Below are 115,343 nucleotides of genomic sequence, written 5' to 3'. Positions count from 1 at the left end.
TGGTGTTAGGCGTATCTATGTATTTGCCTAGGTATAACTTCCAGTCCTCTGAAGTTATGCGGGCCTCTCAATTTTTGCCGGCAGAGGTTTTCGTCCGACTTGTTGCGCGCTGCGCACGGCCTTGGCGGGCGGTGGTCTTCAATGTCTCGAACAGCGCGGCGATCAGCCGCTCCTTGGGGCCGCTAATGCGTTCCGCCAAGCCTACGTCGCGCATCATGGGCGGTTTGCCCAATGGCACGATGCGAAGGCCGTAGAATCGTGCGATGGTAGGGTCGGACTGCGGGACGATAGAGACGCCCAGGCCATGGCGCACCATGACTTCGATCGCTTCGCGCGATTCGACGACCATACTAGGACGCAGGGCGATGCGGCGCCGGGTAAGGTGCTCCTCGATTTCATGGCTCACCCAGAACTGCTTGCCATACCGGATATACGGAAACTCGCGCAACAGGGTTTCGTCGGTCTTCCCGCGCGCATGGGGCGGCGCAATCACCAGGATTGGCTCGCGCGCGAACTTGGTCCACTTCACATTTGAGACGTAGCCGCGGGGCTGGCCGATGACGGCGGCGTCTATCTCCCCGTGGGAGAGCTGCTCGAGCAGTGTGCCGGGACGCGCGTACTGCATTTGAATCTGCAGCCGAGGGTGTGTGCGCATCAGCGTTTGCAGCGCGGGTGGAATAACGTTCGTCAGCACCGTGACCGACGCGCCCAGTGTGAGGACGCCCGAGATATCCGGCTGGTCCAGTACCGCCTCGTGCAATCTGTCGTACTGCTGGATGATCTCTCGCGCCCGCAGCGCAAGCGAGCGGCCGGCCTCGTTCAGGCGTGCGGGCTTACGACGGCGATCCAGCAGCTCGCAACGGTAGTCGGCTTCAAGATCGGTGATATGCGCGCTGACGGCCGGCACGCTGAGAAACAGCACTTCGGCGGCGGCCGTGATGCTTCCATGATCCGCCACGGCCACCAGTGTTTTGAGTCTGCGCAAGGACATAACTTCAGGAAAGCCGAACTCAGGTTTTCAAAAAAACAGAATTAGCCTAAGAAGTTCGATGCTAGATTGTGGCGGCCGGTTAGACGTGGCTTAGCCGGAAATCGCGCTCGAAGCATATCACAACGACTCAGGAGACAATGCCATGTACAGACGCCAGCTACTGCGTGCGGCCGCGTGTACCGCGCTCGCAGCTTTCACTCTAGCCAGCCAGGCAGCTTGGCCGGACAACCCGATCAAGATCATCGTTCCCTTCGGTGCGGGTGGAAACACTGACATCCTGGCGCGCATGGTAGCGCAGCAGTTGGGCGAAGAGATTAACCAACCTGTCATCGTGGAGAACAAGCCCGGCGCTGGCAGCATGCTGGGCTCGCTGGCGGCGGCCCGATCGCCGGCCGACGGCTATACCTTATTACTTGGCGGCGTGGCGACGGTCCTGAATGAAGTCACCTATAAGAAGCCGCTGGTCGATATGCGCAAGGAGCTGGTGCCAGTCTCCTTGCTGGCCACGGTGCCCAATTATCTAGCCGTCAACCCCAAGCTGCCGGTCTCCAACACCATAGAACTGATCGAGCTGTTGCGGTCCAGTCCGGGCAAGTACAGTTGCGCCAATTCCGGAGTGGGGACCAGCACGTATTTGTCGTGCATCCTGTTTCGCGACATGGCCAAGGTCGACATGGTGCTGGTGCCCTACAAAAGCGGGGTACAGGCGCTGAGCGACGTGATCGGCGGCAGCGCCACGATGGTGATGGTCAATGAATCGCTGCCTTATATCCGCCAGGGCCAACTGAAGGGGCTCGCTGTGACATCGGCCGAGCGCTCGCCATTGACTCCGAACCTGCCGCCGATCGCCGACACGGTCCCGGGCTATGACGTGACGTCGTGGTACGCGATTTTCGCCCCTGCCGGCACGCCCGACGCGATCGTCCAGAAAGTCGACCGGATGGTTCGCAAGGTCATGACGTCCAAGGTTTCCAAGGACAAGTTGGACAGCCTGGGAGCCGTTGCCGCCACCATGGACCAGAAGCAATTCGCGGTGTTCGTGGACAAAGAACTCGACCGGTGGGGCAAGATCATCCGGCCGTTGAACCTGCAACTGGACTAACCGCCACGAATTGGGAGGCCCGGCGCATATTGACGCTGGGCAGCCCGCCGCGGCGCATGACGACGATCTGCAGCGATTGCCCGCGCAGATCGTCGCGGCATATGCGTCAGCGATATTTGTCTTCGTCGGCCAGCATGCGCCGCACGGCAGGACGAGTCAGCATGCGTTCGTAGTGGGCCTCCATTGCCGGCGGCAGGCCGATCTCGCGCCTGCCTGCCCACCACTCGATCAGGAAGTAGCCGGCATCCAGGATGCTGAACTGCTGTCCCAACGCGAAGGGTCTATCCCCCAATGCAGCCTCCATGATGCCCAGTCCGTCCTCGACGAACTTGCGGCCATCACTGCTCACCCGGTGCGGGTCGCCATCCGGCGAAAACGCGGCCGGATTGGCCAGGCGGCTGAAGCCGCGCATGTGCACCGTAGCGGCGATGTAGTCGAGCATTTCCATGGCTCGAACTCTGGGCATGAATGCATCGGGCAACAGCCTGGCCTGTGGGAAGCGGTGGGCCAGGTAATGGCAGATCACCGGCATCTCGGTAATGACACCGTCCTCTGTTTGCAATGCGGGCACCTTGCCCTTCGGGTTGATCGCCAGGTATTCGGGCTTCTTCTGGTCGCCCGCGGAAAAACGCAGCAGATGGCGCTCGAACGGCTCGCCGATTTCTTCGAGTAGCAGATGGACAGCCATGGAACATGTGCCGACAGCGTAGTAGAGCTTCATGCGGTACTCTCCAGAGAACGGTTCGGGTCAGGAAATTGCCGCCCCGATGGGGATGGGCAGGTTTGCAGCGAGATCGATGGCGCGCACCAGGTCATCGATCAGATCTTGCGGGTCTTCCAGGCCGATATGCAGGCGAAGCACGCCAGCCGCGCCGCTCCAACTGGATTGGGACGCGAGCTTGTCACCGTGCGTAGGCAGCGCAAGGCTTTCGTAGCCGCCCCAGGAAGCGCCGATGGAAAACAGTGATAGATGATCGGCCACAGCGGTAATGCGAGCCCACTCAAAGTCGTCGAACTCGACACTGATCAAGCCGTTGGTTCCGCGAAAATCCCGTTTCCACAATTCGTGCCCGGGATGATCTGGTAGGGCGGGGCAGTACACCCGCCGTACCCTCGGCAGCCGCCGCAGGTGTTCGGCGACCTTTAGCGCGTTGTCGCCGTGTCGTTCCATGCGGACACCCAGGGTGCGCAGTCCCCGCAGGGCGAGGTAGGCATCGTCGGCGCCGACGCAGAAGCCCATGGCGTCGTAGGCAGCGTCGAACGTCTTTGCCAGGGCGGGATCTCCGAGAACCACGGCGCCTTGCATCAGGTCCGAATGGCCGGAAATGTATTTCGTATTGGCGAGTATCGAAACGGTCGCGCCAGAGGCGAGCGGGTTGAACAGATAGCCCGAAGCCCAGGTATTGTCGACAACTAGTGCGATGCCGCGCCGTGCAGCCTCGGCACCCAGTACCTGCAGATCGGCCATTTCGTAAAGACTCGAACCGGGGCTCTCGCTATAGATCAGGGTGGTGTTCGGCCGCAGATGGTCCTGCACCCGGTCCTTCGAGGCGCTGAAGAAACTGACCTCGACGCCCATCTTGCGTAACAGCGCCGCATCGATACGCTTGATGGGCTGATAGACGTTATCACTGGCAAGGACATGGGCGCCGCTGTGCGTCAGGGCAAGGAAAGATAGGGAAATCGCACCCAGTCCAGACGGGCAGAGAAGGGCGCGATGCCCCCCCTCCAGCGTGCATAGCGCCTCTTCCAGGGCCCGATGCGTCTCCGTGCCATGGCGGCCGTAGGCAGATATGGTTTCACCCCCATCACGCCTGTGGTGGATTGCATCCATCTCCTCGCAGTCGCGAAAGCGCACGGTGCTGGTCCTGACGACCGGAATATTCACCGGCGCAGTGCCATTGCTGCAATCCGGCTGACCCGCATGGACAAGCCGGGTCGCCGGGCGTAGCTCGTCGAGGGCGCTCATGCGGCTTGGGCCCGCGACTTTCGGTTCTCGCAGAACCGGACGATCCGGCGGGCGCCCTCCATGCATTCGCCCTCATCAGCCACGAGGGCAAGGCGAACGTAGCCGATGCCGGGATCCACGCCTTCGCATTCATGCGTCAAATAGGTGCCCGGCAGTACCTGCACGTGTTCCTCCGCCATGAGCGCGCGTGCGAAAGCTTCGTCGCTCATGCCGGTATGGCGCACATCGACCCAGAGGAAGAACCCGGCCCGCGGCTCCTGGACGGGGAGAACCGATTGCAGCAGCGGGATGACCTTCTCGAACTTGCGTCGATAACGCTCGCGATTGGCCTGGACATGCGCTTCGTCGTCCCAGGCCGCGATGCTTGCGGCTTCGACCGCCTGGTTCATACCTCCGCCGTTGTAGGAGCGGAACTGTTCGGTTTGCTGCAGCAGTGCCGCATCGCCGGCAATGAAACCGGACCGGAGTCCCGTCGCGTTCGAGCGCTTCGACAGGCTGAAAAACGCCACCAACCGTTCGTAGCCGGCTCGCCCCAGTTGCGCGGCCGCTTGCAAGGCGCCCAGCGGGGCGACACCGTTGACATAAATCTCGCTATAGCATTCGTCGGCGGCGATGATGAAACCGTGCTCGTCGGACAGCCGAAAGAGCGTCCGCCAGTCGTCCAGCGCCAATGTGTCTCCGCGCGGATTATCCGGTGTGCAGACGAATATCATTTGGGTGCGGCGCCAGATTTCCGCGGGAATGGCGGCATAGCGCTCCCCGACAGGGCCGTCGCCATGCGTCGCGAAGTACCGGGGCGTCAGGCCCGACAACTTCGTGACGCCGTCGTAGACGGCGTAGCCGGGATTGGGACAGATGACCAGGCTATCTGCGCGTGTCTTGTCCAGGACTGCTTCGGCGAAGGAAAACAGACCTTCCCGCGCGCCATTGACGGGAAGGACCTCGCTGCGCGGGTCCACGCGAGCAGGAGCGAAGCGGCGCTCCACCCAATTGGCAATGCTGCGGTGCATGGCATCGGACCCGCGCGAAGGCGGGTAGGCATTGACTTTCCCCGCGGCTCCGGCCAACGCATCCACGAGCACCTGCGGCAATGCGTGCTTGGGCTCTCCGATGGAAAACCGGATCAGCGGCTTGTCCGCCGGTGGGTTGATATCCGACAGGAGGCGCGCCATGCGCACCATGGGGTAGGGCCCCAACCGGTCGATGTAGGGATTTCTGGCGCTCGTCACCGCGTATCCTTCAGACGGATGCCAGATCGCCGCAGACGATCGCGGGCGTCATGTAGTTCTTGTTGTAGCTCGTGACGGTGCCTGATTCCAGGTCGAATCCCTGCCGTCCGTCGAGTTTGTCCAATGGCCGGCCGTACAGGTGAAGATGGCGTATGACCTCGCTGCCTTCGCCATGGATACTGTGAATGTCGGCGGGCATGAAGCCGACCGTCGTTCCGGGTTGCACGACGACGGTACGCACATGCTCCAATTTCGCCCGCCCAGGTACCGAGCCGTCATCGACCCGGCGATAGACCTTGTTTGTCTCGGCGCCCTGCAGGGCCGCGATGGCGGCCCAGGTGGTATGGTCGTGCGGCTTGCTGCTTTTGCCTGGCAGCAGCACATTCAAGTAGAGCGCGATGCCGTCATCCGGCTCCCTGTGCAGCTGATACAGGGCGATGCCGCCGGTATCGCCGGAGGGTGGAAAACTCTCCGGACCGAACAGCCCCGGGATACTCGCCAGGGCGCCCAAGGCGGATTCGATTCTCTTCAATGCTACGGGTGTCACCTCGCGACCGTCCAATGCGATGTGGACCTGGTCCATCAAGGACTGGACCGCGGCGCGCCGTTGCATACCCTTGCTCTGTTCCACCATGTCAGTCTCCTTTCGCACCCGTGAGCCGGGAGTCGGCTTGGTTCTGGGCAGAGCGTAGCACGCAGCAATTTAGGTCAATTATGTTTTTCCCTTGCCTTAACTTCAGTTTTCGTGAATTTTAGGGGCGCCGGCAGGTGCTTCGGGTTGCGGGCCGTTTTATCAGGGCGCGACGTCGGCGCGCTCAGGCCTGACCGACTTCATCCCGCATGGCCTGTATGCGATCAGGAGGAACGGCGCGCCACTGTCGACAAGATGTGCGCGCTGGCGTCCTGAGCGCGTCGACCGTGCTCGTGTTGCACTGGTAAGCGCTACATCGATGGCGCCGGAACCTGACATAAATGTAATCGAGCGTGATAGGCGATATGGCAACATCTCGTCGTCACAACGCTCGCGGCTGGCAAGCACGCCTGGGCAGGGCGCGTTCGCCCACCCGCAGGACGTGGTTGTACAGCGCGTACTTATTACCGGAACGCAATGCAACCTCCGAATTCCAGACGTAGGTTCGTCAAGGCCCTCGGCGCCAGTGGGCTGATGGGGGGGCTGGGCTTATGGCGCACCTCGTGGGCCACTAATGAATCGGATCAGTCCGGCGTATTGACGGGCAAGCAGTTCGACCTGTCCATAGAGGAGGCGCCGGTGAATTTCACCGGTGACCGCCGTACCGCCTTGACGATCAATGGCGGCATTCCTGGGCCGATTCTTCGCTGGCGCGAAGGCGACACCGTCACCCTACGGGTGCGCAACCGCCTCAAGGAAACAACGTCGATCCATTGGCACGGCATTATCCTGCCCGCAAACATGGACGGTGTACCGGGCCTGAGCTTTCACGGCATCGCGCCCGACGGCATGTACGTCTACGAGTTCAAGGTTAAGCAGAATGGCACCTACTGGTATCACAGTCATTCGGCGTTCCAGGAGCAGTCCGGTGTGTATGGGCCCTTAGTGATCGAGGCGAAGGACCAGGAGCCCTTCGCCTATGACCGCGATTACGTGATCATGCTGTCGGACTGGACCGACGAGGCTCCGGCCAATATTGCCAGGAAGTTGAAGAAGCAAGCTGACTACTACAACTTCCATAAGCGCACGCTCGTGGACTTCGTCCGGGATGTGAAGTCGAAGGGGTGGGGCGCAACGGTTGATGACCGGATGATGTGGGCGGAAATGCGCATGAATCCCACGGACCTGGCAGATGTCAGCGGCTATACCTACACATATCTGATGAACGGGAGCGCGCCCGAGCCAGGATGGACAGGCATCTTCCGGCGCGGCGAGCGGGTGCGCCTGCGCTTTATCAATGGCTCGGCGATGAGCTATTTCGATGTGCGGATCCCCGGTCTGAAAATGACCGTGGTGGCTGCCGACGGCCAGTATGTCAAGCCCGTCAGTGTGGACGAGTTTCGCATCGCCGTGGCGGAAACCTATGACGTGCTGGTCGAGCCCGCCGGCGATGACGCGTACACGATCTTCGCCCAATCCATGGACCGGACCGGCTACGCCCGGGGTACCCTGACGAGCTCCGAGGGGCGCACCGCCCCGGTCCCTCCGATGGATCCGCGCCCCTTGGTCACCATGGACGATATGGGAATGGGCGGGATGGACCACGGCAGCATGGGCGCTATGGGTTCCAGCTCGATGGCGATCGAGCACGGCGAGCACGGCTCAATGCACGGTACACCAGACCAGATACAGACCATGGACGCCGGCAGCATGGCAGGCATGGATCACAGCAAGATGCGGGGTATGCAAGGCCAGATGCACGGCATGGATGGGATGCAGAGCCATCCGGCGTCCGAGGACGGTAACCCCTTGGTGGATATGCAGGTGATGAATCCAGTCCCGAAACTGGACGATCCGGGTATCGGCCTGCGGGAAAACGGAAGGCGAGTCCTGACCTACGCGGATCTGCGAAGCACGTTTGAAGATCCAGATGGACGGGAACCGAGCCGGACCATCGAACTGCACCTGACTGGTCACATGGAGAAATTCGTCTGGTCCTTCGACGGCATCAAGTTTTCGGATGCCAAGCCCGTGCCGCTCAAATACGGAGAACGCGTCCGGATCGTTTTGATAAATGACACGATGATGAGCCACCCAATTCACTTGCATGGCATGTGGAGCGACCTGGAGGACGAGGAGGGCAACTTCATGGTGCGCAAGCACACCATCGACATGCCGCCGGGCTCCAAACGCAGTTACCGGGTTACGGCGGATGCTCTGGGGCGTTGGGCGTATCACTGCCACCTCCTGTACCACATGGAGATGGGCATGTTCCGCGAAGTCCGCGTACAGGAATGAAAGGACCCATGATGGCGACCTTTCATCGCACAGCGGCGGTCCTGACGGCCATGGCCACTACCGTTTTTGCCCTCACCTTGCCGCCGGCCGCAGCGGCACAGACGGGTGTACCCACACAAAGCCGCACACCGATCCCGGTATTGACCGATGCGGACCGTAGGGCAGCTGCCTTCGATTCGGAAGGCCACATGGTCCACGATACGGCGATCAACTACCAATTCCTGTTCGATGAGCTGGAATGGCAGGACGCCAAGGACGGGAGCGCCCTGAACTGGGACTTCACCGGCTGGATCGGCGGCGACATCGACCGACTATGGCTACGGTCCGAAGGCGAACGCACCAATGGCGCATTGGAACATGCGGAAGTGCAGGCCCTGTGGGGTCATTCGATCACACCCTGGTGGGATCTGGTCGGCGGCATCCGGCAGGATTCCAAGCCCGGGCCGTCGCAGACCTGGGCCGCTTTCGGGCTGCAAGGGCTGGCGTTATACAACTTCGAATCGGAGATCACCGGCTTTGTCGGCGACAGCGGCCAAACCGCGTTGCGCCTGAAAGGCGAGTACGACATTCTGATCACCAATCGGTTGATCTTGCAGCCCATGGCGGAGGTCAATTTCTATGGCAAGAACGATGCCGCGCGCGGCGTCGGTTCGGGTCTGGCCAATTCCGAGGTGGGGCTGCGGTTGCGCTATGAGATCCGGCGCGAGTTCGCCCCCTATATCGGAGTGACGTGGAATCGCTCGTACGGGAACACCGCAGACTTTGCGCGAGCCGATGGGGGTAGCCGCAGCGAGACACGGTTCCTGGTCGGCGTACGCATGTGGTTTTGAACAATCTTCCTTGGTCTGGCGAGTTCTTACCGTTGTAGGCCTGTCGCATCGATCTGACTTCGTTTCTATCCACTTCATCCGTAATTATTATGGCAATCATTCGATCGACCTTCAGCGCGGCAGCGCTCATCGCAGGTGTTTTCACTGGAACTCTCGCTCAGGCGCACCCCAAATTGGTATCGTCCGCGCCACAAGCGCAGGCCGAAGGACCCGCCCCCAAGCAGATCGAACTGCGCTTTTCTGAATCGTTGGTGCCTCAGTTCTCCGGCGCCAAGCTGCTCATGACGGCAATGCCGGGCATGGGCGCGCATGCGCCGATGGCCATCGGGTCGCGCGTCTCCGGCAGCGATGACCCCAAGACCATGGTGATCACCCCGACTCAACCTTTGACGGCTGGAACGTACCGCGTGGAATGGCGCGCGGTTTCCTCGGACACCCACCCCGTGACAGGGAACTTCTCCTTCCAGGTGAAGTAGGTCGATGGACGGCGGTCTCAACGCGACAATCCGCTTCGCGTTGTACTTGGATCTCACACTGCTCGCGGGCTTGCCGCTGATCGCGATACTTGCATTTCGCAGGCAGGCCGACCAGGTCGCCACGGCGATCGGATTGCGCGGCCTGCTGATCGCATTGGCGGGCATTGGACTAGTGCTTTCGTTGTGCCATATGGTGATGCTTGCCATGGTCATGAGCGACGTATCCGAGCTCGGCGATCTGGAGAGGCATGTGGTGCTTATGATGCTGACCGAGACCGACGCCGGCGTCGCGTGGGCGGTGCGCATCGCGGCCATGGCACTGGTTGCGCTATCGGCGTTGCTCTCCACACGACAGAACACCGTATCGCTTGGATGGGCAGGAGCCTTGGGGATCGTGTCCCTGGCCACCGTGGCCTGGAGCGGGCACGGGGCGATGGACGAAGGCGCACGCCGGTACGTGCATTTCACGGCCGACATTCTTCACCTGATTGCCGCCGCCGGATGGATCGGCGCGCTGGTGACATTCGCGCTGCTGTTGCGCCCACGACAACTGGCGGGGCTCGGCCAGTTGCGCTTGCTACGCCAGGGGCTGTCGGGTTTTGCGTGGATCGGCACCATCATTGTGCTCGCCCTCGTGGTGACCGGCGTGGTGAATTACTGCCTGATCGCCGGGCTGCAAGTGTCCGGGCTGATCTCCACCCAATACGGACAGCTGCTGCTCACGAAGCTGGGCCTTTTTGCTTTGATGCTGGCACTCGCGGCCACGAATCGGTATCACCTCACGCCCAAGTTGGAGCGCAGCCTAGGGACCGGACTTACCGCCCAGGCGGTGGCGGGACTGCGCAGGAGTCTCGCTTGGGAAACGGGCGCCGCCATCCTCATCTTGGCCGCCGTCGCGTGGCTGGGTACGCTGGACCCGTCCCAACCGGCAGTGATGGCGCCGCCCTAGGCGGCGCGCGTGGTAGGGCGGGGTGGTATGGCGGGTGGTGCTGCGGGCGAGCCGACGCCAACGCCGCCGCCGAGCTTGGACCGGCCGTAGGGCTATGCCGCCATGGCACGGCAGGCCTGGGCGCACCGCTCGCAGGCGCGGGCGCACGCCTGACAGTGCTCCATCGCGTGCTTGCCGCACTCTTGCGCGCAAGCCGCGCAAACGTCGGCGCACAACGCGCAGACGTTTGCCGCGATGTCGCTACCTCTCCCCATCACGCCCGCCCCGCAGCGGCAGACCTCAGCGCAGTCCAGGTCCAAGCGTATGCAGCCCACCATCTCCTGGACGTTCGGTTCCTCTAAGCACGCCGCCGCGCAGGTATCGCACGCGGTGGCGCAGGCATAACATTCTCGGATGCACTGCTCGAATTGGTTCGTGACCATGGTGGCTCTCCTGTCGATACCAGCGCGGGCGTCATGCCAACGCCAAGATGCCGCAGGAGGGCAGCAGGCGCCGTACCGCTATGGGGCATATGAAAGGCCCTGTTTCATTACGGGAATGTCAGGTTCGCAATTGCGGCGCGGATTGCGCACGCGTGGGCTCGCTGGGCGGGGGCGCCGCCTGGGCAGGACGGGCGCGGGAGAGCGTAAAGCCGACGATCGTACGGCCCGCTTCGGACAGCGCAAAGACGCGTCCACCGTGCATTTGCGCTATGGCACGAACGATGGCCAGGCCCAGACCGTGTCCTTCGGCGCGGCGACTGCGTGCGTCGTCTACCCGATAAAAGCGGTCGAAAATCCGGGGCAGCGCCTGCGGCGGTATGGCGTCACCGGCGTTGACGACGCGGATCTCGACTTCGGTCAGTGACTCGATGCAGGCAATCTCCAACGTCGCCCCGGCCGGCGAGGCTTTGATGGCGTTCGCAATCAGATTCGAGAGGGCGCGGCGCAGTAGGCGAGGATTTGCCCGGACGCGCGCGTCGCCCGCCTGGCGCAGCGTCAGCCGTGCTTCTTGCAGTGCCGCGTCATAGTATTCGGCCACATGGTGGATTTCGCCCTGTATGTGGATTTCCTGGAGATCGCGGGCAAGCTCGCCGCCATCGGCGCGCGCCAGGAACAACATGTCGTTGATCAACGCCTTCAGGCCGACCAGCTCCTCCAGATTGGATTCCAAGACCTCGCGCAGTTCGCCATTGGAGCGATCCGTAGCCAGAATGATTTCGGTACCGTTGATGAGGGTGGCCAAAGGGGTCCGAAGCTCGTGCGCCACATCGGCGTTGAAGCCTTCGAGCTGCCGATAGGCTGCTTGCAGGCGATCCAGGGTGCTGTTAAAGGCGACGGACAGCTCGCGCAACTCGCGGTCGATGCCCTGCACAGGCAGCCGCAGATCTAGATGATCGGGTTGGATGCGCGCGGCCTGGTGAGACAGCCGGTGCACGGGGGCCAGGCTGCGGCGCACTGCCCAGGCGGCCAGCAGGGCAGAGGCGCCGACCCAGAAGGCACAGATGGCCAATAGCACCGTGGCAAAACCATAGAGAAATTCCGCGCTCGGCTGAGTATCGATGGCGACTGTTAGTAGCGCGCCCGGCGCGGCCTGTGAGTGCACCGGCACCTGAAGGGCCCGCATCCGCGTTCCGCTCGCAGTCTCCACCAGGACCTCGCGACCCTGTCCCATTCGCAACGCCAGCGGGGGCGCGTCGCCATAGAGGACTCGGCCCTGCGTATCGACGAGCCAGGCCTTCAGATTGTTGTGGCCGACGAGAATGTTATCCAAGGTGCCCTTGAGCGCAGCGAGCTCCTCGGGCGTACTTTGCATGCCGATCAGGTGGTCGATCAGCTCCAGCTTGCCGGCGACTTCGGCCATTTCGCGGCGCTGCACTTCGTACTTCAATGCGAGGAAAAGCGTGTACCCCGCGACGCTGGACACGACTAGCGCGATCGCCGCCAAGAGCAGCGTGAGGCGCACGCGGATAGAGGTGATGGCCGCGGTCTTCATGCATCGTCACGCTTCAAAACATAGCCTTGGCCGCGCACCGTATGCAGCAGCTTCACCTCAAACGGATCGTCCAGCTTGGCGCGCAGCCGCCGGACGGCGACTTCGATGACGTTCGTGTCACTGTCAAAGTGCATGTCCCACACCTGTTCGGCAAGGGTCGCCCGCGAGACTACTTCGCCTTGGCGGCGCAACAGTAGGGAAAGCAGCACGTATTCCTTGGCGGTGAGATCCAGACGGGTGCCGCCGCGATGGGCCTTACGGCGCACCACGTCAAGCTCGAGGTCGGCCAGCTTCAGCAGCGTCGCTTCATGGCTGCGCCCGCGCCGCAGCAAGGCGTGCACGCGGGCCAGCAGCTCTGAGAAGGCGAAGGGCTTGACCAGGTAGTCATCCGCGCCGCCGTCCAATCCTCTGACGCGGTCCTCGACCTTGTCGCGGGCCGTGAGCATCAGCACCGGCGTATTGCCCGCCTGGCGCACCTCGGCCAGAATGCCGAAGCCGTCTAGGCCCGGCAGCATCACGTCCAGGATGATCAGGTCGTGGCCGCCGCCCAGCGCCGCGCGCCGCCCCGACAGGCCGTCGCGTGCGACGGTCACCGCATAGTTCTGCTCGGACAAGCCTTTCTGAAGGTGGTCGGCAAGCTTGTGTTCGTCTTCAATGATGAGTAGCCGCATGATGCGTCGGGCCGGAACAGGGATAATGGTGATTATCCAGCACTCCGACCCATCGCTTTTGCCAAGGGATGGGTGCGGCTTGGCACCACGTACGGGCCCCGATGGCGTCAGGAGTGCCTCGTAAGAGAAGAAGGGAACCTCTCAGCATGCAACCGATATCGGAAACTCATCGTCAAATGCGCCGCGCCTTGCTGGTAGCGCTCGCCGGCGCGCCTGTCTGGGCGGTGGCGGGCAGCGGCGCGCAAATTTCGGTCTGGAAGACACCGACGTGCGGATGCTGCAAGGACTGGGTCAAGCATCTGAAAGACAGCGGATTCGAGGTCGCCGTGCACGATGTGCCGGACACGTCGGCCGTGCGGCAACGCAATGGCATTCCGAACGACTACGCATCGTGCCACTCCGCGCGCATTGACGGCTACGCGCTGGAGGGCCATGTGCCCGCGACCGAGATCCGCCGCTTGCTCCGGGAGCGTCCCGAGGCGGTCGGTTTGGCGGTACCGGGTATGCCGCTGGGCGCGCCCGGCATGGACGGCCCCGACTACGGCGGCCGTCGTTTGCCCTACAACGTCTATCTGATCGAGCGGGCAGGGCGTGCGCGGGTTTACCAGGCCTACGTATAGCGCGTCCAGCTCGCGCCCTCGCGGCACGCATTCCAGTGCGCCCCGTGACCTTGTGGACATCGACTATACGTGTCCGATGCACCCGCAGGTCCGCCAAAAAGACCGGGCAACTGTCCGATCTGCGGCATGGCCCTGGAGCCGGTGATCCCCGCGGAGGAGGCTGACAGCGAAACCTCCGAGCTGCGCGACTTCAACCGCCGGTTCTGGATCGCCTTACTGCCGACCGTCCCAGTCTTTGCGCTGGAGACGGGCGGGCTCTGGGCCGATCTTCATCCTAGGACGGCCAACGGGTTGCACCATGCTCTCTGTATTGCACTTTACATAATATGCATTATGCGGTTGTTGGAGCGTTCTGCCCGAAATGGTCCTGTACATCGCAGCGGTCCGGCGGCCGCCTGATCCCCCAACTGGCCGAGCCTTCGAGCAAAGCTGCGATGGCAACCCGCCGCACCGTGACGGCGACATGAGACTCCGGTTTGGCTCAGGCTTTCGCATTCGGGTCCGCCTGGGTCGAGGGCCGGGTCTTCAACACGCCCCGGATGTTCATCACTGCCAGACCAAGCTGCAGCGCGATCAGCGCATAGGCCTCGTCGTGCCACCCCCACGCTATCCACAGCAGGTTGCTCAGCAGGAAAACCCAAAACCCGGTTTTACGGCGATGCTTCTGCGTGGATGCGACCAGCCAAGCCGCGGCAAGCGATGCCACCATGGCGGGCCATTGCAGCAATTCAATGATTTCCAACCCCATGCTCATAGTCCTCGATCGTCCGGGCATGGATGCCCTTTGCTGAGGCGCTAGGCAAGCGGCGCGCCGGGACGCCTTCCGGCCAACTTCGCCAGGCCGCTGCGGGCGAGGAATCGGCGCCGGTGGCGATTGCCAGCATGATCGCCTGCTCATCGATACCTCCGCGTCGATATGACTGGCGGTATGGCGCGATGCATACACGTCGATCATGAATTCCCGTCTCGCCGCATTGGACGGGTCGCCATGGACGGCCTACAATCGTCGCCATGACTTCACGGCACGCCACGCACGATTTCACGACCGGTACCGGCCCGCGCCAGCGGCCGGGCCTGGCGTGCGCCTGCCCGCCTGGCGTCCACATGACCGGACCGGCCGCGGCTTTTGCCGCACATGCTTGAGCCCGGCGACCCGCAGCACTTTTTCCAGCGCATTCCTCCAGGTCGTCGGGCCCAGCCCGCGCAAAGCCGTGCCGCACCTCCGTGCGGCGCAAGACCTTAGAGGAACATCCCATGCACGCACTGACCCATGAACGGGTGCTGACCGAACTCGACCATGCTCGTCTCGTCGGCCTGTTGGCGCGGCTGACGGCCAGCCGCCATCTGGAAGCAACGCATAGCGCCCATGACTTTTTCGACATGGCGCCTACCCTGCCCGGCCACGCGGTTCCGCCTGATCTCATCACGATGCGTACCCGCATCCGGCTGCGCGACGACAGGGATCAGGAGCACGAGGTGACCCTGGTCTACCCGGCGGAGGCCGATGCGGCGCATGGCTGCATTTCCGTGCTGTCGCCGCTGGGCCTGAGCCTGATCGGCTGCCGCGAGGGCCAGACGGTCCAATGGCAAGGGCCCGACCGGGTGGTGCACCACGGGACCATCGCAAAGGTCGTGTACCAGCCCGAAGCGGCCGGCGACTACGGCGCCTGAGCGGGACAGCGGCAGCCATGAAGGTTTCCGCCGCTGGCTGGTCGTGCCTGGCGACGCCGCTTGCAACACGATGGGCTGTCAACGCCCTACCCGTCGCACGCGCTGGCGAGTTTGCGGTCAAGGCCCTGCCTATCGGGCGCGTCGGGAGGGTGCGCGTCAACGCCCTTCCTATCGCACACGCCCCGGGGTTTCGCGGGATTTCGCCAGCGTTTTCTGCGCGTGCGTGGTCAACACGTCGAGCGCGCGGTCCAGGACCGCCCGCTCCTCCTCGCTGAGAACGGACAGCAGTTCCTCGTTGCGCCGGACGGCGCGCGGAAAGACTTTGCGATAGAGCGCCTTGCCCTGCGAAGTCAGGCTCAGTTGCACGCCGCGGCCGTCGCTCTCGTCGGATTCGCGCTGGAGCAAGCCGCGTTCGATCATGTCCGACACGGTCCGGCTGGCCTGGCTCTTGTCCAGGTTGACCTCGCGTGCCAGGCCTTGCAGAGACATCGGCGCATGGGTCCCGAGCATGCCGACGATGCGCCATTCGCGCGGATCGAGGCCGAAATCGCGTTGGTTGGACTCGGCGGCGAGCCGGCTCCAGGTGCTGGCCAGCATGTTCAAGCGAAAGGAGATGAGCTCCTTGAAGTTTCGCGCACGGGTTTTCCCCGCGTCGGACGACTGGGCTTCAGGCGGCATTTTCGTTCGGGTGACAGGGTCGTTGCTCATGATGTGGCGAGTCTAATGGATCGGCGGCGCCGGACGACTCCGGTCATGCGGGTCGAGCGGGCGCGGTGTATGGAGCGGTACGCAAGGGATTGAGGCCGCTGCGGGCTACGCGTCCCTGCAGCGTTCTGCCCAGCGCCTGTTCGCAGGCTTCAACGGTGGACAGCAACCTGTCCAGGTCGATACCGGTCTTCACGCCCATGTTCTCGAAGAGGTCCACCAGGTCCTCCGTGCATACATTCCCCGTGTGCCCGCCACCGTACCGAACCTTGGCGGGGTGGCCGCCGACGCCGCCGATGGCGCAATCGAAATGCCTCACCCCCGCCTCCAGTGCCGCGACGTAGTTCGCCAGCCCCGTACCGCGGGTGTCGTGAAAGTGGGCGATGGGGACGACGTCCGGGTACTCCGCCATCAGGCGGCGAAACAGCGTGCGTGTCGTGACCGGGGTCGCGGTGCCGGTGGTGTCTCCGAGCGTCACATGGCGTACGCCAGCGTCACGCATCCGGCCCACGTCGTCCATCACGATGGACGGGTCGACCTTCCCTTCGAAGGAACACCCGAACGCCATGGAGATCGTCCCGATCAGGCGAAAGCGGCCGCCCGCGGCGCCGGCCATCTGCCGGATATTGGCCCACTGGTCCGCCCGGCTGCGCGCCAGGTTCTTCATCGAATGCGATTCCGTGGCCGAGACCAGCAGACTGATCTCGTTGGCGCCGAAGCCTGCCTGGGCGTCGGCGACGGCGCGTTCGACCGCGCGCACGTTCGCGCAAGTCGCCTTGTAGAAGACGCCGGGACGGCGCGGCAACCCGCGCAGCATGTCGGTCGCGTCGGCGAATTGCGGCACGACCTTGGGGTTGCTGTATGAGGTCGCCTCCACCCGGGCAAAGCCGATATCCGCGAAGCGTTGCACCAGCGCCGTTTTGGTAGCGGTGGGCAGGAAATCCGGTTCATGCTGCAGGCCGTCGCGGGCGAAGCATTCGCACAGCACGACGGTCCGGCCGTCCTGTTCCAGCGAGGAAACCATGTTCGCGCTATTTCCGTCGTTCATGAGGCCACCGTGTCGCGTTCGATCTTCCACAGCTTGATCGCGTAGTCGCGCAACTTGTTCTTTTGCACCTTGCTGCTGCCGGTCATGCCAATGTTCTCGAAGGTGTCCACCAGCGCGATATAGCGAGGCACCTTGAAGTTGGCGCAACGCGCCTTGCACCAGGCCAGCAGTTCCTCGCAACTGCTCTGCTGTCCCGGCTTCAACAGGATGAAGGCGCCCGCCACCTCGCCCAGCCGGGCATCCGGGACACCAATCACCTGCGCCATCTGCACCGCGGGATGGCCGTGCAGGACCTCCTCCACTTCCGCCGGGGCGACGTTCTCTCCGCCGACACGGAAGATGTCCTTGAGCCTTCCCACCATGCGCATGCGCCCGTCCGCGCGCTGCTCTCCCATGTCGCCGGTACGCAGCCAGCCGTCCGGGGTAAAGGCGCGCCCGGTCGCTTCGGGCAGCTTGTAATAGCCGCGCATGACGTTCCAGCCGCGGACCTGGATCTCGCCCTGGGCCGTCCCGGGCGGGGTGACGGCGCCGGTATCCGGGTCCGCCAGGCGTACCTCGACGCCCGGATGCGGCAGCATGAAGCCGTCGCGGCGCAGTTCGAAGGCGTCCTCGCGGTCGCTCACCAGTACGTTGGGCGATGCCTCGGATTGGCCGTAGGCGTTGCAGACATATGGGACCTGCATGACATCCCGGATTTTCTGCATGACTTCCGGCCCCGCCGCCGCCCAGCCGCCCTTCAGGCAGATACGCCCGGGGTCGAAGTCGGCGTGCCCCATCATCATCAGGAAGATCGTGTCATTGCCGGAAGTAAGCGTGCAGCGCTCGGTTTCCAGGACTTCCAGCGTCTGCTTGACGTCGAATTTCGGCAGGCTCAACAGGCAGCAGCCCGTGACCAGGGTCACCAGCACGGACAAGGTACTGCCCGCGACGTGGTAGAACGGCCGGATGCTGAAGTAGCGGTCCTCGGCGGTCACGCCCAGGCGGCGCGCCACGCAAGCGGCATTGCCCAGCATGTTGTGGTGGGTAAGCATCACACCCTTGGGAAAGGACGTCGTGCCGGACGTGTACTGCATCAGCAGGACGTCCTCCGGTGAGACGGAGTCGGCCAGCCTGTCCAGTTCCTGGTCGGAAACCTCCTTGCCGGCGTCCAGGAAGGCTGCCAGCGTCTGCAATCCTCCGGGCGCACCGCCCTCTCCCACCATGACGGCGCGGCGCAACTGCGGCAGCGCGTCGCCGGGCAAGCCTCGGTCGATGGCCGGTTCGACCTCGCGCAGCAGCCCGGTGAAGTCTATGCCCAGGAAATTGTCGGCATACAGCAGCAGCTTGACATCGGCCTGCTTCAGGCAGAACTGCAGCTCTTCGATTCTGAAGCGTGTGTTCACCGGAACGGTGACCGCGCCGATGGAGGCGCAGGCGAAAAACGCCGCGATCCACAGCCCCGAATTGCCCAGCATCAGGCCTACGTGATCGCCCTTGCCGATGCCCGCCTTGTGCATGGCGGCCGCCAGGCGCCGGCTCTCCTTGCGCATGGCACTCCAGCTCAAGCGTTCCCCGGGCCCGACATAGGCTTCCTGCTGCGGCCGTGCGAGTCCGGTGGCCTTCAGGACCTGCGCGACGGTCGCCGGGATGGGAACCCCATGATCGTCAAGAAGCCGCATCGCCCTTCTCCTTTTTGCCGAAGGTTGAAATCGCCTTCTGCCAATCGCTGTGCCGAAGGTTGCGCTGGATGGCCACCAGTTCGATCGCCATGGCGCCTTCGCGCGTGGTATCCAGCCCCTCGTCGATGCTTTGCTTGGTCAACCGGACCGTCAGCGGATTGGCTGCCGCGATGCGTTCAACCATTTCAGCAATGGCGGCGTCGAATTCCTGCGGCTCGTACACATGGTTGACCAGCCCCAACTGCAGGGCTTCGCGTGCGTCCATGGTTCTACCGGTAAAAAGCAGTTCCTTGGCCATGCGGCGCCCGACGATACGCGGCAACCTCTGGGTCGCGCCGACCGTCCCCCACCCCACCTCCGGGTACTTGAAGGCTGCCTGCGACGTCGCCAGGACGAAATCGCAGGCGGCGGCGATCTCACAACCGGATCCGAACGCCGCACCGTGCACGGCGGCGATCAGGGGCTTGGACAATGCCTCGAGGGCGGCATACGCCGTAAAGCCGTCCACCCTGCGCGCGACCATCTCGGCCGCACTCATGCCCTGCCTTTCCTTCAGGTCCGCGCCGGCGCAAAACGCCACGCCGCGGGCCCGGAGCACGACGACGCGCACGGCTTCGTTCTGCTCCAGCGCCTCGCACGCGGCCGTGATCTCATGACACATGCGCAGGTTCAGCGCGTTGCGGCTATCCGGACGGTTCAGCCAGAGGGTGGAGATCCCTCCTTCAAGTTCGAGTTGCAGTGTTTCGAATACGGGTAGCGTGCTCATTCCCTTCCCTCACTCTTGTAGTTTCATGCCGGTCGCCTTCACAAGCTCGGCGAGCCGCATGCCATCGGCGCGAATGTAATCGGTGGCCTGTTGCTTCTGTTGGGGCATCACGATGGCGTTCTGCGCCGCCAGGATCTTCTTGAATTCCGGTCGCTCCTGTACCGCCTTCAGGGCCTGCGCCAGCTTGTCGACGATGGCGGCGGGCGTTCCGGCAGGGACGGCCAGGCTGTACCAGCTACCTGAGACCATGTCGGGAAGACCGGACTCCGCAAAGGTGGGCACGTTCGGCAGGTCGGGCGAACGTTCCGTGTTGGCATAAGCCAGCGCGCGCAGCTTGCCGGACTTTATAAACGGCAATACGGCGGAAATATTGAGCAGTCCGACCGCAACCGTGCCGGCCACCAGGTCATTCACCGCCGGCGCTGCGCCCTTGTAAGGCACATGGACGAGATCCACATTGGCGTAGTGCTTGAACATCTCCGCCGCGATGTGCGGCGAGCTGCCCATGCCCGCGGACGCGTAATTGAATTTTCCCGGCTGCGACTTGGCCAGGGCGATGAATTCTTTCAGGTTCTGCGCGGGAACCGACGGATAGACGGTGAGGATATTGGGCACATTCGCCACCATGCCCACGAACTCGAAATCCTCGATGCCCTTGTAGGGCACCTTGGTCGCCATCGGCGTCACCGTGTGAGCGGCCGCTGTACCCAACAGCATGGTGTAGCCGTCGGGCGCGGCTTTGGCCACATAGGCAGTGCCTATGCTTGCCCCGCCGCCAGGTTTGTTTTCGACGATCACGGATTGCCCCAGGATCTCTCCCAGTTCCTTGGCGAGCGCACGTCCCAGAAGATCAGCCGGCCCTCCAACCGCATAGGGATTGATCAGTACCAAGGGGTGCGAAGGATAGCTGTCGGCCGCCATGGCCTTGGGCAGCGCCATGCACAGCGCAAAAGCCGGCAGGATCTGGCGAAACAATCTTCGGACCTTGCGGCGAAGCGTCGGGCGAAGCATGTTCATGTGTTGTCTCCTCTCTGGTTATTGGCGCGCGACCCGCGCGATCGTGTGCGTGCCCCGGCGTTCCTGACGCGCGCGTGGCTAGACGGCGCCGGCGCCACGCAGGCGCGCGATCTCGGCATCGGCCAAGCCCAGCTTTTCGCGTAACACTTCATCCGTATGCTCGCCCAGCAGCGGCGGACGGCCCACCTGCGGGTCATCCATGCCATCGAACCGCAATGGCACGCGCAGACCGGGGAAGCGGCCGACCAGCGGATGCTCGAAGTCCACCACCATGCCGCGCGCCGCCACGTGCTCATTGGCAAGCACTTCGTCGACCTGCAGGATGGGGCCTGCGGGGACGCCGGCTGCATCGCAGCGGCGGCACAGCTCATCCCGGTCCAGTCGGCGTATCGCCTGCTGCAAGCCCGCCATGATCTCCTCGCGCCGCGCCAGGCGATCGGCGTTGCGAGCCAGGGCCGGATCGGCGCCCCACGCTTCCAGGCCGAGCAGATTGCACAAGGGGGGCCAGTGCTGGTCGCTACCGGTTATCTGGACCCACTTGCCGTCCGCGCACAGGAAGGCGGCCGACGGGATGCGGCCGGGATGTTCCGTACCCAGGCGCTCGGGGACTTCTCCAAGGGTGAACCAGCGGGCCGCGGCCAGCGACAACAGCCCCACTTGTCCGTCGAACATCGAAAAGTCCACGTGGCAACCGTGGCCGGTTTTCTCACGCCCCGCCAGGGCCGACAGGATGGCGATGCATACCCACAGGCCGGAGCTAAGGTCCGCCACCGGAAGACCGGGCTTCACCGGGCCGCCGCCGCGCTCGCCTGTCAGGCTCATGATGCCGCACATGGCCTGGAATACCGTGTCGTACCCTTTGCGCTTCGCGTAGGGGCCGGTCATGCCGAAGCCGGTGCAACTTACGTGGACGATACGGCTGTTGAGCGCTGACATCGCGGCATAGTCCAGCCCGTACTTCTTCATCGTCCCGACCGGAAAGTTCTCCAGCAGCACATCCGTCTTCGCAGCCAGGCGGCGAACGACATCCTGGCCCTCGGGAGAACGCAGATTGACCGTAATGGATCGCTTGCTGCGATTGAAGGCCATGTAGTAGGCCGATACGTTGCCCGCATCCCCCTGCACCACGGGCTCGAACTCCCGCGTTTCGTCGCCTGCGCCCGGCTGCTCGACCTTGATGACTTCGGCCCCCAGCTCGGCAAGGATCATGGACGCGAACGGGCAGGCCAGCACGCGCGACAGGTCCAGAATGGTGATGCCCTCCAGCGGTCTCATGCCTTGTCCTTGCGAAAGCCCCGCATCATGACGTTCGCGTCGCGGCCGACTTCGAGCGCCTGGGCCAGCCCCAGGTCCGCCGCGCGGTGAAACGCGCGCTTGGTCGTGGCCATGGCGATGGCGCTCCACCCCGCGACCTTGTGCGCCAGATCGAGCGCCGTATCGAGCACGCGCTCGTCCGGCACGACGCGATTGCACAGGCCCCAGGCCTTGGCGGCGTGGCCGTCCAGGGGTTCAGCCAGGGACACCAGTTCGAACGCCTGCTTGCGGCCCACCTGCCGGACCAGGTTCGCCATGACCACTGCCGCGACGATCCCGTGCTTGAGCTCGGGGTACCCGAAGCGCACGGTCTCCGACATGACGCACAAGTCGCAGGCGATGGCCAGGCCGGCACCGCCGCCCAGCGCGTTTCCCCGCACGGCGGAGACCACCGGTTTGTTCATCTGCGAGAACACCAGGTGCAGGCTGGTGGTCAGGTCCGCGCGGGCGCTCACCGCTTGTGGATCCTGCGGCGTCAGCGCGGAGAATTCAGTCGTGTCGGCGCCCGCGCAAAACGACTTGCCGGCGCCCGTCAAGACTACGGCGTTGATGCCGGCGGTCCGATCCGCCTCGCGCAGGCTGTCGAGCAGTTCCTGCGTCAGGCGCGTGTTCAGCGCATTGTGCTTCTCGGGCCGGTTCAGCGTCAGGATGCGGACAGCGCCGCGGTCTTCGATCAGCAGGTGTTCCATGTCGGTTCGCAAAGTCGTCTAAAGAATAGTGAGCGTTCAACGGGCCATCGTCCGCAGCCGGCCGGTGGCTTCATCCAGCTCGCGTACCAGGCGGTCCATTACGGCGGCGGCGGGTTCGATCTGTGAGATCAGGCCAGCGGACTGGCCCAGTTCTACCCTGCCCCACTCGACATCGCCGTCCAGCGCCGCCTGCCTGAGCGTGCTTTTCTTGAACAGGGCCAGGTATTCCTCTTGCGCCAATTGGGCGCGCTCCGCGTCGAAGATCGCGCGAGCAAAGGCGTTGCGCAGGCCGCGTATCGGCAGGTCCCGGCGCCCTACCAGGGCGGTGTCGTGGACATCCGCCGCCAGGACAGCGGCCTTGTAGTTGGCATGCACGGTGGCTTCTTCCGTGAGCAGGAAGCGGGTCCCCAGTTGCACCGCGTCGGCGCCGAGCGCCAGCAGCGCAGCGATGCCCCAGCCGTCGGCCACGCCCCCGCTGGCGATGACCGGAATGGACACTTCCTGCAGGACACGCCGCACCGTCACCAGGGTCGTCACCTCGCTGGCCGGCGGATGGCCCCCGGCCTCGGTGCCCACAACCACCAGCGCATCGACACCGGCATCGGCGGCCTTTCTGGCGTGTTCCAGCGTGGCGACGACCTGTATCCAGGTGGCGCCGATATCGCGGAAGCGCGGCAGGTGCGCTTTCGGGCTTCCCTGCGAGGCGATGACTACGGGCACCCGATGGCCATGCATGGCATCCAGGATCTCGGCGGCGCCAGGGCGGTATAGCGGAATGTTGACGGCGTAGGGCCTGTGGGTGGCATCGGACAGTTCGTCCAGCACGCGCACGAAATCGTCCGGCCGCAACGGGCCCGCGGCAAGTACCCCGAGCCCGCCGGCGTTCGAGACGGCCGCCGGCAGTGCCGCGCTGGACGAGGCCCAGCTCATTCCCGCCTGCACGATGGGATGGTCGATGCCGAGCATCGAGGTGATTCGTGTACGCATGGCGCTGGATGTCAGTCAAAGTAGTTGATAAACTAAACTAATTAGTGGACAAAATCAACTACCTATAAAGACCATGGAGGCGACGAACATGGAAACACCCGCTGCGTCCGCCGATACGGCAATGCCCCTGGCCGGCATACGGGTCGTGGACCTGACCTCGGCCGTGGTCGGCCCCTATTGCACCCAGGTGCTGGCCGACTACGGCGCCGACGTCATCAAGCTGGAGGAGAAGTCGGGCGATGTCATCCGCTGGATTTCCGGTCGATCCAGGACCCCGGGCATGTCGGGGAAGTTCATGCATATGAACCGGAACAAGCGCAGCATTTCACTGGATCTGAAGCAGCCCGCCGGCCGCGAGGCGCTGCTGAAGCTGGTGGATACGGCGGATGTGTTCCTGCACAACATGCGCAACGCGGCGGTGGGCCGCCTGGGCCTGGACGCGGGCACGCTCATGGCGCGCCGCCCCGGCTTGCTGTACTGCGGGATTGTCGGCTTCGGCAGCGACGGCCGATATGCCGGTCGGCCCGCCTATGACTCCATTCTGCAAGGGGGGACCGGGCTGGCGAGCCTGCTGTCCGGCGCTGACGGACAGCCACGCTACGTACCTTATGTGGTGATCGACCGTACCGCCGGGCTGATGGTCACGCATGCGCTTCTTGCCGCGCTATTCGCGCGCGAGCGCGATGGCAGGGGCCGCGTGATCGAGGTCCCCATGTTCGAGAGCTATGCCGGGCTGTTGCTTGGCGAACACCTGTACGGCCACAGCTTCGAGCCGCCGACCGATCGCCTGGGAGATCGCCGCCTGCTGGACGCCAACGCCCGGCCTGTGCGCACACGCGACGGCTATGCCTGCATCACGACCAACACCGATGCGCAGGTACGCAAGTTGTTCACGGCGCTCGGGCGCCCCGATCTGGCGGCCGATGTGCGCTTTGCCACGTCGCTATCGCGGATAGAGCATATCGCCGAATTCTTCGCCGTGCGCGCCGAGCTGCTGGCGCAACGCGATACCGATGAAGTCGTCGAACTGCTGTTGAAGCACGACATTCCGTGCATGCCGTGCCACACGCTGGAGTCGCTTTTGGCCGATCCGCACTTGGGCGACGTGGGCCTGGTGCAACCGGCGCAACATCCGACACAGGGCGAGATACGGCAGATACGCCCGGCCATCCGCATGACAGGCTTCGAGCCTTCCGTGCGCCTGCCGGCGCCCCACATCGGTGAACACACCGTCGCGGTTCTCGCCGAACTTGGCTACACGGCGGAGCGGATCGCGGAACTGTACGGCAGCGCCGCCGCCTACACCGCTCCAGACGCGCCCTCGTACCAATAACATCATACGGAGACGAATCCCGTGATAGATCTTCAGCGCCGCAGGCTTGTCGCCATCGCCGCCCTGGCGGCTGTTCCCACGCTGGTCTCCGGCCAGGCCGCATTTCCCCATCATCCCCCGCGGCTGATCGTCGGCTTTGCGCCTGGCGGGGGCAGCGATTTCATCGCCCGCGCCTTGGCCACCGAGATCGCGGGCCCTTTGGGCCAGCCCCTGATCGTGGAGAACCGTCCGGGCGCAGGCGGCGCCATTGCGGCACGAGCCGCCGCCTCCAGCGTGCCGGACGGCTACACCCTGTTTCTTGGCAGCGCGGCAACGTTCGTCATCAACCCGCTCCTGAAGAGCGACCTGCCCTACGACGCCGAGAAAGACTTTGTTCGAGTGGGAGCGGTGGCGCGTTTCGAATACGTGCTGATGGCACGTCCCGGCTTCCCTTACAAGACGGTGGCCGCGCTGATCGCGCATGCGAAACAGAGGCCTGAAGCGCTGACCATCGGTTCGGCCGGCAACGGGTCGAATACCCATCTGGCCGCCGCGGCCTTCCAGCAGGCCGCGGGCATACGCTTGCGGCACATTCCCTACAAGGGCACCACACCCGCCCTGAACGACCTGGCCGGCGGCAATATCGATCTATTGTTCGACTCCGTGCCTACGGTGCTGAATCTGGTCAAGGCCGGCAAGGTGACCGGACTGGCGACCACCGGCAATGTGCGGGAAGCCCTGCTGCCCGATCTGCCCACCATCATGGAGGCCGGCGTGCCCGGCTTCACCGCGAGCAATTGGTTCGCCGTCTTCGCTCCGGCCCGCACGCCGACGGACGTCGTCACGCGCATCAATGCCGCCATGCGTAAAGCGCTGACGGGCGAGGCACTGAGCGCGCAGTTGACCTCGACCGGCAACGTGCCGCTGCCAGGAAGCCCCCGGGACTTGCAGGAACTGGTGAAAAGCGAACGCGCTTCCTATACAGGCCTTATCAAGTCGTCAGGCATCAGGATCGACTGACAGCGCCGGGCCTGTCCGGTTACACGTAAATGCGCCGGTACTGCATACGTATACAGGGCTCCCCGCCTGCCTGCTTTGCAACCCGCCATCAGGCCCCCTTACCGACGGGAAAACCCTCATAGCCGTCTAGCCACGCCTCGATAAGAATACGGATTCATAGCGCCGGACTGCTTTGTTTCAGGGGCGTGGCCCACGGTCATCCCCTGCAAACCCCGAATTTTCGCGTGTATCCGGCGCATCGTCGCAAGGCAGGAATCCATTGATGATGAATGAAACTGAATTCGAATTCACCGAGCCTGCCATCGACGTGCTGCTCAAGCAGCCCCTGCACGCGCGGCTGCCGCTGGTCGACCATGCGAAGGGCGTCTACATCTACGACGCCATGGGCCGCGACTACCTGGATGGCTCTGGCGGCGCGATGACTGTTTCAATAGGACATGGCGTGCGGGAAGTGCTGGATGCCATGCATGGCCAGGCCGAGAAGGTCTGCTTTACGTATCGGACGCATTTCACCAACGCCCCGGCCGAAACCCTGGCGCAGACGCTGGTCGACCTGGCGCCCGAAGGCATCGAGCATGTGTTCTTCGTCAACAGCGGGTCGGAAGCCACTGAATTGGCTTTGCGTACCGCGCAGCAGTACTGGCGGGATCGGGGACGTCCCGGGAAAACCCATGTGCTGGGGCGGGCGATCAGTTATCACGGCATGACGCTGGGCGCGCTGTCCATGTCGGGCCATAGCGCCCGGCGCGCCGATTATGGCAATCTGCTGCACACGTTCGCGGTGGCCCCGCCGCCCTACCCCTATCGTTTTCCCCTGTCCGGTGCGGACGCGGAAGGCCACGGTGCCATGGTGTGGGACCGGATCATCCGCGAGTACGGGCCCGGGAAGGTGGCCGCCGTCATCGTCGAACCGGTCGTCGGCGCCGCGGGTGGCGCGCTGACGCCGGATATCGGCTACCTGCGCACGCTGCGTGAGATCTGCGACCGGCACGAGGTGCTGCTGATCTCCGACGAGGTCATCACCGGCATGGGCCGCACCGGTACCTGGTTCGGATGCGACCATGACGGCATCGCGCCGGACTTGATCGCCACGGGCAAGGGCATGACCTCCGGCTATACGCCGATGGGCGCCGTGCTCTTTCACCGGCGCATCGTCGAGACTTTCGCCGCCACGGGCAAGACCGTGCCCTTCGGCCATACCTTCAGTGCCAATCCCCTGTCCGCCGCGACATGCCTGGCTGTCGTGGACTACATGCGCAAGCATCGCGTGCTGGACAACGTGGCGGCCCGCGCCAGGCAACTGGAAGCCGGGTTGCGCCGCCTGGCGGCGCGTTTTTCCTGGATGGCCGACGTGCGCGGCCGGGGCCTGCTGTGGGGGTTCGAGTTCGTCACCGATCCTGTGGCCAGAACGCCGCCGGACCCCGCGCTCAATGCCAACACGCTATTTACCGCGCACTGCTTCAAGGCCGGCCTGATTGTCTATACCGCCGGCATCGCACCGTTTAACAACGCCACGCTGATCGCCCCGCCGCTGGTCATTACCGAAGCCGAGATGGAGGACCTGTTGCGGCGCTTGGAACGCGGGCTGACGACTTTCGGCGCCGAGATGGGCTACGCAGACCACCAAGCCGTGCGCTGAGCACGCACTTTCAAGGGGAAACACCATGATCTCTGACAGAAAGCTGGACCGCCGCACCATCCTAAAAGCCGGCGTCGCGGCGCTGGGCTCATCGCTGACCGGCATTTCCTGGGCGCAAGACTCCGACGCGTCGCTGACCATGGGCGTCTTGTCGCAGCAGACCGGCACCTTTGCCTATGCGGGCGACCTCGTCCTGAAGGGCGCGAAGCTGGCGATAGAAGAACGCAATGGCGCGGTACACGGCAAGAAGATCAACCTGGTGGTGCGGGATGACGAAGGCAAGCCCGCCGTGGGCGTACGCCGGCTGACCGAAGCGATCGCCTCCGACAAGCTGCGCTACTTCGTCGGCAATTTTTCCAGCGCCGTCGGCCTGGCGGAGCTGGAAGTCGCCGCCCAGGAGAAAGTCCTTCAGTACGCGGCCGGTGGCTCGGAAGACTTCACCGGGTCGCGCTGCAGTGCCTACACATTCCAATGGTCGGCCCATGCCTATACCGCGCTGCGCGCGACGCTGGAGTATGTCAGCAAGACCCTGCCCGACAAGAAAAAAATCTACACGATTACGGCCGACTACGCCTTCGGCCAATCGTTGCTGCATTACACCCGGGTCGCGGCCAAGGAACTGGGCCTGGAACTGGTGGGCAACGACAACCATCCGTCGGGCGAGCGCCAGTTCACCCAGTATTTCACCAAGGCCTTGTCTACCCGGCCCGACATCATCTGCCTGCTCACGGCAGGCGCCGACGCCGTGACGGCGATCCGGCAATTCAACAGCTTCGGCGTCAAGTCGGTGCAGATCGTCGGTCCGTGGACGCTGGAAGTGGAACAGATGCGGGAACTGTCACCCGCGATGCGCAGCGGCATGATACTCGGCCTGAACTATTACCAGGACATCGACACGCCCGTGAACAAGGCCTTCGTCAAGCGCTATCTCGAGGCCTACAAGAACGTCCCCTCCTATGCCGCGGCCTATGGCTACGACTCCATGCGGACCCTGTTCCTGGCCATGGACAAGGCCAAAAGCGTCGAGGTGAGCGCCGTCATCAAGGCCTTGGAAGGCATGCAGTACGACAGCATTTTCGGACCCACGCATATCGACGCCCGCACGCACCAGACCGTGCGGCCGTACTACGTGGTGGAGTGCAAGGCGCCCGCGGCCATGAAAAACGAATTCGACCTGGCCACCATCGTGGCGCAGGGCGACAAGCCGCAGCCGGCCGAACTCAACCAATGCAAACGCCAGGTGTAACGCCGCACGTTCCGCATCGCTCCAAGGTCTGCGCGCTGACCGGCACATAGGCCGCCGGGCGGCGCTTTCCATTCAAGGCCACCCATGACTTCCTTGCTCGCCGCACAGCTCCTGAACGGGCTCGCGATCGGGATGATCTACGCCCTTACCGCGTTCGGATTGTCCATCATCAAGGGGCTGCTCAATGTCCCGAACTTCGCGCACGGCGCTTTCTATGCGCTGGGCGCCTACGCCTGCTACGCCGCCCTACAGGCAAACATTCCTTTTGCGCTGGCGTTGGCCATCGCTTTTCTCGTACCGGCGCTGGTGGGCGCGCTTGTCGAGAAACTTGGCGTGTCCCGGCTGATGAGCGGTCCCTATCTTTACCAGCTGCTGTTCCTGTTCGGCACCGCGCTGATTCTGGAACAACTGATCATCATCATCTGGGGCACCATGGGCCTGAGCGCCGCCGCGCCCGAATGGCTTGAAGGCGCTTTCGACCTGGGCTTTACGTTCCTGCCCAGATACCTGGTGTTCAACGGCGCGATGGCGGCGCTTACCATCGCGGTCGTCTGGCTGATGATCGAGCGCACCCGGCTGGGCTCGCAGATCCGAGCCGGCATCGACAAGCGCGAGATGGCGCAGTGCCTGGGCATAGACGTATCGCGCCTGATCACCGCCGGCTTCGCCCTCGGCGCCGGCCTGGCCGGCCTGTCGGGCGGATTGGTTTTGCCGCTGCTGGGCGCCAATGCCACCATGGGCTCCGAAATGCTTTCGATCGCGTTCGTGGTGCTTGTCATCGGAGGACTGGGTTCGCTCTACGGCGCGCTGGCTGCCGGCGTACTGGTCGGGGTCATCCAGAGCGTGTCCTCGGTGTTCGTACCGTCCGCGAGCACCGTCCTGATCTACGTGGCCATGGTGGCCACCCTGATGGTCCGGCCGCAGGGCCTGTTTGGGGAACGCTGATGAAACGCACTGCCTCGACGTACCTGGTGTCGGGCGTGGCCATCGCGGTGGCGGTCGCGGCGCCCTTTTGCATGCCGCTCAATATCGCCACCGAGATCCTGATTTACGGCATCTTCGCGCTCGCCACTTACCTGCTCGTCAGCGTGGCCGGGCTGTATTCCTTCGGACAGGCGGCGTTCTTTGGTGTGGGTGGCTATGTGGCCGGCTACGTGTTCATCAACACGGATCTGCCGTTGCTGGCCGGGATCCTCCTGGCCGCCCTCGGCAGCGCCGCGGTGGCGCTGGTGGTGGGCATGATAAGCATCAAGCGCACCGGCATCTATTTCATGATGCTGACCTTTGCGTTCAACCAGATGATCTATTACCTGGCCTATAGCCTGCACAGCGTCACCGGCGGCGAAGACGGCCTTGGCGGAATACGGCGGCCCGACCTGGACATTCCCGGGCTGGGCACGCTGGACCTGTCCAGCCATCTGAATTTCTATATCTTCGCCGCGGTGCTGTTCGTCGCCATATTCGCCGCGCTGTACCAGACGATGAACAGTCCCCTGGGGCTGGTGCTCAACGCCGCCAAGCAGAATGCCCGGCGCACGGCCTCGCTGGGATACTCGGTGTACCGCGCGCAATTGCTGGCCTTCGTGGTGGCGGGCGCGGCGTCCGGCGTGGCGGGTGCCTTGTTCGCCCTGCTTTACCGCATCATGCCTATCGACGCCATCTCCTGGACGAACTCCGGCACCGCGGTTTTCATGGTGATCATCGGTGGCATGTCCTCCATCTTCGGTCCGATCATCGGCGCGGCGCTCTTCATCTGGCTCCAGGGCTTCTTCAGCCTGGTGTGGGCGCGCTGGCCCCTCCTGTTCGGCGTGTTCATCATCCTGGTGGTCCTGTTCCTGAAGGGCGGCGCCATCGAGCTGTTCGAGCGCGTCCGCCGCCTGGGTGGCGCGCGCGTCCAGCAAAGGAGCGCCCCATGAGCGACGCCGTGAACGGGCGGCAGACCGCCCACCCCGCCAAGGCCGCGCCGGCCTATGCCTACGAGGCCCGCAATGTCACCAAGAAGTTCGGGGCCAATGTCGTCATCGAGAACCTTTCGATCGGTTTCGAAGCAGGCATGCTGCACAGCATCCTTGGTCCCAACGGCGCAGGCAAGACCACCTTGTTCAATCTGCTCACGCGCGACCTGCCGGTCAGCGCGGGCGAGATCCTGCTCAAGGGCGATCCGGTGACGCGGCTGAAACCGCACCAGATCGCTCGCCGGGGCGTCGGACGCTCCTACCAGATCTCCAGCGTGTATCTGGAGCTGAGTTTCCTGGAGAACGTATGGCTGGCCGCCTATCGCGCGGCCCATGGCGGGCGTGTCGGCTGGTGGCGCAGGGTCGACCGCTACACGGCGTTGCGCGAGCAGGCCAGCCAGTTGCTGCACGAACTGGGCCTGGGCCAGTACGAACACACGCAGGCCGCGGCCGTCTCCTACGGCGACCAGCGCTTGCTGGAGATCGCCGTGACCCTGGCGACGCGCCCGGAGATCCTGCTGCTGGACGAACCCACCGCGGGCCTGTCGCAACGCGAGACGGAGCGGGTCAAGCGCTTCATCGCCGACATCAAGCCCCGCTACACCATTGTCATGATCGAGCACAAGATGAATGTCGTCATGGAGATTTCCGACCGCATCCACGTGATGAACCGGGGCGCCCTGATCGCCGCCGGCACGGCCGCCGAGATCGGCGCGAACCAGGCGGTGCACGCCGCCTACTTCGGACTGTGAACATGTTGCTCAACGTCGATTCCATCAATACCTATTACGGCCCCAGCCAGGCGATCCACGACGTCTCTTTCGGCGTCGGCAACCGGGAAGTAGTCGCGCTCCTGGGCCGCAATGGCGCCGGCAAGAGTACGACGCTGCGTTCCATCATGGGGTTGAACAGCCCGGCAAGCGGCACCATCGTCTTCGACGGCAAGGACATCTCCCGATCGAGTCCGCAGGCGATCTCGCGGCTGGGTATCACGCTGGTGCCGGAGACGCGCGATCCTTTCGTACTTTTGACGGTGAAGGAGAACATCATGCTGGGCTACCGTCCCAGCTCGCCCTATACCCTGGACCGCCTGATGGACCTGTTCCCCATGCTGAAGGAGCTGCTCAGGAAAAAGGGCGGCGAACTGTCGGGGGGACAGCAGCAGATGATGGTGATGGCGCGCGGCCTGGCCATGGGGCCTCGCCTGCTGCTGCTGGACGAGCCTTCGCAGGGCCTCGCGCCCATCATGGTCAAGGCGGTCGCCAGTGTGCTCAAGGCGTTGAAGGGAGACGACCTGACGATCCTGTTGGTCGAGCAGAACCTGAACATGGCCCTGGACATCGCGGACCGCGTGGTCGTGCTGGAGAACGGCGCCGTGGCGGATACCTTCGGGTGCGCCGAAGCACGCGGGAATCCCGCCCGTCTTGAACAATACCTCGCGGTGCACTGACATCGCCGACGCCAACGCCCGGACCGAGCCCTGACCATGACCGCCTCCCCGCCCTCTCCTCCCATCGTCGGCTACGTCACGCCACTGAGCGCCCGCCCCGGCGAGCGGCTGTCCTTCCGCATCAGTTCGACAGGCGACAGGCCTTTCACCGCGCGGGTGCTGCGCATCCACTGCGCCGATCCCAATCCGGAGGGGCCGGGCATGAAACTCGAACCCGTGGAGGTGGCGCTGGAGGCGCGTTATGCCGGCCGCGAACAGCCCGTTTACCCGGGATCCTGCGCGCTGGCGACGCTGCCGGACGGACAGGCGGGCTACCTGGCGCTGAGTCTGCGGGTCAAGCCAACGCTGGTACGCGACAACTGCCGGCAAGTCATTGCCAGCCTGCAGGACGACGAAGGCGCGCAAGGCGTCGCATTGGTCGTGGAGAACGAAGAGCTGTGCGTCCTGCTCCTGGGCGGCAAGGGTGCGCCGACGCGGACGCTATCCACCGGCCTGCGCCTGGCCCAGCATCGATGGCAGGCGCTGCATGCCGGCGTGGACCTCCATAACGGCTGCGTCGATGTGTCGGTGGGTCCCGTGCAAACCGGCACGCCCGGCGCCGGGCCAGCCCTTGCCGCCCGGGCCGCAAGGGTACACGCCGGCTGCGCCCTGCCCTGGCCCACCCGGTTGTGCATGGGTGCAATGTGGGCGGGGCATCCGGCGTCGGGGTTCAACGGACTGGTCGAGGCGCCCGCGTTGTACGCCGATACGGCAGCGCCGCGGGACGGCGACTCCAGGCGGCAGGCCACGGAGCGCCTGCTCGCCGCCTGGGACCTCTCCGCGGCGATGCAGGCGCAGCGCATTCCCGGCACCCGGCCCGCCATGCCCTGCCTGGACCTGGTCAACATGCCGGGACGAGCTGCGCGCGGTTCCAACTGGACGGGCCTGAACCAGGATTGGAAGCAGGCGCCTGGCGAATACGCCGCGCTTTATTTCCATGCCGATGCCCTGGCCGACTGCGGTTGGCAGGAGGCATTGAGCCTGCAGATTCCCGCCGGCCTGAAATCCGGCGTCTATGGCCTGGAAGTGGACAACGGGGATGGGAAGGACACTATCCCTTTCTATGTGACGCCGTCCGCCGGCGGCCCAAGGGCGCGCGTCCTGTTCCTGGCGCCGACGCTCACCTACCAGGCCTACGCGAACCACGCGCGTGGCAATTACGCGGGCGAACTGGAAGCACGCATCCGCGCATGGGGCGCCTACCCCCACAACCCCGACGTGGTGACGCGGTTCGGCGCATCGACCTACAACCGCCACAAGGATGCGGCCGGCATCAGCCTATCGTCGCGCCTGCGGCCGATGCTCACCATGCGCCCCGGCTACCTCACCTTTCCCGATCCCAAGGGCTCGGGACTGCGCCACTTTCCGGCCGATTCGCACCTGACCGATTGGCTGCGCGAGAAAGGCCACGACTACGACGTCATTACCGACGAGGACCTGGACGACCAGGGGGTCGATGCGCTCAAGCCGTATGACGTGGTATTGACCGGCTCCCATCCCGAATACCACACGCGCCGCATGATCGAAGCGCTCATCGCCTACCGCGAATCCGGAGGCTACCTGATGTACCTGGGCGCCAATGGCTTCTACTGGAAGATTGCCCGCCCGGCATCCGCCCCCCACATGCTGGAGATCCGCCGTGCCGAGGGCGGGATACGGGCGTGGGCCAGCGACCCGGGCGAGTACTATCACCAGCTCGACGGCGGCTACGGCGGCATGTGGCGGCGGAATGGCATTGCGCCGCAGGTCACCGGCGGCGTGGGGTTTGCCGTTCAGGGCGCCTTCGAAGGCGTGGGCTATCATCGCACGCCGGAATCCCATGACCCGGACGTAGCGTGGCTGTTCAAAGGAATCGAGGGAGAGAGCTTCGGCGACTATGGATTGTCCGGCGGCGGCGCGGCCGGCTTCGAGCTCGACCAGGTCGTGCCCGAGCTGGGTTCGCCCGGCTATCTGAAGGTGGTCGCCATCTCGGATGGCCACGGCCCGACATTCAGGACCGTGCCCGAGGAAATCCTGACATGGACCATCGCCGCGTCGCTGCCCCGCAAGTACGAAGGCGTGCGGGCCCACATGGCCGTTGGCCTGGACGAGCCGGGCGGCGGCCTTTTCGCCGTGGGATCCATCACCTTCCTGGGCAGCCTGGCGCATAACCACTACGATAACGATGTGTCCCGTATTGTCGAAAATTGCCTTACTCATTTCCTGGCGGCGGCCGCGCTACGGCGCGGGCGCTGACCCTATGCAAACACAACGGTGAAAAAGAAAGCTCCCACACAGAAAGACGTCGCGCGGTTCGCCGGCGTCTCGCAAGCGGCGGTTTCGCGCTTCGTTTCCGGCAAGGGCGCCGTCTCCGACGAAGTACGAGAAAAGATCCTGAAGGTCATCGATCTGGTCGACTACCGTCCCGATCCCGTGGCGCGCGGCTTGAGCAGCGGCAAGTTCAACATCATCGCCATCGTCATGGCGAACATTACCAATCCTTGGTATCCGGTCGTGCTGGAACTCATCACGCGCGAATTGCACCGCGTGGGCCTGCAGGCCTTGCTGTTCAACGCCACCCCGCCGCAAACGGTGGATGACCTCATGCCCCTGGTCCTGCAATATCGGGTACGCGGCGTCATCATCACGACGGCTTCCTTGCACTCGTCCGGCGCCGATTTGTGCGTGAAGCAAGGCGTGCCGGTCGTCATGTTCAACCGCTACTCGCAAGTCGGCAACGGCCATTCGGTATCCACGGACAACAGGGGCGGCGGGCGGCTCGCCGCCGACGTGCTGTTCCGCTCGGGCAGCAGGCAGCTTGGCTTCCTGGGTGGCATGCCGACGGTATCGACCAATCGCGACCGTCTGGCCGGTTTCATGGAGCGAGTCGCAGAGCTGGGCTTGCCATCGGCCCCCTCGCTGGAGAAGGAATTCACCTACGCCTGGGGGTATGAAGCCACGCAGACGATCATGGCGCGCCATCCCGGGCTGGACGGCTTGTTCTGCGCGGACGATGAGATCGCCTCGGGCGCCATCGATGCGCTGCGCCATGCATTGGGAAAGCGGGTGCCGGAAGACGTGCGCGTATTCGGCTTCGACGACCACCCCGTCGCCTCCAACGCTGCCTATGACATGACCACCATACGCCAGCCCGTGGAGGACATGATCGCGGAGGCGTTTGCCCTGCTGCTGGGCGACAGCACCAGGTACGAACACCGGCTGCTGCCAGGGCAACTGATCTACCGGAAGTCGACGCCACCCGCCTAGGCGGCAGGCGCCATCCGGTGCGGTGCCCTAGCGCGCGGGGCCGAGCGCCAGCACATTCAGCACGGAATCCAGGCCGAGATGGTCGATCACCATATCCAGCATGGGCCGCAGGATGGGCTTGGGGCGGAAACCCACGGACAAGCCGGCCAAGGCCATCATGTTGCGGTCGTTGGAACCGTCGCCCACCACGATCGCGTCCGAAGTCGGAATGCCGATCTCCGCGCATAGCCGCGTCAAGTGCTGCGCCTTGACATGCGCATTGATAAGCGTCCCCTCCAGTTCCCCGGTAAGGCATCCACCGCTGACGGCCAGGTGATTGGAATAGTGCGCGTCCACGCCCAGCTCTTCCCGTACGCGGCCGGTGAAGTAATCGAATCCGCCCGATACGATCGCCGTCTTGAGACCTGCCTGGCGCGCGGCCGCGACCAGGGTACGGGCGCCGGGAGAAAAGCGTACCCGCTCTTCATACAGGCGGGGGAAGTCGCGCACCGGCAAGCCCGCCAGCAGGCGGGTTCGCATGCGCAGGCTGGTGTCGTAGTCCACCTTGCCGGACTGCATGGCTTGCTCCGTCAGCGCGGCAACCTCCTGCTTTTTCCCGACCAGATCGGCCAGTTCGTCGATGCACTCGATATTGATGAGGGTCGAGTCCATATCGAAGACGATCAGCTTGAAGTCCGACAATGGCCGCACCTGCCGCAAGACCGCGCTGTCCAATCCCGCTTCCTGGCAGAGGGCGTGCAGCACATCACGGGGTTTGTCCGACCCCGGAGGCAGGGTGAAGGCCGCGATACCGGCGTCGCCGCACGAGACATGCGTGGCCTGCAGGCTTTGGGCGAGGCGCTCGACCACCGGAGCGGCAAGCGAAGTGGCACTTTGGACGACGACTTGCATGATGAAGGCGGTCGGGGACGAAGTACAAAACTATACGGGGATTCGCTGCGCGCCGATATGGCCGGGACGTAGCTGCGGCCGGGACGCCCTGCCGTCGCAGTGACCGCGCGGGGCTTAACTATTCGCGAATGGTGCCGTAATAGCAGGAACAGCGGAATGGCTCGTCCTTCCCCGCGCCTGTTTCAATCCGGTACCCGAGACCATGCACAGCCTGCCTCCCTTGAGCGCCGCCTCGGCCGAGCGTTTGTCCCTCCCCGCGCCGGCCATTGCCAATCCCGAGCCCGCCGGCACGCCCTCGGGCGGTGGCATTGCCGCGACGCCGTCCACGAACGTGACGCTCACGGACGCGGAATCCGCCAGGCTGAGCCAGACTTATACGGCGGACGGCACACTGGCGCCCTCGACGCCCGTCTGGGAGCACGACGGCACCGATACCCTCAGCGGGCCGATGTCGGTCAACTTTCATTCGAGCACGCTGGCCGGCCGTTTCAACGGCCTGGGGGCGGCGTTGCTCGATCGATTCGCCGTGGACGGCGGCGACTATTCGCAATCCCTTATGCTGCGCCCGCCGGGCTCGGGCAGCGGATCGGACGGCGCTTCAGTCTCGCAGTCCGACCGCATCCGGCAGACGCTGCTGCACACCGTGGCGGACAACCAGATCACGTTGGACATCCAGACTGTTGGCGGCGCGACGGTGCGTGTGTCCCTGAGCAGCCAGGGGGGCGCCCTGGGCGTCCAGATCACGACAAGCAACGGTACGCTTTCCGGCGCCGAGCGCGATGCGGTGGCCGGCCTGGCCGACGCCTTCCAGGACGCCATCGACGGCCTGGCCAGCGTGCCGCCGCGGCTGGCGCTGGAAGGCCTGACGCAGTTCGATTCGACCGTACTGTCTTCCGTGAATCTTCAATCCAGCTTCAAGCTGTCGGATGGAAGCGTCCAGACCCTGGACTTCCAGGCGGACGCCGCGCACCGCAGCGTGGCCTACACCGGCGCCGCCGGCACGGTGAACGTCGAGGTCGACCTATCCAACCCCGCGCTGATCGGCAGCGCGGACCAGCAATCGCGCGCGCTGGCGGCGTATATGCGGCAGTTTGACCAGGCCCAGAGCCGTGGCCAGGGCGACGCGGAATTGATGACGATGTTCAAGGACGCCTTCGGCGCCCTGAACAGCCACTATGGTGCGAATGCCGCGCCCCCCGCCGCCGGTTCGTATAACCCCGTCGCGCTGACCGACACGGACCACGCCATGCTCAGCGGCCTTGCCGACTTCAGCGCCTCGGTCCGGGCGAGCGACCGGCCCTCGCCCAATCCGATGCGGGACGATGAGAAGGACACGTTTTCGTACCAGGTATCGCAGCAGACGAACACCCAGGGGCGCACCGCGGCCGATCGCGCCATCGAGCAGTCCCAGCAATCGCACCTGACCGCCAGCTACCACACTGCCCTGTATCCGGATACTCCGCTGAACCTGACCGGGGACAAGTACTCCCAGAACTATTACTACACCCAGATCGACGACACCGCGAGCAGCGTGGCCAACATTGCCTACAAGGATGGCGCGCTCGTGAAGGCGTCTGTCACGCAATCGATCGCGCAGTCCACGAACGTCAAGAAGTACGTGGTGGGAGAACTGCAGCAAGACCTGAACACGCCTTCGTCGGTATCTCGCACATGGGAACTGGCGGACCTGTTGCACGCCGCCCGCCCGAAGGAGGACGGCTCCGCCACGGACGCGGACTGGGCCAACTGGCGCAATACGCTGTCGACCATCAACGACCTCGTCGTGCTGAACGCCGATCCGACGCAGTTGCGCAATACGCGGATCACGGGTGCGAAGGCGCAGGATTCCGCGTGACCGTCGCGCGGCAGGCGCTGAAGTAGCGACCATCGTCGCATCGCGACCGAGCCGGTCGCTTAGGGGTAAACCGCCCCACCCTCGGCCTTGTACGGGGCCACGGTCCCTTCGCCGCGCGCCGCAGCGTGCCAGCGCGGCCGCCTTCCCAGGGGCGCGTGTTGCGACCGCCAAGGTGGCCGAGGGATGCGTCACCCTATTACCCGGCACTTACGCAACCTGTAGACTTCACGCATCCATCCACCGGTCGCCCGTCTGCATCCGGCGCGGACGGGATATACCCCCGGGCCGGCGTGACGCCGCACGGCGGTTCGCGCGTTTCCAGCCATAAATGCACACCGACCTCAAATCGCTCCGTTACTTCGCCACGCTCGCCGACACCCTCAGCTTCACCGTGGCCGCGAACAAGCTGGGCATGACGCAGCCTGCCTTGAGCATCGCCATGCAGCGCCTGGAGGAACGCGTCGGGGTGGAACTGCTCCGCCGCACCAGCCGCCACGTCATCCTTACTCCAGCCGGAGAGGCTTATGCGAGGGGCGCCAGGGAGATCCTGGCCTTGGTGGACCAGGTCGAGAGAACGACCGCAGAGGTCGCGTCGGGCCAGGAGGGATTGTGCAGGATCGGGTTCGTGCAATCTGCCTCGTTCGACGTCGTGCCCCCTATTCTGAGGTCGGTCCAGGACCTTGCCCCACGCGTCAGGCTGCAACTGTCCGAGGTCACCTCCATCGACCAGCTCCGGCAATTGATCGACGGGCAACTGGATATCGGCCTGGTTCGACAGGCGGTTCACAGCTTCGCGGATCTGTCATTGACGCTGGTGCACGAGCAGCGCATGGTAGCGGCGCTGCCGGCTACGCATAAACTGGCGGCGAACAGCAGCTTGCAGCTGTCCGCGCTGCGCAGCGAGGTTTTCCTTATGGTCCCGGACCAGCGGTCTCCAGCGCTCAACGCCCGGGTCCGCGCGGCATGCGAAGCCGCGGGGTACCGGCCGCGCGCCTCACTGGAGGCGGTGGAGATGGCGACGATACTGTCATTCGTCGGCGAAGGGCTGGGCGTCGCATTGCTTCCCGCGAATTGCCGTCGGTTCGCGGATCGCACCGTCTCGCTGATCGACCTGGAAGACGCCAACGACCATTTGAATTTGCCGCTGTATCTGGCGCACCGCAAGGTAGAACGCGATTTGACGGTACGGCGCATCATCGATATCGCGCTCCGCAGCCTTTCCAAGCTGTACCCCCGTCAGTCCGCTTCCCTTCCCTAGCCTGGCGCGTCAGACCGCCCAGACGGCGGCGTCCGGCGATAAAGTCGCGCCGTCGATCGGCAAGGCTGGGGTGATGTCCGATTCCAGCAACAGCGGACCGTCAAGATGAACGAAGTCGGCGCATTGGGCAAGCACGATGCCCGGCGCCATGGACAGCGACGATCCCACCATGCAGCCCACCATTATCCCCAGGCCCGCCTCGCGCGCGCCGCGCGCGACCCGCAGCGCCTCCGTGAGCCCGCCGGACTTGTCGAGCTTGATATTGGCGATCGAGTACTTTCCAAGAATGGCGGGTATGGAGTTCGCATCCCGGCAGGATTCGTCCGCAGCCAAGGGGACGGGACTTTTGAAGGTACTCAGGAAGTCGTCCGCGCCGGCAGGCAGTGGCTGCTCCAGTAGTTCCAGGCCGAGTGACGCAAACAGGGGCAGGTAACGCTCCAGGTGCTCCGGCGCCCAGGATTCGTTCGCGTCGGCGATCAAGCGCGCCGACGGCGCGCTTGATCGCACCGCCAACACTCTTTCGTCATCGCCCTCGCCGCCCAGTTTGAGCTTCAGCATCGGCATATGGCGATGCGCGTAGGCGTGAACCGCCATCGTCGCAGGGCTGTCCAGGCTGATGGTGAACGCTGTCTGCACCGGGGCGAGCGGCCCCGGCAACCCCGCATAGGCGCTGACCGATACCCCGCTCATCCGGCTCCGTAGGTCCCATAAGGCGCAGTCCACCGCATTGCGGGCGGCTCCGGCCGGCAGCACCGACTGCAACCGGTCGACATCCATTCCATCGCGGATCATTGGCGCGATGGCTTCGATCTGCGCGATGACGCTCGCCACGCTTTCGCCGTAATGCCCGTAGGGGATGCATTCTCCGCGGCCGGTGTAGCCGTCCTCGGTGATGCGGAGGATGACCGCATCGGCCTGGGTCTTGGAACCTCGGCTGATACGGAACACGCCGCGTATCGGGTAGGTGCAATGCTGGACGTGCAGAGATCGAAGCGGCATGGTCTGGAGTGGCGGGGCGCGGCGCAAGCCGGTACGGCCGCAGTATGGTTTACGGGCGCGTCCATTGGAGCACGAAGGTCCATAAATGAAGTAAATGCAGCCATATGCATTGCGCATGGATTCCCTCTCTACACTTTCCGTCACGTCAATCAACGGGAAGGAGACGCGGCAATGACGCAACGCAGTATCGAGACGGTCGGTCTCGGCTTCCACTGGGAAGATCTCCCGGTCGGCAGGGAATTCCAGACGGTGGGCCGCACCGTATTCGAAGCGGATATCGCCAACTTCATCGGCTGCACCGGCCAGCAGGAAGTGCTCTTCAACAACCTTGAATTCCTGGCCAGGGAATCGGCGATCCAGGGTCGGGTCGCGCCCGGCGCCCTGGTCTTCAGCTTCGCCGAGGGGCTGCTGGTGCAATCGACCATGCAGGGAACCGGCTTCGCTTTCCTGCACATGGAGCTCGATATCAAGGGCCCGGTGCTCACTGGCGACACCATCCATGTGGAGTGCCAGGTGCTGGAGTGCCGGCCGAGCAAGAGCCGACCGGGATTCGGCCTTGTCCGCACCCGCAACAACATCGTGAACCAGCGGGGGGAAATCGTCCAGGTGTACACGCCGCTGCGCCTTGTCAAGGGACGAGGGAGCGCAGCATGATGCCGCAGCAAGCCGATGACCCCTTCGAGTCCGGAAAGCCGCCGACCGGTCCCCTGGCGGGGATCCGCGTCGTCGACCTGACGATCAATGTACTGGGACCGGTCTGCACCCAGATCCTGGGCGACATGGGTGCAGACGTCATCAAGGTGGAAACCCCGGAGGGCGACCAGAACCGGCACAATGGCCCCGCGCGCAATGCCGGCATGTCCGCGTTCTACTTGATCATGAATCGCAACAAGCGCAGCGTGGCGCTCAACTTGAAGACGCCCGCCGGATTGGAAGCGCTCATGCGCTTGATCGACACGGCGGATGTTTTCATACACAGCATGCGGCCCAGCGCCGCCGAACGGCTGGGCGTCAGCTACGAAAAGGTCGCTGCCCGCAAACCGTCCATCGTCTATGCGTCTGCCCCCGGCTTTCGAGGCGATGGCCCCAGGCGGGACGCCCCCGCGTTCGACGACATCATCCAGGGCGCGTGCGGCCTGGCAGACCTGAACCGCGACAAGGACGGCCAGCCCCGCTACTTTCCCACCGTGATCGCGGACAAGTTCTGCGGCTATGTCCTGGCGTCATCCGTCGGCATGGCCTTGTTCCACCGCGAGCGTAACGGCGTCGGGCAGAAAGTCGAAGTACCGATGTACGAGACCATGTTGCAGTTCTGCCTGTTCGAGCATCTGTGGGAAGGCGCATTCGGCCAGACGGACGCGAAAGTCGGCTATAGCCGGATGCTGTCGCCTCATCGCCGTCCGTACCGTACCAGCGACGGATACATCTGCGTGCTGGCGATCAACGATATCCAGTGGCAGCGCCTGCTGGGCGCCGTCGGGCTTGCGCACCTTGCCGACGATCCGCGCTTCGCGGACATGGCGTCACGCATGAAGCATATCGATCAGCTTTATGCGGCCCTGGCGGATCAGCTGCTTACGAGGACTACGGACGACTGGATTGCGATCTTCCAGGAGAGAGATGTGACCAGCGGGCCGGTCAGGAGCCTTACGGAGCTGATGAGCGACGACTATCTGGCAGCAACCGGTTTCTTCAAGCGGTACGTTCATCCCAGCGAGGGTGAACTGGTCATGACGTCCAATCCGATCGGATTTTCGGCGTCGCCGCCCAACTACCGCTTCCCGCCTCCGAGATCCGGCGAGCATACGTTCGATGTACTGCGCAGTGTCGGATACAGCGAAGAAGAAGCCGCACGGATGGCTACGCCTTGATCCACATGCAATGGCCGCCGGCCTTATGCCGGGGGCGCTCTAAAACTATTACCAGGAGACTTCGACAGTGAGGAATGCATACTCAATATTGGCACTCGTGGCGGCAGCAGTCGCGTGGACGCCGACCTATGGTGCGGACCCATCCTATCCGGACCGCCCGATCAAATTCGTGGTTCCATTCACGGCCGGCAGCAGCACCGACCTTATCGCCCGCGCGGTCGGAAGCAGCATTACGCAGGAGACCGGTCAGGCAGTCGTGGTCGAAAACCGACCTGGCGCCAACGGTTTCATCGGCGCCACCGCAGTGGCGCGCGCCCCGGCCGATGGATACACGGTATTCATCACGACGAACACCACGCATGCCGCCAATCAATCCTTGTTCAAGCAACTGCCCTACGACCCGGTCAAGGACTTCACCCCGCTGAGCGGCCTGGCGAAAGGAAGCCTCGTCATGGTGGTGAATCCCAACCTCGCTACCAAGGATGTCGCCGGCGTCATCGCGGCCGCCAAGACGGATCCCGGCAAGCTTTCCTATGCCTACGGGACCTCGTCCAGCCAGATCGCGTCTGAAATGCTGAAGAGCATGACCGGAATCCAGATAACGCCCATTCCCTACAAGAGCAATCCACCGGCGCTGCAGGACTTGATGGGAGGGGAAGTGCAAACCATGATGGCCGATATACCGACCGCCCTGCCGCTTATCAAGGCGGACAAGCTGCGTGCGTTGGCGGTTTCGAGCAAGACGCGCTCCAGCTTGCTGCCGGACGTGCCCACGCTGGATGAAGCAGGAGTAAAGGGCTATGAGCTGACTTATTGGTTCGCTGCCTACGCGCCCGCCAACCTGGCGCCCGCCATCCAGAACCGGCTGAATGCGTTGATCGTCAGCGCCTTGCGCAAGGAATCGGTACTGAAGACCCTGGAATCGGCCGGCCTCGATCCGTTCCCGACCACCCCGGCGGACCTGGCGCATTTCCAGGCATCCGAAACAGAGAAATGGGCGGCCATCATCAAGGCCGCAGGGATAGAACGCCAGTAAGCCGTGCCGCCGCGAGCATGGAACGCGTGGCGACCGTACTGCTCTGCCGCATGTGGGACCTGTGCGGAGCGGGTTCCCGCACCGCGTTCAATGTTCATCGCCACACATACATACCGATTCGATATGAACGTACTCAAAACTCTTCCGATCGAGACGCCTGGCGCGGGCCTTTCGTGCCTGGAGGGCGTCCGGGTGATCGATTTCACCACGTCCGTGGCAGGCCCCTACGGCACGCTGCTGCTTGCGGATCTGGGGGCGGAAGTCATCAAGGTGGAGCGGCGCCAGGGCGGCGACGACACGCGCAGCTGGGGGCCTCCATTTCTTGCGGGCGAGTCCTTATGGTTCATCAGCATGAACCGCAACAAGCAAAGCATCGCGATGGACCTCACGCAGCCCGAAGGCCGGAGCCTGGCCCACGAATTGATCGGGCACGCCGATGTCGTGGTGCTCAATACGGGCAGGCGCATCCAGGAGAAGCTTGGCCTGGACTACGCCACCCTGAAAGCCTTTAACCCGGGCTTGATACATGTGTCCGTGACCGGGTTCGGCCTGGAGGGCCCGCGAGCCGACCTACCGTGCTACGACCTGATCGCGGAAGGCTACTCCGGCGTCATGCACCTGACCGGCGAAGCGGACCGACCCCCGCAGAAAGTCGGTACGCCGGCCGCCGACTTGCTGTCCGGCCAGGATGTGGCCATGGCCACGCTTGCCGCGTTGCTGGAACGCACGCGCACAGGGTTGGGCAAGCAGATCGACGTGTCCATGGTCGCCACCATGGCGCGCTTCATGGCGCCCCGCATCGTGTCCTACCTGGGCTCGGACGAGGCACCCATCCGCTCGGGCGGAACCGATTCGGTGATCGCCATCTATCAAGTGTTCGACACCGCCGACTTCCCTATCACCCTCGGCCTGGGCAACGATGCGATCTGGCAGCGGTTCTGGACGGCGGTAGGCCATCCCGGGTACGGAGAACAGCCCGGCCTGGAAACCAATGCGAAGCGGCGGGAGGCCCGGCACGCCATCGTCCAGACCATCGCGGGGATTCTGGCCGCGCAACCACGCCAGCATTGGCTGGCGCTCTTCGGCAAGCACAGGATTCCCGCCGGCCCCATCAACAGCATCGACCAACTGTCCCAGGACGAGGCGCTGCGAGACAGCGGCATGTTTTTCGCCGCCGAGGGTCCGGCCGGCCTGGTGCCTCAGGTCGGCCTGGGCATCCAGTTCGATGGCGCCAGCGCCGTGCTGCGTACACCGCCGCCGACGCTCGGCCAGGACACGGAGCGAATCCTCAAGGACGTGCTGGCCAAGTCGCCCGGGGACATCGCGGATCTGATCAGCGCTGAAGCCCTGTAGACAAGAGACACCATGCCATACAAGGAAATTCCGGCGGGGCGCCGCCAACGCCACCCACGGCAGATGCAGGTCCACATCAACCAGCCCGGCCAGACGGGAGCCCACGCATGTCCGTCAAACTGACCTTCGATGGGCCATGCGCGCTCGTCACACTGGACCGGCCGGATGCGCATAACGCCCTGCAGTTCTCCATGCTGGAAGCCCTGTCCCGTGCGCTGGACAAGGTAGCGGCCTCCGGCGCCCGTGCGGTCATCGTGACCGGCGCGGGTCCCAAGTCGTTCTGTGCCGGCGCCGACATCAAGGAGTTGATGGATCGCGGCCTGATGGAACAGCGCGACGGCGCGAAGCTGGGACAGCACACCTTCGACAAACTGGCGAAGCTGCCAATTCCGTCCGTGGCGGTGATCCATGGATATGCGTTCGGGGGAGGACTTGAACTGGCCATGGCCTGCACTTTCCGTATCGCCACAGCGCAAGCTCGCATGGGTCTGCCCGAGATCAAACTTGGCCTTATACCGGGCTATGGCGGCACGCAGCGCCTGCCCCGCCTGGTTGGAGAAGCGCGAGCGCTTGAAATGGTGATGTCCGGACGTACGCTCGACGCGGTGGAAGCGGAGCGCTGGGGCCTGGTCAACCGCATCGTGGCCGACGGCGAGCCGGTTGAACTGGGCCGGGCTTTCATGTCCGAGTTCGTAGGATATAGCCTGCGCGCCTTGGGCTTCGCGCGCGAAGCGGTGGTGCGCGGCATGGAGACGGCCGGCCAGGCCGGCTTGGATATCGAGGCCGATCTCTCGACTCTGGCATACCAGACGCACGATGCGGCAGAGGGCATGCTGGCCTTCATCGGGAAACGCACGCCGGCGTTCACGGATACGTAGGCCCATGGGATCGGTCAGTGCAGCGTCGCTCGATCACCCGGAATTTCTTGAAGGAAGAAAGGACGTCATGACAACCATTCGAACCGTAGGTGTCGCGGGCGCAGGCACCATGGGCGCGGGAATCGCCATCGTCGCGGCGCGCGCCGGATTCCGGACCATCGTCTTCGATGCGCGGCCGGACGCGCTGGAGCGCGCGCGCGAACAGACCGAGGCCTTCCTGAGAAAGTCCGAGCAGCGCGGCAAGTTGCCTCCCGGGAGCGCCGCCGCGGCGTTGGACCGGTGGGAAAGCAGTACCGATATCAGCGATCTCTCCAGCTGCGACCTTGTCATCGAGGCGATCTTCGAGGACCTGTCCGCCAAGCACCAGTTGTTTGGCAGGCTCAACGAAATCTGCCCGGACACGACGCTTTTTGCCTCGAATACCTCGACGATCTCGATCACTGAAATCGCAGGGGGATCGGGAAGGCCCGATCGTTTCGTAGGCATGCATTTCTGCCTGCCGGCCCAACTGATGAAGCTCGTGGAGATGTCCCCGGGGCTGGCCACCTCCGATGAAACCTTTCGGATCGCCTGGGACTTCGCGGAAGCGCTGGGGCAGAAGCCGGTCGCCACTCAGGACACACCGGGCTTCGTCCTGAACTATTTCCTGATCCCTTTCAACAACGATGCCATACGGCTGGTGGAACAGGGAGTGGCGGAGCCCGCCGACATCGATACCGCCATCAAGACTGCGCTGGGTTATCCGATGGGGCCGCTCGAATTGCTGGACCTGGTCGGCCTGGATACGCAAAAGCTGCTGTGCGAAGCCATGCATGGCCTTACGCATGAACCTCGGGCCGCCTGCCCGCCTCTGGTGCGGCGGATGATCGCCGCAAGGCGCCTGGGCAAGAAGACCGGACAAGGATTCCATGCCTACGGCGACACCAAAATGTACGGAGCTTGATATGCGCTATCAAATCGTCAGGGCCGGCGCAAGCCGCTCCTTCCCCAGCCCGCACGCGTTCCTGGAGCAGGCCTCGCCTGGCGCCGAAAACGTCGTCTATTTAGGGGTCGACGCCGGGAGCGGGTATACCGCCGGTGCAGGACATGCCAAATGCATGTTCGTCGCGATTGAACTCGGCACCGAATGCCTGGGGGTCCATACCGGCGAGGATCAAGGCCAGGAAGGGTCGAATGTGGTCGGATTTGCGCGTTTCAGGCTGGGCACCGCCGAGCCGAGTCCGTTGGTCGAGTTGGTTAGGCAACCCGCCACCCGCCCGGAGGCCATTGAAGCGGCCAAGGCGGCTTTCCAGGCGGCAGGTCTGACTGTCGCCGTGTGCGGTGATTTCCCCGGCCGTATCGTCGATCGTTTGATACGCCCCTATTTCAACGCGGCCCTCCGCCGCCTCGACGAAAAGCTGGCCAGCGCCAGGGATCTGGACAAGACCCTCTGCCTGGGATTGGGCTATCCGGAGGGGCCGATCTCACTGCTCGAACGCACCGGGCTCGCCGACCACTTCCGGGTCGCGCAATCGCTGTATGAGGCGCTCGGACAGGAAGCGTATGCGCCTGCCCGGCGTGCGCAGGTGGCCGCGCGGCGGGCCCTCTCGGCACCCGGCGACAGTCGATCCCATTTGCGATAGGCAGTCCAGGCCATGCGTTCCATTCAAACGATAGGCATCGTCGGCACCGGCGCGATGGGCCGGGGCATCGCACAAATCGCCGCACAGGCCGGCGTAGTCGTGAAGCTCTTCGATAAGGAAGGCAGCGCTGCCAACGCCGCGCGCCAGTACCTCAGCGAGACCCTCGACCGACTGGTCGCCAAGGGCAAGATCGGTGCGGCGGACCAGGCTGGGGCCCTTTCGCGCGTGCACATCTGCAGCGTCTTGCACGACTTGGCCGATTGCGACATGGTGATCGAGGCGGTTGTCGAAAAACTGGAGGTGAAGCGCGCTCTCGTGGCGACGCTCGAGGCGATCCTGGACCGGGATGCGATCATTGCCTCCAACACCTCTTCACTATCGATCACCGCCATCGCCGCCGCCGCGAAACACCCGGGCCGCGTCGTGGGCTACCACTTCTTCAACCCGGTGCCACTGATGAAGGTCGTGGAGGTCGTCGATGGCCTGTGCGGCGACCCGGCGAGCGGCGACCGGCTGATGGAGTTGGCGCGCCGCATGGGCCATACCCCCGTGCGCTGCAAGGACATGCCCGGCTTCATCGTGAACCATGCCGGCCGCGCCATGAACGTCGAAGGGCTGAAGGCCGCGCAGGAAGGTGTGGCGGGATATTCCGATATCGACGACATCATGCGCGAACAAGCCGGCTTTCGCATGGGCCCCTTCGAACTGATGGATCTGACCGGCCTGGACGTGTCACATCCGGTGATGGAATCCATCTATCACCAGTTCTACCAGGAGCCACGCTATCGCCCCTCGCCCATCACGGCGCTGCGCCAGACGGGCGGCCTGCTCGGCCGCAAGGCGAACGCCGGTTTCTATTCCTACCCGGAGGGAAGAAAGAAGATGCCTGGTGCCAGGCCGGCGCCGCCAGGCCGGCCTTCCAGCGTGTGGGTAAGCCCGGCGAACGCGCGCGGCCATGCGATGACGGTAGAACTGCTCGCCACGCTGGGGATGGCGCCGGAGACCGGATGCCGGCCATCGGACACCGCGCTGGTCGTCCTGACGCCGCTGGGACTCGACGCGACCACTGCCGCGCTGATGCAGGACCTGGATGCCGCGCGCGTGGTGGCCCTGGACACGCTCATCCCCTTCGAAAGCGGCAGGCGCCGTACGCTGATGACCACGCCAGCCACCAGCGCGGCCGCGCGCGACGCCGCCCACGGCCTGTTCGCCGCTGACGGCAGCCCCGTGACGATAATCCGCGATTCCGCGGGTTTCATCGCGCAACGCATCATCTGTTGCATCGTGAACATTGCCTGCGACATGGCCCAGCAGGAGATCGCGGCGCCCGCGGACATCGATCTGGCGGTGCATCTGGGCCTCGGCTATCCCAAAGGTCCGCTGGCATTGGGGGACGCAATCGGCGCGGACCTGATCCTGGAGGTGCTGCGCAATATTCACGGCCTGACGGGCGACATGCGTTATCGCCCCAGTCCATGGCTGTGGCGACGGGCCGGCCTGGGCCTGTCGCTCCTGGCCCTGGAGCTCGCCGACACACGGCTTCCGGCGCCCGGTCCCGCCCATGCACGCGTACAGGAGCCTGCTTGAGCAAAGGACCGTGATTCCGCCAGCCCGGGCAATCGGACGGTCAGCGATCGTGCAAACGCTGCAGTTGCCATTTCCGCATCCCCGGTCAGCCGGGGCCCCAGTACCCCTGCCTATCCAGGACACCAAGATCATGAACGACCGTTACGCCTCCTACACCCGATTGAAGTTCGACAGGCCCCACGCCCGGGTCCTGCGCATCACGCTGGCGTCGCCGCTGAAGATGGGCGCGATGGACGCCACCATGCATCGCGAAGTCTCCCAAATCTGGAAAGACGCCGACGCCGACCCCAGCGTCTCGGCCATCATCCTGACCGGGGAAGGCCGGATGTTTTCGGCTGGGGGCGATCTCAACCATGAGCGGGAGGTTTGCGACGACTATGCATCGCGCATGCAGGCCATGAAGGAAGCACGGGACATCGTCTACGGAATGATCAATTGTTCCAAGCCAATCGTGACGGCGGCCCGGGGCTGGGCGGTGGGCGCCGGCCTGGCGTGCGTGGTCCTCGCCGACATTTCGATCGCGTCCAAGGACGCCCGTTTCTCCGATGGACACTTGAAAATCGGTGTGGCGGCAGGAGATCACGCCACCATTATCTGGCCGTTGTTGTGCGGCCTGGCGAAGGCCAAATACTACCTGCTGACGGCGGACAGTTTCACCGGGGAGCAGGCCGAGCGCATGAACCTCATCTCACTGGCCCTGGACGACGCCGAGGTGGAGGCGAAGGCCGTTGAGATCGCATCACGGCTTGCCGAAGGTGCGCCGGCCGCCATCCGCTGGACCAAGCATGCGTTGAACAATTGGATGAGGCAGGCGGGCCCCATCTTCGACGCCTCGCTCGCCATGGAGTTCATAGGCATGGCGGGTCCCGAAGGAAAGGAAGGCATGGACGCATTCCTGCAGAAGCGCCCTCCCCGATTCCCCACGGATACGCCGTTCTGACGCGCGTCGCGTCGCTTCGCGAACACCGAGGCCACTATCCTGACTCCAGTCCGCGGCCTCGGGAAGGAGAAACATGAAGTCGCTCACCATTTCGGCGCTTGGCGTCACGGCAACGCTTGCGCTTACCGGCCCCGCTGTCCAGGCCCATGAAGTCAGGCATGATTTCGACACAGGGACTGCCAGGATTGTCGCGATGCGCGAGCACTCTCTTGTCGGTACCCGGGGTTTCCTCGACCGTCGCTCGGCCTTCGAATCATTGATGGCACAGTTCGCCGTCCCGGCCGGCGTGACGATCCGAGCGATCGACGCCAACGGCGTACCCGCAAAGTGGATATCTCCCGAGGAAAGCGCTTCGCCGGCCTCGCCCGGTTCACGCCCGCACGGCGTAATCCTGTACTTGCATGGCGGCGGGTTCTACAGCGGTTCAAGCGACAGCCATCGCGTACTGGGCGCCACCTTGGCCAAGGACGCCAACGCCGACTTGCTGCTGGTTGATTACCGGCGCATGCCGGAGGCCGTGTATCCCGCCCAGATCGACGATGCGGTGTCCAGCTATGAGTGGCTGCTGGCGCAGGGCTACTCTGCCTCGCAGATCGCTATCGCGGGCGAATCGGCCGGCGGCAACCTGGTGCTCGAGCTCGCATTGCGGCTGCGCGCGGCCGGCCGCCCCTTGCCGTCATCGATGGTCGCCATGAGCCCGATCATGGACTTGACAGCCTCGGGCGGGTCGACCCGCGCGAATGCCAAGCGAGATCCGGTCTTGCAACGCGACGGCCTGCTGGAGGTCACGCGGGTATACATGCACGGCGCGGATCCACGTAGTCCCGATGCATCTCCCCTGTTTGCCGACTTGCGGGGTCTGCCGCCGTTGATGCTTCAGGTGGGCGCTGGAGAACTGCTGCTTGACGATAGTCTGCGCATGGCCGAGCACGCAGCCAGGGATGATGTCGCGGTAACCGTCGAGGTATGGCCCGGCATGGTCCATCAATGGCAGTTGTTCCCCGCCATCGTGCCGGATGCCCGCCGCGCGCTACGCCATTGCGCTGCCTTCATCCGGACCCACATGGTCAAGCCAGGACGCGGACAAACGGGCTGACTGACTGGCGGATGGGAGGCCAGAGCGGCGCTGCGAATCGAACGGCGCACATCCGGCATCATGCCGACTCGGACGGCGGGCATTGCAGCACTCGGCGCGCTGCCTCCCGGCGTAGCGGCGAATGGGCTAGACTTCGGCCCGGCACGGCGAGCATGTCCGCGCCCCTTGGTCCTGGCCCCCGGATACCCAAAAAATGACGTTCGCTGTCCTATACACCTGGATGAAGGCCGTTCACGTTGCGTCGGCGTTCGTCTTCGTCGCCGGCGTATCGGTCCTGTCGCTGGTCCTGGTCGCCGACGCGCCGAATACAGCCCACAGCGGATCGGCGACAGCCAGGTGGCGCCGTTGGAACCGTATCGTCATCACCCCGGCCATGCTGCTTACCTGGGTGTTTGGCTTGGGACTGGCCATGCAGGGCCACTGGCTCGGGTATACCTGGTTAAGCGCCAAGGTCGGCTTGGTCGTGCTGTTGTCCGGTATCCACGGCGCGCAGTCGCGGGCGCTTCGTCTTCGTGCGGCGGGCCAGCAAGCCAGCGTGTGGCGGCTGACGCCGCTGATTGTGGCGACGGCCACCCTGGCCATACTGGGCCTTGCCGTGGCCAAGCCGTTCTAGGTACTCGCCATGGGGATGGGCCGCGCCGGATGTCGCGCGCGCCCGCGGGATACCGCCCTGCCCTCAGCCGTAGGCATACTATGCAAAGCGCCGCATCCAGCGTCGAATGCATCATGGTTCCGGAGGGCTACCCGACATGAACGACATACTCGTAATCGGCGGCGGTTTCGCGGGGCTGTGGAGCGCCGCTGGGGCGGCCCGCATGGCGGACATCCTGAACAAGCCGCTGCGGATCACCCTGGTCAATCCGGATGACCAGCACAGCATCCGCGTGCGCAACTACGAGGACGATCTGCGGCAAACCCTGGTGCCGTTGCGGTCGGTACTGGACCCTATCGGCGTTGCGTTGACGGTGGGCAAGGTCACCGGCATCGATACGCTGCGGCGGTCGATCCGCGTGCAGGCGCAGGACGGCCCCCAGGATCTCACATACAACAAGCTGGTGCTCGCCAGTGGCAGCCATGTGGTCCGGCCGGCACTACCGCACGCCGACGATTGCCTGTTCGACGTCGACACCTATGCCCAGGCGATGCGGCTGGGCCGGCACATCGCTGGCCTGGCCGGGATGCCTCCCTGCCCTGGACGCTTTACTGCCGTAGTCGTCGGCGCGGGGGCGACCGGAGTCGAGCTTGCATGCGAGTTGCCTGCGCGCTTGCGGACCGTGGCGAGCGCAAGTTCCGGCAAGGACGCGCCGGAGCCTATTCGCGTAATGCTGGTCGACCGCGGCGCCCGGATCGCCGGCCATCTCGGCGGAGCGCAAGCGGTCATCGAACGGGCTTGCAGGGAACTGGGCATCGAGTTGCTGCCTGGCGTAGCCGTGGCCGTGCTGGACGCCCAGGGGGTGACGCTGTCGAACGGCGACCGCATCGACGCCGCCACCGTCGTATGGTGCGCCGGCATGCGGGCCAACGAACTCACGGCCTGCGTCCCGGCCGAGCGCGATGCACAGGGCCGGCTGCTGGTGGACGCCTTCATGCGGGTACAAGGCGTGGCGGATGTCTTCGCCGCGGGCGACGTGGCGCACGCCTTGATCGATGGCGAGCATGCCTCCGTCATGTCGTGCCAGCATGCGCGGCCCATGGGACGATACGCGGGCCACAATGCGGTCTGCGAGCTCCACGGACTGGATATGCTCGCGCTGGATATCGACTGGTACACCAACATCATCGATCTGGGCCCCGCCGGCGCCGTGTATGCGCAGGGCTGGGACCGCGTGGTCGTGGCGCAGGGTCGGCAGGCGAAGGAAACCAAGCAGGTCATAAACCAGCAACGCATCTACCCGCCGCGCAACGGCAGCCGCCCAGACATCCTGGCCGCCGCGACGCCCGAGGTACAGCGTCCGCCGGTGCTCAACCCAGGCGCAATGCCGCCCCTTCCACGCATGCCACCAGCGACTCCCCCTGGTCCGCCTCTATCGCATGGCCGCCGGTAAACGCGGAGAACGCGGGCAACACCGTGATGCCCGGTCTTAGCCAGAATGCGGGCCAGGCGCGCGGCACCCCTGGTATGCGCGCCTTGGGATGCACATGCCCCGCGATCACATGCCGGCCAATCGGATCCGGGTCGGGCAGATGCCGGAACAGGAACGGGCCATCGTGGTGCGCTTCGCCCAGTTGGCGGATGCCGAGCGCAGGCCCGTCCAGCGCGCGGTCGTGATTGCCGGTCAAGGCCGCCACGTCCAGGCTGCCTTGCTGCTGCCGCCACCGAGTCCAGGTATCGCGCCAGCCGGCCCTGGATGCCGGACCATGCAGGACGTCGCCGACGATCCATAGCTCATGGGCGCCGGTCGCGTCCAACAGTCCCGAAAGGCGTTGCAGGTCATCCTGCGTGGCGCCGCTTGGAACGGTGATGCCCGCGCGCCGGAATGCATGGCTCTTGCCCAGGTGCAGGTCGGCGATAACCAGGCGGCGGCGCGCCGGCCAATACAGCGCGCGCGCCCCGAGCAGGACCAGGGTTTCATCCGCGATCGTCATGGTGAGGGCGTCGTCATGCGACGCGGGCATAGCGCTTCTCCAACTGCGCAGCGGCCCGCTTGACGCGGGCCTGCCATGTTTCGGTGCTCAACTGGCCGCGCAGGCTTTCGGACCACAGGGGAAAGGACAAAGGGCTCAGGGCTGGCAATGCGCGCAAGGCGAGCGTCCGGTCCTGGCAATCGCGTAGCGCGGCCATGAGGCGCGGCGCCTCCAGCTGGGATTCGAAGACCTCGCGTTCGGCCTGCGCAAGCAGAAGATGGTCCGGATCGTAACGGCGCAGGACGTCGTAGAGCAGGCCGCTGGACGCCTGCACCTGGCGCAGCGAGCGTAGCTCGCGCCCCGGGAACGAGGGCACCAATAGCCCCGCCACACGGGCGATCTCGCGGAACTGGCGGCGGGCCAGTTCGCCCAGATTGACGCCCGCGCGCAGGTCTTCCCGCATGCCTTCCGGCCGCAGCAGCCGCCGCAGCAGCGCTTCGTCCAGCTCGGCCGGTTGCGCCAATGTCAGCATCAGGCCGTAGTCATTGACCGTATACGAGAAGGTGTTGGCCTGCAGCCTGCCCCACCGCAGCGCCATCATGGCCGCCATGCCTTCGTGCACCGCGCGGCCGGCGAATGGGTACAGGAACACATGCATGCCGCGCCGCGTCCCGACGCGTTCCGCAACCAGTCGTCCGGGGCCGGGCAAGGCGTCGATCCGTTCGAGTATGCGCAGCAGCGGTTCGGCGGCGCGCATTTCGGGGTGCGCCCCCGGCTCGGCGAAAAGCGCTTCCACTTCGCGCGCCAGCTGCGTGGACAAGGGCATGCGTCCGCCCTGCCAGGTGGCGACCGGGCCATTGCCGACCTTGGCTCGCCGCACGTAGGCCGTCATGCCCTCCAGCCGCACCAGCTCCAGGGCGCGGCCCGCGAACTGGAAACGGTCGCCCGGCCGCAGGCGTGCCAGGAAGCCCTCTTCCACGGAACCTAGGCCGCCGCCACGCAGATACTTCACGGCCACTGCGCCGTCAGCGGTAATCGTGCCGATGGACAGCCGGTGGCGCAGGGCGATGCGGCGATCGTGCACGCGATACCTGCCATCGTCGTCGACTTCGACACGCCGGAACTCCGGATAGTTGCCCAGCGCCCGGCCACCCTGCACGATGAAGTCCAGCACGGCCTGCCAGGTCGCGGGATCGAGTTCCGCATAGGCATGGGTGGCCTTCACTTCCTGGTACAGCGCGCCCGCGTCGAAGCCGCCGCCCAGCGCCAGCGTTACGGCATGCTGCGCCAGGACGTCCAGGCTGCCGCGTGGGGGCGGCCGCGATTCGATGGCGCCGCGCGCGATGGCCTGGCGGGCGGCCGCGTATTCGACGAGTTCCAGCGCCTGGGCCGGCACGCAGATGACGTGGCCGGATTCGCCGGGGCGATGTTTCGCGCGCCCTGCCCGCTGCAGCAGGCGTGCAACGCCCTTGGGGCTGCCGATCTGCAATACCTGGTCCACCGCGGGAAAATCCACGCCCAGGTCCAGGCTGGAGGTCGCCACCACGCAGCGTATGCTGCCGTCGCGCAAACCCTGTTCAGCCGCTGCCCGCAAGCCCGGGTCCAGCGAGCCGTGGTGAAGCGCCAGCGTGGCGGGATTCTCCGGCCAGATGGACTGGAGCGCACGATGCCAGAGCTCCGCCTGGGCGCGGGTATTCGTGAACAGGAGGCTGGCGCGCACGTCGAACAATCGCTGGAATACACGCGGCAGTTGAGACAGGCCCATGTGGCCAGCCCAGGGCAGCGCGCGATTGCGTTCCGGCAACAAGGTCGTGATGCGGACTTTGCGCGCTCGTGCGCCGGCCACCAGTGCGCTGTCCGGCGCGTGGGGCAGCAGCACATCGCGCGCTTCCTCCAGGTTGCCCAGGGTGGCCGACAAGCCCCAGGTGCGCAAGGCCGGCGACAGCCGGCGCAGCCGCGCCAGGCACAGTTGCAGCAATACGCCACGTTTGCTGCCCAGCAGTTCGTGCCATTCGTCCACCACCACGCATCGCAAGGCGCCGAAACGCAGCGAGGCATCGGCGTATGACAACAGCAAGGCCAGGGACTCCGGCGTAATCACGAGCACGTCGGCCTTGCCCTGGCGGGCCAGTCGCTTGTCGCGGGCACTGGCGTCGCCGGTGCGCAGGGCGACGGTCCAGGAAAGTCCCATGTCCTGGGTGACCTGCGCCAGGGCGCGGGCCGTGTCGGCGGCCAACGCGCGCAGCGGCGTGACCCACATCACCCGGGGCCCCTCGCCCCTCGCCGGTTGCGCCGCCGCGCCATCGGCCAGCGCTTCCAGCAGCGGGCCCCCGAACGCCGCCAGCGTCTTGCCGCTGCCGGTGGGCGTATGCAGCAGGCCGGACTCGCCGGCCAGGTAGCGTTGCCACGTTTCGCGCTGGAACGCAGCGGGCTTCCAGGCCCGCGCCGTGAACCAGGCCGCCAGCGGCGTGTCCCAGCGCGGTCGCGCGCGCCTGGTCACCCTGGCGGCCCGCCTTTCACGATCGGCGTCGCGGGTGGCTCGGGCTGGGCAGCGGCCAGGCCCGAAGATTTCAGAACCGCCATGCCACGCTGACGCTTCCGGCATTCTGCCGGTTGCCGCCGCCGAACTGACCGGTGTAGGCGACACCGACCGAGGTTGCCTTGGTTACCCGCATGTCCACCCCTATTTCCATGACGGCGGCGTCCTGCGCAATTGGCGCGCCTGCGACCGTAAAGGGCACACTGTCGCCCATGGCCATGGTGGTCGACGGATCCAGGTCGCCGAAGGCGTGGCGCCAGCCGGCCATGGCATGGACCCGGCCGGGCAGGCCGGCGGATTCGAAGCGCGCCTCGCCGCGCAGTCCCAGGGTGCTAGTGGTAACGCTATTGCGCTGCGCTTCGCCGTCCAGGGCGGCGGCGCCGCCGGATTCGGAAAAACCCCTTACGCGCAGATCGCTGTAGTTCACACCGGCGAAGGGCTGCAGCGCCATGCCGTCGCCCACGGGCAGCCGGTAGCCCAGTTCGGTGAACATCTGCGCCGTGCTGGCGTGATAGCTGGCTTCGAGCGTATCGCCCAGGCCCGCGGCGGCCGTATCGCGCTGCGTGTCGATGTCGTGCCAGGTATAGGCGGCGCCGACCGTCCATTCGATTCGTCCCGGGCCGGCCTGGTACGCCTTGCCGCCGTAGAGCGTGGCGCTGTAGCTGTCCACATCCGCGGTGGAGGCCCGGTCCTTCAATGAGGCGTGGCTACCCGTATAGCCCAGGGCGCCGCCCAGCCGCCACCCGCCGCCGATGGCCTGGTCGCCACCGATGAATACGCCGCCGTCCGATTGCCGCAGCCGGGCCGCGCTGCCGTTGCCCCCGAACGTGCGCCAGTTGCCGAATACCTGCGCCCAGACCGGCTGCGCGGTGGAGCGTGGGAAGGCCGTCTCGTCCTGCATGGACGTGTCGCCGGCGCCGCGTTGCGCGGTGGGCGCGCCGGGCGCCAGGCCCGCGTACAGGTTGGAGCGCAAGCGCGCCACGGGGAGACTGGCGACGGTATCGCCCAGGCCTTGCAGCATGGCGATGGCGCTCGCATGGATTTCGCCGGACAAGGCGTCGAAAGCGGCCGGGGGCGCCCCCTGCGGCAAGTTCAGCACACGCGCATAGACGGCATTGTCCTGCGGAAGGCTTTGCACGGCGTTGGCGACCGCCCGCTGATTCCCGGTGTCGGCCGCATCCGCGAAGCGGATCGGCCGCGTGCCGCCGCTTCCGCCGTTGGCGCCGCCGCCGGGGGCGCCATTGTTGCCCCCACCATTGCCGTTGCCGCCACCGTTGCCATTCTCGCCGCCGCCATTGCCATTGCCATTGCCATTGCCATTGCCATTACCGCCGCCATTACCGCCGCCATTACCGCCGCCATTGCCCGAGCCGCCGTCGTCGGGCACCTGCTTCAGTTGCATGCGCAAGGTCACATCCTTGGCTCCATAGGAAATCTGTGGATCCAGGAAGGCATAGTTGCTGCCGACGTTGTCGAAGCGTCCCTGCACGCCGCCGGCAGCCGTCACGATGGTGTAATCGCGCGCGGTAGTGAAATTGCCGTCGGGGCCCACGTGCACGGCCGAGCCGGCCAGCGCCGCCGTGCCGCTGACGTCGATACGATCGCTGGCCGACGAAGCCGAGTCCACCTCGACCTGGTACACCGAGCCCGGCGCAAGGGTCAGGTTGCCCGAGACGTGCAGCGTTCCGATGGAGTTGCCCGGCGCGATGATGCCGCCCGCCGCGACCACCGTACTTCCCACGGTCCCCTGACCACCCAGCATCGCACCGCTGCCGACCATGACCGTGCCGGGCAGCGAGGCATTGGCGTGCGTGCCATCGCCAACCACCAGCTTGCCGGCCTGGATCGCCAGCGCGCCGGTATACGTGCTCACGCCGTTCAGCGTCAGCGTCCCCGCACCGGTCTTGGCGAGCGCCCCGCTCCCGGATATCCCGCCCTGCAGCGTCAGCGGCTGGATCGTCTCGAAGGTGCCGCCGCCCGGGTTCACGACAATGCCGCGAGCGGTATCGATGGCGACCGTATTGCGCAACACACCGCCGTCGAACGCCAATCCCCCCGACACGTCGCCCAGCGCGCCGTCGGAATCGATGGACAGCGTGCCGCCGCGCAAGGTCCAAGGCGTGATGCCGGTATTGGACCCAGTCAGCGTCCAGATGCTGGCCCCGGTCTTCTGGTAGCCGGCGAAGCCCTGGTACTGCGCGCCGCCGCCCAAGGCGCCGATCTGGCCCACATCGAACGTGGTCGACGCGTCCGTCGTATCGCCGCCCAATGCCAGGACGTCACCGCCTGGCGCTGTCCCGCTCGTGCTGACGACCTGGCCCAGAATGGCGGAGCCGGCCTGCAGGGTCAGGCGGTTGGCGCCCCCGCTTAGCGCGATGGCCGGGGCACGCACCGCGTTGGCGCTGTCCATGCCGCCGGCGATGGCGCCGCCGTTGGACAACTCTACGCCGCCTTGCGCGATGATCGCCGTGCCGCCGCTGCCGGCCGCGCCGCCCGATTGCGTGCCGCCGGTACCGCCGCTTATGGCGCCCAGGTTCAGCAAGGATCCGCCGGTGTTGATGAAGCGGATGCCGGCGCCCGCATTGCCAGCTGCGAAGGAGCCGGTGGACGTGCCGCCCCGCCCGCCGGTAATCTGTGCCCCCGCCTCATTGATGATGCTGCTTCCGTTGGCGACGACGGCGTCCCCCCCGGCGCCGCCGCTGGGCGCCGTGCCACCCTCGCCGCCGACGATCTGCGCGTTGTTCAGGATGCTGCCGCGGTTGGCCAATACGCCTGCGCCGCCATTGCCGCCGAAGCGGCCGAAGCCGCCGCCGCCCTGCCCGCCCTGCACCGGACCGGCGTTGTTGCGCAACTCACCGCCGTCCATGAGAAAGACACCCGCGCCGCCATCGCCGCCGGCGGTGAGGCCCGAGCCGGACGCGCCACCCAGGCCGCCCAGGATGATGGCGCCATCATGGTCGACCGTGCCACCGGCAGCCAGCACGAGGCCTGCGCCGCCTCCGCCTCCTCCTCCGCCGGCCACGGTATTGAAGCCGGCGCCCCCCGTACCGCCTGCGATCGGTTGGCCGCCCGTGGATATCGTTGCGTTGGGCGCGGTAAAGACCATCCCCCCTGAACCACCGCTACCGCCACCGCCCCCCCCGGCGACATCGGCTCCGAAGTCGCCGTCCGAGCCGCTCGGGCCGAACGCCGCGGAGGACAGGCTTACGTTGGCGGCCGCATTGACGTTGCTGCCCAAGGCCAGCACGTCGCCTCCATTGCCGCCGTTGCCCGTAAAGCCTCCCGCGCCGCCTCCTCCGCCGCCGCCCGAACTGGCATCGGAACTCAGGATCAGTCCGCCCGATCCCCCCGGGCGGCCGCTGTTGGCGCCCGCGCTGCCGCTCTGTGCGGCGCCGCTCAACGTCGCGCCCGCCCCGCCGGCGCCGCCATCGGTCGGCACGCCGGGCGTCGCGGTCTGTCCGCCTCCCCCGCCGCCGCCGCCGCCGGCGATTCCGCCTGCTCCGCCCGCGCCGCCGTCGCCATTGGTTGCGTCGGCGCCATGGCCGCCACGGCCCCCGCCACTGGCAATGTCTCCGGGGGCAGCCCGCACGCCCATGGGCACCGCGATGGACAGGATCGCAAGCGCCAGAAAGAGCTTGCGCGGCGGCACCGGAGCGGAGAGCTGTGAAGCGGAATATGGGGAGCGGTGTCCATCCGCCGGGGCGGCGGAGACGAAAGGAAACTGCGGCGGGACAATCAGACGGCTTTTATTTTTCATATGTGCGCGTGAGATGAACTGACCACATGGCAGTGTGGGTCGAAACTGAGGGACCAGAGGACTATCGGCTTGCAGGTCCGCCCCGGCGCTCGAGCACATCACTGATATTGCCGTCGAGCCAAACCGCCAAGCCGCCGGCGATTGTAAGAGCTGCGCAGGAAAATGGCTCACTATGAAAATGCGGTCCGTGGCATCAGGGACGCTTGCTCGCTGTATCGCAATGTACCGAGCTACCCGGCGCGATACGCGGGCATGCATACAGGACGGTGTTTTGACATAGTGCGGATACCGGGTCGCGGTGTACTGGGCGCATTTTCCAATGACCCGAAGGAGTCACCATGTCCCACGCGCTCGAAACCGTCCTGTACACCGCTGAAACCCGCACCACGGGAGGCCGCGACGGGCGCGGCACCTCCAGCGACGGCGCGCTGGATGTCCAGCTCGGTTCTCCCGGCTCCGGCAAGCCGGGCACCAATCCCGAACAGCTCTTTGCCGTGGGTTGGTCGGCCTGCTTCATGGGCGCCATCCAGCTCGCCGGCCGCAAGCTGAACATCAAGGTGCCGGAAGATGTGGCGGTCCAGGCCAGCGTCTCGCTGGGCAAGACGTCGGGCGGCGCGAATTACGCCCTGGCCGCGAAACTGCGGGTCGCGCTGCCCGGCCTGGACGACGCGCAGAAGCGCAGCCTGGTCGATGAGGCGCACCAGACCTGCCCGTACTCGCGTGCCACGCGCGGCAATATCGATGTCGAGATCGCGGTCGCGTGATAGGGATCGCCCGGTCGCCTGACAGGCATTGGAGGAACGCACCACACAGCGATCCTCCGCTGGCGACCTTCCGATGTGCTATGCCACTCAGCCGGGAATTTCCGGCTCGACCAGCTTGGCCAACTGGGCCAGCGACTCCTGCCAGCCCAGATAGCACATTTCGACCGGGATAAGCGCCGGCACGCCTTCCTGCACGATGTCGATCTCCGTTCCGCAGGAGACCTGGCGCAACGAAATGGTGGCCACCATCTCGCCAGGCAGGTTGGGATCGTCGAAGCGGTCGGTGTAGCGGATTCTTTCGTGCGGGACGAGTTCAAGATACTCACCGCCGAAGGCGTGCTCATTGCCCGTGCCGAAATTCCTGAACGACATCCTGAAGGTGCCGCCGACCTTGGGCTCCATGTGGTGGACCCGGCAGGTATATCCGTAGGGCGGCAACCACTTCGCCATGGCCTCCGGTTCCAGGAAGGCTCGATAGACGCGTTCCGGGGGCGCGCGCAACACGCGATGAAGTTTGACGGTTCCAGTAGCCATGTCGATGCACCTATCAGAAAGGGTGGGATGTACTCCTACGACGACTCAGCGACACCGGCATCGACATGGCCGTCACTAGGGAAAACCCGGAATAAAGGAAGGCGGCGCCTATTCCGATCTGGACTTATTCCATGAAAATTAATCGTTTGTTGCGATCAAACGCGGCGCTTAGCATCCTCGGACGACACCAGGAGGCAAACTACCATGAGCGCGGCCATTCCAGATTTCGCCCATAGTCTTATCGAGCGCGATGCGCAGGGCGTGTACACGCTGGCCATCCACGAGGCCAAGAGCCTGAACATCCTGTCCACGCGGGCGATGCTGGGGCTGACCGAAGCGGTCCGCTGGATCTGCGCCCAGGACGATGTCCGCGCGCTGGTGCTGCGCGGTTCCGGCGACCGCGCCTTCGTGGCGGGCGCCGACATCCACGAGATGTCCGGGCTGGACCCCGAAAGCGCGCGCATCTTCATCACCCACTTGCGCGAATTGTGCGAAGCGGTCGCCCATGCCCCGGTGCCCACCATCGCGCGGATCCCCGGATTTTGCCTGGGTGCTGGCATGGAGCTGGCCGCCGCCTGCGACATCCGCCTCGGCGGGCGCGATAGCGTGTTCGGCATGCCGGAAGTCCGTGTGGGCATTCCTTCCGTTGTCCATGCCGTGCTGCTGCCGGCCCTGATCGGCCCGGGCGCCACCAATTGGCTGTTGCTCACCGGCGAAACAATAGACGCGGACCAGGCGTTGCGGTGGGGTTTCCTGCAGTTCGTCTGCGAGCCCGGCGAACTGGATGCGCTGGTGGCGCGCACGGTCGCGCCCATCGTGGCCAGCGGGCCGCGCGCGATCCGTTCGCAAAAGGCCTTGCTGCGGTACTGGACCACATCCAGCATGCAAGCCGGCCTGGACCGCAGCGTCGAGGTCTTCGGCGACGCCTTCACCACGAGTGAGCCGTCCGAATACATGGCGCCCTTCCTCGCCCGCAAGCAGCATCGGGAGCCAAAGTAATGGCGGGCCCCCTGCACGGGATACGGATCATCGACATGACCTCGGTCGCCATGGGCCCTTATGCCACCCAGATCCTGGGCGATATGGGGGCGGAGGTGATGAAGATCGAATCGCCCGAGGGCGATGTATTCCGCAGTACGGCGCCTGCCGTGAACGCGGGGATGGGGCCCGCCTACCTCAACCTGAACCGCAACAAGCAAAGCATCACGCTGGACCTCAAGACCGCGGCCGACCGTGAGCGCCTGCTGGCCCTGATCGACACGGCCGACGTCTTCATCTCCAACGTGCGTCCCCGCGCCCTGGCACGCCTGGGCCTGGACGCCGCGACCCTGTGCGCGCGCAATCCCCGCCTGGTTCACTGCGCGGCGGTGGGCTTCGGCCAGGACGGGCCCTATGCGGCCCGGCCCGCTTTCGACGATATCATCCAGGCCATGAGCGGTCTGGCGGACCTGCAGGGACGCCACACCGGCGCGCCAACCTATGTGAACACCATCCTGGCTGACAAGGTGGCCGGCCTGACCCTGGCCTACGCCATTCCGATGGCGCTTTACGAACGCGAACGGTCCGGCCAGGGCCAGGCCATCGAAGTGCCGATGTTCGAAACCCTGGTTTCGTTCCTGCTTGTCGAACATCTCGGCGGCCACACCTTCGAGCCGCCCCAGGGTCCCATGGGCTATGGACGGGTCCTGTCCGCGCAACGGCGGCCGTATCGCACCCGGGATGGCTACCTGGGCCTGCTGCCCTATACCGACGCCCAATGGCGACGCTTCTTCGCCCTGGCGCAGCGGGACGATCTGGCCCGGGATCCCCGCTACATCGACGCCGCGGCGCGGGCGCGCCATTTCGATGCCCTTTACGGGGACCTGGCGGACATCGTAGCTGTGCGCCCCACGGACGAATGGCTGGCCCTGCTCGCGGATGCCGACATTCCGCATGCGCGCGTGAACACCCCCGAAGCGCTGTTCGAGGACCCGCATCTGCAGGCCACCGGGTTCTTCCGGCGCATGGAGCATCCCACCGAAGGGTCGGTGGTGGCCACCGCCATACCCGTGCGGTTCTCCCGCACGCCGGGCGACATCCGCGGCCTGGCGCCGCGACAGGACGCGGATCGCTATATCCTGGACACTGCGCGCTGAGCGGCCATGGCCGCGCGGCGCATCGAGCACGTGGCGAACCATGAATATCACCCTCAAGCAATTGCGCGTTTTCTGCGCGCTGTACGAGCTGCGCAGCTTCACGGCTGCCGCGCGCGCGGCCTTCGTGACGCAATCGGCGGTCAGCAAGCTTTGCGCGGAATTGGAAGCGGAAGTCGGCCAGCCGCTGTTCGAACGGTCCACCCGCAGCGTGAAACCCTGCGACGGCGCCGCGGACTTCTATGCCTATGCGCAGGAGATCCTCGGCATCGTCCGCTCGGCTGAGCGCAGCATGTCGGGTCTGCGGTCGCTGCAACGGGGCAACGTCGGCGTGGCCAGCTCGCCGTTGATGATGGTTGGCCTGCTGGGCGATGTGGTGGCCGCGTATCACCGGGCCCACCCCAGCGTCAGGCTCGATCTGTTCGAACTTTCCAGCGACGAGACGATCGCCCATGTGCGGCACGGCCGCGCCGACTTCGGCATCGTATCGCTGGAGATGCCAGTCGAGGAGCTGGCTGCCCGCGTCATCTATCGCGACACCATGTACGCGGTGTGTGCCCCGCGGCACGCGCTGGCGCGCAAGCGCTCCGTCCATTGGGCCGACGTGGCCGCCCACAACCATATCGCGCTGCGCAATGTCTACAGCGTGCGGCGCAGCCTGGATCGCGTGGCCGCTGAACTCGACCTGGAGTTCCGATATCAAATCGAAGTGGGCATGTTGACATCCGCGCTCAACCTGGTGGGCGCCGGCATGGGCATTACCGTCGTCCCCGGTTATGCCGCCGACCTCGCCAGGAAGCTCGGGCTGCGCGTGATTTCCATCGAGAACGCGCGCAGGCACGGGCATGAACTGTGGCTGATCCAGCGTCACAGCGCCCGGCTCTCGCTGGCGGCGGCGGCCTTCCTGGCCGACACCGAGGCCTACCTGGCCGCGCGCGAGGCCGCGGCCGATTGATCCAGAATCGGAATAAGTCTATGAATATTAGTCCCTTGTTGGGATAAGCCGGTGCGGCGCATCATGCGGCAGGCATAAGCAAGGCGAGCCCCCATGGCTCTCCAACAAAGGAGACAGGCATGACCCGAATACTGGACCGCGCGCGCAGGCGGCTGTTGGCAATAGGCGCGGGCTGCGCCGTGGCGGCGCTGTGTGGGGCCGCGCAGGCCGCCGACACCTATCCCGACAAGCCCATCACCATCATCGTGCCGTTCTCGCCGGGCAGCGCGACGGACACGAGCGCGCGCATCCTGACGGAAAAGCTGGGACCGCGGCTCAACGTCCCGATTGTGATCGAGAACAAGCCGGGCGCGTCCGGCACAATAGGTTCGATGGCCGCCGCGCGCGCGCATCCCGACGGCTACACCCTGATCCTGACCAGCAGCTCCACGCATTCGGCCACTCCGGCACTGTTTCGCAAGCTCGGGTATGACCCTACGGGCGACTTCATCCATGTGGTCCGTATCGCGACCATACCGATGATGCTGGTGGTGCGCGCCGATGCCCCATACAAGACGACGCAGGAACTGATCAAGGCCACGCAGAGCAAGCCGCTGAACTATGCCTACGGTTCGCCCACCAGCCAGATCGCGGGCGCGACGTTCAACACGGTAGCCAGCGCCACCGCCAACGGCGTGCCGTACAAGAGCCAGCCGCCGGCCGTGACCGATCTGCTGGGCGGCCATGTGGACTATCTTTTCGCCGACCTGTCGGTGGTAACTTCCTTCATGCAGGCCGGCAAGCTGCGCGGGCTGGCCTTCACCGGGCAATCGCGCGCCCCGGCATTCCCGGACGTGCCGACGCTGGCCGAGCTGGGCTACAAGAACTTCGACCTGGTCGTGTGGGTGGGCGTTGCCGTGCCGGCGGGAACGCCGGACCCGGTGGTGCAGCGCCTGAATCGGGAAGTGGCCGCCATTTTGGCGGATCCGGATACCGTCCGGCGTTTCGAAGCCCTGGGCATGCACGTATCGCCGAACTCGGTCGCGGAACACCAGGCTTTCGCACAGGCCCAGCGCAAGGTATGGACGCAGCGCGCGGTCGACGCCAGGATAGAGCCGCAGTAAGCAAGCGTCCCGTTCAGACAGCCCTCCTCGCGTGGTGCGCCGCGCTGGCTTTGGGCGAAACAACGGGACCGACACTTGTTGCCGCTGGGTGTGGCGGCTATTCTTCGCGAACGGCTTGGTCCTCTGCCTTTTTGGGACCGCCCGCGCGGGCGCTTCGGCGAACCGACCGCGCGTCCGATCCGAATACCACAACCCGCCTCATCGCCCACCCCTATGGAATCGGCTGCCACTTTCAGGAATTTGACCGAAGGGGATACCGGACCTGGCTTCTGGCGGGCGCAAACCATAGGGTGGCTCTGCCTGGCCACCATCGGCTTTCTGATCCGGCTCGCAGCCTTCGGCCACGCCGGACTTGCCTTGGCGCTGACCCTCGTGCTGGACAGCCTGGGTTTTCTGGCCACCAGCGCGGGGGCCATCTTCCATGCACGCCATCCCGGCGCCAGCAAGGCGGCGGCCGTGGCGATCGCCGCGCTGCTGTGCGTGATCGCGGCGGCGGTCGGCGCGCTGATCGCGCACTCGCTGCACGGGCTTTTTCCACCGGACGCCGTGACCTACGTGCCGCGCAACGGCTTTTCCATGGGATTCGTCTACTACCTGGGAATCTATTCCATCTGGACCCTGGTGTACTTCGGCGTAAGCGCGGAACTCGACGCGCGGATGGCCCGCATGTCGATCATGCACGCCGAAACCCGCGCCCTGCGGCTGGAACTGGAATCGCTGCGCTTGCAGGTCGAGCCGCATTTCCTCTTCAATGCGCTCAACACCATCGTGGCCGAGATCGCCGAGCGGCCCGTGATCGCCGAAGAAATGACCCGCCGGCTGGCCTCCTACCTGCGTTATTCGCTTAGCAAGCGCCACAGCGCCACCTGCCGGCTCGAGGAAGAAGTCGCGGCGCTGGAGACCTACATTGGAATCCAGGCATTGCGATTCGGTGATCGCTTCACATACCGGGCCAACATCGATCCTGCCGCCCTGCATGCGAGCATTCCCCACATGGCGTTGCAGGGCCTGGCCGAGAATGCCATCAAGCATGGGATGCGGGCGGACCAGCTCCATTTTTCCATCAACCTGCGCGCCTGGATGGCGGATGGCGCCCTGGTCGTGGAAATGGACAACCCGGGCACACTGGACGCCCCGGCCGATACGGCGCGCAACGGCGTCGGCCTGGACAACCTGCGGCAGCGCCTGGCCCTGCACTATCCGGGCCGTGGCCGCTTCGTCCTGGAGCAGCGCGCGGACCGCACCGTCGCCACGCTCACCGTGCAAGGGGCGCCATGCAACGTGTGATCCTGGTCGATGACGAAGCGCCCGCGCGCCGCTATCTGCGCCGCCTGCTGGAAGCGCACAGCGATGTACAGATCGTCGGGGAAGCCGCCACGCAGGAACACGCGGCGCAATTGATCGGGCAACTGCAACCCGACGTGCTCTTCCTGGACATCGAGCTGACCGAAGGCACGGGATTCGACCTGCTGGGCAGGCTCGCCACCGTACCCGCCGTCGTTTTCGTGACAGCCCATGCGGACCATGCCGTGCGCGCCTACGACGTGGCGGCGCTGGATTACCTGCTGAAGCCCGTCGACGCCCAACGGCTGAACGCCACGCTGGGCCGGTTGCGACGGATGAGGAGTCCCAGCACACAGGAGGCGCATCTTGTCGTCCGCAGCCGCAACGGCGTGCGGCAGATCAAGGTCCAGACCCTGTCGGCGTTGCTCGCCCAGGGTGACTACGTCCGGCTGTGCTGCATGGACGGTACATCCGAATTGATACACGCCACCCTTACCCGATTGCGACCGCAATTGCCGTCGCCACCGTTTTTCCAGGCCTCGCGGTCGATCATCGTCAACCTGAACCAGGTGGCGAGAATAGGCGGCGGCGCGGAAAAGCTGGTCGAGTTCATCCATCGGGCGGCGCCCATCGCGTTGGGACTGACCGCATACGAACGGCTGCGCCGGGAACTTGCCCGCGGGGACCGCGGGCCAAAAGAGGTGCCGGGCGATCATTCTTGATACGGCGTCGAACCTTTGGGACCGCCTCCGGAACGATCGCGCATTCCATACCGGGCGGCCCCCGGCAGCATATTCCATGCGGCTTCCCGCGCGCGGGTATGCCGGTTGCTTGCGCTCTCCCCTTGAACCTTCGTTCAACAGAGAGGAATTCCATGGAAAGCACCACATTGCATAGCTCCGGCTCGCCCGCATCCGTTGGCAAGCGCGAGTCCTTCGGTTCGGCGGTCTCCTGGGGCGCCGTGCTGGCCGGCGCGTTCGTCGCTTCCGCGACCTACCTGATGCTGTTGCTGGCCGGCGCGGGCTTCGGGTTCGCGTCCATGTCGCCCTGGGGGGACGATGGCGCTTCGGCCAAGACACTCGGGATAGGCGCCATCATCTGGCTGGTCGTCATCCAGCTTATCTCCGCCGGACTGGGCGGCTATATCGCCGGTCGCCTGCGCACCAAATGGGTCGACACCCATTCCGACGAGGTGTATTTCCGCGATACCGCGCATGGATTCCTGGTGTGGGCGGTCGGCGCCGTCGTCAGCGCGTTCCTGCTGGGCTCCGGGCTGTCTTCTGCGGTCAGCGGAGCGGCCCAGGTGGGCGCCAGCGCGGCGTCCGGCGTCGGGTCCGCCGTGTCGGCCGCGGTGCCCGCCGCGGCGGGTGGCGGCGGTGCGGAGGGCGCAGGTCCCTCGGCGCAGTACTTCGTCGACAGCCTGTTCCGCTCCGATCGCCCGGACGCCGCCCAAGGCGATGCTGCGAAGGCAGAGGTGGGCCGCATCCTCGCCGTCAGCCTGGCGCGCGGATCCATCACTCCGGAAGACAAGACATACGTCGCCCGGGTGATCTCCACGCAGACCGGCGTCGACCAGCCCACCGCGGAAAAGCGCATCGACGATACGATCAACCGCGCCCGGCAGACCGCCGACGAAGTCAAACAAAAGGCGCGCGAGGCCGCCGACACGGCCCGCAAGGCCGCAGCAGGGTTTGCCCTGTGGGCTTTCCTCTCCATGCTGATCGGTGCATTCGTCGCCAGCTATGCCGCCACGCGCGGCGGCCGTACGCGCGACGCCGTGCTGTAACGCGGCCCGCGTGGGTCGCGCCCGTCGCTAGGCACGCGGCGTGGCCCACCGCAATCCCAGCGCGCCGGCCGAGGCGGCGGCCGACAGCACGACCACGCCTGCCCAGCCCCATTGCGCCAGCGCCAGGCTGCCTATCGCGGCGCCCGCGGCCATGCCGATGAACATCCCGGTCACCAGCAGCGCATTCAAGCGGCTGCGGGCGTGCGCGACCAGCCCGTACACAATGGCCTGGTGCGCAATCAGCGCCGTCTGCACCCCGAAGTCGAATCCGACCGCGCCAAGGACGAGTAGCCACAGCTGCGCCCGTACCGGCATCCAGGGGGCCGCCAGCATGGCCAGGAAGGACACCAGCGCGATGGCGGCGCCGGCGACGGCCACGCCTTGCGGGCCGCGGCGGTCCGCAAGGCGTCCCGCCAAGGGCGCGGCCAACGCGCCGGCCGCGCCGGCCAGGCCGAAAGCGCCGGCCGCCGTGCTGCCGAGATGAAATGGGGCACCGTGCAACATCACCGCCAGGGTGGACCAGAACGCGCCAAACCCCACGGAAAGCAGGCCCTGCGCCCAGGTGGCGCGGCGCAGGGCGGCATGCTCGCGCCATAGCGCCACGAGCGAGGCCAGGAGTTGGCCATAGCTCAGGTCGGTGGTTGCCACAGAGCGCGGCAGGCCGTGCCAGATGGCGACCCCGATCAACACGACGCCGGCCGAGGCGCCGAGGTACATGGCGCGCCAACCGGCGTGTTCGGCCACGAAGCCGCTGACCACGCGGGACAGCAGGATGCCCAGCAGCAGGCCGGTCATGACGGTGCCCACCACCTTGCCGCGCTGCTCGGCCGCGGCCAATGTCGCGGCCGCCGGCACGATGTCCTGCGTGGCCGTGGCCGCCAGCCCGATGGCGACGCTGACGGCGATAAGCATCCCCGCGCCCTGGGCCAGACCGCCCAGCAACAACGCCACCGCAAGCAGGCCGGTCTTCAGCAGAATGATCCGGCGCCGATCGTAGCGGTCGCCCAGCGGAGCGAGCAGCAGGATGCCCAACGCGTATCCCAGCTGTGTCAGCGTCGGTACCAGGCCGAGCACGGCGTCGCTGGCGTGCAGCTCCGCGCCCAGTACCGCCAGCATGGGCTGGCTGTAGTAGAGCGACGCGACGCTCAACCCGGCCGCCACGGACAGGAGCAGTACCAGCCCGCGCGACGCGGCGGCCTCCGCGGGGGCGCTGCTTGCATACGCCGTTTGAATGGACGACATCTTCACACCTCGTTAGAAAACCAGACTGGCGTGATTATGAGGAGCCGGCTGCAGGGCTTGTAGTGGGCATGGCTGTAGAACTGATATACGATAAACGCATGAAAGAGCCAGGAAATCCAGGAGTCGATCGCATTGAGCTCCTGCAGACCTATGTGCGTATCGTCGAAACCGGCAGCCTGTCCGCGGCGGCGCGCGAATTGGGCACCACGCAGCCCACCATCAGCCGGCGGCTGCAGGCGCTGGAGCGCCTGCTCGGCCTGCGCCTGCTGCAGCGTTCCACCCATGTGATGAAGACCACGCTGGACGGCGAACGTTGCTATGCCCATGCGAAGGGCCTGCTGGCAAGCTGGCATGCCATGGACGCGGAGCTGCGCGGCATGGGCGACGAGCCCGAAGGGACGCTGCGCGTACTGGCCCCGCATGCCTTCGGGCAGGAACAATTGATCGAACCGCTGGCTGCCTACCTGCGCCGCTATCCGCGTGTCCAGGTGGAATGGCTGCTGCACGACCGGCGTCCCGACTACATCGCCGAAGGCATAGACTGCGCGATCCAGGTCGGCATGGTCGACGATCCTTCCGTCGTGGCGATCCAGCTTGCCCAGGTTTCACGCATCGTGGTCGCCGCTCCCGGGCTGCTGGAGGGGCTGCCGACGCCCAGGCATCCCCGCGATCTCGCGGCGTTGCCCTGGCTCGCCATGCGGACCTTCTACCAGGACGAAGTGGCGCTCACGCGCCAGCGCGATGACGCCGCCTACCGCTTTCCGATACGGCCGAAGCTGAGCACGGACAGCCTGTACGCGCTGCGCAACGCGGCGGCCCAGGGCCTGGGCGCGGCGCTGGTCTCCGAATGGCTGATGCTGCCCGACCTGCGGCAGAAGCGGCTGGTTCACCTGGTGCCGGAATGGCGCGGCCTGCCCCTGCCCGTGTATCTGGTGTACCCGTATGCGCGTTTTTACCCGGCGCGGCTGCGCTTGTTCCTGCAGGCCATGCGGACCACCATGCCGGAGATCCTGTCGTAGCGGGGCACGGCATCAGGCGCTCGACGGCTTGCTCGCCGCGCCCGACGCCCCCCTACCAGAGCTTGAGTTTCTTCAGCAAGGCGAGCATGCCGGCGCCCAGCATCGCCATCAGGGCGAGCACGTACCAGAACGCACCGGGTGTCCGCAGGCCGGGGACGTCCTCCATATTCATGCCGAAGATGCCGGACAGCAGCGTACCGGGCATCAGCAAGGCGGTCAGCACCGACAACACCACCAGGTTGCGGTTCATTTCCTCCGCCATCTGCGAGGCGACCTCTTCCTGGAGCAGCTTGGCGCGTTCATACAAGGCGTCGATATTGGCGCCCAGGCTGTGCAGCCCGTCGATGACCTGCGCCAGTTGATCCAGCGCGCGGGCGTTGGCCCAGTCATGTCCCAGCGTGCAGAGCCGGCCGAGGATGTTGCGTTCCGGATGGATGTGGCGGCGGAATTCGGCGAGTTGCCGCCGCACGGCGCTCAGCGCGCTGCGGTCGGTTTCCTTGCGATCGGACAGCACGGAGGCCTCGATGTCGTCGACATCGTCGGTCAGCGTTTCCAGTTTGTCCGCGAAGCCTTCGGACAGGCACTGAAGCAGCCGGGCCAGCAACGCGGGCGTGCAATCGAAATCCGCGCCCTCCTCGACCAGGCGCCGCAGGCTGTCGGTGGAACGCAGGGCGCCCCGGCGCACCGTGATCAGCCGGCTGCCGTCCATGTAGAAATGCAGCACGCCCTTTTCGTTGTCCGCGTCGCCCGCGTCCATCTTCAGGTCCACCAACAGGCCGTATACACCCTGGTCGGTGATGTGCAGTCGCGGCCGGCTGTCATGGCCGGCCAGGAATGCGCGCGCGGCGGGCGGAATGTCGTCGACGCGCTCGAGCCAGTCGTGGATGCGGCTGTCGGCGATCTTCAGGTGGATCCACAGGAATTGCCCCGGCGCCACCGGCGCGGGCGCCTGGATGTCGTCCCAGTTCAGGCGCACGGGACGTTCGCCACCGAAGCGGAAAGCGCAGATGAGACCGCCCGGGCCGGTGGCCAGCGTAAGCAGCCGATTGCGTGCGGCAGGGTCTGCGGCAGACGGCTCCGTGCGTGAGGAAGTATCCATGAATCCGTGAGTAGCGAAATATAGCGAGACGGGCCTGTGCCAAGACCGGCGCGGCGCGACGGGTCACGCCAGGCGTCGCACAGGCCGGCATGAATACCGCGCCGTGATGACCGTTTCATGACGATGGCCCCCCTGCACGCGGATATCATCGAGCCGTGGCGTACCTGCGGTGGGCGCCGCATGATGCACATCCATAATGAGGAACAGTATGAAGACATACGCCAAGCACATGCTGGCCGCGGCGGTATCGGCCGCGGCCGTGCTGACGCAGGCCACGCCGGCAATGGCCCAGGGTACCGGCGACTGGCCGTCCAAACCGATCACCATCGTCGTGCCCTACGCCCCCGGCGGCTTCGCCGACACGCGCGTGCGGCTGATCGCCAGCAAGCTGGAGCCGCGCCTGAAACAACCGGTGGTCGTGGAGAACAAGGCAGGCGCCGGCGGCGTGGTCGGCACCACGTTCATCGCCCGCGCCAACCCCGACGGCTACACCCTCGGCACGGGCAACCTGGCGCCCATGTCCGTGAATCCCAGTCTGATGCAGAGCATCCCCTACGATCCCTTGAAAGACCTCGCTCCGGTCATCCTGATCGAGAACAGCCCGCTGGTGCTCAGCGTGAACAAGTCCGTCCAGGCCGGGAACCTGACGGAGCTGATCGCGCTGGCCAGGTCTGAACCCGGCAAGCTGACGTTCGGGTCGTCCGGCGTGGGTGGCGCGCACCATTTGTCCGGCGAGATGTTCGCGGAGCAGGCACACATCGATCTCACCCATGTGCCGTACAAAGGCGGCAACCTGGCCGCGACCGACCTGATGGGTGGGCACATCACCATGATGTTCGAAATGGGCTATTCCGCCCTGCCCGCCATCAAGGGCGACAAGGTGCGGCCCATCGCCGTTACGTCCGCGCGGCGCATCAGCGTGCTGCCCGACGTGCCCACCATGGTTGAAGCCGGCCTGCCGGGCTACGAATCGTATAACTGGCAAGGCATCGTGGCGCCCGCCGGCACGCCGCGGCCCATCATCGACCGCTTGAACGCCGAGCTGAACGCGGTGCTGAAGGATCCGGAAGTGGCCAAGGCCATCGAGGATACGGGCAGCCAGGCCGGCGGCGGGACGCCGGAGCAGTTCGCTGCCTTCATCCAGTCCGAAACCGCCAAGTGGGCGCAGGTCATCAAGGAAGCGAAGATCACGCCGCAGTAAGAGCGCGCCCTACGCGCACTACGCGCGCAATTCCAGGCCGTTGCCTTCGGGATCGGCCAGGTAGACCGAGGTGGCCTTGCCGGTCGAGCCGTAGCGCTCGGCCGTCTCACCCAGCTGTACGCCTTGGGCTTCGAGTGTGCGGCGGATCGCATCGGCATCGAAGTCCGCCACGCGCAGGCACAGATGGTCCATGTTGTGGCCCTGCCCCGCCGTCGGCGCGGCACCGCCCTTCCTTCCCAGCGTACCGGCGACGTCGACCAGGTCGATGAGGGACGATCCGGCGCGCAGGTGCACCAGGCCAAGGTCTTCCTGCCGGTGGACCACCTCGCATCCCAGCACCCGCTCGTAGAAGTCCACCATGCGCGCCAGCGCATGGACCCGCAGCACGACGTGATCGATACCGATGATTTGCATGGCGACGCCCTCCCGCGTTTCCCCGGCATGATAGCGCGCGGCGGCTGACACGCCGCGCCTGCGCCGATGCGGTCGTCTCCGCGGTCAGTACGCCGCCTTCAGCAGGACCAGATAGTCTTCCCGGGACAGCGGCCGCGGGTTCGTCTTGTGCGCATTGTCCGCCAGCGACGCATCGGCGATGGATTCGAAGATGGCGTCGTCCACGCCCAGCGCCTTCAGCCCCGGAGGCAATCCCAACCGGCGGTTCAAATCCTGAAACACCTGGGCCAGGTCAGCGTCCTGGGGCAATCCCATGGTCTGCCGCAGCGTGCCCAGCTTGCCGCCCAGCGATTGCGCGTTGTAGCGCATGACGTGCGGCAGCAGGATGGCGTTGAGTGTGCCGTGGTGGTAGTTCAGCGCGCCCAGCGCATGCGACATCGAGTGGACCGCGCCCATGCCCTTCTGGAAGCAGATGGCCCCTTCGAGCGCACCCATCATCATGTTCCACCGCGCTTCACGATCGCCGCCATGGCTGGCCGCTCGCTCGATATTGGCGTACACGCGCTTCAGGCCATCCAGCGCGATGGCATCGGCCGGCGGATTGATCGTGGGAGAACAGTAGGTTTCCACGCAGTGCGACAGCGCGTCCATGCCCGTGGCCGCGGTCATATAGGGCGGCAGCCCCAGGGTGAGCTCCGGATCGCAGATGGCCGCCTTGATGACATTGGGACAGCCCACGCCCGCCTTTACCCCGTTACGAAAAATCATCACCGCGGAGCGGCCTACCTCGCTGCCGCTGCCGGCGGTGGTCGGCAGTACGACAAGGGGCGGCGTGTTGACGACGGGGCGTGGCCTGGCGTGGCGGTTGCAGTATTCCCATAGCGGCGCGGGATCGCCGCACAGCACGGCGATGGCCTTGGCCAGATCCAGCGCCGCACCGCCGCCCACGGCAACGATCCCGTCACACCGCTCCGCCGTGAACATCGCATACCCTGCCTGCGCGGCATCCTCCGTGGGATTGGGCGGCGTGGCGTCGAACACGGGCGCCCCGCCCGTGCCGCCCAGGGGTTCCAGCGCCATCGCGAACACCCCCGCGGCGATCAGGCCCTTGTCGGTGACGAACAGCGGACGCTGGACCCCGTTGCGGGCCAGCTCGCCGGGAAGTTCGCGGCGGCTGCCGTAATCGAAATGCACTTTGGTCAGGAACTGTAGGATGGACACGCTCGGGACTCGCTGTGTATGGGTTGCGGACGTGGATGCTGTACGGCGGTCAATTCATGGACAACCCGGACGCCTTGACGACCTTCTCCCATTCGGCCAGTTCGTTGTCGATGCGCCGCTGGAACTGGGCCGGTCCCTCCTGGATCACGACCGAGCCCAACATGGTCGTCACCTGCTCCCGTATCGCGGGCCGCGCGGCGATCTCCGCCAGGTCGGCATGGATCTTCTCGACCACCGGACGCGGGGTGCCCGCCGGCGCCAGGAACCCGTACCAGGTGGCGATATCGGCCCCCTTGATGCCCAGCTCGTCCAGCGAAGGAACATCCGGCAACTGCGGCACGCGCTTGTCGTGCGTAATCGCCAGCGCGCGGATCTTGCCAGCCTTGATCTGCGGCAACGCGGAGCTCAAGGTGGCGAAGGACATATCCACGGTGCCGGCCATCAGGTCGGCGATCGCCGGCGCCGCGCCCTTGTAGGGCACGTGCAGGATGGAAGTGCCGGTCTTCTGGCTGAACAGCACACCTGCCAGGTGCGGCGTGCCGCCGTTGCCCGATGATGCATAGGTGTACTTGCCGGGGTTGGCCTTCAGCGCCTGCAGGAATTCCTTGAAGTCGCGGGCCGGGAAGTTGTTGCGCACGACCAGCACATTGGGCGCGAGCGCCAGCAGCGCGATGGGAGCGAAGTCCTTCGCGGTATCGAACTGCAGGTTCTTGTACATCGCGGGGTTCATCGTGTGATTGCCCAGCGCCACCAGCAGGGTATAGCCGTCCGGCGCCGCCTTGGCCACATAGCTGGTGCCGATCAAGGCGTTGGCGCCGGCCTTGTTTTCCACCACGACGGGCTGGCCCCACTTCTTGGACAGCTCCTGCGAGAACAGCCGGGCGAAGGGGTCGGCCGAGCCGCCCGCGGGAAAGCCGACCACCACGGTCACGGGATGATCGGGATAGTCGGCGCGCGATGGCCCGGCCAGCGCCAGGCCGGCCAGCGCCGCCGTGGCGGCAAGAATGCACTTGAACCTTTGGGACATGCCCATGTTTGTCTCCTCTGTTTTTTCTGTATATGCGACGGTCGCTTTCGCTGCGCCGTGCGCGGCGCGCCGCCTGGACGCGGCGTCGCCAAACCAGATTATGGACACCTTGCGGCGCTGCAGGTCTTTTTTTTGCCCCGCTTTTCCCAGCCGGAACACTGCTGTTCCGAAAGGGAAACGAAGCAGCCCGCGGCCGCTGATACGATAGCCGGTCATGCCAGCCGGCCGCGCCGATCCCGGAATCGGCCGACGCACCGGTCCGGCGCCAGGAGACACGCGATGTACCAGGATCCGGTCCTTTATATCAACGGACGCTTCATCACTGCGGAGGGGCGCAAGACCCAGCCCATCACCAACCCGGCCACGGGCGAAGTGCTGGGCCAGTTGCCTCATGCGACCACCGAGGACCTGGACCAGTGCCTGGCCGCCGCCCAGGCCGCATTCCAGCAATGGAAGCGCACGTCGCCTCTGGAGCGTTCCGCCACCCTGCGCAAGGCCGGCGACCTGCTGCGCGAACGCGTACGCGAGATCGCCCGCGATATTTCTCTGGACCAGGGCAAGCCGCTGCCCGAGGCGATCGCCGAAACGGACAAGAGCGCCGAGCATGCGGACTGGCATGCGGAGGAAGGCCGGCGCACCTATGGGCGCGTCATCCCGTCGCGCCAGCCGGACGTGCGCCAGTGGGTGCAGCGCGAACCGGTGGGCGTCTGCGTGGCTTTCTCGCCATGGAATTTTCCGATCGGGCAGGCGTCGCGCAAGGTGTTCGCCGCCCTGGGCAATGGCTGCACGCTGGTTATCAAGGGACCGGAGGACAGCCCCAGCGGCGTGATTGCGCTGGCGCGCGCCCTGCATGATGCCGGCTTGCCCGCCGGCTGCCTGAACCTGGTGTGGGGCGTGCCCGCCGACATCTCCGCCTACCTGATCCGCTCGCCCATCGTGCGCAAAGTGTCGTTCACCGGTTCGACGGCGGTGGGCAAGCAGGTGGCCGCGCTGGCCGCCAGCCATATGAAGCGCATGACCATGGAACTGGGCGGCCATGCGCCCGTGCTGGTCTTCGATGACGCCGACCTGGACGCGGCGGCCGACATGCTGGCGCGCTTCAAGATGCGCAATGCCGGACAGGTATGCATCTCACCTTCGCGCTTCTTCGTGCAGCGCAAGGCCTATGACCGCTTCGCGGCGCGTTTCCTGGAAGTCATCCGGTCGTTGAAGGTCGGCGATGGCCTGGAAACGGGCGTGGATATGGGCCCGCTGGTGCACGAGCGGCGCATCGCCGCCATGGAGGGCTTCATGGAAGACGTGGCGCGGCGCAAGGGCGAGGTGCTGGCGGGTGGCCAGCGCGTCGGTACGCGCGGCACGTTCTTTGCCCCGACGGTCGTTGCCGGCCTGCCCGCCGACGCACGCCTGATGAACGAAGAACCATTCGGTCCTATCGCCTCGCTGACGTCCTTCGATTCCTTCGAGGACGGCATCCGGCTGGCCAACGCGCTGCCCTACGGGCTGAGCTCCTATGTCTTTACCGAGTCGCTGCAGACCGCGACGCGCGCCTCCAATGCGCTGGAAGCCGGCATGGTGAACATCAACCATTACGGCAGCGGCATGGCCGAGATGCCCTTCGGCGGGGTCAAGGACAGCGGCATCGGCAGCGAGGGGGGCAGCGAGACCTACGACGGCTACCTCGTCACGAAGTTCGTGACCCATCGCTAGGTATGCCGAGGTGGCCGCCGGGTCTGCCCCACTCCGGCGGCAATACTGTGCAACGGGCGCGTTCTGCGGCCGCCCAGGCGTACAGCCGCCGCGGCGGCACCGCCCGGCAGGTCAATCGATCTTGATGTGCCGCTCGCGCGCGATGGTTTCGTAGCGCTGGCGCTCGGCGCTCAGGAATGCCGCGAAGTCGGCCGGCGTGCCGCCGATGGGGTCGACGCCCTGTTGGGCCAACAGCGCGCGCGTGTCGGCCTGGTGCAGGATCGCATTGATATCCGCCGACATCCGGTCCACCACCGCGGCGGGGGTGCCGGCAGGCACATATACGCCCATCCAGTTCGTGAAGCGGTAACCCTTGAACCCCGGCAATTCCGCCATCGTCGGCACATCCGGCATGGCGCTGGACCGCTTGTCGCTGGTCACGGCCAGCACACGCAGCTGCCCGCTTTTCTGGTAAGGCACGGTGGGTGGCATGCCGACGATGCCGATCGGAATATGATTGCCCAGCAAGTCCGCAACGGCCGGGGCCGCGCCCTTGTAGGGGACGTGCTGGACGGACGTACCGGCCAGCAGATTGATGGACTCGCCGGCGAAGTTCATCGAACTGCCGTTGCCCGGCGTGCCATAGGATAGCGGCGTGGCGCTGCGCTTGGCTTCCGCCAGCAGCTCCTGCATCGTCCGCGCCTTGATCGACGGATGCACCGCGATCACCAGGGGGGTCTCGCCGGCCAGCGTCACCGGCACCAGGTCGCGCTGCGGGTCGTAGGGCATCTTCTGCCCGGCGATCGCGCCTACCAGCACCTCGGCCGGGGAAGCGACCAGCATGGTGTAGCCGTCAGGCGCGCTCTTGACCACCGCGTCGGCGCCGATCAGCCCGGACGCCCCGGACCGGTTCTCCACGACGAAGCTTTGGCCGGTCTTTTTCGATAATTGCTGGGCCAGGACCCGGGTAACGAAATCAAGGCCCCCGCCTGCGGGATACGCCACGATGACGCGTACCTGCCGCGCCGGCCATGCCTGCTCCGCCGCCGTCGCCGGGGCAGCCCCCCACGTGGCCAACGCCAGCGCCAGGCATGCCGCGCCGATACGATGCTTGTTGTTCATCATGTGTCTCCTCGTTGTCATATCGGCCTCGACTACGCAAGGTCCGTCATTGCCGCAGCGCGTAAGCGCATCCGCCGGCCGGCGGACAGGACCAGTGGTCCCGTGCGATTCCTGCTACGCCTTCCTACTGGAAATCCGCGGCGGTGCCGGGCGCCGGGGTAAAGCCAAGATCGCCGCGCGCAATCACGGCTTCCCGCCCGCCGTTGCGCGCCAGCAGCTCTGCCTGGCGGGCCTTCGCGCGGCTGTCCACCTCCTCGGGATCGCACAGCGCATACAGGCGTTCCCGGCACGCCGCCAAGGTGGCCGCATGTGCGGGATCGCCCGCCAGGTCCTGGATCTCATCGGGATCCCGCTCGAGGTCGAACAACTGTGCCGGATACAAGGCGTAGTGCACGTACTTGTACTGGCCGTGCCGGATGGCGAAGGCGCCGGACGTCGATCCCATGCCGTGGTATTCGGACAGGACCATCCGCTCCGGCTGGGCGCCGGCCGCGACGGTGCGCAGATCGACCCCCGGGTGCGTATCCCTGACCCCCTCGAAGTCCACGCCCACGCTGTTGACGATGGTCGGATAACAGTCCACATGGCTGACCGGCGTGGCGACGACCTGTCCCGCCGGCACGTCAGGACCGCGCATGATCAGCGGAACGCCGGCGATTTCGTCATACATGGTGGACTTGCCCCACAGGCCCCGCGCGCCCAGGTTGTCTCCGTGGTCGCTGGTATAGATGACCCGCGTCGTCTCGGCCAGGCCCGTCTCGCTCAGCGCACGCAGCACCTTGCCGATGTTCTCGTCCAGGAAGGACACCAGGCCGAAGTAACCTGCCAAGGCCCGCTTGACGTCGTGCTCGGACTCGAAATAGTCGTCGTAGCAGAAGCTTTGCGCGTAGTCGCGCAGATAGGGATGCTGTGGCCGCTGTTCGCGTGCATACAGCTTGGGCATGGGAAGATCCTGCTCCCAATAGCGGTAGTAGTGCTCCGGGGGTGCGGTCAACGGAAAGTGCGGCGCGACAAAGGAAACGAACAGCACCCACGGCTTGTCGTGACGGCGGGTCCCTTCTTCTCGGAGCCACACCTGCGCGCGCGAACAGATTTCGCGGTCGTACATGGTGTAGGGCGTCTCTCCGGGACCGGCCATGGCGGCCATTTTCCTGGCCCCACCGCGACGCGGCAGGTCATCCCGTATCAAACCCATCAGGTCGCCCTTGCCTTCCAGGATGTGCATGGGGATCTGTTCCTCGGTAAACCCATGGTCCTCGCCGGGCTGCCGGAAGTGCAGCTTGCCGATCGACACGACGGCATGGCCACGCTCGCGCAGCACGTGATGCCAGCTCGGCACGCTGCCGTCATAGGCGTCGGCGTTGTCCCAGAACCCGATCTGGTGGATGTACTTGCCGCAGGCAAAGCCGGCGCGCGCGGGGATGCACACCGGGCTGGTCGTATATGCCCCCGAAAACATGGTGCCCGCAGCCGCGAGCCCATCCAGGTGGGGCGTCGCCACGATGGGATGGCCCGCGCAGCCCATTACCTTGGGATTGTGTTCATCGGACATAATGACAACCAGATTTCCAGCACCCATGTCTGCCTCGTCTCCGTCACGCGCCTCGTTATTGCGCTATTACTATATAGTATTAAAGTAATGAACCAAGATCAAGCCACCCTCGGCGCGGACCTGCAACGCCGCCTCGACCATTACGTCCGGCCGGGCATTCCCAAGTACATGGCCATGCGCGACGCCATCGCCCATGCGGTCGCCACGGGATCCTGGCCACCCGGACTGCGGCTGCCCACCGAACTGGAATGGGCAGCCGCCCTGCCCTTGAGCGTCGGGACGATCCAGCGAGCGCTGCGCATGCTGGTGGACGAAGGCATCATCGTGCGGCAACAAGGCAGCGGCACGTTCGTCGCGGGGCGGCCCGACGAATCCATGCATGCCCCGCTGCATTGCCGCTTCGTCGACGACAGCGGCAAGGGCTACCTGCCCGTGTACCCGACCATCCTGGCGCGCTACGAATTGGACGAGGACGGCGCCTGGACGGCCCACCTGGGCCGCCAGCACGTGTTTTGTATCGAGCGGGTGCTGGCCATCGGGGACGAGTTTTCGGTCTTCTCGCGCTTCTACGCGGATCCCGACCGGTTGCCGGCATTCCTGACGCTGCCGCTCAAGAAACTGGGCAGCGAGAATTTCAAGGAATTGATCATGAAGGAAACCGCGCAGGCGATCGGGCTCATGGACCAGTATCTATCCAGCCGCAAATTCGAGGCGGCCGTCTGCAAGGCCATAGGTACGCGCGCCGGTACGGTAGGACAGCGCCTGGATATCCGCGCATACCTGGGACGCAGCAGTCCGGTGTACTACCAGGAGCTGTTCATCCCTCCGAACCAGCGCGTGCTGCACCTGGCCCGCGATGGCCGCGACGGCGGGCTGGCCCAGGGCTCAAAATAGCCCGGGCGGTTCCGTCCCTCCCCCTCTACACCAGCACCGTGGCGCCGTGCGCCCGCGCGAAGGCCGCCAGGCTCTCCACCATAAGGGCGTGCATGTGCGCGGCCGCCGGCAGCAGGCTCTGTTCGGTGCGCCGCAAGGTACCGATGACACGGGCGAGTGACCGGGACGGGATCCCGGCCGCCCGCGTCAAAGGGGACGCACGGCCAGGTCGCCCCGGTACGTCGTCCTGGACAAGGTGTCCGCATGCGCGAGGTATGGATCCGGCTCCGTTGGCCGGTCCAGGGACAATGCGTGCCGGGCCAGTTCGGCGCCCGTGGTGAAATGCACGCCGCCCAACTGCTTGATCTCCGTCAGCAGCGTGTCCAGGACCGCGATGCGCGCCGCGCGCGTGGAGCCGAAGTCGCCACGCAGATGCAGGGTGAGCGGAATCAGTGTCCCCTCCTCGTGCATCGCGGCAACCTCGTCGCGCCAGATGGCCAGCAGGCGCGCATGGGTATGGCGCGCCGAATAGATGGGCGCGTCGTCCAGGGCGAATGTGGACGGCAGCTCCACCAGCTTCTTCCCACCCGACAGGCCGAAGACGTAGGGGTGGTCGGCGTCCTGGAAAGTCGCGTCGTAGAGGAAGCCCAGTTCGGCCAGGTGCTCCAGCGTCGCCGGCGACAACTGTCCGCCGGGCGCCCGAAAGCCCAGTGGCGCAGCGCCGGTGATGTCGCCCAGGATCCCGGCCGAGGCGCGCAGCACCTCCTGCTCCTTTTCGCCCAGCGTGGCGAAGTCCTCCAGGTCCACGCCGCGGGCGGCCATTTCATGTCCCTGGCTTGCGGCTTCCCGCACCAGGTCCGGATGGCGGCGCGCGTCCGCGCCGGGCACGAAGAAGGTAGCGGGCACGCCGTGCCTTGCCAGTAGATCCAGCAGCCGGGGAAAGCCGGCACGGACCGCATACCGGCCATAGGAATACCGGCCGAACATGCGTGCCGGCGCCACCTCCTTGAGGTCGAAGGATTCGGCGTCGAAGTTAACGGTCAGCAGGACCACGGAGCGGGCGCCATGGGGCCAGGGATACGAGATCATGTGAACGACACCTCTTCGAGACGGTTGCTATGCTCCAGGCACCATTGCGCGAAGGTCCTGGCCTGCATGAAGTGCACGCCGTCATGCCCCTTCATGTAGTCGATAAGGTCCGACAGGATGCGGGTATGCGACGGCGTTCCCGATCCCCAGCCGGCGCGCGGGTGCAGCGAGAGCACGAAAAACCGGTCCGCGCCATAGATGGCGTCGAACTCGGCGCGCCACTGCGCCAGCACTTCCGACGGCGGCGTGTAGCTGAACTTGTAGAACGGGAAGTCGTCCAGGCTGTAGGTATTGTTCGGCAGCTCGATGATCAGGTCGTCCCGGCCCTTGCCGAAGCGCAGCCGGTACGGCCGGTCGTAGTCCTTGTCGCTGGAGTCGTAGATATAGCCCAGCGATTTCAGGACCGCCATGGTCTTGTCCGTCTTGCGCCCGGACGGCGAACGCCAGCCGAGTACGGGCTTGCCCAGGATGCCCTTCAGGATGGCGTCGGTTTTGCGCAGCAAGGCTTCCTCTTCGGCGCCCTCCAGGTCCCAGGCCTCGTGCAGGTAGCCGTGCGCCGCCACTTCGAAGCCGCAGCGGTCGATTTCCTCGACCGTGGCCGGATGCTGTTCCGCGTCATAGCCGGGAATGAAGAAAGTCGCGTCCACGCCGTGGCGCGCCAGCATCTCCAGGTGCCGCGGCACGCCGCAACGCGCCGAATAGTTGCCCCAGGAGTGCTTGCCCAGCGGGGCGATGCCGCGCCCGACCTCGTGGCTGGCGCCGTCGAAGTCAATGCCGATAAGCACGACGCAGCGCATGTCGTCGGGAAACAGGGGATCAGCGTTCATATCCGTTCGTCCTCAATCCAGCTTGATATGGGATTCGCGCACGACGGCGCCCCACTTCTCGCGCTCGTTCTGCAGGAAGCGCGCGTACTCTTTGGGCGGCATATGGGCCACATCGAAGGAGCGCGCGCGCATCGTTTCCTGGAACTCCGGCGAGGCATAGACCTTTTCGATCGCGCCGTAGATGGCGTCGACCGCCTGCTGCGGCATGCCGGCCGGCCCGAACAAGCCGATCCAGCCCACGGCGCTGAAGCCGGGATAGCCGGATTCGGCAATGGTGGGCACATCGGGCAGCACCGCATTGCGCCTGGATGCCGTCGTGGCAATGGGCCGCACCTTGCCGGCCTTGATGTTGCCCAGCTGCGTGCCCACCAGGTCCAGCATGAAATCGAGCCGGCCGGCAAGCAGGTCTGTCGTGGCCTGGCCCGCGCCGTTATAAGGCACCGCACCGGCCTCGATGCCGGCATCGCGCTTGAATTTCTCCACCGCCAGATGCGAGGAACTGCCTATGGTGGTGACGCCGTAATTCAGCTTCCCGGGATTCTTGCGCGCGGCATCCACCAATTCCTTCAAGGTCCGGATCGAGGATGATTCCGGAACCACCAGCACGTTGTCGAAGGTGGCCAGCACCGAAATAGGCGTGAAGTCTTTCACCGGATCGTACGGCAGCTTCGAATACAGGAACTGGTTCGCCGAATGGGTGCCGGTCGAGCCCACCAGCAGCGTATAGCCATCCGGCTGCGCCCCGGCGACGTAGGCGGCGCCGATGTTCCCGCCCGCGCCTGGCCGGTTCTCGACGATGATCGATTGCCCCAGTACCTTGCCGACTTCCTGGGCCACGATGCGCGCCTGGATATCCGTGCCGCCGCCGGCCGCGAACGGCACAACCATCTTGATCGGGCGTGACGGAAAGGTTTCGGCGGACTGTGCCGCGGCCGGTCCGGCCAAGCCGCCGCCGGCGGCCAGCACCAGCCCGGCGCCCAGACCCACGATGAACCGTGATATGCGCTTTGCAGCCGGCAAATATCCTGCGATAGGCGTATTCATATTCCTTCCCCTCTCATGTTGTACGTCTTCCCGAAGCCTGATTCTGCGTGGCGGTGGACCACCGATGCCCCGACTCCTGCCGGCTGGCGCCGCCTGTGATCGCCGTCGCCGGCGCTAGCCGCGCCGCGGCAGGTGATACGTGGTGAAAGTCGGATCGATCGCCGGCAGGTTTGCGACTTCCATGATGCCCAGCTCCGGCTGCATCACCACGGTCGACACGGTGGCGCTGCGGGTGTCGCGGCCGAAATCCTGGCGTGGCGGACGGCACACCGACCACGGCGACTGGAACCCGTCCAGCAAGGCCTGCTTGACGGCGTCCACGGTGATACGTCCGCGCTGGGGCAGCAGGATCTCGCGGACGCGCTGTTCCCGGTACAAGGTGCAGGGCGAGAACGCAATCCCCGTATCCCGCAGCTTGGACAGCGCGACCGGGCTCAGCCAATGGTTGGCATGCACCAGCAGGCCTTCCTGCGGCAGCACCTGGAAGGTTTCGTCCGGCGCGCACTCGAAATTGATCGCCACGCCGTCCTGATGGCAGACCGCCATGTTGTTGGAGCCGGTCTTAGGCGTCGCATAGACGGCATGCAGCGCGTGCGCCAGGTACGGGCTTTCCAGCGCCTTGCGCCGGATCAGGGGCAAGGGCACGCCGATCTGCCGGTAGTCGCGGTCGCATTCGAGGTTGTTGCCGGTGATGGAAATACCCGCCGAATTGAAGCCGGACCGGCCCAGCATGCCGGCCTCGGTGAAGGTGAGGATGTCCGGTCCGTCCTCGCGCAGGATACGGAGCACCACACCGGTTTCGGCGCACTCGACCTTCCAGTCCCAGTCCTGCGCATGGATCAGCCGCCCATCCTGGCTGGCGTCGGCCATGACGGTCACCGACGTACAGCCGTCGGTGGACTCGCCGGCCAGCAGGCGCGCGCGCAGCTCGGGCTTGAAGGCGAGCTTCATCACTTCGGTGCGGGCGTTGAGCAGGAAAATATCCTCGAAACGCGCGCGCGCGCCCTCGGCGATGCCTTCCATCTCGGCGATGTAGTTCTCGTCGAACTTCCGTGCCACCGGCACGTAGCTATGGATGATCCGGTCCATCTCCTCGCGGGCCAGGTTCCAGCGGCCGGCCTGTTCGCTGTAGTGCGCGATCGACCGCGCCACGCGCTCGCGCGCCTGCTCACCGTACGACCTGCCGCGCTCGCGTGGCGTGCCTGCGATCTCGTAGAAAGGGAACGGTTGCACCTTCTGCCTGCTCATCTGGTTCTCCATGGCCATGCCGACCGCCTGCGCCCTGCGCACGCGCAAGCACGGGCAGGCGCCCGGTGTAAGCGGCAGGCATGAGCGAAATGCTAAGTGGCGGGCTTCATACCATCAAATTATTTATAAGCAACATACAATACCGATTTTGGTATGTATCGCCACCGCCATGGAACTGGATACGCTGCGCAGGGTGAATCTCAACCTTCTGACGGTGTTTGAAGTGCTGATGGAGACGCGCAGCGCGACGCAGACCGCGGCGCGCCTGCATATGACGCAGCCGGGCGTCAGCCGGAAACTCGCAGAACTGCGCCGTTTGCTGGGCGATCCCCTCTTCGTGCTGGCGCGCCGCCAACTGATACCCACTCCCCTGGCACTGGAGATCCGCCCTACCGTCCGGGAAGCATTGGCGTCCATCGGCGGCATCATCGACAACGTCGCCAGCTTCGATCCGCCGCGCTCCAGCCGCACCTTCCGTATCGCCGCCCGCCACACCCTGGAATGGATGCTCGCCCCGGCCTTGCGCCGTTACTGTGACGGCGAGGCGCCGTCCGTGCGTTTCAGCTTCGTCAACATGCAGGGCGTCGCGCTACCCGAAAGGCAGTTGGAAGACAGTTCTGTCGATATCGCGCTGGGTCGCTTCGACGACGTGGGCCCGCGCTTTCGCAGCCAGGCCCTGTTCGACGACGACCGCGTCTGCCTGCTGCGGCGCGGACACCCCGCCGCCCGCACGCGCCTGACACCGGCGAAATTCTGCGAGCTGTCCTTCGTCACGACGACCGACATGCTGGGCAAGGACAATGAGGTCGATATCGGCTTGCGCCGCAGTGGCCACCAGCGCCGCTTCGGCCTGTATGTCTCCAGCATGAGCCACGTACCCCTGATCCTGCTGCAGACGGACCTGGCCGTGACCATGCCGCGCAAGCTGGCCACCTATATCGCGCGCTTCCATCCCCTGCATGTCCTGGAGCTGGGCTTTGCCCTGCCGGCATCGCACTACAGCATGGTGTGGCATGCGCGATGGGACGACGTGCCGTCACACCGCTGGCTGCGCGACCTGGTGTCCGGGCTGATGCGCGACGACCTGCTCGACGGCGGCCGTAGCGTTCGCCGCGCCCGCGCGCCCCGCCCTCGCCGGCCTGTGGCTTGACCGGCCGCCATCCCCACGCGGAACAGGTGCCCCAAAACCGACTTGGCGTAACTTTTGATGAAAAATGAAAATTTTCCATTACTGGAAACTAGAGAAAATGAAATCTTTTGATAGGATTCCTCGCCGATTTGTACTAAGTCAAAATATCTAGACGGTAATTGGCATTTTTTTCTTCACTTTTGTCAGTGCTCCCTATCATCGCCCGCTCCCTCTGTAGCCACCCCTGATACGGGCGGTCTCCGGGAGCCGGCAAGGCTCGGTGGACTCGCCATGAATGCTGCGTTGCATACCCGGAAGTGCGTGCCGGCCCTCGAGCGAACCACGGAGCGGCGAACGCGCCGCCAGGGGCAGCATGCCGGGCAAGGCAAGCGTGCGACCGGCGTGCCCATGCTCCGGCCCACGCTGATTGCCGGGCTGCTTGGCACTGCCGCGGGCATCGCGCTTCCGCCTGCGGCCATGGCGCAGAGCTGCAGCCTGAACGGCAGCCAGTATTCCTGCAGCGCGAGCGGCAGTTTCGGCTCCTCCATCCAGATGTCCCAGGGTCCAAGCCAGGGCTCGTCATCCGCGTTCATGCCGGTGACCGTGTCGGGCAGCATTTCGTACACGGCTCCCTCGACAACGAGCGCCGCGATACAAGTCTCTGCCTATGGCCAGGACTTCAACAGCGGCAGCCCCGGCGGCAACGCACAAGGCATACAGCTCAACAATTCCGCGACCATCTACCAGTCGGCCGGCCCAAGCCCGATCTACGACTACGTGTTCGGCATCTGGGGCCAGCAAATGGCCGGCTATGGCGATGGCGGCGGGTCCACCACCCAGATGTACACCATCAACAACACGGGCAACATCACGATCGCATTGCCCGGCGTGCAGACGGTGGGCGGCTCCGGCATCTGGCTGGCCGACCAGGGCGGCGGCGGCAATGCCAATACCTCGGGTGGATCATCGGCCGGCGCGGTCATCACCAACAGCGGCGCGATCAGTGCAACGCTTTCCGGCCAGGCCGGATTCGCCGGCCTGCAGGCGATGTCGTACGGCGGCAACGCGAACAACAGCGGCCAGGGCAACGGCGGCAACGGCGGCACGGCCGCCGTCAGCAGCTCCGGATCCGTGGCGGTGGACTGGACCTGGGCGAACGCGGGCAGCAGCAACAACGGCATGTGGGGGGTATTGGCGCTGTCGCAAGGCGGCGCCGGCAGCAATAACGACAACGGTAGCGGCGGCGCGGGGGGCACCTCGGGTCTGGCGGGCGTGCAACTCGCCGCGGGCGCGAACGTGAACCTGTCGGTGTCCGGGTCGGGCCCATCGAACGCGTCGTCGCAACCTAGCGCGGGCGTGCTGGCGGCCAGCGTGGGCGGCAGTGGCGGCTATGGCCGCAACGACAACAACGCCAGCGGCAACAACGGCGGCGACGTCGTGGGCGGCAACTATCCCATAGGCAACGCCGGCGCGCCGGTGTATTCGGCGGCGATTTCCATCACCGATGCCAGCGTGATCGTCAATGGCGGCCTGCCGGCGGTCGTGGCCCTGGCCCAAGGCGGCGCGGGTGGCGTGGGCGGCGTCAACGAGAACGACGGCTCCAACGACCCGAGTGAGAACGGCGGAAACGGCGGCAATGTGCGCTCGGCCGCGGCAATCAGCATCGCCGCGCAGAACACGCCGATCTCGATAACGACCTCCGGCGGCAGCAATGCGGCCGCGGTCGCGGCATTGATGCAGGGCGGCGCCGGTGCGATCGGTGGATGGAGCCACGACAAAGGCGCTTCCACTTCCCATGGTGGCGTCGGCGGCTCGGGGGGGTCGATCCTGGCGCCGCTCTACGTGACGCTGGCCGGCTCCTCGGCGACCAACTCCATCACCCTGTCGACCACGGGACCCACCTCGCCCGGGGTCTATGCCGCGAGCATGGGCGGCGCGGCGGGGAACGGCAACGGCGCGGATACCGCCCTTGTCGGCAAGGCGGAAGGCGGCAACGGCGGCGTGGGCGGCAACGGCGGCGACGTCAATGTCTCGCTGGCGTATACGAATATCAGTACCCAGGGCAACAACTCGCCGGGTATCGTCGCGCAGTCTGAAGGCGGTATCGGCGGCAACGGAGGCAGCGCCAACGCCGCGCAGGCCGATGGCGGCAGCGGCGAAGACGGCGGCAATTCGGGCAACGTGACCGTCACCACCACCGGCGGCACCATTACGACGCAGGCCGCCGACTCCATGGGCATCCTGGCGCAAAGCGTCAGCGCGACGGGCGGCAACGGCGGATATGAAAACGGCCACCTCACCAGCGGCACTGACTACGCCGGCCTGGGAGGCATCACGGGCACGGTGACCGTCACCAATGGATCCGCCATCACGACCAACGGCGATTACGCGCGCGGGATTCTGGCCCAGTCGCTGGCCGGATCGGGCGGCACAGGCGGCTCGTCGTGGGCATCGTTTCACAGCGGCGGCGGCTCGGGCGCTCCCGGCGGGGCCGCCAACTCGGTCACCGTCACGCACAACGGCTCGATCGTCACGGCCGGTAGCAATGCGCACGGCATCCTGCTGCAATCCGTGGGCGGCGACGGCGGCGCCGGCGGCTCGGCCTCGGGCGTTATTTCCAATGTGGGTGGCGGCGGCGGCAACGGGTCGGGCGGCGGCGTGGTCACCTACAACTCGAACAACAGCAGCATCGTCACCAGCGGCACCTCGGCGATCGGCGTCCTGGGCCAGTCGATCGGGGGCGGCGGTGGGGACGGCGGCGGCGCGTCCGGCGTGGCCGTCAGCATCGGCGGCAGCGGCGCCGCCGCGGCCAACGGCAACACGGTGACGGCCAACGTGAATTCGAGCACCATCACCACCACGGGTGATGGCGCCACCGGCATGGTCATGCAATCGATCGGCGGCGGCGGCGGCAATGGCGGCAACGCCAGCGCCGCGGCGCCTTTCGCGGCCGTTACCCTGGGCGGCAAGGGCAAGGGCGGCGGGGCCGGCGGACAAGTCGAGGTGACGCTCAACAACACCACCATCTCTACCGCCGGCACCAAGGCGCCCGGGCTGATCGCCCAATCGGTGGGCGGAGGCGGCGGGACGGGCGGCAACGCCGCTTCCTATTCCATAGGCGCGGGCGTATCGGCCTCTGTGGGCCTGGGCGGTTCGGCCGGCAACGGCAACAACGGCGGCCTGGCGACCGCCACCATGACCGGCGGCTCCATCCTCACCGGCCAGGATCCCAGGCTGCTCAACACGATGCCGGCCACGCCCGGCGGCTGTTCCGCGTCGAATCCCGGCGCGATGCCATGCAATGCGCTGCCCGTGGACAGCTACGGCGTCGCGGTGCAGAGCATCGGCGGCGGCGGTGGATTGGGCGGCTCCGCGGTCGCGGAAGCCATCGCGGTCTCAACGCCGATCAACGCCGGGGGCGATCAGGTCGCCCTTGCGGCGGCCGTGACGATGGGCGGCTCGGGCGGCACCGGCGGCTACGGCGGTACGGCGCAGTTTTCGCTGTCCAATGGCGGATATATCGAGACCCGTGGCAATGGCTCGACCGCCGTGCTGGTGCAGAGCATCGGCGGCGGAGGCGGCGCCGGCGGCGACTCCAGTTCCACCGCGGCGGTCATCGGCTATCCGAACACCCTGCCCAGCAAGGGCAAAGGTCCCGGCGGCACGATGGAATTCACCATGGGCGGTTCGGGCGCGGACGCCGGCAACGGTGGAACCGTGAACGTCGCGATCGGCGGCACCGTCTCGGATACGGGTGCATTCACGCCGGATTCCAATGCCGCACGCACCGCCATCGTCACCTACGGCGACTTCGCGGCCGGCATCAAGGCGCAATCCGTGGGCGGTGGCGGCGGTGACGCGGGCATCGGCAGCGGCAACACCCAGGGTTTCGGCACCGGCAGCAGCACCTCGTTCGCGATCAATGCGGGTTCCACCGGCGGGGGCGGCGGCAACGGCGGCACTGTCACGGTGAATGTGTATTCCGGCAACGGCATTACCACCTACGGCTCGGGCGCCATGGGCGTGATCGCGCAATCGGTGGGCGGCGGCGGCGGCATCTCGCAAGGCGGCTCCTACGGCGTGGCGCAAAGCTTCCAGGCGCCGAACGACGACCCGGATAGCAAGCCGTCCGAAAAATTCAAGCTGGGCGCCACGATCAACCTGGGCACCACCGGCGGCAGCGGCGGCTCGGCACAGCCGGTCACCGTATCCATTGCGGCGCCCATTACCACCTATGGCTCGGACGCGACCGGCGTGCTGGTCCAGTCCGTGGGCGGCGGCGGTGGCGTCGGTGGCGGCGCCACGGGCGACGGCAGCGGCGACTCACCCATCGTCCAGGCCCTGAACGCCCGCGAATTCCAGAGCGATATCAACGCTTACCTGGACAATGGCCAGCTGCCGCAGATGGATCCTACCTTCACCCTGTCCTTCGGCGGCACGGGCGGCTCCGGTGGGGCCGGCAGCACCGCGACGGCGACCCTCAACTCGACGATCAGCACCGCGGGCGACTGGGCCAACGGCATCGTCGTGCAGTCCATCGGCGGCGGCGGCGGCAAGGGCGGCACGGGCGCGGCCAGCGGCACGGGCTCCATCGCGGAGGTCGGCATCAACCTCGACTACGCATTGGGTGGCCAGGGCGGCTCCGGCGGCGACGGCAACACCGCCAGCCTGTCGCTGCAAAACGCGGCCTCGGTGTATACGCAAGGGTTCGGGGCCAGCGCCATCGTCGTGCAGAGCGTGGGGGGCGGCGGCGGCATGGGCGCGGATGGGTCGGACCATGCGGCCGGCGTCATTTCCGTCGGCATGGCCGGCGCAGGCAACGGTGGCGTCGCCGGCAACGGCGGCGACGTGTCGTTCGACTTCAACGGCGGCAACCCGGTCATATCCACTGCCGGCTATCTGGCCGACGGCATCGTGCTGCAGTCCGTGGGCGGCGGCGGCGGCATCGCCGGCGCCGGATCGTCGGCCTTCGTGCAGATGTCCGGCCCGCTGGCCTCGGCGCAAGGTACGCTGAAGCTGACCGCCGGCGGCGGCTCCGCCACCAGCGGCACCGGCGGCGACGTCACCTTCAGCCAGAACAACACCCCGTTGACGATACAGACCGCCGGCGCCAACTCCTTCGGCATCCTGGCGCAGAGCGTGGGCGGCGGCGGCGGCGTCATCAATGCCGCGCAGACGGTGCAGTCGCCGACCGTGAAAATCGGCGGCTGGGGCGGCGGCGACGGCGGCAACGTCAGCGTGACGACCACGAGCTCCACGTCCATTACCAGCATGGGCACTGCATCGATCGGCCTGTTCGCGCAATCGGTGGGCAACGGCGGCGGCGTGATCCGCGTCGCCGGCGCCTCGACCACCCTGCCCGTCCTGGTGACCGGCGCCAACTCGTCCTTCGCGGAGCAGCCGCATCCGGGCAGCGGCAACGGCGGCAACGTCAACGTCGCGAACTGGGGCTCGATCAACGTGACCGGCGCCGGCTCCATCGGCCTGTTCGCGCAAAGCGTGGGCGGCGCCGGCGGCCTCATCATGAATGGCAATACGATCTACGCCGGCACGCCTTTGCAGAACGAATCCTGCGGCAAGTCCTGCGGCGCGGGCGGCAACGTGACGGTAAGCACGAATGGCCCGATCACCGCCAGCGGTCCAAACGGCATCGGCATGTTCGTGCAGTCGATCGGCTATAGCGGGGCGAACGGCGGCAATCCCGACGTGCAGATCTCCGCGCCCGTGTCGGGCGGCACGGGTTCGGGCGCGGCCGGCCTGGTGGTGGACAACACCAGCAACGCCGCCTGGGTGAACGTCTATAGCGGCGGCAGCCTGTCGGCCGACAGCAACAACATCAACGCCGTGGCCGTCCGCGAAACCAATAGCGGGCTGATCGCATTGGCGAACTACGGCGGCACCATTACGGGATCGCTGTACCTGAACTACGGCGAATTCAACAATCAATCGGGCACATACAACGCGGGCCCCGTCATCCAGGCCAGTATCGACAACTGGGCCGACATGGTCATGCTCGATCCTGGCATGACGAGCCAACTGACCGGCACGTTCATACAGACCGGCAGCGGACGGCTCACCACCACCATCGATTCATTGAACAAGCGCGCCAGCCTGCTGCGCGTGAACGGCTACGCCTCGGTGGACGGCACCATCGTGCCTTCGGCCATCACGCTGTTGCCCGGAGAACTGCCCGTGCTCACGGCCGACAACCTGGACACGACGGCCACCGCGCAGGACTCGCTGCTGTACGACTGGGAGGCGCGGCGCTCGGGCAACACGATTTCGCTGAACCCGAACGCCGACTTCAAGCCGGCCGGCGTGCCGCTGGGCGACAGCCAGGCGTCGCTGGCCAACTACTACAGCCGCGGCTGGAACAATGCCGATCCCGCGCTGGCGCCCCTGTTCGCGGCGCTGTCGCGCATCAACGACGGCGGCGAATACAAGTCGTCGTTGAACGCGCTTTCCAGCAAGGCCACGCAGGCGCAATCCATGGCCCTGGCCAACGAGGCCGGCGCGATACTGGGATCGTCGATGAGCTGCCCGGTATTCGTGGGCGACAGCGTGCAGTTGGGTGAAGACAGCTGCTTCTGGGGCCAGTTCAGCGGCCGTTGGAGCGACCAGTCGGGCACCGGCGAGACGCAGGGCTACCACGTGTCCGGCACCACCTATCGCCTGGGCGGCCAGCGCCAGATCGCGCCGGGCTGGTACCTGGGCGGATCGGTGGCCGCGGGGCAGACCTGGGCCAGGATGGACGGCGGCTCCACGGGCGATGGCGACACCTACGACGGCTCGCTGACGCTCAAGCGCGTGGATGGTCCGTGGCACTTCGCCGGCTCGGTGGCAATGGCCACCGGCTCCTTCAACAATAACCGGCGCGTCCAGTTGCCCGGCGTGGATACCACCTTGTCCAGCAGCCCGAATATGTTCCTGGTTGGCGCGCGCTTTCGCGCCGCCTATGAGGCGAGCTTCGATGGCTGGTACATGAAGCCCTACAACGACATCGACGTGGTTCATACGCACATGCCGGGGTTCAAGGAATCCGGCGCGGCGCCGTATGCATTGAATGTGCGCGGCAGCGACCAGACCAACGTGATGGTGACGCCCATGCTGGAATTCGGCATACGCCGCCAAATCGATGCCAAGACCACGCTGCGCGCCTATGCTGGCTTCGGCGCAAGCTGGCGGCCGGACGGCGACCGCAGCATCCACTCCAGCGTGGTCGGCGCGTCGTCCGCGGATGGCACCTTTACCGACTACATCAAGGCGCCGGAGCTGCTTGGCAAGGTAGACCTGGGCCTGCAGTTCTACCGGTACAACGGCTTCGAGATCAAGGCCAGCTATACGGCGGATATCGGCAGTTCCTTCCTGAGCCAGACCGCCAGCGCGCGCTTCGCCTATCACTTCTAGGCCGTATCGCGCTGCAAACCGGGGCCGCCTTTGCGGCCCCTTTTCATTGACGGGTCCCCACGTCGCGCGCTGCGCAAAGGGCTGGCAGCGCCGCGAATCTGCAAGAATTTTGTAACGGCGCAATATCGGTACTAACCATTATGTGCGTCGCGGCACGCCCGGAGGCGAGCGGTCCGCAAGGGCGGCCTATAACCCTGCGGAATGGAGTCAGTCATCGAACGACTTTGACGCTATGGCGCTTGGCGTCTACCTTGCCGTCAGATGCATTGCGGAACATGCCAACGCACGTGGAACGGCGTGCCGCGATGCCTCGACACTATCCGACATCGCCGCGCCGGTCCGTGCGGCTCGCAAGGGGAACCATGACACGTCCTGCACTTTCCGTCCTCGCCGCCGCGCTGTTCTGTGTAGGCGCCGCCCTGCCCCATGCGCCAGCGCACGCCGCCGACCGGCCCGAACTGCGTATCAGCTCCGGCGCCGCCGACAACGCCACGCTCGATCCGCACCGCGCCACGTCGACCGTGGACAAAGGCGTGGTCTCGAGCATGTTCGACGGCCTGGTGCAGTTCCCGCCCGGCAGCGCGGACCCCAAGGCGCTCGAACCGGACCTGGCCACCCGGTGGGAATCCTCGCCGGATAGCAAGGTGTGGACCTTCCACCTGCGCAAGGGCGTGCAGTTCCACGGCGGCTATGGCGAACTGAAGGCCGAAGACGTCGCCTATTCCATCCAGCGCGCCGCCGATCCGCAGCGTTCCAGCTTCGCGAACAGCTTCGCCATCCTGGACAAGGTCGAAGCCCTGGACGACTACACGGTGCGCATCACGCTGAAGTATCCGGATGCCGCCTTCCTGGGCCGCGTGTCGAACTACCACGGCGGCAACATCGTCAGCAAAAAGGCCGCCGAAAAGCTGGGCGACAAATTCGGCGCGGCGCCTATCGGCACGGGCCCCTTCGCCTTCGGCGAACACGTCACGCAGCAGTACGTGAAGCTGGTGGCCAACGATGCGTATTTCCGCGGCAAGCCCAGACTGGCCGGCATCACCTACCGCATGATTCCCTCGGACAGCGCCCGCGAGCTGGCTTTCAGCTCCGGTGAAATCGATGTCATGCAAGGCAAGCGCGAGCAGCGCTGGGTCGAACGCTCGATCAAGCGTGGAATGAAGATCGACATTTTCGATCCAGCCGAATTCCGCACGCTGCACATCAACCGCACCATCAAGCCGCTGGACAACGTCAAGGTGCGCCAGGCCATCGCCGCGGCGATCGACGTGGACGAGATCGTGCGCTACGCCGGCAAGGACGTCGCGGAAAAAGGCTGTTCCGTCGTACCCAATGGCTATCTGGGCGAAGACTGCGCGGCCGGCGCTTACGTGCACGATACCGCCAGGGCGAAGAAGCTCCTGGCCGAGGCCGGCTTCCCCAACGGCATCGAGATCAAGTCGGTGGTGTCCAATATCTCGGCCCAGCAGCCCATCATGGAGATCATCCAGGCACAACTGGCCAAGGCCGGCATCAAGCTGAACATGGAAGTGGTGGACCACGCCACCTACCAGGCCAAGAGCCGCCAGGACCAGAGCGCGCTGGTCTTCTACGGCGCGGCCCGCTTTCCCAACGCCGATGTGTACCTGACCGAGTTCTACGATTCGGCCTCGGCGATCGGCGCGCCGGCGGCCATGTCGAATTTCTCGCATTGCTCGGTGGCCGACGCGGATATCCGCGCGGCGCGCACCGAGCCGGATCCGAAGAAGCAACTGGCCCTGTGGAAGGATGCCCAGGCGAAGATCCATCAGGACGTATGCGCCCTTCCCCTCTTCGGCCTGAAGCAGGTCTGGGCGCGCGGCGAGGGCGTGAACTACGGCTATGCCTTGAAGGGCGCCTTGAACCTGCAGCCCCCCGTCACCGAGGCGACCACCGTGGCACGGTGATCATTGCCCCTTGAGCAATTCGCGGGAAACCTGCGCCGCGACGGCGCGGGCTTCCTGCACGAAGGTTTCCACCACCCCGGCATTGCGCGAGGCCTGGACGCGGCAGAGCTGGAAATGGAAATACATATTCGGATCGAAGCGCCGCAGTACAAGGCGATTCTGCAACCCATCGGCAAAAAGCGGATGAATCAACGACACGCCCAGCCCCGACGCCACGAATTCGCAGGCCGTCGGCGCCGTATCGGTATCGAGCACGATGTTCAGCACCGCGCCGGCCCGATCGAAGGCCGATCGCACCAGTTGCTGCGTCTGACTGGTGGCGCCGAAGGCCACGAAAGGTTCGCCGGACAAGTCGCGCGGCCGCAGCACCCGCTTGCGCGTCAGCGCATGGTTGACCGGCAAAGCGCACACCAGCGGATACTCGAACAGCGGCTCGCGGTCGATGTAGGGATTGTCCACGCGGCTGCCCACCAGCGCGACGTCGATCTGCCGGGTCGCCAGCCAGTCGGCCAGGAACTGCGAACCTCTGCTCCGGATCGAGATGCGCACATCGGGATGGCTGCGCAGGAAGTTCATGGTCACCCGACGGATGAAGGACCCCGACAAGGCGGGCAGCACCCCGACTATCAGGGTCCGTTGTTCGTCGCGTCGAATGGACTCCACCGCCTGCTCCACCTGGCGCAGCCCGGCGAAGATGCGGTCGATCTCCTGGTAAAGCCGCATGCCGTGCGGCGTGGGCGCGAGCTTGCCACGCACGCGGTCGAACAGGCCGAGTCCTGTATCCGCCTCCAGGTGCGCCAGCAGTTTGCTGACGGCGGGTTGCGAGACACCCAGCACCGCCGCCGCCTGGCTGACGGTGCCGTGCTCGATGACCGCCTTGAAGGCTTCGACCTGCCGGAGATTCAGCATCTGTTGCATGGTGCGCTTCCCATAACCTTGGAGAAATGTATTCGAGTTGCTTTGCTTCAGGGTTATAGCTTAATGCCCGCCGACAGTGCGGTGGGCCGGCATGCCGCCCGCCCACGGCGCTGCCGCGCTGGAGCGCACCCATGAAGGCCGGCTATGACGTGGTGGTGGTCGGCGCCGGCATGGTGGGCGCGGCCATTGGAATGGGCCTGGCCGGCCTGGGACGGCGCGTCCTGTTGCTCGACGGCGCCGATACCGACCATCGCGCGGCCAAGGCGAATTTCGGCCTGGTATGGGTGCAAGGCAAGGGCTACGGCAACACCGACTACCAGCGGCTGTCGCATCAGGCCGCGCGCCTGTGGCCCGCCTTCGCGCGCGAGCTGGAGGCGGAAAGCGGGATCGCCCTGCACTACGAGAACCGCGGCGGACTGCATTTCTGCCTGGGCCAGGCGCAGTGGGATGAACGCGCGGCCCGCATGCGGCAATGGCAGTCGCGCACACCGGAGCTCCCATCCTGCGTCGAAATGCTGGACCGCGATACCTTGCAACGCCGCTATCCCATGTTGCGGCTGGGCGCCGCGGTGACCGGCGCCAGCTTTGGCGCGCTGGACGGCCATGTCAATCCCTTGCGGCTGCTGGCCGCGCTGCAGAAGACCTGCCTGTCGCGCGGCGGCACGCTGTTGAGCCGCCATCCGGTGGACGGCATCGACCCGCTCGCCGGCGGCGGTTTCCGTGTTCGTTCGGGCGCGACCGCCTTCGAGGCCGCCAATGTGGTGGTGGCCGCGGGGCTGGGTTCGCGGTTGCTGGGCGCGATGGTCGGGCTCGATGTGCCGCTGCGCCCCCAGCGCGGCCAGGTCATGGTGACCGAGCGCATGGCGCCGCTGCTTCCGGTGCCGGCCAGCGGCATCCGGCAGACCGGCGAAGGCACGGTCATGATCGGCCTGACGCAGGAAAACGTCGGCTACGACGTGCGCACCACCACCGAGGCCGCCGCGCGCATGTGTCGCGGCGCGCTGCGCGTGCTGCCCGACCTGGCCGGCGCACGATTGATCAGGCAGTGGTCCTGCCTGCGCGTCATGACTCCCGATGGCTGTCCCGTGTACGCGGGATCGGCCCTGTATTCCGGCGCGTGGACCGCGCTTTGCCATTCCGGCGTCACGCTGGCGTCCTTCCATGCCGGGCCCCTGGCCCGCGCCCTGGCCGACGGCGCACTCCCTTCCTCCCTGGATGCCTTTCACCATGAGCGCTTCGATGTTTCGCAAGCTGCATGATCCGGACGCCGGCGCGCAGGCGCTGACGGTCTTCATAGACGGCGTCGCTGTGCCGGCCGAGGCCGGCGAAACAGTGGCCGGCGTCCTGCTGCGGCAGGACACCGCCGCGACCCGTACGACTCCCGTCAACGAAAGCCCGCGCGCGCCCTATTGCATGATGGGCGTGTGCTTCGACTGCCTGGCCATTGTCGACGGGGTTGCCTCCACGCAGACCTGCCTGGCCGTGGTGCGCGACGGCATGCAGGTGCAGCGCCAGTTCGGCAAACGGAGCGTACTGCCATGATGCGGGAGTTCGATGCGGTCATCGTGGGCGCCGGCCCGGCCGGCATGAGCGCGGCCATCCGCCTGCGCGCCAGCGGCATGAGCGTACTGGTTGTGGACGAACAGGACAGCCCGGGCGGGCAGGTGTGGCGCGCGGTGGAGACCGTCGCCGCCACGCCGGCCGGCGCGCTGCTGGGCGACGAATACCGCGCCGGCGCACCGCTGGCGGCGGCCTTTCGGGGATGCGGCGCGGTGTACGAGCCCGATACGCAAGTCTGGCAAATCGAGCCCGGCTGGGATGTCTACATGAGCCGCGCCGGCCAGGCCGGCGTGGTTCGCGCGGGCCAGGTGCTGCTGGCCACGGGCGCGCAGGAACGTCCGGCGCCCTTTCCGGGCTGGACGCTACCGGGCGTATTGACGGTGGGCGCCGCGCAGATCCTGTTGAAGACTTCGCGCGAGGTGCCCGCCGCCCCGGTCTGGATCGCCGGCAGCGGTCCACTCGTGCTGCTGTACATGGCGCAGTTGCTGCGCGCGGGCGGGCGCATCGCCGGCTGGCTGGACACGTCGCCACGCGGCGGCTGGCGCCGTGCGCTGCCCTACCTGCGCCAGGCCGTGGCCAGCAGCGGCGAGCTGCGCAAGGGCCTGGGCTGGATGCGGGCCATACGGGCCGCCGGCGTGCCGCGCCTGCGCGGCGTCAAAGGCTTTCGCGCCCTGGGCGACGGCCGCCTGCGGCACATCGAATACACGCTCGCGGACGGGGCCGCACGGCGCGTCGAGGCCGACGTGCTCCTGGTGCACGAAGGCGTGGTGCCCTCCACCCATATGACGCGCGCGCTCGAATGCGCGCACGCCTGGAACGCGGCGCAGGCGTGCTGGGCGCCGCAGCTGGACGCCTGGGGCCAGACCAGCCAGCCCGGCCTGTATGTCGCCGGCGACGGCGCCGGCATCGGCGGCGTGCAGGCGGCCTGCGCGCGCGGCGAACTGGCCGCGGTGGGCATGGCGGTGCGCGCCGGCGCCATGGAGGCGGCCGGCGCGGCGGCGCAGGCCGCGCCGCTGCGCCGTGCGCTGGCGGCCAGCCTGCGGCTGCGGCCCATGCTGGACGCCCTCTATCCCCCGCGCGCCGATCTCCGTACGCCGGACGACGACACCATCGTATGCCGCTGCGAGGAGCTCACCGCCGGCGACATCCGCAAGGCGGCGGCGCTGGGCCAGCCCGGCCCCAACCAGATCAAATCCTTTACGCGTGCGGGCATGGGGCCGTGCCAGGGCCGCCAATGCGGCTATACCATCGCGCATATCCTGGCCGCCCAGCAACACAGGTCCGTGGCGGAAGTCGGCTTCTATCGCATCCGGCCGCCGCTCAAGCCCCTGACGCTGGGCGAATTGGCCAGCCTGGATATCGGGGGCGACAGCAAATGAATGCGCGCACCTACGACGCCGTCGTCATCGGCGGCGGCCTGCATGGCCTGTCGGCCGCGCTGCATCTGGCGCGGGCGGGCGCCCGCGTAGTGGTGGTGGAAAAACACTGGGTCGGCCGCCATGCGTCCGGCGCCACGGCGGCGGGCGTGCGCACGCTGAACCGGGACCGCGGCGAACTGGACCTGTCGCTGGAATCCATGGCGATGTGGCACGACATCGCGACATTGGTCGGCGACGACTGCGGCTTCCATGCCCATGGCCAGGTGTGCGTGGCCGAAACGCCGGCCGCGCTGGCAAGATTGCAGGCCCGCGTCGAGAGCCTGCGCGCCGACGGCTATGTGCACGAGGAACTGATCGGTCCGGAGGAACTGCGCCGAGTCCTGCCGGAACTGAGCCCGCACTGCGTCGGCGCCTCGATTGCACGGCGCGACGGTGCGGCCGACCCGCACCGCGCCCTGCGCGCCTTCCGGCGCAGCATCCTGGATGCCGGCGCGGAACTGGTGGAGCAATGCGGCGTCGTCGCCATCGAGCGCCGGGCGCAGGCATGGCAGGTCGTCGGCGAGGGCCGCAGCTGGACGGCGCGGGCGGTGGTCAACGCCGCCGGCGCCTGGGCGGCCCGCATCGCGGCGATGGTGGGCGACGACATCCCGCTGGCCACCAAATCGTCCATGATGATGGTCAGCGAGCGGCTGCGCCCCTTCATCAAGCCGGTGGTGTCCATCATGGGACGCTCGCTGTCCTTCAAGCAGTCCGACCAGGGCACTCTGGTCATCGGCGGCGGGCTGCAAGGCATTCCCGACCTGGACCGGGAGACCTCTACCGCACGCATGGGCGTGCTCGCCAAAGGCGCGCGCGCGGCCACCGATCTTTTCCCGGCCGTGCGCGATGTCCGCATCGTGCGGGTGTGGTCCGGACTGGAAGCCAAGACGGAGGACCTGTTGCCGGTGGTCGGGCCCTCGCCCAACGCGCCGGGCGTATTCCATGCCTTCGGCTTCTCCGGCCATGGATTCCAATTGGTGCCGGTGGTGGGCGCGGCCCTGGCCGATCTTGTCCTTCGCGGCGCCACCGCGCGGGCCATCCGGAACCTGGACGCCCGCCGCCTGATGTCCATTGCGCAGGAGTCCACGCCATGACGCGCTACGCCATCAAGCGCCTGCTGCTGGCCATCCCGACCTTGCTGGCCATGCTGACGGCCGTGTTCGTCCTCGTGCGCCTGGTGCCCGGCGACCCGGCCGCCGTCATGCTGGGGGACCAGGCCAGCGCACCGGCCCTGGCGGCGCTGCGGGCCCGGCTGGGCCTGGACCTGCCCGTGCACGTGCAGTACCTGCACTTCCTTGGCGACATGCTGACCGGCAACCTGGGCGTGTCGATGGCCAGCGGCCGCACGGTGCTGCAGGAAGTCGCGCTGGTGCTGCCCTGGACGCTGCAACTGACAGCCGCCTCCATCTGTATCGGCGTCCTGTTCGGGCTGCCGCTGGGCATGTGGGCGGCCCTGCGCCGCAACAGCTGGCCGGACTACCTGGGCCGCGTGTTGTCGCTGACGGGACTGTCCTTTCCCGCCTTCGTGTCCGCCATCCTGATGCTGCTGGTCTTCGCCATCGAGCTGCGCTGGTTTCCGGTGATCGGCAGCACCACGTCCGGGGACTGGACCGCCCAGCTGCGCGGCCTGGCCCTGCCGGCGTTCAACCTGGGCCTAATCATGACGGCCTACGTGATGCGGGTCACGCGCTCATCCATGCTGGGCGTGATGGGCGAGGACTATGTACGCACCGCCCGCGCCAAGGGCGTGCGGCCCTTGCGGCTGGTGGTGCGACATGGCCTGCGCAACGCCTTGATCCCGATCGTGACGGTGGTGGGCCTGTACTTCGGCACGCTGATCGGCAACTCGGTGCTGACCGAAATCGTCTTCAACCGTCCGGGCCTGGGCAAGCTGATCCTGGGCGCGCTGAACGCGCGCGACTACACCTTGCTGCAAGGCCTGATGGTGGTGTTCGCGGCGTGCGTGATCGTCGTCAATCTTCTCACCGACCTCGTCTACGGGCTGGTCGATCCCCGGGTGAAATACAAATGAGCGCCGTCATTGCCCCCGCCGCCGCCGCGCCCAACGCCTTGTGGCAGGCCCTGAGCCGGAACCGGCTGTCCTGGGTCGGCCTGGGCCTGCTGCTGTTCATCGCGCTGGTCGCCGTGCTGGCCCCGTGGATCGCGCCCCACGACCCGCTGCTGCAGAACATCGCGTATCGGCTGGATCCGCCATCGGCGCAGTTCTGGCTGGGCACGGACAGCTACGGCCGCGACGTGCTGTCGCGCCTGATCTACGGCGCCCGCGTCTCGCTGCTGGTCGGCTTCGTAGCCATCCTGATCGCCATGTGCATCGGCGCCTCGCTGGGCATCCTGGCCGGCTATGTGGGCGGGATGGTGGACCAGTTCATCATGGGACTGGTCGACGTGCTGCTGTCCTTTCCCACGCTGCTGCTGGGCCTGATGGTCGCGGCCATGCTGGGCGCCAGCCTGGAGAACCTGATCATCGCCATCGCCATCACCGAGATCGCGCCCTTCGTCCGGGTGGCGCGCGCGCCCACCATCGCCCTGAAGCAGCGCGACTTCGTGGAGGCCGGGCGGGCGCTGGGCTATGGGCCGCTGCGGCTGATGGGGGTGCACATCCTGCCCAACATGATCTCCGACGTGGTGGTGCTGGGCTCCCTCTGGATGGCCTCGGCCATCCGTACCGAGGCCTCGCTGAGCTTCATCGGCCTGGGCGTGCCGCCGCCGGCGGCGACCTGGGGCGGGATGATACGCGAAGGCTTCGAGAATATCCTCGATGCGTGGTGGCTCACGGTGTTTCCCAGCATCGCCATCCTGCTGACCGTCCTGGCGTTGAACCTGCTGGGCGACGCCCTGCGCGATGCCATAGATCCCAAGCTGAGATCGGAGCGCGGATGAACCTGCTCGAACCTGCCAAGGAAACGGCCGTGAACACGCACGCGCCGATGGACGCCCGCCTGCGCCCGGAGGCCCCCGTGCTGGAACTGCGCGGGCTGCGTACCGAATTCCGCATCGGCGGCGCCTGGCACGCCGCCGTGCGCGACGTATCGCTTTCGGTCTCGCGCAACGAAACGCTGGCCGTCGTCGGCGAGTCAGGCAGCGGCAAGAGCGTCATGGCGCTTTCCGTGCTGCGCCTGCTGCCGCAGGCCGGCGCGCGCCATGGCGGCGGGCAGGTCCTGCTGGAAGGCGTCGACCTGGCCACGCTGCCGGAAAAGCACATGGCCCGATTGCGCGGCGATGCCATCGCGATGATCTTCCAGGAGCCCATGACCTCGCTCAACCCCACCATGACGGTGGGCGACCAGATCGCCGAAGCCATACGGCAGCATCGCGGGCTGCCGTGGCGCGAGGCGCGCAAGCTGGCCCTGGAGGCGCTTGAAGAGGTCCGGATTCCCGCCGCGGCGAGCCGCTATGGCGATTACCCGCACCAGTTCTCCGGCGGCATGCGCCAGCGCGTCATGATCGCCATGGCCCTGGCCTGCAAGCCCAAGGTCCTGCTGGCCGACGAACCCACCACGGCGCTGGACGTCACCATCCAGGCGCAGATACTGACGCTGCTCGCGGACCTGAAGACGGCGCGCGGCATGAGCGTGGTCTTCATCACGCACAACCTGGGCGTGGTGGCGCAGATCGCCGACCGTGTCGCGGTGATGTACGCGGGGCAGATCATCGAGACCGCCGATGTGCAGACCCTGTTCGCGCGGCCCACCCATCCCTATACGCAGGCCCTGCTGCGCGCCATGCCGCGCGTGGATACCGATACCGCCGTGCTGGAGCCCATCGCGGGCAGCGTCCCGCCCATCACGGCCGTACACACCGGCTGCGCCTACGTGTCGCGGTGCCCCTTGCGCCAGGCGCGCTGCGAAACGCAAGCGCCGGCATTGAAGCCCATCGGCGCGGGCCACCAGGTTCGATGCCTGGTGCGCACGGAACCCAGCGAGGAACAGGCATGAGCGCGCTTCTGCAAGTACGCAATCTGGTCAAGCGATTCGAAAGCGGCGGCGGCTGGCTGGGCGGCCGCAAACAGATCGTGCGGGCCGTCAACGACGTGTCGTTCGACGTCGCGCCCGGCCAGTCCCTGGGGCTGGTGGGGGAATCCGGCTGTGGCAAATCCACCGTGGCGCGCCTGCTGCTGCGCCTGATCGATCCGGACGAAGGCAGCATCCGCTTCGACGGGCAGGACCTGCATGCCGCCGGCGCGGCGCAAATGCGGGCGCTGCGCCAACGGATCCAGATCGTATTCCAGGACCCGTACGCGTCGCTGAACCCGCGCCGCACCGTGCGCCAGACGCTGGCCGAGCCGCTGCGCGTGCACGGCCTGGGCGACGCCGCGCGCATCGACGCCAAGGTGGCCGGCACGCTGCAGGAAGTCGGCCTGCCGCTGTCCGCCCTGGACCGCTATCCGCACGAGTTCTCCGGCGGACAGCGCCAGCGCATCGGCATCGCCCGCGCGCTGGTCCTGGACCCCGAACTGATCGTCGCCGACGAACCGGTGTCCGCGCTGGATGTCTCGGTACAGGCGCAGATCCTGCAACTGCTGGACCGGCTCAAGCGCGAACGGGGCCTGTCCTTCGTGTTCGTTTCGCACGATCTGGGAGTGGTCCGCCACTTCTGCGACACGGTCTGCGTGATGTACCTGGGCCGCATCATCGAACACGGCCCTACCCGCCAGGTACTGGATGCGCCGTGCCATCCGTATTCCCGGGTGCTGCGCGACTCCTCGCCGGTGCCGGACCCGCGTGCCCGTATTGCCCTGGCCAGGATCACCGGCGAGATTCCCTCGGCGACCAAGCTGCCCGTGGGCTGCACCTTCCATCCCCGCTGTCCGTCGGCCCAGGCGGATTGTTCCGCGCGCGTTCCGCCGCTCGAAGCGGGCGGCGCCAATGGGCGATCCGTGGCGTGCTTTCATCCCTATTGATATGGAGCCACGACGAGGCGCGGCGTGAGCAAGGCGGTGCGACGGGGCCCGCTCCCTACACTTCGCCCAGGCGCATCAGGCGACGTATCTGGTCCCGCTCCGCGCGCAGCAAGGGCAGCAGTTCGCCCTCCAGCCGCGCCGTCCCGTAGTCGTCGTCGTTCACCGATAGCCCGAGCGACAGGCTGCGTACCGGGCCCGTGAACAAGGGAATCCCCACAGTCGTGACCTTGCGGTCCGGATACCGGGCGATGGACCATTGGTCCTCGGGCAGGTCGAGCGCCGAATACAAGGCGCTTTCCCGCGGCAACGAGCTGCCGACACGCAGGTTGACGACCAGGATCTTGCGCCGTTCGGATTCGGCGCTGGCCCGGGCGATGATGATCACCTCTTCCCTGCCGCGTTCGCCGATATTCACCGTGCCCGCGCATTTGTCCGCGAGCGTTTGCAGCGACGCCTGGATGAATTCGTTCACGCCCGTATTCGCGAGCGCGGCGAAGCCGATCTCCAGCAACTGGGGAGTCAGGGACCAGAGCGTCCCTTCCTTGCGCACATAGCCTTCGCTTTCCAGCGTGGTCAGGAAGCGCAGCACGGTGGAGTGCGAGAGTCCCACGGACTTCGCCAGGCCGGTTAGGGATTGCCCGGGGCCCCCACGAAAACCCCGCAGGACCGCTAGACACCGCTGTACCGACCTATTATCATTCATTTGACCACCACGTGAACTATTTGTTCATCTAGTGAACATTGTAGCCGGCTTCAACGTGGTGCGCAAGCAGATCGCCAACACCGCAGGACAGCATCGGGGGCACCATGGCGTACAGGGTCGGGGTCGACATCGGCGGCTCATTCACGGATTTCGCGGTCTTCGACGACGACACCGGCGACATCAAAAGCCTGAAGGTTTTCTCGCGCCCGGATGCGCCCGGCGAGGAAGTCATCGCCGGCGTCCGCATGCTGGCTGAACGCTACGGCATCCGGCCGGAACAGATCAGCTATTTCACCCACGGCACGACGGTGGGCATCAACACCGTCATCCAGCGCAAGGGCCTGAAGCTGGCCCTCTTCGCCACCGAGAACTTCTGCGACGTGCTGGAACTCGCGCGCCTGAAGACCCCGGACATGTATCACCTGCTTTCGCGCCGTCCGGAGCCGCTCGTCAAGCGCAGCATGGTGTTCGGCATTGCGGAGCGCATGGCGCCGGATGGCACGGTGCGCAAGCCCCTGGACGAGGCCAGCGTCCAGCGTGCCGTCGAGCAGGCGCGCGCGGCCGGCGCCGAAGGCATCGTCATCTCGCTGCTGCACGCCTACCGCAATCCTGCCCATGAATTGCGCGCAAAGGAAATCATCGAGACGCTGGCGCCCGGCATGCCCGTCTCCTGCTCCAGCGAAACCTGGCCCATCATCCGCGAATACGAACGCACCATCACCGCGGTCATCGGCGGTTATGTGCAACCCCGCGTCGAACACTACCTGGGTTCACTGCAAAAGGCGCTGAAGGACGCCGGGGTGCGGCCCGAGCCGCGGCTGACCAAGTCCAACGGCGGCGTCATGACCGCCGAACAGGGCAAGCGCGACTGCGTGCAGATGATCCTGTCCGGCACCGCGGCGGGGGTCATCGGCGCCAGCCACGTCGCCGCCACCGCCGGCATTCCGCGCTGCCTCAGCCTGGACATAGGCGGCACCAGCGCCGACATCGCCGTCATCATCGACGGCAAGCCGCAATACGGCGTGGGCGAACTGATCGGCGACTTCCAGATCTACATCCCTTCCGTGTCGGTGTCGTCGGTCGGCGAAGGGGGCGGCTCCATCGCCTGGGTGGACCCGCTGGGCGTACTCAAGGTCGGACCGGAAAGCGCGGGCTCGCGGCCCGGGCCGGCCTGCTACAGCCGTGGCGGGACGCGCGCCACGATCACCGACGCCTTCGTCTGCTGCGGCCTGGTGGGCCACTCCGACCTGGGATACCAGGCCGTGGCAGTGGACGCCGCCGCATCGCGCAAGGTGGTCGGTGAACTGGCCCGGCAATTGGGCCGCGGCATCGAAGAGACCGCCGAGGCCATCATCCAGATCGCCGTATCCGGCATGTACACGGAAGTCAGCGGCCTGGTATCGCGCTACGGCATCGACCCGCGCGAATACGCCGTGCTGGCCTTCGGCGGCGCGGGCCCCATGCTGGGCTGCTTCCTGGCGCGCGAGCTCAAGGTGAAGGAAATCGTCGTTCCGCCCTCGCCCGGCACACTCAGCGCGCTGGGCGGCCTCATCGCCGACTTGAAGAGCGATTTCCTCAAGACCGTGTACACCGACCTGGCGCCCGCCAACCTGCAGACGGTACGCGACGAGTTCGCCGCGTTGCGGAAGCGTGCGGAACAGTGGCTGACGCACGAGCAGGGCCATATCGACGGAGCGGAATTCGTGTATTCGGCGGAAATGCGCTATCGCGGCCAGTCCTATGAAATCGATACCGTACTGGATCCCGCCCACGTAGACGCGGGCGACGTCCGGGCGGTCGGCCTGGCGTTCCACGACATGCATCGCCGCCTGTACGGCCATGCCGACGAACGCGCGCCGGTGCAGATCGTCAGCCTGCGCGTGGTGATCTCGGGCAACAACGACAAACCCCGCTTTCCGCGCCACGAGCCGCGTTCCGGCACGCCCGCACCCGAACGCGCGGTGCGCGTCTGGCTGGACGGCGGCCTGCGCGACGTGAACCTGTACAGCCGCGCCGCCCTGCGCGCGGGCCACCGGTTCAGCGGGCCGGCCATCGTCAGCCAGGACGACTGCACCACCGTGATCCCCGGCGACTACATCTGCCATGTCGACGAATACGCCAACCTGCGCATCACTTCCGAAGGAGCCGCGTCGTGACCTCTGCCGTGGACCATTTCCGCCTGCAGGTGCTCGCCAACCACTGCACCGCCGCCGCCGAGGCCATGGGCTACACGCTGATGCGCACGGCCTACTCCACCTTCGTCAAGGAAACGGAGGACTTCTCCGCCCAGCTGATGACGCCGGCCGGCAAGACCTTCGCCTCGCCCAAGACCTTCGGCGCGACCTGGTACACCGGCCTGGACTATGGCCGCGTCATCGCCATGTTCGACGATTACCGCGAAGGCGATATCTACCTGACCAACGATCCCTATAGCGGCTTCGTCGCCACGCATACGCCCGACATGCATGTGTGGAAGCCGGTCTTCCGCGACGGCACGCTGGTGTGCTTCGTCGGCAGCCACATCCACAATACCGACATGGGCGGAGCCGTGCCGGCATCGCTGTCGCGCACGCTCACGGAGGTGCACCAGGAGGGGCTGCGCATCCCGCCCATGCTGCTGATGCGCGACGGCGTGATCGACGAGAAGCTATTGCGCATCATGCAGGTCAACGTGCGCATGCCGGAGCAGAACCAGGGCGACCTGAACGCGCAGATCGCCTCGCTGAATGTCGGCGAGCGCAAGGTGCACGAGATCATCGACCGTTTCGGCGTGGAAGAATTCATGCAGGGCGCCGAGGCCATTCTCGACTACGCCGAACAGCAGACGCGTGCCCTGATCCGCGAGATCCCCGACGGCGAGTACGAGTTCTCGGAGTACGCCGACGAGGATACGGTGGGCGGCTATCCCTGCCGCATCCACATCACGCTGCGCGTGCAGGGCGACGAGCTGGAATTGGACTTCACCGGCAGCGATCCGCAGGTCGCCTCGTCGCTGAATGTGCCCACCGGCGGCGACGGGCACCATTCGGTCATCACGGTCGGCCTGATCTATGTCATGCACACGCTGGCGCCGCGCAATGTGCTGAACACCGGCTCGGTGCGGCCCATGCGCGCCATGCTGCCGGAAGGCTCGGTCGTCAATCCGCACGCGCCTGCCGCCGTCGGCATGCGCAGCCTGATGGCCGCCGTGATCCAGGCGTGCACCTTCGGCGTTTTCAGCCGCGCCCTGCCTGACCGCCTGCCCGCATGCCCGGCGGGCGGATCGACTTTGTTGAACGTCAAGACGGCCACCCGCGAAGGCCGGCAAGTGTTGTCGTCGATCGGACCGTGCGGCGGCGGCGCGGGCGGTGGACCCGACTTCGACGGTGTCGAGGGCTGCGGAGCCAACAACGCCTTCCTGAAGAACACGCCCGTGGAAATCAATGAAGCCGAAGTGCCCATCGAGGTGATCCGCTACGGCCTGGTTCCCGATACCGGCGGCGCGGGCCGGCTGCGCGGCGGAAATGCCGCGACCATGGAGTTCAAGGTGCTCGCGCCCAACGGGGTGGTCACCGCCCGCAACCGCAACCGCTCCGAACTGGCGGCCTGGGGCGTGGTAGGCGGCAAGGCGGGCGCCAACTCGCGCTTTACCAGGAACCCGGATTCCGCCGCGCCGGAGGAACTGCGCAACAGCGATTTGGTGAACTGCGCGCCGGGCGACGTCATCCGGCTGCAGGGTCCGGCGGGCGGCGGTTACGGCCACCCTTATGACCGTCCGGTGGAAAAGGTCGTGGAGGACGTCCGCTGCGGCTTCGTATCGCCGGGGCGCGCCCGGGACGCCTACGGCGTGGTCGTGCGCGAGGACCTGACCGTGGACGAGGCCGCGACCCGCGAACGGCGCGTCGCGGACCGCGGGCCGCTGGCGCATTTCGATTACGGCCCGGGACGGTCGCGCTTCGAAGCCGTCTGGACCCCGGCGCGCTATGACGCCATGACGCGCATCATGGCCGCCATCCCGGTCAGTTGGCGCCATTTCGTCAAGCACCAGATGTTCGCCGCGCTGGCGGGGACGCCGCCTCCCACGGACGGCGGGGCGCAGGATATCGAGCGCATCTACGTCCAGTTGAGCGAGCGCTATGGAGATCTTCCGCCCCTGAAGGATATCGCCGGGCACGCGCCGGCGCACGCCTGAGGCGCCACCGATCCATGCCCATCCAAAAGCACGCCATGCGTTCCGCCGCCGACATCTTCACGCATGATTTCCGCAAGCGCCCCTACTGGTGGGAAGCCTACGAGCCGCCTGAAAGCGGCGACGATGGGCTGCCGCCGAGCGCCGACGTCGTCATCGTCGGCGGCGGCTATACCGGCGTCTGCTGCGCCCTGACCCTGCGCGAGGCGGGTATCGACGCCGTCGTGCTGGAGGCCGGCCGCCCCGGCCAGGGTGCCAGCACCCGGTCCGGCGGACAGGTGTCCGGTGGCGTCAATGTGCAGAAGAAGGCGCTCGCCGCCGTGGGCGAAAGCGCCGGCCAGCGCGCCGAACGCCTGGCCGCGCGGCTGCGCGACGCGGCTTCGTCCATGGACTACGTCGTTTCCCTGATCGAGCGCCACGCCATCCAGTGCGGGTGGCATCCGACCGGCCGGCTGACCACCATGTGGCTGCCCCAGCACTACGAAAGCTGGAAGACGCGCCTGGACCAGTTGAACGCCTGCACCGGGTCGCACGCCCGCATGATCCCGCGCGAAGCCCTGGGCAGCGAGGTCGGTTCGACGGTCTATTACGGCGCGGCCCTGATCGAGCGAGCCGGCCATTTGCATCCGGCGCAACTCTACGGCGGCATGCTGGCGGCGGCGCGCCGCGCTGGCGCACGCGTGTATGGCGATACGCCCGTTGAACGCATCGAGCGCCGGCCGGGCGGCTACAGCGTCCGGACCCCGCGCGGCCAGATCCACGCCGCGCAGGTCGTGATCGCGACGAACGGCTACACCGGCGCGGCCATGGGCGACCTGCACACCAGGGTGGTGCCCATCGCAACCTACATGATCGCCACCGAGGAGTTGTCCCACGATCTGGCGGCCAGCATCCTGCCGACGAATCGCGCCGTGTCCGAATCCCGGCGGGTGGTCAATCACTACCGGCTTTCCCCCGACGGCCGCCGCCTGCTGTTCGGCGGACGCGCCCGCTTCACCCCGGCCAGCGAGGAAACCACCGCCCGGCTGCTGTACCGCGCCATGGTCAAGCGCTTTCCGCAACTGGCCGGAACGCGCATCACGCACAGCTGGGGCGGCAATGTCGCGATGACGCTGGACGCCATGCCCCACATCGGCGGCGCCGATGGGCTGCACTACGCCCTGGGCTGCAACGGCAGCGGCGTCGCGATGATGAGCTACCTGGGGCACAGCGTGGGACGCAAGATCGCCACGCGCTCGGCCGGCCCGATCAACGCTTTCGATATGGGCGAAATACCCGGCCATCCTTTTTATTTCGGCAATCCATGGTTCCTGTTCGCCATCGGTAGCTGGTACCAGGCGCAGGATGCCTACGATCATTGGAGGGCTCGCGGCAACGCGGGCAAGAGGCAGGCAGTCCAGACATAAGCTGTCCCTTCGTCCCGGCGCGACCCGCGCGGCCGCGCCGGCATCGCTTGCCTTGCACCGTTCGACGCGCCCGGCCGCGCCACGCCGTCGATGCGATAAGGGATCGGACGGGGTCCAACGACATTGGAGTGATGCATGAACAATCAGCGTCGCAATGCCCTGAAAGTCCTCTCCAGCCTGTGTGGCGCCGCCGCCCTGTCGCGGTACGCGCGGGCGCAGCCTGGCTCGTATCCCGCCGGGCCGGTTACCGTCATCGTGCCGTATGGATCAGGCGGCAGCACGGACGTCATCGCGCGCCTGCTCGTCAACGATGTCAGCGCCCGGCTGGGCGGCAAATTCATCGTGGAGAACAAACCCGGCGCGGCCGGCAATATCGGCACGCGGCAGGTCGCCATCTCGCGGCCGGACGGCGCCACGCTGCTCTATTCCACCGCGACGCCTTTCTGCATCAACCCCTACGTCTACCGCACCCTGCCCTTCGACCCGGACAACGATTTCGCCGCCGTATCGCGCACGGCCAAGCTGCCGCTGGTGCTGGTCGTCAACGCCGGGCTGGGCATCAAGACCGCCGGCGCATTCGTGGACTACCTGCGCAAGAACCCGCAGAACTGCAGCTTCAGTTCCTATGGCATCGGCACATCCAGCCATATCGCCGGCACCATCTTCACCAGGAAGATAGGCGCGCCCGGCGTGCTGCACGTCCCCTACAAGGACATGACGGCCATGTCGGACCTGGCGGCCGGACGCAACACCTTCCACATCGATGCCTGGTCCGTGGTGGACCCGCTCGTCAAGGCCGGCAAGCTCGTCCCCCTGGCCGTGTCCAGCAGCGAACCCCTACCCTGGGCGCCCGGGCTCCCCACCATCGCCAGCGTGGTCCACAGCGACTACGACGTGGTGACCTGGCACGCGGTGTTCGCGCCCCGCAAGACCCCCACCGACGTCGTGGACCTTCTGAACAGGGAATTCCAGAAGACCCTGGACAAGCCGGCGATCCAGCAGGTGTACGTCGACCAGGGTTTCCTGACCTATCCTCCGGCATCGCCCGGCGAGATCGACGCATTCGTCAAGGCGGACAAGAAGCGTTGGCAGGGCTATGTCGAGGCGGCGGGAATAACGCCGATGTAGCGCGGCCCCGCACGGGGGCGTCGGGCTGCTGGAAGATTTCGCATGGCCGCAACCCGCACCCCGCGGGCCGCGGCCCGCGGAGGCCGTGAGTTTGCTTACGCGGTTCCGCCTGCGAAGGCGATGGCGGTGGTTTCATGTGGCCGCCCCCGCGCGCAGATCTTCGCATGAGCAGCACCCCCTGCATGTCGAAGCATGTATGCCGAAGTGCGGCCCCCGCGGGCCGCACTTCGGCGGGCGCACTCAACTCTTCCTCCCCCCAGGCTGCGCAGCGTAGCGGCAAGAACCCAGACGGCGGCAGCGGCGGTGGATGGAAGATGCAGCAGTCCGGTGGGGTGGTCGCCTGCCGGGGCCGGCACGTAGAGGGCGAACGAGCGGATGCCGAAGGAAGCCGAGCCGGCAACCCATCAAATAGAAAGCCAGCAGCGAACGGCCGGCGGACGAGGCGAGCGAAGTGGTCTGCGGCGCCCGTGCGCCGCAGCGCCCGACCGTGACGGCCCCGGCAGGCGACCACGCCGCCGGACGGCCCAGTAACACCAATGCATGCACTCCGGAACGGCCCAGACAACCGATCAACGCCTTCTCGACAAACGCAGCCCCGCCCTTGTTAAGAATGCCCCGCCGTCAGGCCGGACTGAACTGCTTCTTGTACTGCCTGGGGGTGGTCCCGAAGCGGCTGCGGAATTCGCGCGAGAAGTGCGCGCCGTCGGCGAAGCCGCAATCCAGCGCAACCTGGGTCACCGGTACGCGGCTGTGTTCCAGCAGCCAGCGGCCGTAATGCAGGCGCAGGTTGCGCTGAAACAGCATGGGGCTGACGCCCAGCGCCTGCTGGAAGGCGCGCTCCAGCTGGCGCCGCCCCAGGCCCACGTAGCGCGCGATGGCCTCCAGCGAGGGCGGGTCGTCCATGCGCTGCTCGATGAAATGCGCCGCCTGGCGCACGCGCAGGTCCCGGATACCCGAGACATCCGAATAGAAGTGGGCCTGCGGCACCCGGGCCGGCCGCATGCCCTGCAACATCATGTGGCGCACCGCCTGCTGCGCCTTGTCGCGGCCGCAATGACGTTCGATCAAATAGAGCGCCAGGTCGATGGCCGCCGTCGATCCCGCGCAGGTGATCAAGTCGCCCTCGTCGATGAACAGCCTGTCCACCACGGCCCGCACGTCCGGGAAGCGGGCGCGAAAGGCGTCCAGGACGTTCCAGTGCACGCACACGCTGCGCGAACCCAGCACACCGGCCTGCGCCAGCGCGAACGTACCCGTGCAGATGCCCAGCATGCGCACACGCAGCCGCGCGACATGCGCGATCCATTCGCCCAGCACCGGCGGCAGCCGGGTATTGGGATAATCGTTGCCGCCGCAGATGGCTACGTAGTCGAACACGACGGGATCAGCCGGCAGCGCGCCGTCGACGGCCACGGCCAGCCCGGCGCTGGACGAGCGCGGCAAGCCGTCCCAGCTCATGACGCGCCAGGTGGTATGGATGCGGCGGCTCTTGCCGCCGTGGTCTCCGGCCAGCCGCAAGGCGTCGACGAAACCCGAGAACGCCGCGAGCGTGAACTGGTCCAGCAGCACCAGTCCGATGGACAGTTCTGGTTTACCCGCAGTCGGCTCGGGCTCGACGGGAAGGTTGGATCGCACGACATCGGTCATGACGCAATTATTCAAGTTTCTGACCAGACATTTCAATCGCGGTTTGCCCTGAGCGGCGCACTATGCACCTGCCGTCCCGCCACGTCACTCCACAACATCGCAAGGGGAAACACGTCATGGCCATATCGTTTCGGAATGTCCTGTGCGCCAGCGCCGTCGCCGCCGCGCTCATGAACCAGCCGGTCCTGGCCGCCGACCAGGCCATCACGGTCGCCTGGTACGGCGGCAATTGGGGCGATGCCTTCAAGGCCTGCGTGGCCGATCCGTTCACCCGCGCCACCGGCATTCGGGTCACGCCCGAAGTCGGCACGTCCACCACCACGCTGGCCAAGCTGCAGCAGCAGAAGGACGCACCGACGATCGATGTCGCGTGGATGGACGGCGGCATCAGCGAACTGGCGCAGGCTGCGGGCGTGCTCGACGGCCTGGACCGTGCCGGCATTCCCAATATGGCGCATGTGTTGCCGCAGGCGGTCTACAGCCATGGCGGCGCGACCTATGCGGTGGGAACCGGCTATTACTCCCTGGGCCTGACCTACAACACGCGGGACGTGCCCGCGGCGCCCAAGAGCTGGAAAGACCTGTGGAAACCCGAATACGCCGGCGCCGTCGCGGTCCCGTCGCCATCGAATTCCTCCGGCGTGCCCTTCATCCTGTTCATGGCCAAGGTCTGGGGCGTGAATGCCGCCGACCTGGGCCCGGTGTACCAGCGCCTGGCCGCGCTCGATACCGCCCTGTTCTTCGATAGTTCGGGCGCGGCGACCAATGCCTTCCAATCGGGCGAGGCGGTGATCGGCGCGCACTTCAACGTGGGCGCCTGGGACTTGATCGACAAAGGCCTGCCGATCGGATTCGCCGTCCCGCAGGAAGGCGTATGGGCCACGGACGCGCGCCTGCACCTGGTCAAGGGCACGCCGCGCAAGGCAGCCGCCCAGGCCTTCATCGACACCGCGCTGACGCCGCAGGCGTCCTCCTGCCTGGCCACGCGCCTGTACCTCGGACCGTCGGTCGAAGGCGTGCAGGTGCCGCCCGAGGCAGCCCGCAAACTGCCCTGGGGCGAGAAAGGTTCGGTCAAGGACCTGAGCCTGCTGGACTGGAACGAAGTCAACGCCCGCCGTGCCGAAATCACCGACGCCTGGAACCGCCAGGTGGCGCGCAAGCGCTGATACCGGCACGCCGGGGATGGAAGAAGAACGGGGAAACAAGATGTCGGTCTTATTGGACATCCATGGGGTGTGCAAGCGGTTCGGCGGCCATGCGGCGCTGGACGCCATCAGCCTGCAGGTCCGGCAAGGCGAGTTCGTTGCCTTGCTCGGGCCCAGCGGCTGCGGCAAAACCACCTTGCTGCGCGCCATTGCCGGCTTCCTGCAGGTCGACGCCGGCACCATCGCCATCGACGGCCAGGACGTCGGCGAGCTGCCGCCGCATCGCCGGCCGCTGAACACTGTCTTCCAGAACTACGCGCTCTTTCCGCATATGACGGTGCTGGAGAACGTGGCCTACGGACCGCGCCGGCGCGGCATGGCGCGCGCCGAGGCCAGGCAGCGCGCGCGCGACGCCCTGGAGATGGTCGGGCTGGCCGGACTCGACGGCCGCTATCCGCGCGAAATGTCCGGCGGCCAGCAGCAGCGGGTGGCGCTGGCGCGGGCCATCGTCAACGCGCCCCGGCTGCTGCTGCTCGACGAGCCGTTGTCCGCCCTGGACCTGAAGCTGCGGCGCCGCATGCAGTTGGAGCTCAAGCACCTGCAGGAGCGCCTGGGCATTTCCTTCGTGTTCGTGACGCACGACCAGGAAGAAGCCATGACCATGGCCGACCGCATCGTCGTGATGAACGGCGGCCGCATCGAGCAGGTGGGCACCGGGCCGGAAATCTACCGCGCGCCTGCCACCCGCTTCGTGGCCGAGTTCATCGGCGACGCCAACCTGCTGTCCTTTACCCGCGCGCCGCAGGCGACCGGTATCGTCCTTGACCGCCTGCCGCAGCGCGTGCTGCATATCGACGCGACGCAGCCGGCGCCGGCGCGCGGCATTGCCGTGCTGCGCCCGGAAGACCTCGTCGTGTG

Annotated in this window: 98 protein-coding genes (1 of these 98 cut by a window edge); 61 read left to right on the top strand and 37 right to left on the bottom strand. The window is 66.2% G+C overall.

Features of this window, described 5'->3' with window-relative positions; translation table 11 throughout:
• Positions 1–67: 67 nt before the first annotated feature.
• On the bottom strand, positions 68–964 hold the full coding sequence (locus BAU07_RS12695) for a LysR family transcriptional regulator (protein WP_198168905.1): 897 nt from the start codon (positions 962–964) through the stop codon (positions 68–70).
• A 169-nt stretch (positions 965–1,133) separates the two neighbouring features.
• Here BAU07_RS12695 and BAU07_RS12690 point away from each other — a divergent pair, with 169 nt between their 5' ends.
• Positions 1,134–2,093 carry a Bug family tripartite tricarboxylate transporter substrate binding protein gene (locus BAU07_RS12690; RefSeq protein ID WP_066658159.1) on the top strand — a complete coding sequence of 320 codons (960 nt, stop codon included), beginning with the start codon at positions 1,134–1,136 and terminating at the stop codon, positions 2,091–2,093.
• Positions 2,094–2,199: 106 nt separating this feature from the next.
• Here BAU07_RS12690 and BAU07_RS12685 read toward each other — a convergent pair whose 3' ends face one another.
• From BAU07_RS12685 to BAU07_RS12670, 4 genes are read right to left on the bottom strand one after another with little or no spacing between them, the layout of a single operon-like run.
• The gene (locus tag BAU07_RS12685; protein ID WP_066658157.1) at positions 2,200–2,814 is read right to left on the bottom strand and encodes a glutathione S-transferase family protein; all 615 of its coding nucleotides are present in this window, start codon (positions 2,812–2,814) and stop codon (positions 2,200–2,202) included.
• A 27-nt stretch (positions 2,815–2,841) separates the two neighbouring features.
• A complete protein-coding gene (locus BAU07_RS12680) occupies positions 2,842–4,062 on the bottom strand; it encodes a trans-sulfuration enzyme family protein (protein ID WP_066658154.1) in 1,221 nt (406 codons plus the stop codon).
• Positions 4,059–5,291: a succinyldiaminopimelate transaminase gene (gene dapC / locus BAU07_RS12675; RefSeq protein WP_066658152.1), complete on the bottom strand. Its 1,233-nt coding sequence runs from the start codon at positions 5,289–5,291 to the stop codon at positions 4,059–4,061. Before dapC ends, BAU07_RS12680 begins: the two co-directional genes overlap by 4 nt.
• 10 nt (positions 5,292–5,301) lie before the next feature.
• On the bottom strand, positions 5,302–5,925 hold the full coding sequence (locus BAU07_RS12670; RefSeq protein ID WP_066658150.1) for a cysteine dioxygenase family protein: 624 nt from the start codon (positions 5,923–5,925) through the stop codon (positions 5,302–5,304).
• A gap of 474 nt (positions 5,926–6,399) precedes the next feature.
• On the opposite strand from BAU07_RS12670, the gene BAU07_RS12665 reads away from it, so the two are divergent.
• The 4 genes from BAU07_RS12665 to copD all read left to right on the top strand — a co-directional run bounded on the left by BAU07_RS12665 (position 6,400) and on the right by copD (position 10,475).
• Complete coding sequence (locus BAU07_RS12665; protein WP_066658148.1) at positions 6,400–8,220, top strand: copper resistance system multicopper oxidase; 1,821 nt, start codon at positions 6,400–6,402, stop codon at positions 8,218–8,220.
• An 8-nt stretch (positions 8,221–8,228) separates the two neighbouring features.
• Positions 8,229–9,050, top strand: a complete 822-nt coding sequence (locus BAU07_RS12660; protein WP_415830228.1) for a copper resistance protein B — start codon at positions 8,229–8,231, stop codon at positions 9,048–9,050.
• An 89-nt stretch (positions 9,051–9,139) separates the two neighbouring features.
• Entirely contained in the window at positions 9,140–9,526 is a 387-nt protein-coding gene (copC, locus tag BAU07_RS12655; protein WP_066658145.1) for a copper homeostasis periplasmic binding protein CopC, read from the top strand.
• Positions 9,527–9,530: 4 nt separating this feature from the next.
• Positions 9,531–10,475, top strand: coding sequence for a copper homeostasis membrane protein CopD (copD, locus tag BAU07_RS12650; RefSeq protein ID WP_066658143.1), 945 nt, complete (start codon positions 9,531–9,533; stop codon positions 10,473–10,475).
• 92 nt (positions 10,476–10,567) lie between these two features.
• Here copD and BAU07_RS27865 read toward each other — a convergent pair whose 3' ends face one another.
• The 3 genes from BAU07_RS27865 to BAU07_RS12635 form a co-directional block, all read right to left on the bottom strand.
• Entirely contained in the window at positions 10,568–10,897 is a 330-nt protein-coding gene (locus BAU07_RS27865; protein WP_066658141.1) for a four-helix bundle copper-binding protein, read from the bottom strand.
• A gap of 118 nt (positions 10,898–11,015) precedes the next feature.
• The gene (locus BAU07_RS12640; RefSeq protein WP_066658139.1) at positions 11,016–12,449 is read right to left on the bottom strand and encodes a heavy metal sensor histidine kinase; all 1,434 of its coding nucleotides are present in this window, start codon (positions 12,447–12,449) and stop codon (positions 11,016–11,018) included.
• A complete protein-coding gene (locus BAU07_RS12635) occupies positions 12,446–13,120 on the bottom strand; it encodes a heavy metal response regulator transcription factor (protein ID WP_066658137.1) in 675 nt (224 codons plus the stop codon). The genes BAU07_RS12640 and BAU07_RS12635 overlap by 4 nt, the downstream gene beginning before the upstream one ends.
• A gap of 176 nt (positions 13,121–13,296) precedes the next feature.
• On the opposite strand from BAU07_RS12635, the gene BAU07_RS12630 reads away from it, so the two are divergent.
• Positions 13,297–13,740, top strand: coding sequence for a DUF411 domain-containing protein (locus tag BAU07_RS12630; RefSeq protein WP_232338303.1), 444 nt, complete (start codon positions 13,297–13,299; stop codon positions 13,738–13,740).
• A 69-nt stretch (positions 13,741–13,809) separates the two neighbouring features.
• Positions 13,810–14,139 carry a heavy metal-binding domain-containing protein gene (locus BAU07_RS27795; RefSeq protein WP_415830226.1) on the top strand — a complete coding sequence of 110 codons (330 nt, stop codon included), beginning with the start codon at positions 13,810–13,812 and terminating at the stop codon, positions 14,137–14,139.
• 82 nt (positions 14,140–14,221) lie between these two features.
• On the opposite strand, the gene BAU07_RS12620 is transcribed toward BAU07_RS27795, so the two are convergent.
• Positions 14,222–14,494, bottom strand: coding sequence for a hypothetical protein (locus BAU07_RS12620; RefSeq protein ID WP_415830224.1), 273 nt, complete (start codon positions 14,492–14,494; stop codon positions 14,222–14,224).
• A gap of 500 nt (positions 14,495–14,994) precedes the next feature.
• On the opposite strand from BAU07_RS12620, the gene BAU07_RS12615 reads away from it, so the two are divergent.
• Positions 14,995–15,411 (top strand): GreA/GreB family elongation factor, encoded by a 417-nt coding sequence (locus BAU07_RS12615; protein ID WP_066658126.1) that lies wholly within the window; start codon positions 14,995–14,997, stop codon positions 15,409–15,411.
• Positions 15,412–15,579: 168 nt separating this feature from the next.
• Here the strand turns inward: BAU07_RS12615 and BAU07_RS12610 are convergent, their stop codons facing one another.
• The 8 genes from BAU07_RS12610 to BAU07_RS12575 form a co-directional block, all read right to left on the bottom strand.
• Complete coding sequence (locus BAU07_RS12610; RefSeq protein ID WP_232338302.1) at positions 15,580–16,119, bottom strand: MarR family winged helix-turn-helix transcriptional regulator; 540 nt, start codon at positions 16,117–16,119, stop codon at positions 15,580–15,582.
• Positions 16,120–16,162: 43 nt separating this feature from the next.
• On the bottom strand, positions 16,163–17,164 hold the full coding sequence (locus BAU07_RS12605) for a hydroxymethylglutaryl-CoA lyase (RefSeq protein WP_232338301.1): 1,002 nt from the start codon (positions 17,162–17,164) through the stop codon (positions 16,163–16,165).
• Positions 17,161–18,822, bottom strand: a complete 1,662-nt coding sequence (locus tag BAU07_RS12600; RefSeq protein ID WP_066658120.1) for an AMP-binding protein — start codon at positions 18,820–18,822, stop codon at positions 17,161–17,163. Before BAU07_RS12600 ends, BAU07_RS12605 begins: the two co-directional genes overlap by 4 nt.
• Positions 18,809–19,588 (bottom strand): enoyl-CoA hydratase/isomerase family protein, encoded by a 780-nt coding sequence (locus tag BAU07_RS12595; RefSeq protein WP_066658118.1) that lies wholly within the window; start codon positions 19,586–19,588, stop codon positions 18,809–18,811. The genes BAU07_RS12600 and BAU07_RS12595 overlap by 14 nt, the downstream gene beginning before the upstream one ends.
• 9 nt (positions 19,589–19,597) lie before the next feature.
• Positions 19,598–20,605, bottom strand: coding sequence for a Bug family tripartite tricarboxylate transporter substrate binding protein (locus tag BAU07_RS12590; RefSeq protein WP_066658114.1), 1,008 nt, complete (start codon positions 20,603–20,605; stop codon positions 19,598–19,600).
• 78 nt (positions 20,606–20,683) lie between these two features.
• Positions 20,684–21,880: a CaiB/BaiF CoA transferase family protein gene (locus BAU07_RS12585; RefSeq protein WP_066658112.1), complete on the bottom strand. Its 1,197-nt coding sequence runs from the start codon at positions 21,878–21,880 to the stop codon at positions 20,684–20,686.
• Positions 21,877–22,608: an enoyl-CoA hydratase/isomerase family protein gene (locus BAU07_RS12580; RefSeq protein ID WP_066658105.1), complete on the bottom strand. Its 732-nt coding sequence runs from the start codon at positions 22,606–22,608 to the stop codon at positions 21,877–21,879. Before BAU07_RS12580 ends, BAU07_RS12585 begins: the two co-directional genes overlap by 4 nt.
• A 36-nt stretch (positions 22,609–22,644) precedes the next feature.
• Positions 22,645–23,595, bottom strand: coding sequence for an NAD(P)H-dependent flavin oxidoreductase (locus BAU07_RS12575; RefSeq protein WP_066658102.1), 951 nt, complete (start codon positions 23,593–23,595; stop codon positions 22,645–22,647).
• A gap of 88 nt (positions 23,596–23,683) precedes the next feature.
• Between BAU07_RS12575 and BAU07_RS12570 the strand changes: the two genes are divergently transcribed.
• The 10 genes from BAU07_RS12570 (at position 23,684) to BAU07_RS12525 (ending at position 35,502) form a co-directional block, all read left to right on the top strand.
• A complete protein-coding gene (locus tag BAU07_RS12570) occupies positions 23,684–24,928 on the top strand; it encodes a CaiB/BaiF CoA transferase family protein (protein WP_084025669.1) in 1,245 nt (414 codons plus the stop codon).
• Positions 24,929–24,949: 21 nt separating this feature from the next.
• Positions 24,950–25,927 carry a Bug family tripartite tricarboxylate transporter substrate binding protein gene (locus BAU07_RS12565; RefSeq protein ID WP_066658100.1) on the top strand — a complete coding sequence of 326 codons (978 nt, stop codon included), beginning with the start codon at positions 24,950–24,952 and terminating at the stop codon, positions 25,925–25,927.
• Between the two features lie 262 nt (positions 25,928–26,189).
• The gene (locus BAU07_RS12560) at positions 26,190–27,566 is read left to right on the top strand and encodes an aminotransferase family protein (RefSeq protein WP_232338300.1); all 1,377 of its coding nucleotides are present in this window, start codon (positions 26,190–26,192) and stop codon (positions 27,564–27,566) included.
• 25 nt (positions 27,567–27,591) lie between these two features.
• Positions 27,592–28,812: an ABC transporter substrate-binding protein gene (locus BAU07_RS12555; RefSeq protein WP_066658098.1), complete on the top strand. Its 1,221-nt coding sequence runs from the start codon at positions 27,592–27,594 to the stop codon at positions 28,810–28,812.
• Between the two features lie 84 nt (positions 28,813–28,896).
• Positions 28,897–29,757, top strand: a complete 861-nt coding sequence (locus tag BAU07_RS12550; RefSeq protein WP_066658096.1) for a branched-chain amino acid ABC transporter permease — start codon at positions 28,897–28,899, stop codon at positions 29,755–29,757.
• Entirely contained in the window at positions 29,757–30,728 is a 972-nt protein-coding gene (locus BAU07_RS12545; RefSeq protein ID WP_066658094.1) for a branched-chain amino acid ABC transporter permease, read from the top strand. Before BAU07_RS12550 ends, BAU07_RS12545 begins: the two co-directional genes overlap by 1 nt.
• A complete protein-coding gene (locus BAU07_RS12540) occupies positions 30,725–31,519 on the top strand; it encodes an ABC transporter ATP-binding protein (RefSeq protein WP_084025667.1) in 795 nt (264 codons plus the stop codon). Before BAU07_RS12545 ends, BAU07_RS12540 begins: the two co-directional genes overlap by 4 nt.
• 2 nt (positions 31,520–31,521) lie before the next feature.
• The gene (locus tag BAU07_RS12535) at positions 31,522–32,217 is read left to right on the top strand and encodes an ABC transporter ATP-binding protein (RefSeq protein WP_066658091.1); all 696 of its coding nucleotides are present in this window, start codon (positions 31,522–31,524) and stop codon (positions 32,215–32,217) included.
• 36 nt (positions 32,218–32,253) lie between these two features.
• Complete coding sequence (locus BAU07_RS12530) at positions 32,254–34,491, top strand: N,N-dimethylformamidase beta subunit family domain-containing protein (protein WP_066658089.1); 2,238 nt, start codon at positions 32,254–32,256, stop codon at positions 34,489–34,491.
• A gap of 18 nt (positions 34,492–34,509) precedes the next feature.
• Positions 34,510–35,502: a LacI family DNA-binding transcriptional regulator gene (locus BAU07_RS12525; RefSeq protein ID WP_066658088.1), complete on the top strand. Its 993-nt coding sequence runs from the start codon at positions 34,510–34,512 to the stop codon at positions 35,500–35,502.
• Between the two features lie 27 nt (positions 35,503–35,529).
• On the opposite strand, the gene serB is transcribed toward BAU07_RS12525, so the two are convergent.
• Positions 35,530–36,393 (bottom strand): phosphoserine phosphatase SerB, encoded by an 864-nt coding sequence (gene serB / locus BAU07_RS12520; protein WP_066658087.1) that lies wholly within the window; start codon positions 36,391–36,393, stop codon positions 35,530–35,532.
• Between the two features lie 202 nt (positions 36,394–36,595).
• Between serB and BAU07_RS12515 the strand changes: the two genes are divergently transcribed.
• On the top strand, positions 36,596–38,248 hold the full coding sequence (locus BAU07_RS12515) for a hypothetical protein (protein WP_066658085.1): 1,653 nt from the start codon (positions 36,596–36,598) through the stop codon (positions 38,246–38,248).
• Between the two features lie 328 nt (positions 38,249–38,576).
• Positions 38,577–39,506: a LysR family transcriptional regulator gene (locus BAU07_RS12510; RefSeq protein WP_066658083.1), complete on the top strand. Its 930-nt coding sequence runs from the start codon at positions 38,577–38,579 to the stop codon at positions 39,504–39,506.
• Positions 39,507–39,515: 9 nt separating this feature from the next.
• Here BAU07_RS12510 and dgcA read toward each other — a convergent pair whose 3' ends face one another.
• On the bottom strand, positions 39,516–40,718 hold the full coding sequence (dgcA, locus tag BAU07_RS12505) for an N-acetyl-D-Glu racemase DgcA (RefSeq protein ID WP_232338299.1): 1,203 nt from the start codon (positions 40,716–40,718) through the stop codon (positions 39,516–39,518).
• On the opposite strand from dgcA, the gene BAU07_RS12500 reads away from it, so the two are divergent.
• The 12 genes from BAU07_RS12500 (at position 40,677) to BAU07_RS12445 (ending at position 52,933) form a co-directional block, all read left to right on the top strand.
• Entirely contained in the window at positions 40,677–41,159 is a 483-nt protein-coding gene (locus BAU07_RS12500; protein WP_066658081.1) for a MaoC family dehydratase, read from the top strand. The two genes, dgcA and BAU07_RS12500, sit on opposite strands and share 42 nt — an antisense overlap.
• The gene (locus BAU07_RS12495; RefSeq protein ID WP_232338298.1) at positions 41,156–42,376 is read left to right on the top strand and encodes a CaiB/BaiF CoA transferase family protein; all 1,221 of its coding nucleotides are present in this window, start codon (positions 41,156–41,158) and stop codon (positions 42,374–42,376) included. The genes BAU07_RS12500 and BAU07_RS12495 overlap by 4 nt, the downstream gene beginning before the upstream one ends.
• 169 nt (positions 42,377–42,545) lie before the next feature.
• Complete coding sequence (locus BAU07_RS12490; RefSeq protein WP_232338297.1) at positions 42,546–43,412, top strand: Bug family tripartite tricarboxylate transporter substrate binding protein; 867 nt, start codon at positions 42,546–42,548, stop codon at positions 43,410–43,412.
• 123 nt (positions 43,413–43,535) lie between these two features.
• Positions 43,536–44,765 (top strand): CaiB/BaiF CoA transferase family protein, encoded by a 1,230-nt coding sequence (locus BAU07_RS12485; RefSeq protein ID WP_066665374.1) that lies wholly within the window; start codon positions 43,536–43,538, stop codon positions 44,763–44,765.
• 107 nt (positions 44,766–44,872) lie between these two features.
• Positions 44,873–45,643 carry an enoyl-CoA hydratase/isomerase family protein gene (locus tag BAU07_RS12480; RefSeq protein WP_066658068.1) on the top strand — a complete coding sequence of 257 codons (771 nt, stop codon included), beginning with the start codon at positions 44,873–44,875 and terminating at the stop codon, positions 45,641–45,643.
• A 67-nt stretch (positions 45,644–45,710) separates the two neighbouring features.
• Positions 45,711–46,586, top strand: coding sequence for a 3-hydroxyacyl-CoA dehydrogenase family protein (locus BAU07_RS12475; RefSeq protein ID WP_066658062.1), 876 nt, complete (start codon positions 45,711–45,713; stop codon positions 46,584–46,586).
• Position 46,587: 1 nt separating this feature from the next.
• Complete coding sequence (locus tag BAU07_RS12470; RefSeq protein WP_066658060.1) at positions 46,588–47,265, top strand: 3-hydroxyacyl-CoA dehydrogenase family protein; 678 nt, start codon at positions 46,588–46,590, stop codon at positions 47,263–47,265.
• Positions 47,266–47,277: 12 nt separating this feature from the next.
• The gene (locus tag BAU07_RS12465; protein WP_084025665.1) at positions 47,278–48,852 is read left to right on the top strand and encodes a 3-hydroxyacyl-CoA dehydrogenase; all 1,575 of its coding nucleotides are present in this window, start codon (positions 47,278–47,280) and stop codon (positions 48,850–48,852) included.
• Positions 48,853–48,982: 130 nt separating this feature from the next.
• Positions 48,983–49,792 carry an enoyl-CoA hydratase/isomerase family protein gene (locus BAU07_RS12460; RefSeq protein WP_066658058.1) on the top strand — a complete coding sequence of 270 codons (810 nt, stop codon included), beginning with the start codon at positions 48,983–48,985 and terminating at the stop codon, positions 49,790–49,792.
• Between the two features lie 73 nt (positions 49,793–49,865).
• Entirely contained in the window at positions 49,866–50,888 is a 1,023-nt protein-coding gene (locus BAU07_RS12455; RefSeq protein WP_084025663.1) for an alpha/beta hydrolase, read from the top strand.
• Positions 50,889–51,081: 193 nt separating this feature from the next.
• The gene (locus BAU07_RS12450; protein ID WP_066658055.1) at positions 51,082–51,501 is read left to right on the top strand and encodes a CopD family protein; all 420 of its coding nucleotides are present in this window, start codon (positions 51,082–51,084) and stop codon (positions 51,499–51,501) included.
• Between the two features lie 136 nt (positions 51,502–51,637).
• Positions 51,638–52,933, top strand: a complete 1,296-nt coding sequence (locus tag BAU07_RS12445) for an NAD(P)/FAD-dependent oxidoreductase (protein WP_066658053.1) — start codon at positions 51,638–51,640, stop codon at positions 52,931–52,933.
• Here the strand turns inward: BAU07_RS12445 and pdeM are convergent.
• The 3 genes from pdeM to BAU07_RS27670 all read right to left on the bottom strand — a co-directional run bounded on the left by pdeM (position 52,851) and on the right by BAU07_RS27670 (position 59,749).
• Positions 52,851–53,504 carry a ligase-associated DNA damage response endonuclease PdeM gene (gene pdeM, locus BAU07_RS12440; protein ID WP_066658051.1) on the bottom strand — a complete coding sequence of 218 codons (654 nt, stop codon included), beginning with the start codon at positions 53,502–53,504 and terminating at the stop codon, positions 52,851–52,853. The two genes, BAU07_RS12445 and pdeM, sit on opposite strands and share 83 nt — an antisense overlap.
• Positions 53,488–55,953: a ligase-associated DNA damage response DEXH box helicase gene (locus tag BAU07_RS12435; RefSeq protein ID WP_066658049.1), complete on the bottom strand. Its 2,466-nt coding sequence runs from the start codon at positions 55,951–55,953 to the stop codon at positions 53,488–53,490. The genes pdeM and BAU07_RS12435 overlap by 17 nt, the downstream gene beginning before the upstream one ends.
• 70 nt (positions 55,954–56,023) lie before the next feature.
• Positions 56,024–59,749 (bottom strand): autotransporter outer membrane beta-barrel domain-containing protein, encoded by a 3,726-nt coding sequence (locus tag BAU07_RS27670; protein WP_157122205.1) that lies wholly within the window; start codon positions 59,747–59,749, stop codon positions 56,024–56,026.
• Positions 59,750–60,087: 338 nt separating this feature from the next.
• On the opposite strand from BAU07_RS27670, the gene BAU07_RS12425 reads away from it, so the two are divergent.
• A complete protein-coding gene (locus tag BAU07_RS12425) occupies positions 60,088–60,513 on the top strand; it encodes an organic hydroperoxide resistance protein (RefSeq protein WP_066658046.1) in 426 nt (141 codons plus the stop codon).
• 87 nt (positions 60,514–60,600) lie between these two features.
• Here the strand turns inward: BAU07_RS12425 and BAU07_RS12420 are convergent, their stop codons facing one another.
• On the bottom strand, positions 60,601–61,047 hold the full coding sequence (locus BAU07_RS12420) for an SRPBCC family protein (RefSeq protein ID WP_066658045.1): 447 nt from the start codon (positions 61,045–61,047) through the stop codon (positions 60,601–60,603).
• A gap of 204 nt (positions 61,048–61,251) precedes the next feature.
• Here BAU07_RS12420 and BAU07_RS12415 point away from each other — a divergent pair, with 204 nt between their 5' ends.
• From BAU07_RS12415 to BAU07_RS12385, 7 genes are all read left to right on the top strand, one after another.
• On the top strand, positions 61,252–62,046 hold the full coding sequence (locus BAU07_RS12415) for an enoyl-CoA hydratase (RefSeq protein WP_066658044.1): 795 nt from the start codon (positions 61,252–61,254) through the stop codon (positions 62,044–62,046).
• Complete coding sequence (locus tag BAU07_RS12410) at positions 62,046–63,182, top strand: CaiB/BaiF CoA transferase family protein (RefSeq protein WP_066658043.1); 1,137 nt, start codon at positions 62,046–62,048, stop codon at positions 63,180–63,182. Before BAU07_RS12415 ends, BAU07_RS12410 begins: the two co-directional genes overlap by 1 nt.
• A gap of 40 nt (positions 63,183–63,222) precedes the next feature.
• On the top strand, positions 63,223–64,134 hold the full coding sequence (locus BAU07_RS12405; RefSeq protein WP_066658041.1) for a LysR family transcriptional regulator: 912 nt from the start codon (positions 63,223–63,225) through the stop codon (positions 64,132–64,134).
• A 119-nt stretch (positions 64,135–64,253) separates the two neighbouring features.
• Positions 64,254–65,237, top strand: coding sequence for a Bug family tripartite tricarboxylate transporter substrate binding protein (locus BAU07_RS12400; RefSeq protein ID WP_084025657.1), 984 nt, complete (start codon positions 64,254–64,256; stop codon positions 65,235–65,237).
• Between the two features lie 240 nt (positions 65,238–65,477).
• Positions 65,478–66,524 carry a sensor histidine kinase gene (locus tag BAU07_RS12395; RefSeq protein ID WP_232338296.1) on the top strand — a complete coding sequence of 349 codons (1,047 nt, stop codon included), beginning with the start codon at positions 65,478–65,480 and terminating at the stop codon, positions 66,522–66,524.
• Complete coding sequence (locus BAU07_RS12390) at positions 66,512–67,243, top strand: LytR/AlgR family response regulator transcription factor (protein WP_066658037.1); 732 nt, start codon at positions 66,512–66,514, stop codon at positions 67,241–67,243. Before BAU07_RS12395 ends, BAU07_RS12390 begins: the two co-directional genes overlap by 13 nt.
• A 152-nt stretch (positions 67,244–67,395) precedes the next feature.
• Complete coding sequence (locus BAU07_RS12385; RefSeq protein WP_066658034.1) at positions 67,396–68,307, top strand: hypothetical protein; 912 nt, start codon at positions 67,396–67,398, stop codon at positions 68,305–68,307.
• Positions 68,308–68,334: 27 nt separating this feature from the next.
• On the opposite strand, the gene BAU07_RS12380 is transcribed toward BAU07_RS12385, so the two are convergent.
• The gene (locus BAU07_RS12380; RefSeq protein WP_066658031.1) at positions 68,335–69,549 is read right to left on the bottom strand and encodes an MFS transporter; all 1,215 of its coding nucleotides are present in this window, start codon (positions 69,547–69,549) and stop codon (positions 68,335–68,337) included.
• A gap of 98 nt (positions 69,550–69,647) precedes the next feature.
• Here BAU07_RS12380 and BAU07_RS12375 point away from each other — a divergent pair, with 98 nt between their 5' ends.
• Positions 69,648–70,568: a LysR family transcriptional regulator gene (locus tag BAU07_RS12375; protein ID WP_066665367.1), complete on the top strand. Its 921-nt coding sequence runs from the start codon at positions 69,648–69,650 to the stop codon at positions 70,566–70,568.
• Between the two features lie 52 nt (positions 70,569–70,620).
• Here the strand turns inward: BAU07_RS12375 and BAU07_RS12370 are convergent, their stop codons facing one another.
• A complete protein-coding gene (locus BAU07_RS12370; protein WP_084025655.1) occupies positions 70,621–71,667 on the bottom strand; it encodes a CorA family divalent cation transporter in 1,047 nt (348 codons plus the stop codon).
• A 208-nt stretch (positions 71,668–71,875) separates the two neighbouring features.
• Between BAU07_RS12370 and BAU07_RS12365 the strand changes: the two genes are divergently transcribed.
• Entirely contained in the window at positions 71,876–72,868 is a 993-nt protein-coding gene (locus tag BAU07_RS12365) for a Bug family tripartite tricarboxylate transporter substrate binding protein (protein ID WP_066658022.1), read from the top strand.
• 18 nt (positions 72,869–72,886) lie between these two features.
• On the opposite strand, the gene BAU07_RS12360 is transcribed toward BAU07_RS12365, so the two are convergent.
• From BAU07_RS12360 to BAU07_RS12350, 3 genes are all read right to left on the bottom strand, one after another.
• Positions 72,887–73,282 carry a VOC family protein gene (locus BAU07_RS12360; protein ID WP_066665364.1) on the bottom strand — a complete coding sequence of 132 codons (396 nt, stop codon included), beginning with the start codon at positions 73,280–73,282 and terminating at the stop codon, positions 72,887–72,889.
• Positions 73,283–73,366: 84 nt separating this feature from the next.
• Complete coding sequence (locus BAU07_RS12355) at positions 73,367–74,482, bottom strand: iron-containing alcohol dehydrogenase (protein ID WP_066658019.1); 1,116 nt, start codon at positions 74,480–74,482, stop codon at positions 73,367–73,369.
• A 49-nt stretch (positions 74,483–74,531) separates the two neighbouring features.
• A complete protein-coding gene (locus BAU07_RS12350) occupies positions 74,532–75,515 on the bottom strand; it encodes a Bug family tripartite tricarboxylate transporter substrate binding protein (RefSeq protein ID WP_066658016.1) in 984 nt (327 codons plus the stop codon).
• Positions 75,516–75,788: 273 nt separating this feature from the next.
• Here BAU07_RS12350 and BAU07_RS12345 point away from each other — a divergent pair, with 273 nt between their 5' ends.
• Positions 75,789–77,216, top strand: coding sequence for an NAD-dependent succinate-semialdehyde dehydrogenase (locus tag BAU07_RS12345; protein WP_066658014.1), 1,428 nt, complete (start codon positions 75,789–75,791; stop codon positions 77,214–77,216).
• A 111-nt stretch (positions 77,217–77,327) separates the two neighbouring features.
• On the opposite strand, the gene BAU07_RS12340 is transcribed toward BAU07_RS12345, so the two are convergent.
• Both BAU07_RS12340 and BAU07_RS12335 read right to left on the bottom strand, forming a co-directional pair.
• The gene (locus BAU07_RS12340; RefSeq protein WP_066658011.1) at positions 77,328–78,320 is read right to left on the bottom strand and encodes a Bug family tripartite tricarboxylate transporter substrate binding protein; all 993 of its coding nucleotides are present in this window, start codon (positions 78,318–78,320) and stop codon (positions 77,328–77,330) included.
• Positions 78,321–78,441: 121 nt separating this feature from the next.
• Positions 78,442–79,869, bottom strand: coding sequence for a sulfatase family protein (locus tag BAU07_RS12335; protein ID WP_418214866.1), 1,428 nt, complete (start codon positions 79,867–79,869; stop codon positions 78,442–78,444).
• Positions 79,870–79,956: 87 nt separating this feature from the next.
• Between BAU07_RS12335 and BAU07_RS12330 the strand changes: the two genes are divergently transcribed.
• Positions 79,957–80,763, top strand: a complete 807-nt coding sequence (locus tag BAU07_RS12330) for a GntR family transcriptional regulator (protein WP_066658005.1) — start codon at positions 79,957–79,959, stop codon at positions 80,761–80,763.
• A gap of 186 nt (positions 80,764–80,949) precedes the next feature.
• On the opposite strand, the gene BAU07_RS12325 is transcribed toward BAU07_RS12330, so the two are convergent.
• The 4 genes from BAU07_RS12325 to BAU07_RS12310 all read right to left on the bottom strand — a co-directional run bounded on the left by BAU07_RS12325 (position 80,950) and on the right by BAU07_RS12310 (position 84,950).
• On the bottom strand, positions 80,950–81,831 hold the full coding sequence (locus tag BAU07_RS12325; RefSeq protein ID WP_066658002.1) for a polysaccharide deacetylase family protein: 882 nt from the start codon (positions 81,829–81,831) through the stop codon (positions 80,950–80,952).
• Positions 81,828–82,658, bottom strand: coding sequence for a polysaccharide deacetylase family protein (locus tag BAU07_RS12320; protein WP_066657999.1), 831 nt, complete (start codon positions 82,656–82,658; stop codon positions 81,828–81,830). Before BAU07_RS12320 ends, BAU07_RS12325 begins: the two co-directional genes overlap by 4 nt.
• A 12-nt stretch (positions 82,659–82,670) precedes the next feature.
• Positions 82,671–83,702 (bottom strand): Bug family tripartite tricarboxylate transporter substrate binding protein, encoded by a 1,032-nt coding sequence (locus tag BAU07_RS12315; RefSeq protein WP_084025653.1) that lies wholly within the window; start codon positions 83,700–83,702, stop codon positions 82,671–82,673.
• A gap of 114 nt (positions 83,703–83,816) precedes the next feature.
• On the bottom strand, positions 83,817–84,950 hold the full coding sequence (locus BAU07_RS12310; protein ID WP_198168904.1) for a C45 family autoproteolytic acyltransferase/hydolase: 1,134 nt from the start codon (positions 84,948–84,950) through the stop codon (positions 83,817–83,819).
• 169 nt (positions 84,951–85,119) lie between these two features.
• Between BAU07_RS12310 and BAU07_RS12305 the strand changes: the two genes are divergently transcribed.
• From BAU07_RS12305 to BAU07_RS12295, 3 genes are all read left to right on the top strand, one after another.
• Positions 85,120–86,100 carry a LysR family transcriptional regulator gene (locus tag BAU07_RS12305; RefSeq protein ID WP_198168903.1) on the top strand — a complete coding sequence of 327 codons (981 nt, stop codon included), beginning with the start codon at positions 85,120–85,122 and terminating at the stop codon, positions 86,098–86,100.
• A 270-nt stretch (positions 86,101–86,370) separates the two neighbouring features.
• Positions 86,371–93,486 carry an autotransporter outer membrane beta-barrel domain-containing protein gene (locus BAU07_RS12300; RefSeq protein ID WP_066657993.1) on the top strand — a complete coding sequence of 2,372 codons (7,116 nt, stop codon included), beginning with the start codon at positions 86,371–86,373 and terminating at the stop codon, positions 93,484–93,486.
• Between the two features lie 362 nt (positions 93,487–93,848).
• On the top strand, positions 93,849–95,411 hold the full coding sequence (locus tag BAU07_RS12295) for an ABC transporter substrate-binding protein (protein ID WP_084025649.1): 1,563 nt from the start codon (positions 93,849–93,851) through the stop codon (positions 95,409–95,411).
• On the opposite strand, the gene BAU07_RS12290 is transcribed toward BAU07_RS12295, so the two are convergent.
• Complete coding sequence (locus BAU07_RS12290) at positions 95,412–96,329, bottom strand: LysR substrate-binding domain-containing protein (protein ID WP_066657984.1); 918 nt, start codon at positions 96,327–96,329, stop codon at positions 95,412–95,414.
• A 131-nt stretch (positions 96,330–96,460) separates the two neighbouring features.
• Between BAU07_RS12290 and BAU07_RS12285 the strand changes: the two genes are divergently transcribed.
• Genes BAU07_RS12285 through BAU07_RS12250 form a run of 8 tightly spaced genes read left to right on the top strand, consistent with a single transcriptional unit; the run spans position 96,461 to position 104,228 of the window.
• The gene (locus tag BAU07_RS12285; RefSeq protein WP_066657981.1) at positions 96,461–97,588 is read left to right on the top strand and encodes an NAD(P)/FAD-dependent oxidoreductase; all 1,128 of its coding nucleotides are present in this window, start codon (positions 96,461–96,463) and stop codon (positions 97,586–97,588) included.
• On the top strand, positions 97,569–97,871 hold the full coding sequence (locus BAU07_RS12280) for a (2Fe-2S)-binding protein (RefSeq protein ID WP_066657972.1): 303 nt from the start codon (positions 97,569–97,571) through the stop codon (positions 97,869–97,871). Before BAU07_RS12285 ends, BAU07_RS12280 begins: the two co-directional genes overlap by 20 nt.
• Entirely contained in the window at positions 97,868–99,268 is a 1,401-nt protein-coding gene (locus BAU07_RS12275) for an NAD(P)/FAD-dependent oxidoreductase (protein ID WP_066657970.1), read from the top strand. The genes BAU07_RS12280 and BAU07_RS12275 overlap by 4 nt, the downstream gene beginning before the upstream one ends.
• On the top strand, positions 99,265–100,401 hold the full coding sequence (locus BAU07_RS12270; RefSeq protein WP_066657969.1) for an NAD(P)/FAD-dependent oxidoreductase: 1,137 nt from the start codon (positions 99,265–99,267) through the stop codon (positions 100,399–100,401). Before BAU07_RS12275 ends, BAU07_RS12270 begins: the two co-directional genes overlap by 4 nt.
• Entirely contained in the window at positions 100,398–101,339 is a 942-nt protein-coding gene (locus tag BAU07_RS12265; protein ID WP_066657968.1) for an ABC transporter permease, read from the top strand. Before BAU07_RS12270 ends, BAU07_RS12265 begins: the two co-directional genes overlap by 4 nt.
• Positions 101,336–102,208 carry an ABC transporter permease gene (locus tag BAU07_RS12260; protein ID WP_066657967.1) on the top strand — a complete coding sequence of 291 codons (873 nt, stop codon included), beginning with the start codon at positions 101,336–101,338 and terminating at the stop codon, positions 102,206–102,208. Before BAU07_RS12265 ends, BAU07_RS12260 begins: the two co-directional genes overlap by 4 nt.
• 47 nt (positions 102,209–102,255) lie before the next feature.
• The gene (locus tag BAU07_RS12255) at positions 102,256–103,263 is read left to right on the top strand and encodes an ABC transporter ATP-binding protein (RefSeq protein ID WP_066665358.1); all 1,008 of its coding nucleotides are present in this window, start codon (positions 102,256–102,258) and stop codon (positions 103,261–103,263) included.
• Entirely contained in the window at positions 103,260–104,228 is a 969-nt protein-coding gene (locus BAU07_RS12250; protein WP_066657966.1) for an ABC transporter ATP-binding protein, read from the top strand. Before BAU07_RS12255 ends, BAU07_RS12250 begins: the two co-directional genes overlap by 4 nt.
• A 55-nt stretch (positions 104,229–104,283) precedes the next feature.
• On the opposite strand, the gene BAU07_RS12245 is transcribed toward BAU07_RS12250, so the two are convergent.
• The gene (locus tag BAU07_RS12245; RefSeq protein WP_066657964.1) at positions 104,284–104,931 is read right to left on the bottom strand and encodes a helix-turn-helix domain-containing protein; all 648 of its coding nucleotides are present in this window, start codon (positions 104,929–104,931) and stop codon (positions 104,284–104,286) included.
• Between the two features lie 104 nt (positions 104,932–105,035).
• On the opposite strand from BAU07_RS12245, the gene BAU07_RS12240 reads away from it, so the two are divergent.
• The 4 genes from BAU07_RS12240 to BAU07_RS12225 all read left to right on the top strand — a co-directional run bounded on the left by BAU07_RS12240 (position 105,036) and on the right by BAU07_RS12225 (position 111,633).
• Positions 105,036–107,087: a hydantoinase/oxoprolinase family protein gene (locus BAU07_RS12240; RefSeq protein WP_066657957.1), complete on the top strand. Its 2,052-nt coding sequence runs from the start codon at positions 105,036–105,038 to the stop codon at positions 107,085–107,087.
• A complete protein-coding gene (locus BAU07_RS12235; RefSeq protein WP_232338294.1) occupies positions 107,084–109,102 on the top strand; it encodes a hydantoinase B/oxoprolinase family protein in 2,019 nt (672 codons plus the stop codon). Before BAU07_RS12240 ends, BAU07_RS12235 begins: the two co-directional genes overlap by 4 nt.
• Positions 109,103–109,137: 35 nt before the next feature.
• On the top strand, positions 109,138–110,505 hold the full coding sequence (locus BAU07_RS12230; protein WP_066665356.1) for an NAD(P)/FAD-dependent oxidoreductase: 1,368 nt from the start codon (positions 109,138–109,140) through the stop codon (positions 110,503–110,505).
• Between the two features lie 135 nt (positions 110,506–110,640).
• Positions 110,641–111,633, top strand: a complete 993-nt coding sequence (locus BAU07_RS12225) for a Bug family tripartite tricarboxylate transporter substrate binding protein (RefSeq protein WP_066657955.1) — start codon at positions 110,641–110,643, stop codon at positions 111,631–111,633.
• A gap of 621 nt (positions 111,634–112,254) precedes the next feature.
• Here BAU07_RS12225 and BAU07_RS12220 read toward each other — a convergent pair.
• The gene (locus BAU07_RS12220) at positions 112,255–113,280 is read right to left on the bottom strand and encodes a GlxA family transcriptional regulator (RefSeq protein WP_066657954.1); all 1,026 of its coding nucleotides are present in this window, start codon (positions 113,278–113,280) and stop codon (positions 112,255–112,257) included.
• Positions 113,281–113,396: 116 nt separating this feature from the next.
• On the opposite strand from BAU07_RS12220, the gene BAU07_RS12215 reads away from it, so the two are divergent.
• Complete coding sequence (locus tag BAU07_RS12215) at positions 113,397–114,446, top strand: ABC transporter substrate-binding protein (protein WP_066657951.1); 1,050 nt, start codon at positions 113,397–113,399, stop codon at positions 114,444–114,446.
• A 40-nt stretch (positions 114,447–114,486) separates the two neighbouring features.
• Positions 114,487–115,343: the 5' portion of an ABC transporter ATP-binding protein gene (locus BAU07_RS12210; RefSeq protein WP_066665354.1), read on the top strand. It continues 214 nt past the right edge of the window; only the first 857 of its 1,071 coding nucleotides appear in the window; the start codon lies at positions 114,487–114,489; the stop codon falls past the right edge of the window.

The sequence above is a fragment of the Bordetella flabilis genome (assembly GCF_001676725.1).
Classification (GTDB): domain Bacteria; phylum Pseudomonadota; class Gammaproteobacteria; order Burkholderiales; family Burkholderiaceae_B; genus Bordetella_C; species Bordetella_C flabilis.
The sequence above is the reverse complement of the archived record's forward strand: the minus strand, read 5'-3'. Positions and strand labels throughout refer to the sequence as shown.

What these genes read in the sequence shown, in the direction of transcription:
- BAU07_RS12690 (WP_066658159.1), top strand. Translation starts at nt 1,134, where the DNA reads ATGTACAGACGCCAGCTACTGCGTGCGGCCGCGTGTACCGCGCTCGCA.
- BAU07_RS12685 (WP_066658157.1), bottom strand. Translation starts at nt 2,814, where the DNA reads ATGAAGCTCTACTACGCTGTCGGCACATGTTCCATGGCTGTCCATCTG.
- BAU07_RS12680 (WP_066658154.1), bottom strand. Translation starts at nt 4,062, where the DNA reads ATGAGCGCCCTCGACGAGCTACGCCCGGCGACCCGGCTTGTCCATGCG.
- BAU07_RS12670 (WP_066658150.1), bottom strand. Translation starts at nt 5,925, where the DNA reads ATGGTGGAACAGAGCAAGGGTATGCAACGGCGCGCCGCGGTCCAGTCC.
- BAU07_RS12665 (WP_066658148.1), top strand. Translation starts at nt 6,400, where the DNA reads ATGCAACCTCCGAATTCCAGACGTAGGTTCGTCAAGGCCCTCGGCGCC.
- BAU07_RS12660 (WP_415830228.1), top strand. Translation starts at nt 8,229, where the DNA reads ATGATGGCGACCTTTCATCGCACAGCGGCGGTCCTGACGGCCATGGCC.
- copC (WP_066658145.1), top strand. Translation starts at nt 9,140, where the DNA reads ATGGCAATCATTCGATCGACCTTCAGCGCGGCAGCGCTCATCGCAGGT.
- copD (WP_066658143.1), top strand. Translation starts at nt 9,531, where the DNA reads ATGGACGGCGGTCTCAACGCGACAATCCGCTTCGCGTTGTACTTGGAT.
- BAU07_RS27865 (WP_066658141.1), bottom strand. Translation starts at nt 10,897, where the DNA reads ATGGTCACGAACCAATTCGAGCAGTGCATCCGAGAATGTTATGCCTGC.
- BAU07_RS12640 (WP_066658139.1), bottom strand. Translation starts at nt 12,449, where the DNA reads ATGAAGACCGCGGCCATCACCTCTATCCGCGTGCGCCTCACGCTGCTC.
- BAU07_RS12635 (WP_066658137.1), bottom strand. Translation starts at nt 13,120, where the DNA reads ATGCGGCTACTCATCATTGAAGACGAACACAAGCTTGCCGACCACCTT.
- BAU07_RS12630 (WP_232338303.1), top strand. Translation starts at nt 13,297, where the DNA reads ATGCGCCGCGCCTTGCTGGTAGCGCTCGCCGGCGCGCCTGTCTGGGCG.
- BAU07_RS12620 (WP_415830224.1), bottom strand. Translation starts at nt 14,494, where the DNA reads ATGAGCATGGGGTTGGAAATCATTGAATTGCTGCAATGGCCCGCCATG.
- BAU07_RS12615 (WP_066658126.1), top strand. Translation starts at nt 14,995, where the DNA reads ATGCACGCACTGACCCATGAACGGGTGCTGACCGAACTCGACCATGCT.
- BAU07_RS12610 (WP_232338302.1), bottom strand. Translation starts at nt 16,119, where the DNA reads ATGAGCAACGACCCTGTCACCCGAACGAAAATGCCGCCTGAAGCCCAG.
- BAU07_RS12605 (WP_232338301.1), bottom strand. Translation starts at nt 17,164, where the DNA reads ATGAACGACGGAAATAGCGCGAACATGGTTTCCTCGCTGGAACAGGAC.
- BAU07_RS12600 (WP_066658120.1), bottom strand. Translation starts at nt 18,822, where the DNA reads ATGCGGCTTCTTGACGATCATGGGGTTCCCATCCCGGCGACCGTCGCG.
- BAU07_RS12595 (WP_066658118.1), bottom strand. Translation starts at nt 19,588, where the DNA reads ATGAGCACGCTACCCGTATTCGAAACACTGCAACTCGAACTTGAAGGA.
- BAU07_RS12590 (WP_066658114.1), bottom strand. Translation starts at nt 20,605, where the DNA reads ATGAACATGCTTCGCCCGACGCTTCGCCGCAAGGTCCGAAGATTGTTT.
- BAU07_RS12585 (WP_066658112.1), bottom strand. Translation starts at nt 21,880, where the DNA reads ATGAGACCGCTGGAGGGCATCACCATTCTGGACCTGTCGCGCGTGCTG.
- BAU07_RS12580 (WP_066658105.1), bottom strand. Translation starts at nt 22,608, where the DNA reads ATGGAACACCTGCTGATCGAAGACCGCGGCGCTGTCCGCATCCTGACG.
- BAU07_RS12575 (WP_066658102.1), bottom strand. Translation starts at nt 23,595, where the DNA reads ATGCGTACACGAATCACCTCGATGCTCGGCATCGACCATCCCATCGTG.
- BAU07_RS12570 (WP_084025669.1), top strand. Translation starts at nt 23,684, where the DNA reads ATGGAAACACCCGCTGCGTCCGCCGATACGGCAATGCCCCTGGCCGGC.
- BAU07_RS12560 (WP_232338300.1), top strand. Translation starts at nt 26,190, where the DNA reads ATGATGAATGAAACTGAATTCGAATTCACCGAGCCTGCCATCGACGTG.
- BAU07_RS12555 (WP_066658098.1), top strand. Translation starts at nt 27,592, where the DNA reads ATGATCTCTGACAGAAAGCTGGACCGCCGCACCATCCTAAAAGCCGGC.
- BAU07_RS12550 (WP_066658096.1), top strand. Translation starts at nt 28,897, where the DNA reads ATGACTTCCTTGCTCGCCGCACAGCTCCTGAACGGGCTCGCGATCGGG.
- BAU07_RS12545 (WP_066658094.1), top strand. Translation starts at nt 29,757, where the DNA reads ATGAAACGCACTGCCTCGACGTACCTGGTGTCGGGCGTGGCCATCGCG.
- BAU07_RS12540 (WP_084025667.1), top strand. Translation starts at nt 30,725, where the DNA reads ATGAGCGACGCCGTGAACGGGCGGCAGACCGCCCACCCCGCCAAGGCC.
- BAU07_RS12535 (WP_066658091.1), top strand. Translation starts at nt 31,522, where the DNA reads ATGTTGCTCAACGTCGATTCCATCAATACCTATTACGGCCCCAGCCAG.
- BAU07_RS12530 (WP_066658089.1), top strand. Translation starts at nt 32,254, where the DNA reads ATGACCGCCTCCCCGCCCTCTCCTCCCATCGTCGGCTACGTCACGCCA.
- serB (WP_066658087.1), bottom strand. Translation starts at nt 36,393, where the DNA reads ATGCAAGTCGTCGTCCAAAGTGCCACTTCGCTTGCCGCTCCGGTGGTC.
- BAU07_RS12515 (WP_066658085.1), top strand. Translation starts at nt 36,596, where the DNA reads ATGCACAGCCTGCCTCCCTTGAGCGCCGCCTCGGCCGAGCGTTTGTCC.
- BAU07_RS12510 (WP_066658083.1), top strand. Translation starts at nt 38,577, where the DNA reads ATGCACACCGACCTCAAATCGCTCCGTTACTTCGCCACGCTCGCCGAC.
- BAU07_RS12500 (WP_066658081.1), top strand. Translation starts at nt 40,677, where the DNA reads ATGACGCAACGCAGTATCGAGACGGTCGGTCTCGGCTTCCACTGGGAA.
- BAU07_RS12495 (WP_232338298.1), top strand. Translation starts at nt 41,156, where the DNA reads ATGATGCCGCAGCAAGCCGATGACCCCTTCGAGTCCGGAAAGCCGCCG.
- BAU07_RS12485 (WP_066665374.1), top strand. Translation starts at nt 43,536, where the DNA reads ATGAACGTACTCAAAACTCTTCCGATCGAGACGCCTGGCGCGGGCCTT.
- BAU07_RS12480 (WP_066658068.1), top strand. Translation starts at nt 44,873, where the DNA reads ATGTCCGTCAAACTGACCTTCGATGGGCCATGCGCGCTCGTCACACTG.
- BAU07_RS12475 (WP_066658062.1), top strand. Translation starts at nt 45,711, where the DNA reads ATGACAACCATTCGAACCGTAGGTGTCGCGGGCGCAGGCACCATGGGC.
- BAU07_RS12470 (WP_066658060.1), top strand. Translation starts at nt 46,588, where the DNA reads ATGCGCTATCAAATCGTCAGGGCCGGCGCAAGCCGCTCCTTCCCCAGC.
- BAU07_RS12465 (WP_084025665.1), top strand. Translation starts at nt 47,278, where the DNA reads ATGCGTTCCATTCAAACGATAGGCATCGTCGGCACCGGCGCGATGGGC.
- BAU07_RS12460 (WP_066658058.1), top strand. Translation starts at nt 48,983, where the DNA reads ATGAACGACCGTTACGCCTCCTACACCCGATTGAAGTTCGACAGGCCC.
- BAU07_RS12455 (WP_084025663.1), top strand. Translation starts at nt 49,866, where the DNA reads ATGAAGTCGCTCACCATTTCGGCGCTTGGCGTCACGGCAACGCTTGCG.
- BAU07_RS12450 (WP_066658055.1), top strand. Translation starts at nt 51,082, where the DNA reads ATGACGTTCGCTGTCCTATACACCTGGATGAAGGCCGTTCACGTTGCG.
- BAU07_RS12445 (WP_066658053.1), top strand. Translation starts at nt 51,638, where the DNA reads ATGAACGACATACTCGTAATCGGCGGCGGTTTCGCGGGGCTGTGGAGC.
- pdeM (WP_066658051.1), bottom strand. Translation starts at nt 53,504, where the DNA reads ATGCCCGCGTCGCATGACGACGCCCTCACCATGACGATCGCGGATGAA.
- BAU07_RS27670 (WP_157122205.1), bottom strand. Translation starts at nt 59,749, where the DNA reads ATGAAAAATAAAAGCCGTCTGATTGTCCCGCCGCAGTTTCCTTTCGTC.
- BAU07_RS12425 (WP_066658046.1), top strand. Translation starts at nt 60,088, where the DNA reads ATGTCCCACGCGCTCGAAACCGTCCTGTACACCGCTGAAACCCGCACC.
- BAU07_RS12420 (WP_066658045.1), bottom strand. Translation starts at nt 61,047, where the DNA reads ATGGCTACTGGAACCGTCAAACTTCATCGCGTGTTGCGCGCGCCCCCG.
- BAU07_RS12415 (WP_066658044.1), top strand. Translation starts at nt 61,252, where the DNA reads ATGAGCGCGGCCATTCCAGATTTCGCCCATAGTCTTATCGAGCGCGAT.
- BAU07_RS12410 (WP_066658043.1), top strand. Translation starts at nt 62,046, where the DNA reads ATGGCGGGCCCCCTGCACGGGATACGGATCATCGACATGACCTCGGTC.
- BAU07_RS12405 (WP_066658041.1), top strand. Translation starts at nt 63,223, where the DNA reads ATGAATATCACCCTCAAGCAATTGCGCGTTTTCTGCGCGCTGTACGAG.
- BAU07_RS12400 (WP_084025657.1), top strand. Translation starts at nt 64,254, where the DNA reads ATGACCCGAATACTGGACCGCGCGCGCAGGCGGCTGTTGGCAATAGGC.
- BAU07_RS12390 (WP_066658037.1), top strand. Translation starts at nt 66,512, where the DNA reads ATGCAACGTGTGATCCTGGTCGATGACGAAGCGCCCGCGCGCCGCTAT.
- BAU07_RS12385 (WP_066658034.1), top strand. Translation starts at nt 67,396, where the DNA reads ATGGAAAGCACCACATTGCATAGCTCCGGCTCGCCCGCATCCGTTGGC.
- BAU07_RS12380 (WP_066658031.1), bottom strand. Translation starts at nt 69,549, where the DNA reads ATGTCGTCCATTCAAACGGCGTATGCAAGCAGCGCCCCCGCGGAGGCC.
- BAU07_RS12375 (WP_066665367.1), top strand. Translation starts at nt 69,648, where the DNA reads ATGAAAGAGCCAGGAAATCCAGGAGTCGATCGCATTGAGCTCCTGCAG.
- BAU07_RS12370 (WP_084025655.1), bottom strand. Translation starts at nt 71,667, where the DNA reads ATGGATACTTCCTCACGCACGGAGCCGTCTGCCGCAGACCCTGCCGCA.
- BAU07_RS12365 (WP_066658022.1), top strand. Translation starts at nt 71,876, where the DNA reads ATGAAGACATACGCCAAGCACATGCTGGCCGCGGCGGTATCGGCCGCG.
- BAU07_RS12360 (WP_066665364.1), bottom strand. Translation starts at nt 73,282, where the DNA reads ATGCAAATCATCGGTATCGATCACGTCGTGCTGCGGGTCCATGCGCTG.
- BAU07_RS12350 (WP_066658016.1), bottom strand. Translation starts at nt 75,515, where the DNA reads ATGGGCATGTCCCAAAGGTTCAAGTGCATTCTTGCCGCCACGGCGGCG.
- BAU07_RS12345 (WP_066658014.1), top strand. Translation starts at nt 75,789, where the DNA reads ATGTACCAGGATCCGGTCCTTTATATCAACGGACGCTTCATCACTGCG.
- BAU07_RS12340 (WP_066658011.1), bottom strand. Translation starts at nt 78,320, where the DNA reads ATGATGAACAACAAGCATCGTATCGGCGCGGCATGCCTGGCGCTGGCG.
- BAU07_RS12335 (WP_418214866.1), bottom strand. Translation starts at nt 79,869, where the DNA reads ATGTCCGATGAACACAATCCCAAGGTAATGGGCTGCGCGGGCCATCCC.
- BAU07_RS12330 (WP_066658005.1), top strand. Translation starts at nt 79,957, where the DNA reads ATGAACCAAGATCAAGCCACCCTCGGCGCGGACCTGCAACGCCGCCTC.
- BAU07_RS12325 (WP_066658002.1), bottom strand. Translation starts at nt 81,831, where the DNA reads ATGATCTCGTATCCCTGGCCCCATGGCGCCCGCTCCGTGGTCCTGCTG.
- BAU07_RS12320 (WP_066657999.1), bottom strand. Translation starts at nt 82,658, where the DNA reads ATGAACGCTGATCCCCTGTTTCCCGACGACATGCGCTGCGTCGTGCTT.
- BAU07_RS12315 (WP_084025653.1), bottom strand. Translation starts at nt 83,702, where the DNA reads ATGAATACGCCTATCGCAGGATATTTGCCGGCTGCAAAGCGCATATCA.
- BAU07_RS12310 (WP_198168904.1), bottom strand. Translation starts at nt 84,950, where the DNA reads ATGAGCAGGCAGAAGGTGCAACCGTTCCCTTTCTACGAGATCGCAGGC.
- BAU07_RS12305 (WP_198168903.1), top strand. Translation starts at nt 85,120, where the DNA reads ATGGAACTGGATACGCTGCGCAGGGTGAATCTCAACCTTCTGACGGTG.
- BAU07_RS12300 (WP_066657993.1), top strand. Translation starts at nt 86,371, where the DNA reads ATGAATGCTGCGTTGCATACCCGGAAGTGCGTGCCGGCCCTCGAGCGA.
- BAU07_RS12295 (WP_084025649.1), top strand. Translation starts at nt 93,849, where the DNA reads ATGACACGTCCTGCACTTTCCGTCCTCGCCGCCGCGCTGTTCTGTGTA.
- BAU07_RS12290 (WP_066657984.1), bottom strand. Translation starts at nt 96,329, where the DNA reads ATGCAACAGATGCTGAATCTCCGGCAGGTCGAAGCCTTCAAGGCGGTC.
- BAU07_RS12285 (WP_066657981.1), top strand. Translation starts at nt 96,461, where the DNA reads ATGAAGGCCGGCTATGACGTGGTGGTGGTCGGCGCCGGCATGGTGGGC.
- BAU07_RS12280 (WP_066657972.1), top strand. Translation starts at nt 97,569, where the DNA reads ATGTTTCGCAAGCTGCATGATCCGGACGCCGGCGCGCAGGCGCTGACG.
- BAU07_RS12275 (WP_066657970.1), top strand. Translation starts at nt 97,868, where the DNA reads ATGATGCGGGAGTTCGATGCGGTCATCGTGGGCGCCGGCCCGGCCGGC.
- BAU07_RS12270 (WP_066657969.1), top strand. Translation starts at nt 99,265, where the DNA reads ATGAATGCGCGCACCTACGACGCCGTCGTCATCGGCGGCGGCCTGCAT.
- BAU07_RS12265 (WP_066657968.1), top strand. Translation starts at nt 100,398, where the DNA reads ATGACGCGCTACGCCATCAAGCGCCTGCTGCTGGCCATCCCGACCTTG.
- BAU07_RS12260 (WP_066657967.1), top strand. Translation starts at nt 101,336, where the DNA reads ATGAGCGCCGTCATTGCCCCCGCCGCCGCCGCGCCCAACGCCTTGTGG.
- BAU07_RS12255 (WP_066665358.1), top strand. Translation starts at nt 102,256, where the DNA reads ATGGACGCCCGCCTGCGCCCGGAGGCCCCCGTGCTGGAACTGCGCGGG.
- BAU07_RS12250 (WP_066657966.1), top strand. Translation starts at nt 103,260, where the DNA reads ATGAGCGCGCTTCTGCAAGTACGCAATCTGGTCAAGCGATTCGAAAGC.
- BAU07_RS12245 (WP_066657964.1), bottom strand. Translation starts at nt 104,931, where the DNA reads ATGAATGATAATAGGTCGGTACAGCGGTGTCTAGCGGTCCTGCGGGGT.
- BAU07_RS12240 (WP_066657957.1), top strand. Translation starts at nt 105,036, where the DNA reads ATGGCGTACAGGGTCGGGGTCGACATCGGCGGCTCATTCACGGATTTC.
- BAU07_RS12230 (WP_066665356.1), top strand. Translation starts at nt 109,138, where the DNA reads ATGCGTTCCGCCGCCGACATCTTCACGCATGATTTCCGCAAGCGCCCC.
- BAU07_RS12225 (WP_066657955.1), top strand. Translation starts at nt 110,641, where the DNA reads ATGAACAATCAGCGTCGCAATGCCCTGAAAGTCCTCTCCAGCCTGTGT.
- BAU07_RS12220 (WP_066657954.1), bottom strand. Translation starts at nt 113,280, where the DNA reads ATGACCGATGTCGTGCGATCCAACCTTCCCGTCGAGCCCGAGCCGACT.
- BAU07_RS12215 (WP_066657951.1), top strand. Translation starts at nt 113,397, where the DNA reads ATGGCCATATCGTTTCGGAATGTCCTGTGCGCCAGCGCCGTCGCCGCC.